The organism is Luteimonas sp. 22616 (assembly GCF_052044325.1).
Classification (GTDB): Bacteria; Pseudomonadota; Gammaproteobacteria; order Xanthomonadales; family Xanthomonadaceae; genus Luteimonas.
On sequence record NZ_JBQEMW010000001.1, the window covers coordinates 663807 to 774666 of the forward strand.

The 110860-nt window shown below is 67.7% G+C and carries 104 protein-coding genes (2 of these 104 only partly in view); 56 read left to right on the top strand and 48 right to left on the bottom strand.

Going from position 1 to position 110860, the window contains the following annotated elements; translation table 11 throughout:
• Positions 1-1574, bottom strand: partial view of a sensor domain-containing diguanylate cyclase gene (locus tag ACTJIL_RS03090; protein ID WP_440754129.1) — the 5' portion only. Its footprint begins 226 nt before the window's first position; only the first 1574 of its 1800 coding nucleotides appear in the window; its start codon is at positions 1572-1574; its stop codon lies beyond the left edge, outside the window.
• Positions 1575-1758: 184 nt separating this feature from the next.
• On the opposite strand from ACTJIL_RS03090, the gene ACTJIL_RS03095 reads away from it, so the two are divergent.
• The 3 genes from ACTJIL_RS03095 to ACTJIL_RS03105 are packed head-to-tail and all read left to right on the top strand — an operon-like array spanning position 1759 to position 4872.
• The gene (locus ACTJIL_RS03095; protein WP_440754130.1) at positions 1759-3345 is read left to right on the top strand and encodes a calcineurin-like phosphoesterase C-terminal domain-containing protein; all 1587 of its coding nucleotides are present in this window, start codon (positions 1759-1761) and stop codon (positions 3343-3345) included.
• Positions 3342-4298, top strand: a complete 957-nt coding sequence (locus ACTJIL_RS03100) for a TolB family protein (protein ID WP_440754131.1) — start codon at positions 3342-3344, stop codon at positions 4296-4298. Before ACTJIL_RS03095 ends, ACTJIL_RS03100 begins: the two co-directional genes overlap by 4 nt.
• Positions 4288-4872 (top strand): YdeI/OmpD-associated family protein, encoded by a 585-nt coding sequence (locus tag ACTJIL_RS03105; RefSeq protein WP_440754132.1) that lies wholly within the window; start codon positions 4288-4290, stop codon positions 4870-4872. The genes ACTJIL_RS03100 and ACTJIL_RS03105 overlap by 11 nt, the downstream gene beginning before the upstream one ends.
• A 115-nt stretch (positions 4873-4987) precedes the next feature.
• Here ACTJIL_RS03105 and ACTJIL_RS03110 read toward each other — a convergent pair whose 3' ends face one another.
• The 6 genes from ACTJIL_RS03110 to ACTJIL_RS03135 all read right to left on the bottom strand — a co-directional run bounded on the left by ACTJIL_RS03110 (position 4988) and on the right by ACTJIL_RS03135 (position 11132).
• Positions 4988-5926, bottom strand: a complete 939-nt coding sequence (locus tag ACTJIL_RS03110; protein ID WP_440754133.1) for a C13 family peptidase — start codon at positions 5924-5926, stop codon at positions 4988-4990.
• Positions 5923-6624, bottom strand: coding sequence for an acireductone synthase (mtnC, locus tag ACTJIL_RS03115; protein ID WP_440754134.1), 702 nt, complete (start codon positions 6622-6624; stop codon positions 5923-5925). The genes ACTJIL_RS03110 and mtnC overlap by 4 nt, the downstream gene beginning before the upstream one ends.
• A gap of 120 nt (positions 6625-6744) precedes the next feature.
• Complete coding sequence (locus ACTJIL_RS03120) at positions 6745-7290, bottom strand: 1,2-dihydroxy-3-keto-5-methylthiopentene dioxygenase (protein WP_440754135.1); 546 nt, start codon at positions 7288-7290, stop codon at positions 6745-6747.
• Between the two features lie 177 nt (positions 7291-7467).
• The gene (locus ACTJIL_RS03125; RefSeq protein ID WP_440754136.1) at positions 7468-8109 is read right to left on the bottom strand and encodes a methylthioribulose 1-phosphate dehydratase; all 642 of its coding nucleotides are present in this window, start codon (positions 8107-8109) and stop codon (positions 7468-7470) included.
• A gap of 46 nt (positions 8110-8155) precedes the next feature.
• A complete protein-coding gene (locus tag ACTJIL_RS03130; RefSeq protein WP_440754137.1) occupies positions 8156-9451 on the bottom strand; it encodes an amino acid permease in 1296 nt (431 codons plus the stop codon).
• A 115-nt stretch (positions 9452-9566) separates the two neighbouring features.
• The gene (locus ACTJIL_RS03135; protein ID WP_440754138.1) at positions 9567-11132 is read right to left on the bottom strand and encodes an amino acid permease; all 1566 of its coding nucleotides are present in this window, start codon (positions 11130-11132) and stop codon (positions 9567-9569) included.
• A gap of 137 nt (positions 11133-11269) precedes the next feature.
• On the opposite strand from ACTJIL_RS03135, the gene ACTJIL_RS03140 reads away from it, so the two are divergent.
• On the top strand, positions 11270-11887 hold the full coding sequence (locus ACTJIL_RS03140; RefSeq protein WP_440754139.1) for an NUDIX hydrolase: 618 nt from the start codon (positions 11270-11272) through the stop codon (positions 11885-11887).
• A gap of 144 nt (positions 11888-12031) precedes the next feature.
• Here the strand turns inward: ACTJIL_RS03140 and serA are convergent, their stop codons facing one another.
• Positions 12032-13267 carry a phosphoglycerate dehydrogenase gene (gene serA, locus ACTJIL_RS03145; RefSeq protein WP_440754140.1) on the bottom strand — a complete coding sequence of 412 codons (1236 nt, stop codon included), beginning with the start codon at positions 13265-13267 and terminating at the stop codon, positions 12032-12034.
• Positions 13268-13500: 233 nt separating this feature from the next.
• On the opposite strand from serA, the gene ACTJIL_RS03150 reads away from it, so the two are divergent.
• Complete coding sequence (locus ACTJIL_RS03150) at positions 13501-14889, top strand: FAD-binding oxidoreductase (RefSeq protein WP_440754141.1); 1389 nt, start codon at positions 13501-13503, stop codon at positions 14887-14889.
• A 219-nt stretch (positions 14890-15108) separates the two neighbouring features.
• Here the strand turns inward: ACTJIL_RS03150 and yeiP are convergent, their stop codons facing one another.
• The 8 genes from yeiP to ACTJIL_RS03190 form a co-directional block, all read right to left on the bottom strand.
• Positions 15109-15675 (bottom strand): elongation factor P-like protein YeiP, encoded by a 567-nt coding sequence (gene yeiP, locus ACTJIL_RS03155; protein WP_440754142.1) that lies wholly within the window; start codon positions 15673-15675, stop codon positions 15109-15111.
• Between the two features lie 102 nt (positions 15676-15777).
• Positions 15778-16548: an SDR family NAD(P)-dependent oxidoreductase gene (locus tag ACTJIL_RS03160; RefSeq protein WP_440754143.1), complete on the bottom strand. Its 771-nt coding sequence runs from the start codon at positions 16546-16548 to the stop codon at positions 15778-15780.
• Between the two features lie 152 nt (positions 16549-16700).
• Entirely contained in the window at positions 16701-17189 is a 489-nt protein-coding gene (locus tag ACTJIL_RS03165; protein WP_440754144.1) for a GNAT family N-acetyltransferase, read from the bottom strand.
• Positions 17182-19764, bottom strand: a complete 2583-nt coding sequence (locus tag ACTJIL_RS03170; protein ID WP_440754145.1) for a sensor domain-containing protein — start codon at positions 19762-19764, stop codon at positions 17182-17184. Before ACTJIL_RS03170 ends, ACTJIL_RS03165 begins: the two co-directional genes overlap by 8 nt.
• Positions 19761-20660 carry a hydroxymethylglutaryl-CoA lyase gene (locus tag ACTJIL_RS03175; protein WP_440754146.1) on the bottom strand — a complete coding sequence of 300 codons (900 nt, stop codon included), beginning with the start codon at positions 20658-20660 and terminating at the stop codon, positions 19761-19763. The genes ACTJIL_RS03170 and ACTJIL_RS03175 overlap by 4 nt, the downstream gene beginning before the upstream one ends.
• Before the next feature lie 2 nt (positions 20661-20662).
• Positions 20663-22672: an acetyl/propionyl/methylcrotonyl-CoA carboxylase subunit alpha gene (locus tag ACTJIL_RS03180; protein ID WP_440754147.1), complete on the bottom strand. Its 2010-nt coding sequence runs from the start codon at positions 22670-22672 to the stop codon at positions 20663-20665.
• A gap of 4 nt (positions 22673-22676) precedes the next feature.
• On the bottom strand, positions 22677-23078 hold the full coding sequence (locus tag ACTJIL_RS03185; protein ID WP_440754148.1) for an endonuclease domain-containing protein: 402 nt from the start codon (positions 23076-23078) through the stop codon (positions 22677-22679).
• A 95-nt stretch (positions 23079-23173) separates the two neighbouring features.
• Positions 23174-23962, bottom strand: coding sequence for an enoyl-CoA hydratase-related protein (locus ACTJIL_RS03190; protein WP_440754149.1), 789 nt, complete (start codon positions 23960-23962; stop codon positions 23174-23176).
• A 128-nt stretch (positions 23963-24090) separates the two neighbouring features.
• On the opposite strand from ACTJIL_RS03190, the gene ACTJIL_RS03195 reads away from it, so the two are divergent.
• Positions 24091-26022, top strand: a complete 1932-nt coding sequence (locus ACTJIL_RS03195; RefSeq protein WP_440754150.1) for an FTR1 family protein — start codon at positions 24091-24093, stop codon at positions 26020-26022.
• A gap of 144 nt (positions 26023-26166) precedes the next feature.
• Here ACTJIL_RS03195 and ACTJIL_RS03200 read toward each other — a convergent pair whose 3' ends face one another.
• From ACTJIL_RS03200 to ACTJIL_RS03240, 9 genes are all read right to left on the bottom strand, one after another.
• Entirely contained in the window at positions 26167-26538 is a 372-nt protein-coding gene (locus tag ACTJIL_RS03200; protein ID WP_440754151.1) for a hypothetical protein, read from the bottom strand.
• Positions 26535-27086, bottom strand: coding sequence for a bactofilin family protein (locus ACTJIL_RS03205; protein ID WP_440754152.1), 552 nt, complete (start codon positions 27084-27086; stop codon positions 26535-26537). Before ACTJIL_RS03205 ends, ACTJIL_RS03200 begins: the two co-directional genes overlap by 4 nt.
• Positions 27087-27258: 172 nt before the next feature.
• Positions 27259-28866 (bottom strand): carboxyl transferase domain-containing protein, encoded by a 1608-nt coding sequence (locus tag ACTJIL_RS03210; RefSeq protein ID WP_440754153.1) that lies wholly within the window; start codon positions 28864-28866, stop codon positions 27259-27261.
• Between the two features lie 123 nt (positions 28867-28989).
• The gene (locus ACTJIL_RS03215; protein ID WP_440754154.1) at positions 28990-29382 is read right to left on the bottom strand and encodes a hypothetical protein; all 393 of its coding nucleotides are present in this window, start codon (positions 29380-29382) and stop codon (positions 28990-28992) included.
• A 133-nt stretch (positions 29383-29515) separates the two neighbouring features.
• Positions 29516-29857, bottom strand: a complete 342-nt coding sequence (locus ACTJIL_RS03220) for a hypothetical protein (protein ID WP_440754155.1) — start codon at positions 29855-29857, stop codon at positions 29516-29518.
• A 126-nt stretch (positions 29858-29983) separates the two neighbouring features.
• Positions 29984-31159 (bottom strand): thiolase family protein, encoded by a 1176-nt coding sequence (locus tag ACTJIL_RS03225; RefSeq protein ID WP_440754156.1) that lies wholly within the window; start codon positions 31157-31159, stop codon positions 29984-29986.
• 289 nt (positions 31160-31448) lie between these two features.
• The gene (locus ACTJIL_RS03230) at positions 31449-32606 is read right to left on the bottom strand and encodes an isovaleryl-CoA dehydrogenase (RefSeq protein ID WP_440754157.1); all 1158 of its coding nucleotides are present in this window, start codon (positions 32604-32606) and stop codon (positions 31449-31451) included.
• Positions 32607-32698: 92 nt separating this feature from the next.
• Positions 32699-33802, bottom strand: a complete 1104-nt coding sequence (locus tag ACTJIL_RS03235; RefSeq protein ID WP_440754158.1) for a Glu/Leu/Phe/Val dehydrogenase dimerization domain-containing protein — start codon at positions 33800-33802, stop codon at positions 32699-32701.
• Positions 33803-34048: 246 nt separating this feature from the next.
• Positions 34049-35608 (bottom strand): phospholipase D family protein, encoded by a 1560-nt coding sequence (locus ACTJIL_RS03240; RefSeq protein ID WP_440754159.1) that lies wholly within the window; start codon positions 35606-35608, stop codon positions 34049-34051.
• 192 nt (positions 35609-35800) lie between these two features.
• Between ACTJIL_RS03240 and ACTJIL_RS03245 the strand changes: the two genes are divergently transcribed.
• The 8 genes from ACTJIL_RS03245 to ACTJIL_RS03280 all read left to right on the top strand — a co-directional run bounded on the left by ACTJIL_RS03245 (position 35801) and on the right by ACTJIL_RS03280 (position 46200).
• The gene (locus tag ACTJIL_RS03245; RefSeq protein ID WP_440754160.1) at positions 35801-37912 is read left to right on the top strand and encodes a C1 family peptidase; all 2112 of its coding nucleotides are present in this window, start codon (positions 35801-35803) and stop codon (positions 37910-37912) included.
• A 243-nt stretch (positions 37913-38155) separates the two neighbouring features.
• Complete coding sequence (locus tag ACTJIL_RS03250) at positions 38156-41926, top strand: methylmalonyl-CoA mutase family protein (protein ID WP_440754161.1); 3771 nt, start codon at positions 38156-38158, stop codon at positions 41924-41926.
• Between the two features lie 2 nt (positions 41927-41928).
• Positions 41929-42555, top strand: coding sequence for a 2'-5' RNA ligase family protein (locus ACTJIL_RS03255; protein WP_440754162.1), 627 nt, complete (start codon positions 41929-41931; stop codon positions 42553-42555).
• A 22-nt stretch (positions 42556-42577) separates the two neighbouring features.
• Positions 42578-42859: a type II toxin-antitoxin system RelE/ParE family toxin gene (locus ACTJIL_RS03260; protein WP_440754163.1), complete on the top strand. Its 282-nt coding sequence runs from the start codon at positions 42578-42580 to the stop codon at positions 42857-42859.
• A gap of 19 nt (positions 42860-42878) precedes the next feature.
• Complete coding sequence (locus tag ACTJIL_RS03265; RefSeq protein WP_440754164.1) at positions 42879-43169, top strand: HigA family addiction module antitoxin; 291 nt, start codon at positions 42879-42881, stop codon at positions 43167-43169.
• Positions 43170-43743: 574 nt separating this feature from the next.
• A complete protein-coding gene (locus tag ACTJIL_RS03270) occupies positions 43744-44337 on the top strand; it encodes a hypothetical protein (RefSeq protein WP_440754165.1) in 594 nt (197 codons plus the stop codon).
• Positions 44338-44521: 184 nt separating this feature from the next.
• Complete coding sequence (locus ACTJIL_RS03275) at positions 44522-45163, top strand: hypothetical protein (RefSeq protein WP_440754166.1); 642 nt, start codon at positions 44522-44524, stop codon at positions 45161-45163.
• A 314-nt stretch (positions 45164-45477) separates the two neighbouring features.
• Positions 45478-46200: a sensor histidine kinase gene (locus tag ACTJIL_RS03280; protein WP_440754167.1), complete on the top strand. Its 723-nt coding sequence runs from the start codon at positions 45478-45480 to the stop codon at positions 46198-46200.
• 488 nt (positions 46201-46688) lie between these two features.
• Here the strand turns inward: ACTJIL_RS03280 and ACTJIL_RS03285 are convergent, their stop codons facing one another.
• Positions 46689-47066 (bottom strand): transposase, encoded by a 378-nt coding sequence (locus ACTJIL_RS03285; RefSeq protein WP_440754168.1) that lies wholly within the window; start codon positions 47064-47066, stop codon positions 46689-46691.
• A 214-nt stretch (positions 47067-47280) separates the two neighbouring features.
• Here ACTJIL_RS03285 and ACTJIL_RS03290 point away from each other — a divergent pair, with 214 nt between their 5' ends.
• Together ACTJIL_RS03290 and ACTJIL_RS03295 are read left to right on the top strand one after the other, a co-directional pair.
• Entirely contained in the window at positions 47281-47550 is a 270-nt protein-coding gene (locus tag ACTJIL_RS03290; RefSeq protein ID WP_440754169.1) for a hypothetical protein, read from the top strand.
• A gap of 145 nt (positions 47551-47695) precedes the next feature.
• Positions 47696-48325 (top strand): hypothetical protein, encoded by a 630-nt coding sequence (locus tag ACTJIL_RS03295; RefSeq protein WP_440755826.1) that lies wholly within the window; start codon positions 47696-47698, stop codon positions 48323-48325.
• A gap of 387 nt (positions 48326-48712) precedes the next feature.
• On the opposite strand, the gene ACTJIL_RS03300 is transcribed toward ACTJIL_RS03295, so the two are convergent.
• A complete protein-coding gene (locus ACTJIL_RS03300) occupies positions 48713-49549 on the bottom strand; it encodes a restriction endonuclease (protein ID WP_440754170.1) in 837 nt (278 codons plus the stop codon).
• 169 nt (positions 49550-49718) lie between these two features.
• Between ACTJIL_RS03300 and ACTJIL_RS03305 the strand changes: the two genes are divergently transcribed.
• From ACTJIL_RS03305 to ACTJIL_RS03320, 4 genes are all read left to right on the top strand, one after another.
• Positions 49719-50201: a hypothetical protein gene (locus ACTJIL_RS03305; protein ID WP_440754171.1), complete on the top strand. Its 483-nt coding sequence runs from the start codon at positions 49719-49721 to the stop codon at positions 50199-50201.
• A gap of 505 nt (positions 50202-50706) precedes the next feature.
• The gene (locus ACTJIL_RS03310) at positions 50707-51117 is read left to right on the top strand and encodes a nuclear transport factor 2 family protein (protein WP_440754172.1); all 411 of its coding nucleotides are present in this window, start codon (positions 50707-50709) and stop codon (positions 51115-51117) included.
• A 98-nt stretch (positions 51118-51215) separates the two neighbouring features.
• The gene (locus ACTJIL_RS03315; RefSeq protein WP_440754173.1) at positions 51216-51434 is read left to right on the top strand and encodes a polyprenyl synthetase; all 219 of its coding nucleotides are present in this window, start codon (positions 51216-51218) and stop codon (positions 51432-51434) included.
• 361 nt (positions 51435-51795) lie between these two features.
• Entirely contained in the window at positions 51796-52281 is a 486-nt protein-coding gene (locus tag ACTJIL_RS03320; RefSeq protein WP_440754174.1) for an RcnB family protein, read from the top strand.
• Between the two features lie 137 nt (positions 52282-52418).
• Here the strand turns inward: ACTJIL_RS03320 and ACTJIL_RS03325 are convergent, their stop codons facing one another.
• Complete coding sequence (locus tag ACTJIL_RS03325) at positions 52419-53549, bottom strand: DSD1 family PLP-dependent enzyme (RefSeq protein WP_440754175.1); 1131 nt, start codon at positions 53547-53549, stop codon at positions 52419-52421.
• 27 nt (positions 53550-53576) lie between these two features.
• A complete protein-coding gene (locus tag ACTJIL_RS03330; protein ID WP_440754176.1) occupies positions 53577-54950 on the bottom strand; it encodes an MFS transporter in 1374 nt (457 codons plus the stop codon).
• Here ACTJIL_RS03330 and ACTJIL_RS03335 point away from each other — a divergent pair.
• From ACTJIL_RS03335 to ACTJIL_RS03345, 3 genes are all read left to right on the top strand, one after another.
• A complete protein-coding gene (locus ACTJIL_RS03335) occupies positions 54949-55326 on the top strand; it encodes a hypothetical protein (RefSeq protein ID WP_440754177.1) in 378 nt (125 codons plus the stop codon). The two genes, ACTJIL_RS03330 and ACTJIL_RS03335, sit on opposite strands and share 2 nt — an antisense overlap.
• A gap of 49 nt (positions 55327-55375) precedes the next feature.
• Positions 55376-56521: a threonine aldolase family protein gene (locus tag ACTJIL_RS03340; RefSeq protein ID WP_440754178.1), complete on the top strand. Its 1146-nt coding sequence runs from the start codon at positions 55376-55378 to the stop codon at positions 56519-56521.
• Positions 56522-56649: 128 nt separating this feature from the next.
• Positions 56650-57081 (top strand): YciI family protein, encoded by a 432-nt coding sequence (locus ACTJIL_RS03345; RefSeq protein ID WP_440754179.1) that lies wholly within the window; start codon positions 56650-56652, stop codon positions 57079-57081.
• Between the two features lie 191 nt (positions 57082-57272).
• Here ACTJIL_RS03345 and ACTJIL_RS03350 read toward each other — a convergent pair whose 3' ends face one another.
• Entirely contained in the window at positions 57273-57836 is a 564-nt protein-coding gene (locus ACTJIL_RS03350; protein WP_440754180.1) for a DUF6630 family protein, read from the bottom strand.
• Between the two features lie 334 nt (positions 57837-58170).
• On the opposite strand from ACTJIL_RS03350, the gene ACTJIL_RS03355 reads away from it, so the two are divergent.
• Positions 58171-59463 carry an MFS transporter gene (locus ACTJIL_RS03355; protein ID WP_440755827.1) on the top strand — a complete coding sequence of 431 codons (1293 nt, stop codon included), beginning with the start codon at positions 58171-58173 and terminating at the stop codon, positions 59461-59463.
• A gap of 42 nt (positions 59464-59505) precedes the next feature.
• Here the strand turns inward: ACTJIL_RS03355 and trmY are convergent, their stop codons facing one another.
• Positions 59506-60099 carry a tRNA (pseudouridine(54)-N(1))-methyltransferase TrmY gene (trmY, locus tag ACTJIL_RS03360; protein ID WP_440754181.1) on the bottom strand — a complete coding sequence of 198 codons (594 nt, stop codon included), beginning with the start codon at positions 60097-60099 and terminating at the stop codon, positions 59506-59508.
• 197 nt (positions 60100-60296) lie between these two features.
• Between trmY and ACTJIL_RS03365 the strand changes: the two genes are divergently transcribed.
• The gene (locus ACTJIL_RS03365; protein ID WP_440754182.1) at positions 60297-60782 is read left to right on the top strand and encodes a DUF1456 family protein; all 486 of its coding nucleotides are present in this window, start codon (positions 60297-60299) and stop codon (positions 60780-60782) included.
• A 174-nt stretch (positions 60783-60956) separates the two neighbouring features.
• Here ACTJIL_RS03365 and ACTJIL_RS03370 read toward each other — a convergent pair whose 3' ends face one another.
• A complete protein-coding gene (locus ACTJIL_RS03370) occupies positions 60957-61679 on the bottom strand; it encodes an rRNA pseudouridine synthase (RefSeq protein ID WP_440754183.1) in 723 nt (240 codons plus the stop codon).
• Positions 61680-62102: 423 nt separating this feature from the next.
• Here ACTJIL_RS03370 and ACTJIL_RS03375 point away from each other — a divergent pair, with 423 nt between their 5' ends.
• The 3 genes from ACTJIL_RS03375 (at position 62103) to ACTJIL_RS03385 (ending at position 65084) form a co-directional block, all read left to right on the top strand.
• Positions 62103-63728: a TIR domain-containing protein gene (locus tag ACTJIL_RS03375; protein ID WP_440754184.1), complete on the top strand. Its 1626-nt coding sequence runs from the start codon at positions 62103-62105 to the stop codon at positions 63726-63728.
• A 261-nt stretch (positions 63729-63989) separates the two neighbouring features.
• Complete coding sequence (locus tag ACTJIL_RS03380) at positions 63990-64265, top strand: hypothetical protein (RefSeq protein ID WP_440754185.1); 276 nt, start codon at positions 63990-63992, stop codon at positions 64263-64265.
• A 378-nt stretch (positions 64266-64643) separates the two neighbouring features.
• Positions 64644-65084 (top strand): VOC family protein, encoded by a 441-nt coding sequence (locus ACTJIL_RS03385; RefSeq protein ID WP_440755828.1) that lies wholly within the window; start codon positions 64644-64646, stop codon positions 65082-65084.
• Positions 65085-65241: 157 nt separating this feature from the next.
• Here the strand turns inward: ACTJIL_RS03385 and ACTJIL_RS03390 are convergent, their stop codons facing one another.
• Positions 65242-66249: a DUF4474 domain-containing protein gene (locus tag ACTJIL_RS03390; protein ID WP_440754186.1), complete on the bottom strand. Its 1008-nt coding sequence runs from the start codon at positions 66247-66249 to the stop codon at positions 65242-65244.
• Positions 66250-66521: 272 nt separating this feature from the next.
• Positions 66522-67901, bottom strand: a complete 1380-nt coding sequence (locus ACTJIL_RS03395; protein WP_440754187.1) for a M14 family zinc carboxypeptidase — start codon at positions 67899-67901, stop codon at positions 66522-66524.
• Between the two features lie 167 nt (positions 67902-68068).
• Between ACTJIL_RS03395 and ACTJIL_RS03400 the strand changes: the two genes are divergently transcribed.
• The 9 genes from ACTJIL_RS03400 (at position 68069) to ACTJIL_RS03440 (ending at position 77985) form a co-directional block, all read left to right on the top strand.
• Entirely contained in the window at positions 68069-69112 is a 1044-nt protein-coding gene (locus ACTJIL_RS03400; protein ID WP_440754188.1) for a S66 peptidase family protein, read from the top strand.
• 234 nt (positions 69113-69346) lie between these two features.
• A complete protein-coding gene (locus tag ACTJIL_RS03405) occupies positions 69347-70921 on the top strand; it encodes an N-acyl-D-amino-acid deacylase family protein (protein WP_440754189.1) in 1575 nt (524 codons plus the stop codon).
• A gap of 175 nt (positions 70922-71096) precedes the next feature.
• Positions 71097-71735, top strand: coding sequence for a glutathione S-transferase family protein (locus ACTJIL_RS03410; RefSeq protein ID WP_440754190.1), 639 nt, complete (start codon positions 71097-71099; stop codon positions 71733-71735).
• 300 nt (positions 71736-72035) lie between these two features.
• Entirely contained in the window at positions 72036-72254 is a 219-nt protein-coding gene (locus ACTJIL_RS03415) for a hypothetical protein (protein ID WP_440754191.1), read from the top strand.
• A gap of 30 nt (positions 72255-72284) precedes the next feature.
• Entirely contained in the window at positions 72285-74831 is a 2547-nt protein-coding gene (locus ACTJIL_RS03420; protein ID WP_440754192.1) for a diguanylate cyclase, read from the top strand.
• A 136-nt stretch (positions 74832-74967) separates the two neighbouring features.
• Positions 74968-75297 carry a biotin--protein ligase gene (locus ACTJIL_RS03425; protein ID WP_440754193.1) on the top strand — a complete coding sequence of 110 codons (330 nt, stop codon included), beginning with the start codon at positions 74968-74970 and terminating at the stop codon, positions 75295-75297.
• Positions 75294-76073: a lipoate--protein ligase family protein gene (locus tag ACTJIL_RS03430; protein ID WP_440754194.1), complete on the top strand. Its 780-nt coding sequence runs from the start codon at positions 75294-75296 to the stop codon at positions 76071-76073. The genes ACTJIL_RS03425 and ACTJIL_RS03430 overlap by 4 nt, the downstream gene beginning before the upstream one ends.
• Before the next feature lie 215 nt (positions 76074-76288).
• Positions 76289-76696 carry a DUF2231 domain-containing protein gene (locus ACTJIL_RS03435; RefSeq protein ID WP_440755829.1) on the top strand — a complete coding sequence of 136 codons (408 nt, stop codon included), beginning with the start codon at positions 76289-76291 and terminating at the stop codon, positions 76694-76696.
• The gene (locus ACTJIL_RS03440; RefSeq protein ID WP_440754195.1) at positions 76693-77985 is read left to right on the top strand and encodes a PQQ-dependent sugar dehydrogenase; all 1293 of its coding nucleotides are present in this window, start codon (positions 76693-76695) and stop codon (positions 77983-77985) included. Before ACTJIL_RS03435 ends, ACTJIL_RS03440 begins: the two co-directional genes overlap by 4 nt.
• Positions 77986-78041: 56 nt before the next feature.
• Here the strand turns inward: ACTJIL_RS03440 and ACTJIL_RS03445 are convergent, their stop codons facing one another.
• Positions 78042-79310, bottom strand: a complete 1269-nt coding sequence (locus tag ACTJIL_RS03445; protein ID WP_440754196.1) for a serine hydrolase domain-containing protein — start codon at positions 79308-79310, stop codon at positions 78042-78044.
• Between the two features lie 37 nt (positions 79311-79347).
• On the opposite strand from ACTJIL_RS03445, the gene ACTJIL_RS03450 reads away from it, so the two are divergent.
• The 5 genes from ACTJIL_RS03450 (at position 79348) to ACTJIL_RS03470 (ending at position 82272) form a co-directional block, all read left to right on the top strand.
• On the top strand, positions 79348-80205 hold the full coding sequence (locus tag ACTJIL_RS03450) for a PA4780 family RIO1-like protein kinase (RefSeq protein ID WP_440754197.1): 858 nt from the start codon (positions 79348-79350) through the stop codon (positions 80203-80205).
• Between the two features lie 9 nt (positions 80206-80214).
• On the top strand, positions 80215-80625 hold the full coding sequence (locus tag ACTJIL_RS03455) for a DUF1801 domain-containing protein (protein WP_440754198.1): 411 nt from the start codon (positions 80215-80217) through the stop codon (positions 80623-80625).
• Between the two features lie 77 nt (positions 80626-80702).
• Positions 80703-81107: a VOC family protein gene (locus ACTJIL_RS03460; protein WP_440754199.1), complete on the top strand. Its 405-nt coding sequence runs from the start codon at positions 80703-80705 to the stop codon at positions 81105-81107.
• Positions 81108-81152: 45 nt separating this feature from the next.
• Positions 81153-81734 carry a DUF4019 domain-containing protein gene (locus tag ACTJIL_RS03465; protein ID WP_440754200.1) on the top strand — a complete coding sequence of 194 codons (582 nt, stop codon included), beginning with the start codon at positions 81153-81155 and terminating at the stop codon, positions 81732-81734.
• A gap of 145 nt (positions 81735-81879) precedes the next feature.
• Positions 81880-82272 carry an MAPEG family protein gene (locus ACTJIL_RS03470; RefSeq protein WP_440754201.1) on the top strand — a complete coding sequence of 131 codons (393 nt, stop codon included), beginning with the start codon at positions 81880-81882 and terminating at the stop codon, positions 82270-82272.
• 73 nt (positions 82273-82345) lie between these two features.
• Here ACTJIL_RS03470 and ACTJIL_RS03475 read toward each other — a convergent pair whose 3' ends face one another.
• Positions 82346-82627 (bottom strand): DUF6522 family protein, encoded by a 282-nt coding sequence (locus ACTJIL_RS03475; protein WP_440754202.1) that lies wholly within the window; start codon positions 82625-82627, stop codon positions 82346-82348.
• Between the two features lie 22 nt (positions 82628-82649).
• On the bottom strand, positions 82650-83282 hold the full coding sequence (azu, locus tag ACTJIL_RS03480; RefSeq protein ID WP_440754203.1) for an azurin: 633 nt from the start codon (positions 83280-83282) through the stop codon (positions 82650-82652).
• On the opposite strand from azu, the gene ACTJIL_RS03485 reads away from it, so the two are divergent.
• A complete protein-coding gene (locus tag ACTJIL_RS03485) occupies positions 83281-83703 on the top strand; it encodes a hypothetical protein (RefSeq protein ID WP_440754204.1) in 423 nt (140 codons plus the stop codon). The genes azu and ACTJIL_RS03485 overlap by 2 nt on opposite strands.
• Positions 83704-83817: 114 nt before the next feature.
• On the opposite strand, the gene ACTJIL_RS03490 is transcribed toward ACTJIL_RS03485, so the two are convergent.
• From ACTJIL_RS03490 to ACTJIL_RS03500, 3 genes are all read right to left on the bottom strand, one after another.
• Positions 83818-85494 (bottom strand): EAL domain-containing protein, encoded by a 1677-nt coding sequence (locus tag ACTJIL_RS03490; protein WP_440754205.1) that lies wholly within the window; start codon positions 85492-85494, stop codon positions 83818-83820.
• A 382-nt stretch (positions 85495-85876) separates the two neighbouring features.
• A complete protein-coding gene (locus ACTJIL_RS03495) occupies positions 85877-87181 on the bottom strand; it encodes a vanadium-dependent haloperoxidase (RefSeq protein WP_440754206.1) in 1305 nt (434 codons plus the stop codon).
• A gap of 323 nt (positions 87182-87504) precedes the next feature.
• Positions 87505-88644, bottom strand: a complete 1140-nt coding sequence (locus ACTJIL_RS03500; RefSeq protein WP_440754207.1) for a DmpA family aminopeptidase — start codon at positions 88642-88644, stop codon at positions 87505-87507.
• A gap of 137 nt (positions 88645-88781) precedes the next feature.
• Between ACTJIL_RS03500 and ACTJIL_RS03505 the strand changes: the two genes are divergently transcribed.
• The 3 genes from ACTJIL_RS03505 to ACTJIL_RS03515 are packed head-to-tail and all read left to right on the top strand — an operon-like array spanning position 88782 to position 91631.
• A complete protein-coding gene (locus ACTJIL_RS03505; RefSeq protein WP_440754208.1) occupies positions 88782-89168 on the top strand; it encodes a GntR family transcriptional regulator in 387 nt (128 codons plus the stop codon).
• A gap of 13 nt (positions 89169-89181) precedes the next feature.
• Positions 89182-90126: an ABC transporter ATP-binding protein gene (locus ACTJIL_RS03510; protein ID WP_440754209.1), complete on the top strand. Its 945-nt coding sequence runs from the start codon at positions 89182-89184 to the stop codon at positions 90124-90126.
• Complete coding sequence (locus tag ACTJIL_RS03515; protein ID WP_440754210.1) at positions 90123-91631, top strand: hypothetical protein; 1509 nt, start codon at positions 90123-90125, stop codon at positions 91629-91631. The genes ACTJIL_RS03510 and ACTJIL_RS03515 overlap by 4 nt, the downstream gene beginning before the upstream one ends.
• A gap of 21 nt (positions 91632-91652) precedes the next feature.
• Here ACTJIL_RS03515 and ACTJIL_RS03520 read toward each other — a convergent pair whose 3' ends face one another.
• Positions 91653-93221, bottom strand: coding sequence for a M20/M25/M40 family metallo-hydrolase (locus ACTJIL_RS03520; RefSeq protein ID WP_440755830.1), 1569 nt, complete (start codon positions 93219-93221; stop codon positions 91653-91655).
• A 291-nt stretch (positions 93222-93512) separates the two neighbouring features.
• Here ACTJIL_RS03520 and ACTJIL_RS03525 point away from each other — a divergent pair, with 291 nt between their 5' ends.
• The 3 genes from ACTJIL_RS03525 (at position 93513) to ACTJIL_RS03535 (ending at position 96996) form a co-directional block, all read left to right on the top strand.
• Positions 93513-94826, top strand: coding sequence for an alpha/beta hydrolase family protein (locus tag ACTJIL_RS03525; protein WP_440754211.1), 1314 nt, complete (start codon positions 93513-93515; stop codon positions 94824-94826).
• A gap of 192 nt (positions 94827-95018) precedes the next feature.
• Complete coding sequence (locus ACTJIL_RS03530; protein ID WP_440754212.1) at positions 95019-95924, top strand: bifunctional helix-turn-helix transcriptional regulator/GNAT family N-acetyltransferase; 906 nt, start codon at positions 95019-95021, stop codon at positions 95922-95924.
• A 124-nt stretch (positions 95925-96048) separates the two neighbouring features.
• Positions 96049-96996, top strand: a complete 948-nt coding sequence (locus ACTJIL_RS03535; RefSeq protein ID WP_440754213.1) for a M14 family metallopeptidase — start codon at positions 96049-96051, stop codon at positions 96994-96996.
• Positions 96997-97220: 224 nt separating this feature from the next.
• Here ACTJIL_RS03535 and ACTJIL_RS03540 read toward each other — a convergent pair whose 3' ends face one another.
• The 4 genes from ACTJIL_RS03540 to ACTJIL_RS03555 form a co-directional block, all read right to left on the bottom strand.
• Positions 97221-97559: a hypothetical protein gene (locus tag ACTJIL_RS03540; RefSeq protein ID WP_440754214.1), complete on the bottom strand. Its 339-nt coding sequence runs from the start codon at positions 97557-97559 to the stop codon at positions 97221-97223.
• A 502-nt stretch (positions 97560-98061) separates the two neighbouring features.
• Positions 98062-98607 carry a peroxiredoxin gene (locus tag ACTJIL_RS03545; protein WP_440754215.1) on the bottom strand — a complete coding sequence of 182 codons (546 nt, stop codon included), beginning with the start codon at positions 98605-98607 and terminating at the stop codon, positions 98062-98064.
• 244 nt (positions 98608-98851) lie between these two features.
• The gene (locus ACTJIL_RS03550) at positions 98852-99004 is read right to left on the bottom strand and encodes a hypothetical protein (RefSeq protein ID WP_440754216.1); all 153 of its coding nucleotides are present in this window, start codon (positions 99002-99004) and stop codon (positions 98852-98854) included.
• 83 nt (positions 99005-99087) lie between these two features.
• Complete coding sequence (locus tag ACTJIL_RS03555) at positions 99088-99579, bottom strand: YaiI/YqxD family protein (RefSeq protein ID WP_440754217.1); 492 nt, start codon at positions 99577-99579, stop codon at positions 99088-99090.
• 157 nt (positions 99580-99736) lie between these two features.
• On the opposite strand from ACTJIL_RS03555, the gene ACTJIL_RS03560 reads away from it, so the two are divergent.
• From ACTJIL_RS03560 to ACTJIL_RS03580, 5 genes are all read left to right on the top strand, one after another.
• On the top strand, positions 99737-99859 hold the full coding sequence (locus tag ACTJIL_RS03560) for a hypothetical protein (RefSeq protein WP_440754218.1): 123 nt from the start codon (positions 99737-99739) through the stop codon (positions 99857-99859).
• The gene (locus ACTJIL_RS03565; protein ID WP_440754219.1) at positions 99856-101232 is read left to right on the top strand and encodes an FAD-containing oxidoreductase; all 1377 of its coding nucleotides are present in this window, start codon (positions 99856-99858) and stop codon (positions 101230-101232) included. Before ACTJIL_RS03560 ends, ACTJIL_RS03565 begins: the two co-directional genes overlap by 4 nt.
• 264 nt (positions 101233-101496) lie before the next feature.
• Positions 101497-102912, top strand: coding sequence for a glycosyltransferase family 2 protein (locus ACTJIL_RS03570; protein WP_440754220.1), 1416 nt, complete (start codon positions 101497-101499; stop codon positions 102910-102912).
• The gene (locus tag ACTJIL_RS03575) at positions 102909-103823 is read left to right on the top strand and encodes a hypothetical protein (protein WP_440754221.1); all 915 of its coding nucleotides are present in this window, start codon (positions 102909-102911) and stop codon (positions 103821-103823) included. Before ACTJIL_RS03570 ends, ACTJIL_RS03575 begins: the two co-directional genes overlap by 4 nt.
• A gap of 404 nt (positions 103824-104227) precedes the next feature.
• Positions 104228-106822, top strand: coding sequence for a hypothetical protein (locus ACTJIL_RS03580; RefSeq protein WP_440754222.1), 2595 nt, complete (start codon positions 104228-104230; stop codon positions 106820-106822).
• Between the two features lie 62 nt (positions 106823-106884).
• On the opposite strand, the gene ACTJIL_RS03585 is transcribed toward ACTJIL_RS03580, so the two are convergent.
• Positions 106885-107571, bottom strand: a complete 687-nt coding sequence (locus ACTJIL_RS03585) for a glutathione S-transferase family protein (RefSeq protein ID WP_440754223.1) — start codon at positions 107569-107571, stop codon at positions 106885-106887.
• Positions 107572-107800: 229 nt separating this feature from the next.
• Between ACTJIL_RS03585 and ACTJIL_RS03590 the strand changes: the two genes are divergently transcribed.
• Positions 107801-108523: a glutathione S-transferase gene (locus ACTJIL_RS03590; RefSeq protein ID WP_440754224.1), complete on the top strand. Its 723-nt coding sequence runs from the start codon at positions 107801-107803 to the stop codon at positions 108521-108523.
• 8 nt (positions 108524-108531) lie between these two features.
• Here ACTJIL_RS03590 and ACTJIL_RS03595 read toward each other — a convergent pair whose 3' ends face one another.
• Positions 108532-109611, bottom strand: coding sequence for a diguanylate cyclase (locus ACTJIL_RS03595; RefSeq protein WP_440754225.1), 1080 nt, complete (start codon positions 109609-109611; stop codon positions 108532-108534).
• Between the two features lie 340 nt (positions 109612-109951).
• On the opposite strand from ACTJIL_RS03595, the gene ACTJIL_RS03600 reads away from it, so the two are divergent.
• On the top strand, positions 109952-110191 hold the full coding sequence (locus ACTJIL_RS03600) for a hypothetical protein (protein WP_440754226.1): 240 nt from the start codon (positions 109952-109954) through the stop codon (positions 110189-110191).
• A 39-nt stretch (positions 110192-110230) separates the two neighbouring features.
• On the opposite strand, the gene ACTJIL_RS03605 is transcribed toward ACTJIL_RS03600, so the two are convergent.
• Positions 110231-110860, bottom strand: partial view of a DUF7844 domain-containing protein gene (locus ACTJIL_RS03605; protein ID WP_440754227.1) — the end only. Its footprint extends 1302 nt past the window's final position; 630 of the gene's 1932 nt are visible here — the last part of the coding sequence; its start codon lies off the right edge, out of view; its stop codon occupies positions 110231-110233.

The window sequence follows — 110860 nt, forward strand, 5'->3', positions numbered from 1 at the left end:
AGGTCGTGCCGGGGCAGCCCGACCACGAATTCCTCGCCGCCGAAGCGTGCCAGCAGCGCATCGTGCACGCGCAGTACCTTGCCGATTCGCTGTGCGGTGCAGCGCAGGCAATCGTCGCCGACCAGGTGCCCGTGGCGGTCGTTGATGGCCTTGAAATGGTCGAGGTCGATCATCAGCACCGACACCGCCTGGTGCGATTGCCGACCTTCGACCAGCATCTTCTCGAACGCTTCGTGGAAGTAGGTGCGGTTGTACAGACCGGTCAGGCCGTCGCGGCGGCTGGAGTCGCGCAGGCGGCCGTGCGCTTCCTCCAACTGCACCAGCGCGGAGCGGACCTCCTGCGTGCGCTGCGCCACCTTGCGCTCCAGCTTCTGGTTGGCGTCGCTGACGATGCGTTCGTTTTCCTTGCGCAGCGAGGCGTAGCGGTTGCCCAGCGCGATCGACAACAGCAGCATTTCCAGCGCCGAGCCGATCTGCACGCCGTATTCGGTGTAGAAGGTCTTGGGCAGGATGCCGAAGGCGATCAGGGTGAACATCGTGGTGCCGAGCAGGAACATCGACCACGCCAGCATGAACAGACGCGCGGGCATGTAGCCGCGTCGGACCACGACGATGCCGGCCACCGCGATCCACAGCACGCCCACCAGCACCGCGCGTGCCGCGATCGGTGTCGATACGCGGTAGGGAAGCCACAGCGACGCGATGCCCAGCAGCACGAAGAAGCCGATCAGCGCCAGGCTGACGACGTTGCCGCGCGGGAAGCGCTTCTTCAGCTCAAGGAAGGTGCGCGCGAACTGCTGCATGCCGATCAGCGCGAGGCAGATCGACAGCGGCACCGACTTGTCGGTCATCCACGCCGAGTTCGGCCACAGGTATTCGAAGCCCAGGCCGTTGAGCGTGAACAGCACCATGCCGAACGCGCTGAGATGGAACAGGTACCAGAAGTAGCTGGCGTCGCGCAGCGTCAGCCACAGCACGAAGTTGTAGAAAAACAGCGCCAGCAGGATCCCGTAATAGATGCCGATGGCGAACTGGGCATCGCGCGCGAGCGAGGCGAATGCGGTCGTGGTGAACAGCGCCAGCGGCACCTGCATCGAGCTTTCGCTTTGCACGCGCACCAGCAGCTCGACGTTCTCGCCAGGCGGCAGGTCGAACTGGAAGTTGGGGTGGCGGTCGTGGATGCTGCGGGAGTTGAACGGGCGGTGGTCGCCACTGGCCTGGTGGAAGACACGCCCGTCCGGGTAGCGCACATACAGGTCGACGTAGTCGCTCAGCGCGTACTGCTGCACCAGCACCCAGCGGGGTTCCTGCGGATTTTCGTTGCGCAGGTTGGCGTGGAACCAGTACGCCCCCGGCTGGAACCCGAACTCGGACTGCCCGTGGGGCAGCGGCGCGAACTCGCCCATCGCCGCGCGCCGGAAGGCGTCATCGGCCTCGTCGACGGCGCCGCTGTCGTGCCGATAGGTCAGGTAGGGCGAGAGTTGGATGTCGTCATGGCCGGGCGTGAGCTGGAGCGCCGGCGACGCGGCCTGCACGGCGCAGGGCAGCGCGACCGCGAGCATGAGCGCGGACAACCACGCGAGCATCCTTTCGATACGCTTTCCCATCCCCGGAGCGTCCCCATCCCGGCCAGCGGGCCTCGCCGCATTCTACGGCAGCGACGGATCCCATGTTTTCCGGTATTCCCCGGCGCGATCGGCGCGGCCAGCGATGGCCGGGGCGGCATAATGAGCGCGGTTCGAGCTCCCGGAGGACGCGATGCGCCGCGCAGCAGTTGCAATGCTCTGGCTCGTCTGCGGCGGCGCACTGGCGCAGGCGCAGAGCGGGGTGGTATTCGACGACGGCAACCGCAACGGCCTCCAGGATCCGCGTGAACCGGGAATCGCCGGGGTGGCGGTGTCCAACGGCCGCGACGTGGTCCGCACCGATGCCGGGGGCCGGTATGCCCTGCCAATGGCCGCCGGGCAGACGATCTTCGCGATCAAACCGGCGGGATACCGGGCGCCGGACGGTGCCGACGGGCTGCCGGCGTTCTGGCGGCAGCAGCCGCTGCAGCGTGCATCGGGGCTGCGCTACGGAGGCATCCCCAGCGGGGTGCTGCGATCGCACATCGACTTCCCGCTGCGGAAGACGGAAACGGTCGATGCCGATCTCGAGGTGCTGGTGTTCGCCGACCCGCAGCCGAAGTCGCGCACCGACATCGACTATTACCGCCGCGACATCGTCGAACCGCTGCGCGGAAAGACGCGCGCGACGCTGGGCCTGAGCCTGGGCGACATCGTCGACGACGACCTGTCGCTGTACCCGGAGATCGCCGCGGTGACCGCCTCGCTGCGGGTGCCCTGGCTGCACGTGGCCGGCAACCACGACATGGATATCGACGCGAAGGACGATGCCGATGCCCTGCAGACCTTCCGCCACCACTTCGGCCCGGACACCTTCGCCTGGGAGGAGACGCGCGCGACCTTCGTGCTGCTCGACGACGTGATCCACCAGCCCGGGGCGAAGCCGGCCTACGTCGGCGGTTTCCGCGACGACCAGTTCGCTTTCCTCGAGGCCTACCTGCCGACAGTGCCAAAGGATCGTCTGCTGGTGCTGGGCGTGCACGTCCCGCTGTTCGAGCCGGCCGGAAAGGACACGTTCCGCGATGCCGATCGCGAGCGGCTGTTCGCGCTGCTGCGCGACTTCCCGCACGTGCTGCTGTTCAGCGCGCACAACCACACCCAGCAGCACTGGTTCCACAATGCAGGCACTGGCTGGCACGGCGCGCAGCCGCTGCACGAGTACAACGTCGGCGCCAACTGCGGCGCGTTCTGGTCGGGGGTGCAGGACGCCGACGGCATTCCCGATTCGACCATGGCCGACGGCACGCCGAACGGCTACGCCACCTTGAAGGTCTCGCGCGATGGCCGATACGCGCTGGCCTGGCATCCGGCGCGGCTGCGCGACGACGATCCGGCATCCACGTCCGCCATGGCGCTGCACGCGCCGAAGGTGTTGCGCGAAGGCGCCTATCCGGCCTGGGGCGTCTACGCCAATGTGTTCATGGGCCGCGACGATACGCGCGTCGAGTACCGGGTGGATGGGGGCGACTGGAAGCCGATGGCGAAGGTGTCGCAGGCCGATCCGCGGCTGCTGCTGGAGAACGTCCGCGACGACGTCGCCGACGCGCTGCGCGGCTACAATCGTTCGCCGGAGGCCAAGCCATCGGCGCACCTGTGGCGCGGCGCCTTGCCCACCGACCTGGGCGCAGGCGAGCACCAGGTCGAGGTCCGTGCGCTGGACCCGTGGCAGGACCTGCAGCACGCAGGCACGCACTATCGACTGATGGAGGCGCAACCATGACGACGCACAGGATCATGGCCAGCAAGGCATCCCGGGTGGCGGCCGGCATCGCGCTGGCGCTGGCCGCGACACTCGCGGCCGCGGCCGTCGGGCAAAGTCCGGCCGGTGAGGAAGCATCGCGTGTGACGCCATGGAGCCCGGACGGCATTTCCAGCCCGATGTTCGAATCGCATCCGGCCTTCGATCCGCGCACGGGGGATCTGTATTTCGTCCGCAGCACGCCCGAGTTCCGCGGCTGGCGGATTTATTTCAGCCATTGCACCGGACACGGCTGGTCGACGCCGCAACCGCCACCGTTCGCCGGCGACGGGGTCGAAGCCGATCCCTGGTTCGATGCCAGCGGCCGTTCGCTCTACTTCATCAGCACCCGTTCGACCGACGGCATCGAGCGCGACGACCTCGACCTGTGGCGCGTCGATCGCGACGACGACGGCAAATGGGGTGAGCCGGTGCGGCTCCCGGCGCCGCTGAATTCCACCGGCAAGGAGTGGTTCCCGCGCCTGGCGGCGGATGGCTGGCTGTATTTCGGCTCCGACCGTGCCGGCGGTTTCGGCAAGACCGACATCTGGCGCGGCCGTCGCGCGCCGGACGGGAGCTGGCAGGTGGAGAACGCCGGTGCAGCGCTCAACAGCGCGGGCGACGAGTACGAGGCGCAGCCATCGCCGGACGGCGGCTTCCTGGTGCTGATGACCGGCGGCGGGCTGTATCGCAGCGACTTCGCGAATGGCGCATGGCAGCCACGGGTGCGGCTGCCCGACGCGATCAATGCCAACGGAAGCGAGGTCGGCGCGCTGCTGTCGCCGAGCGGGCACTCGATGCTGTTCGCGCGCGATGCCGGGAAGGACACATCCGGCGAACTGTTCCTGTGGCGCCTGCAGGGCACGGAGGATTGGCCGCCCAAATGCCCGCGCAGCGTGCGGGACGGCGACGGGAAGGCGCGCGATGGCCGCTGAGCTGCCGGACGACCTGCCGGTCAAGGCGTTTCGCACCGCGGCCGCGTGGGAAAAGTGGCTGGCCGCGCACCGCGATGACCGCGGGATATGGCTGAAGATCGCGAAGAAGGATGCCGGCATCGCCACGGTTACTTACGCGCAGGCGCTTGACGTCGCGCTGTGCCATGGCTGGATCGACGGCCAGAAGCGCGGTTGCGACGACGCGTTCTTCCTGCAGCGGTTTACGCCACGGCGGCCGAAGAGCCTGTGGTCGAAGATCAACATCGGCCACGTCGAGCGCCTGGCCGCGGCCGGGCGCATGCAGGCTGCCGGGTTGCGCGAGATCGAGGCGGCGAAAGCCGACGGGCGCTGGGAAGCCGCGTACGCGGGCGCTGCGGAGATGACGGTGCCGGAGGAGCTGGACGCGGCGCTGGCGAAGAATCGCAAGGCCCGTGCGTTCTTCGACAGGCTGGACAGGACCAACCGCTACGCCGTGTGCTGGCGCGTGCAGACCGCGAAGAAACCGGAAACGCGCGCGGCACGCGTCGAGAAGCTGGTGGCGATGCTGGCGAAGGGCGAGAAGATCCACACCTGATGCCCTTAGTCTTTGTAGGAGCGGCTTCAGCCGCGAGCTTTTGATCTCCAGGCTGATCAAAAAGCTCGCGGCTGAAGCCGCTCCTGCAAAAGCGCCATCGCTGTCGCGTTTACGCTCAGGGAGACGTTTCGCTGCGTACTACCGGCTCCTGCGGCCCCGCATCGACAACATCCTCCGCGTCGACATCGTACGGATAAGGCACGACTGGTCCGGGGGCGAGTTGCGACCGCCACAGCTGCAGCCGATGGGTGATGGCTTCGCCGGCGTCGAGCTGCGGCAGCGACGGCGTCTCGCCATCCTCATGTTCCCACTGCGAGATCTCGCTGGCGGCGATCCCGTAGGCATCGATGAAGCTGGTGCTGCGGTTGAGCCCGTCCACCAGCCATGCGCGGCCGAAATAGGTGGCGTCCGATTCGCTGCCGCAGCCGAATGAGGCGCGGTCGCCGCGCGCGGCGGTGACGACCAGCGCGTGCGGGTCGCGCAGCGCCGGAATGAAGCCGCCCGAGTAACAGGCCGAGATCGCCACCACCCGGTTGCGGATGCCGGCATCGTCGAGCGCCTTGCGCAGTTCGCGCGGCGTGATCCATTGCTCCAGCACCGGTGGCAGCTGCACGGCGAGCTCGTGCTCCTCGGTGCCATGCAGGGTCAGGTAGAGCAGCAGCACGTCCTCGTCGCGGTCCATCACCCGGCCCACGCCGGCCAGCGCGATGCGCAGGTTTTCCAGCGTCGCGAGCGGCCGCGGCGCGGTGGTCAGACTGTCGAGGTGGTTGACCAGGGTGACCACGCGGCCCTGTGAGTCGAAACGTTTCGACATCAGTGCGTCGAGGTAGGTGACCTCGTTGCGGAACACGTTCTCGGTGCTGTCGCCGGCGAAACCGACAACGTAGAGGTCCACTTGGTCGGGGCGCTGTGGCGCCAGCGCCGCGATGTCGTCGGCGAGCAGGCGGTGGTCGCGTGCGGTGATGCTTCCATCTTCGGCACACGCCGGCAGCAGCAACAGCGCGGCGACGCCGAACAGGGCGGCCGCGATGCCGGAACGGTGCCGTCGGGTCATGTCGTGGCGGGATCGATGTCGGTGAAGCGCTCCACCCGCGCGTGGCCGTTCGTCGCCTCGCCGGTGCGCGGTTGCGGGTAGTCTTCGCGGCGGTCGACCAGCACCGTGCGCATCCCGGCGTCGCGTGCGGCGTCGAGTTCCTCGACCACGTCGGACAGGAACAGCACGTCGGCCGGTTCGCGGCCGAGCGAACGGGCGATGCCGCGGTAGCTGTCGGCCTCGCGCTTGTGGCCGACGGCGGTGTCGAAGAACGCGTCGAACAGCGGCAGCAGGTCGCCGGCGTCGGAGTTGCCGAACAGCAGCCGCTGCGCCGGCACCGAGCCGGAGGAGTACACGGCAAGCGGGTAGCCGGCCTCGTCCCAGCGCCGCAATGCCGCGACGGCATCGGGATAGACCGGCGCGGTGAAGTCGCGGCTTCGGTAGCCGGCTTCCCAGACCATGCCCTGCAGCGCCTTGAGCGCGGTGTGCTTGCGGTCCTGGTCGATCCAGCCCTGCAGGGTCTCGACGATCATCGCGTCCTGGCACATGCCGCCGTTCTCCATCGCCACCTGGTCCAGCCAGTGGCGCACCTCCGGCTCGTTGCCGCGCGCGCGCACGAAGCCGGGCAGGGCCTGGCGGGCATAGGGGAACAGCACGTCCTTGACGAAGGAGATGCTGCTGGTGGTGCCTTCGATGTCGGTGAGGATGGTCGGTTTCATGCCTTGCCTTGTTGCTCTTGCAGGATTTTGCAGGAGCGGCTTCAGCCGCGAGCTGTTGTCGTTGGCGAAAGGATCAAAAGCTCGCGGCTGAAGCCGCTCCTACAAGTGCAGGGGTAGGGATCAGTTCTCGTAGCGCGGGAAGCGCCGAGCGATGTCGGTGCCGGTGAAATGCCCGACCCAGCCGTCCGGCTCGGTGAAGAAGCGGATCGCCACGAAGCTCGGCTCCGGGCCCATGTCGAACCAGTGGGTGGTGCCGTCGGGCACCGCGATCAGGTCGTCCTTCACGCATTCGATCTCGTAGACCCTGTCGCCCACGTGCAGGGTGAACAGGCCGGAGCCGGCGACGAAGAAACGCACCTCGTCTTCCTTGTGGAAGTGCTCGTCGAGGAACTTGGCGCGCATCTCCTCGCGCTTCGGGTTGTCCGGCGCGATGCTGACCACGTCGACGCTCTTGAAGCCGTGCTCGGCGACGAGGCGGTCGATGTCGGTGCGATAGGCGGCCATCACTTCCTCCGGGCTGGCGCCGGGCGCGATCGGCTGCGCGGCCTGCCAGCGTTCGAAGGTGACACCGATCTTCCGCAGTTCGCGGGCGATCGCATCGCCGTCGTGGCTGCTGAATTCTGGAGTGTCGGGGGCGTTGTCGGCGAAGATGCGAAGACGGCTCATGGCGGCGGCTCTGGTGGGGACATCAGCCTATCAAGCCTTGCTGGCGCCGGCACGGCCGCGACGGAAACGCTGTGGTCCGCAACGCACGGTAGGGCAGGGCTACGCCCACGACGTCCCGCGCGACCGATAAATGCGCGCCGCCACCGATCGTCGGGGGTGCAACTCCGACCTGCGCGCCTATGTGCAGCCGAGCTTGCGCAGCTCCAACTCGCAGCCGAGCAGGAATTCGAAGGCTTCCAGGTGGCGCCGCGCCTCGGCCATGTCGCGGCCCCAGGCGTACAGGCCGTGGCCGTCGATCAGATAGCCCCACATGCAGTCCTGGTCGAGCAACGCATCGACCTGCGCCGCCAGCGACGGCATGTCCTGGGTGTTCGGCAGCACCGGCAGGTCGAGTTCGGTCTCGTGGGTGGTGTTGCCGCTGAAGGCCTTGAGTAGTTCATAGCCTTCCAGGTGCACGTGGCCTGCGCCGGCGTACAGCCGCGATGCCACGGTCTGCACCTGCGAATGGGTGTGCAGCACGCAGCCGATTTCCGGGAAGCGGCTGTACAGCTGCGTGTGCAGCAGGGTCTCGGCGGATGGCCGGTGGTCGCTGCCGACGGCGCGGCCGTCGAAGTCGACGACCATGATGTCGGCCTCGCGCAGCCTGCCCTTGTCGCGGCCGGACACGGTGATCGCGGCATGGCGGTCGTCGAGCCGGTGCGAGAAGTTGCTGCTGGTCGCCGGGGTCCAGCCGAGCGCGGACAGCTCGCGGACGTTGACGATGATCTCGCCGGCGAGCTCGCACAGGCGGTGGGTATCGTAGGGCAGGGCGTCGGGCATGCCCACGAGTTTACCGCTGCGCCCCGGGCGTGGCGATGCGGGGCGATCAGGCCTGCTTCGCGCCCCGCCCGAACCCGCGCCACGCCGCCCACGCCAGCAGCGCGACGATCAGCGCGCCGACCAGCGTCTTCACCGGGCTGGAGTACACCAGCAGGCCACAGGCGGCCAGCGCGCCCATGCCGAGCAGGCGCTCGCGGGTGCCCGAGGGCATGCCAGGCGCGCCCAGCAGCAGGCTGAGGCCGGCGGCGATGTAGGCCATCACCACCAGCATCACCACCATGTCGATCAGGACCCGGAACTGGTCGCCGACCGTCGGCGCCGAGGTGATCACGACGATCGCCGACATCGCCGCGGCGACGATCAGCAACCCCCAGCCAGCCGAACCGTTCGCGCGCAGGCGGCCGAAGATCGACGGCAGCATCCCGCGCTGCGCGGCGCGGGCGCCGGATTCGCCGGTGACCAGCATCCAGCCGCCGAGTGTGCCGGTGGCCTTGAGCGCCGCCGCCGCCGCGATGACCGGGATCGCCCAGGCGCCGAACATCTTGCCGGCGACCAGCGCGAACGGCGCGCTCGACACCGCCATTTCCGACGCCGGCACGATGCCCATCATCAGCACCGACGACACCAGGTACACCACGCCGGCGATGAGGATGCCGCCGATGGTCGCGCGCGGGACGTTGCGGTCCGGGTCGTCGACCACGCCGGCGATCATCGCCCCGGTCTCCAGGCCGACGAAGGCCCAGAAGATCGGCGCCAGCGAACTGAACACCACCGTGGCATCGGATTGGTCGGTGACGTTCCAGGCGGCGCGGTAGATGTCGCCGTCGAAACTCGCCCATCCGGCGGTCAGTACCGCGATCACCGGGAGCAGGCCGAAAATCACGCACATCGACTGGAACCGCGCGATGCCGCGCGGCCCGAGCAGGTTGAGCGCGAACATCAGCCAGATCAGCATGATCTGGCCGACCAGTCGCACCGCCGGGCTGTCGTCGATCGGCAGCAGGATCACGAGATAGCCGAACGCCGCCACCGCGATCGCGTTGTTGCCGACCCACGACGAGATCCAGTACAGCGTGGTCGCGAGGAAGCCCATGTCGCGTCCCAGCGCCGGGCGCACGTAGTCGTCGGGCGACTGCATGTCCGGGTACTGCCGCGCCAGCCGCGCGAACGCGCCGCCCAGCACCACCGCCAGCACCGTGCCCAGCAGCCAGGCCAGCGCGGTGACGCCGCCCGACTGCGCCAACGTCGCCGGCAGCAGGAAGAAGCCCGACCCGATCATGTTGTTGGCGACCACGAAGGTCGCCAGCACCGGCCCGATCTTGCGTGTGGCTGAAGCGTTCATTGCCGATCCCCTCGTTGCCGGCGGCGCGTCGCGGGCTCGCCGGCTGGCAGACGGAAAAATGGCGCGGTCATCCGCGCCATTTTCCATGAAGCAAATGTTCCATCCAGGGCCTTGGTCAGGCCTGCGGACCCTCGTGGAACGGCGGCTCCGGCGGCGGCACTTCGCCGCCCTCGGCAGCGGTCAGGCCGCGGCCCAGGTCGCTGTGGCGATAGCCGTAGAAGCGGTAGACGACCAGGCCGATGATCGCCCAGCCGAAGAACAGGCTGATCGTGTACAGCGACAGGTTGAAGAACAGCAGCAGGCAGCCGGCGACCGCCAGCGGGCAGACCAGCCACACCAGCGGCGTGCGGAACGGGCGAAGGCGGCCGGGCTGCTGCTTGCGCAGGATCATCACCCCGATCGAGACCATGATGAAGGCGAACAGGGTGCCCGAGTTGGAGATGTCGGCGAGGATGCCGACCGGGAACATCGCCGCGAACGCCGCCACGAAGCCGCCGGTGATCATGGTGACCACGTGCGGGGTGTGGTACTTCGGATGCACCCGGGACAGGATCTCGGGCAGCAGGCCGTCGCGCGACATGGTGAAGAAGATGCGGGTCTGGCCGTAGATCATCATCAGCACCACCGACGGCAGTGCCAGTGCCGCGGCCAGGCCGATCAGGTTGCCGATGCCGCCGAAGCCGAGCATGCGCATGACGTGTGCCAGCGGCTCCTTGCTGCAGACCAGTGCTTCCGACCCCATGCAGGCGGCGGCCATTTCCGGGGTGCCGGGAGAGATCACCGCGCCGCCGGCGCCGATCATCGGCTGCGAGCCGACCGAACCGACCGCGCCATAGCTGACCAGCAGGTAGAAGATGGTGCAGATCAGCAGCGAGCCGATCAGGCCGATCGGGATGTTGCGGTTGGGGTTCTTGGTTTCCTCGGCGGCGGTGGAGACCGCATCGAAGCCGACGTAGGCGAAGAAGATCGAAGCGGCGGCGCCGAGCACGCCGATGCCACCCATCGGGCTGCCCCAGCCGGACGGCAGGAACGGTTCGAAGTTCTCGCTCTGCACGGCTGGCAGCGCGATCACGATGAAGCCGACCAGTGCCGCGACCTTGATCGAGACCAGCACCGCGTTGACCTTGGCCGACTTCGAGGTGCCGATCACCAGCAGCCAGGTGACGGCGAGCGCGATCAGGCAGGCGAGTACGTTGAAGGTGCCGCCGTCGTAGGGCCCGGTGCGCAGGGCCATTGGCAGCGACAGCGCGCCGGGTTCCACCAGGCCAAACAGGTTGGTGTGCATCAGCAGGCCATTCATGTAGCCCGACCAGCCCACCGACACCGCGCCGGCCGCCACCGCGTATTCCAGCACCAGGGCCCAGCCGACGATCCAGGCCAGGGCCTCGCCCAGCACGCCGTAAGTGTAGGTATAGGCCGAACCGGAGACCGGGATCATCGAGGCGAGTTCGGCGTATGCCAGCGCGGCCAGTGCGCAGACCACGGCGGCGATGACGAACGCGACCATCATGCCCGGGCCCGCCTTCTGGCCGGCCTCGGCAGTGAGTACGAAGATGCCGGTGCCGATCACCGCACCAACGCCGAGCATGGTCAGCTGGAACGCACCGAGTTGTCGGGTCAACGCCTTCTTGCCGGCGGTTTCCATGATCTTGTCGAGCGGCTTGACGCGCCAAAAAAGCATTGAGTGGCTCCCCGGATTTGATGCTGTTGGATGAATGGAACACCGGCCGCAGTGCGGCCGGGACCCGGCGACCATAACCGCCGCGGCACCGCGCGCACAAGCGCCATCGGGCACGGCCGCCTCGCTAGAATTGCCCGATGGATCGCGAGGACAGCATGCCGCACTGCAACATCGAGAGCCCCCCCGCGGCAGCCGACCGCGCACTGCAGGCGGCGCTGCGCGACTATGCCGGTCGCTGGCCCGCAGAGGCCGGATGCGTCGACGATTTCCTGGCCCTGCTGGCCGATCGCGAAGATCCATTCGTGCGCGAACGGCTCGCCGGACACTTCACCGCATCAGCCTGGCTGGTCGACCGCGGCGGCGCGCGCATCCTGCTGACCCACCATCGCAAGCTCGGCATGTGGCTGCAGTTGGGAGGGCATGCCGATGGCGACCGCGACCTGGCGCGCACGGCGCTGCGCGAGGCGGAAGAAGAGTCGGGCCTGGCGGGCCTGCAGGTGGTGCCGGGCGTCTTCGATCTCGACCGCCACCTGATTCCCGAACACAAGGGCGTCCCCGCGCACTGGCATTACGACGTGCGCTACATCGTGCGGGCCGGTGACGACGAGGAGTTCGTTGTCAGCGACGAATCGCATGCGCTGGCCTGGCGTGATATCGAAGCGCTGGCCGAGGACGAAGGCGCGGATGCGTCGCTGCGGCGCATGGCCCGCAAGTGGCTGGCGCGGCCCGCAAGCGCTGCGTCAACTGTCGTGTGATCTCTTGTAGGAGCGGCTTCAGCCGCGAGCTCTCCCGGCGCCACGCGGCAAGATCAAGAGCTCGCGGCTGAAGCCGCTCCTACAACAGATCAATCGCCACGGCAGGCCACGCGCGACCGGCTTGTCCTACAGGGCGCAGGGGCATCAATACAGCACCCGCGCGCGCAACGTGCCCGGGATCTCGGCCAGCGCCGCGCGCAGTTCGAATGCCTGGCGCTCGTCCGCATCCACGTCGATCACCACGTAACCCACCTTCGCATCGGTGCGCAGGTACTGGCCATCGATGTTGACGCCGTGGCTGCCGAAGACCTCGTTGACCTGCGACAGCACGCCCGGCACGTTGCGGTGGATGTGCAGCAGGCGACGGCTGCCGGCGTGGCCGGGCAGGGTGACCTCGGGGAAGTTCACCGCCGACAGCGTGCTGCCGTTGTCGCTGTAGCGCACCAGCTTGGCCGCGACCTCGATCCCGATGTTGTCCTGCGCCTCCAGCGTGCTGCCGCCGACGTGCGGGGTGAGGATGACGTTGTCCAGCCCGAGCAGCGGCGATTCGAACGGATCATCGTTGCCCTTGGGCTCGCTCGGGAACACGTCCACCGCCGCGCCCGCCAGGTGTTCCGAGCGCAGCGCGGCGGCCAGCGCGTCGATGTCGACCACGCTGCCGCGCGAGGCATTGATCAGGTGCGTGCCGGGCCGCATCCGCGCGATCTGCGCGGCGCCGAACATCATCTTCGTGGCCGGCGTTTCCGGCACGTGCAGGGTTACCACGTCGCTGCGCGCGAGCAGGTCGTCGAGGTCGATCGCCGGCCGCGCGTTGCCCAGCGAGAGCTTGGTCTCGATGTCGTGGAACAGCACCTGCATGCCCAGCGCCTCGGCCAGCACGCCGACCTGGGTGCCGATGTGGCCGTAGCCGACGATGCCGACGGTCTTGCCGCGCGCCTCGTGGCTGCCGGCGGCCGACTTCGACCAGCCACCACGGTGGCATTGCGCGTTCTTCTGCGGCACGCCGCGCAGCAGCATGATCGCCTGCGCGAGCACCAGTTCGGCGACGCTGCGGGTGTTGGAGTAGGGCGCGTTGAACACCGGGATGCCGGCCAGCTGCGCGGCCTCGGTGTCGACCTGGTTGGTGCCGATGCAGAAACACCCGATCGCCAGCAGGCGTCGCGCGTCGGCCAGCACCTCGGCGGTCAGCTGGGTGCGCGAGCGGATGCCGACGAAGTGCGCGTCGGCAATGCGCTGCCGCAATTCGTCCTCCGGCAACGACTTCGCATGCAGGTCGATGTTGGTGTAGCCGGCGGCGCGGAACGTGTCCACCGCGCTCTGGCTGACGCCTTCCAGCAGCAGCACGCGGATATCCTGCTTGGGGTACGAGGTCTTGGTCATCGTCGGCGGTAGGGGGAGGGCGAAATCAGTTTGCCAGCAACCGGGGGCTTTTGCTGCAGTGCCGCACTGGACGCCCGTGGCGCTGGCTGGCACGCTGCCGCAGGTCGGGGCTGCGTTCCGCGCGGCACAGGGTTCATGACATTCGTCGGCCGCGCAGGTCGGGGCCATGCCCCCGGGCGCATTGCCGGTCATCACACATCATGTCGGCCGCAGGGCCGACCTACGCGACCACCATGAACGATCCCCGCCTCGACGACCTGCGACAGAACGTCCCCCACCTTCGGCTGGAAACCGCCCCGGCCGAACTGGAGCACTACGGCCGCGACTGGACCCGGCGCTGGACGCCGGCGCCGCTCGCGATCGCGTTGCCGGCAGACGTGGCCGAAGTGCAGGCAGTGGTGCGCTGGGCCGGCGCGAACCGGGTCGCGATCGTGCCGTCGGGCGGGCGCACTGGGCTGTCGGGCGGTGCGGTGGCCGCCAACGGCGAGCTCGTGCTGAGCCTTTCGCGCATGAACCGGGTGCTCGGCTTTGACCCAATCGACCGCACCCTGACGGTGGAGGCGGGCATCACGCTGCAAGCGGTGCACGAGGAAGCGGCGGAACATGGGCTGGCCTATCCGGTCGACTTCGCCGCGCGCGGCTCCTGCAGCATCGGCGGCAACATCGCCACCAACGCCGGCGGCATCCGCGTGCTCCGCCACGGCAACACGCGCGAGTGGATCGCCGGACTGAAGCTGGTGACCGGCACCGGCGAACTGCTCGACCTCGGTCGCGGCCTGGTCAAGAATTCCAGCGGCTACGACCTGCGCCATCTGGCGATCGGTTCGGAGGGCACGCTGGGCATCGTCGTGGAAGCCGTGCTGAAGCTCGCCGACCCGCCGCCGCCGACCCAGGTGATGCTGCTGGCGCTGCCCTCGTTCGACGTGCTGATGGCGGTATTCGCGGAATTGCGCCAACGCTTGCGCCTCGAGGCCTTCGAATTCTTCACCGATCGCGCGCTGCACCACGTGCTGGCGCACGGCGGGCAGGCGCCATTCGCCGACGTGCACCCGTACTACGTGGTCGCCGAGTTCGCGATGCAGGGCGATGCAGACGAAGTGGCGATGCTGGCCGCGTTCGAGCATTGCACCGGGCAGGGCTGGGTCAGCGACGGCGTCATCGCCCAGGGCGAGGCCCAGGCCGCGCAGCTGTGGCGCCTGCGCGAAGGCATCACCGAGAGCCTGGCGCGGTACACGCCGTACAAGAACGACGTGTCGGTACGGGTTTCGGCGATGCCGGTATTCCTAGCCGAGGCGCAGGCGCTGCTTGCGCGCGGATACCCGCAGTTCGACGTGGTCTGGTTCGGCCACATCGGCGACGGCAACCTGCATATCAACGTGCTCAAGCCCGAAGGGATGGACGATGCGGAATTCGTCGCCCAATGCGAACAGGTCACCAAGGTGCTCGCGGAAACGCTGCACCGCCACGGCGGCAGTATCTCCGCCGAACACGGCATCGGACTGGTGAAGAAGCCCTACCTGTGGTCGACGCGCAGCGCGGCGGAGATCGAGGTGATGCGCGGGATCCGGCGGGTGCTGGACCCGCACGGGATCATGAATCCGGGAAAGCTGTTCGATCCCTGAAGACGCCTTGGCGGCACGGCCTTGGCTCTCGCTCTTGTAGGAGCGGCTTCAGCCGCGAGCTTTTGCACCGCGCTGTCGGATCGAGAACTCGCGGCTGAAGCCGCTCTCGCAAGAAGCGGCGTGAGGGATGGCCCAGCCGCTGGCTTGTTCTCCGCGGCATCTGGGGCGGAAAAGCTCGCGGCTGAAGCCGCTCCTACAGGGAGCAGGCGGCGGGAGACCTCAGTCCGCGCGGCCGCCGAATTCGCCCGTCGTGGTATTCACCCATACCCGCTCGCCGTTGCCGATGTACTCGGGCACCTGGATCTCGATCCCGGTGCTGAGCTTCGCCGGCTTCGGCCGCTTGGTTGCGGTGCCGCCCTTGAGCTCGGGCGGCGTCTCGACCACTTCGAGCACCACGCTCTGCGGCAGCTGCAGCGCCACCGGCTGCTCGTCGATGATCTGCACGTAGCACTCGGCCAGGCCGTCGCTGATGTAGCCCGCATCGTCGCCGATGACGTCGGAGTCGAGCGTGTACGGCGTGTAGTCCTCGTCGTCCATGAACACAAACGCGTCGCCGTCCTTGTACGAGAACGTCACCTGCCGTCGTGACAGCTCGACTTCCTTCAGCTCGTCGTCGCCGCCGAGGCTGAGGTCGAACTTGTTGCCGCCGGGCACCGAATACATGGTGAAGCGGAATTTGACGTTGCCGCCGCGGCCTTGCGGCGAGCTGCGCTCGATGTCGCGCACCTGGTACACGGTACCGTTGTGCTCGACCACGTTTCCTTTCTTGACGTCGTAGGCTTTCATTGGAAGAACCGGGAATGGGGAATAGGGAGTGGGGAATCGGAAAAGCGGAAATGGTTGGCGACTCGCTCTTGCGATTCCCGATTCTCCATTCCCGATTCCCGGCTACTTCGGTGCCAGCCGCACCGCGCCGTCGAGGCGGATGGTCTCGCCGTTGAGGTAGCGGTTGCCGAGGATGTAGGCGACGAGGTCGGCGAACTCCTCCGGCCGCCCGAGCCGCGACGGGAACGGGATCGAGGCCGACAGCGACTGCTGCACGTCGTCGGGCATGCCGTCGACCATCGGCGTCCAGAAAATGCCGGGGGCGATGGTGTTGACGCGGATGCCGAAGCGGGCCAGTTCGCGCGCCATCGGCAGGGTCATGCCGACCACGCCGCCCTTCGACGCCGAATACGCGGCCTGGCCGATCTGGCCTTCGTACGCGGCGACCGACGCGGTGTTGACGATCGCGCCGCGCTCGCCGTCTTCGCCGGCTTCGTTGTGCTGCATCTGCGCCGCCGCGGCCTTGGCGACGTTGAAGCTGCCGACCAGGTTGACCATCACCGTGGCCGAGAAATTCTTCAGCGGCATCGGCGCTTCGCGGCCAAGCACGCGGCCCGCGCCGAGGATGCCGGCGCAGTTGATCGTGGCGTTGAGGCCGCCGAGGAATTCCTTCGCCGCGGCGACATTGGCGACCACGCCGTCCTCGTCGGTGACGTCGGTGCGGAAGTAGCGCGCATTGGCGTCGCCCAGGGCCGCGACCGCGGCCGCGCCCTTGTCGTCGTTGACGTCGAACAGGGCGACCTTGCCGCCGTCGGCAACGATGCGCGTGGCCACGGCCAGGCCGAGGCCGGAAACGCCGCCGGTGACGATGGCGCGGATCGAATCGGGTTGCATGGGAAATCCCGGAAGGCGGAAACCGGAGATTTTAACCGTGATGGCCGCAGGCCGGGGCTAGGCCTCCGACGGCACGGCGCAACCGGGGACTCACCCGGAGAACGAAATCCCGTGGTCGGAAAGGCTTCACGGCTTCGGGGCGTAGCCCCGACCTACAGGCCGCGCAGGTAGAAGGTATTGCAGCCGCCGTGCCCGGTCGCGCCGAGCGGGCCGTCGATGCGGTGGAAGCCGCTGCGTTCGTAGAGCTTCATCGCCGCGTCCATGCCGCAAAGGGTCTCGAGGTAGCAGCGGCGGAAACCGAGACCGCGGGCGGCGTCCAGGCAGCGCGCCATCAGGGCCGCGCCGGCGCCGCGGCCGCGGAGTTCGGGCAGGAAGTACATCTTGCGCAGTTCGCAGGTGTCCGGGTCGCCGCCGAGCAGCGGCGCGATGCCGCCGCCGCCCATGACCTTGCCCGCGTCCTCGACGACGAAGTACGCCGCGCGGTCGATGGCGTAGGCGCGATGCATCCAGTCGACTTCGGGGTCGTTGATCGCGAAGCCGTCGCCGACCGCGCCGAACTCCGGCATCACCGCGCGGATGACCGCGGCCATCGCCGCGTCGTCGCCGGCCTCGATCGGGCGGATGCGTGGCGTCTCAGTCATCGGCATTCGCTACCTCGACGCCGAGGCGGTGCGCGAACTCGTCCGGTCGCAGGCCCGGCGCGAACAAGAAGCCCTGGCCGACCGGCACGCCGAGTTCGAGCAGGAAACGCCGCTGCTGCTCGGATTCGACGCCCTCCGCGACCAGCCCCAGCCCCAGGCTGCGGGCGATGCCGACGACCGCCTGGCAGACCGCGACGTCGGACTTGTTGCCGGGCACGCCTTCGACGAACAGCTGGCTCAGCTTCAGGCCGTGGATCGGCAGCCGCCGCAGGTAGTTGAGCGCGCTGTAACCCTCGCCGAAATCGTCGATGGTCAACACCACGCCCTGTTCGCGCAGGCGGGCGAAGGTGAGCAGCGTGTCCGGCGCGTCCTCGATCAGCACGCGCTCGGTGAACTCCAGTTCCAGCGCGGTGCCCGGCAGGTCGAACTCGGCCAGCACGCCGCGCACGTTGTCGGCCAGGTCGTCGCCGAGGAACTGGCGGTAGGACACGTTGACCGCGACGCGCACGATGCCCAGCCCCGCATCGCGCCACTGGGCGACCTGCCGGCAGGCCTCGCGCAGCACCCAGCTGCCGATGCGCACGATGTCGCCGGTGGTTTCGGCATGGCCGATGAAGTGGTCCGGGCGCATTTCGCCGAGCTGGTGGTTCTCCCAGCGGATCAGGGCCTCGGCGGCGACGATGCGGCCGCCGTCCAGGGCGACCTGGGGCTGGTAGACCAGGTGGAACTCGTTGTTGTCGGCGGCCCGGCGCAGGTGCGTTTCCACGCGCAGGCGGTCCTGCTGGGTCTGCGCCAGCGCCGGCGTGAACACCTGCCAGCCGTTGCGGATGCGGCGCTTGCTGTCGTACATCGCCGCGTCGGCGTTGTGGATCAGCGTCTGCGGCCGGTCGCCGTGCCCGGGTGCGCGCGCGATGCCGATGCTGGCGGTGATCGTGAATTCTTCTTTCTCGAAGCGGAAGCTGTCGCCGAAGGCATCGAGGATCGCGTCGGCGACGCGTTCGGGCCGGCCCGGATCGTCCTCGGTGCTGCACACGACCAGGAACTCGTCGCCGCCGAAGCGGGCGATCAAACCTTCGGTGCCCACCGCGCGCAGGATCCGGCGCGCGGCGTTCATCAGCAGCTCGTCGCCGGCGTTGTGGCCGAGCACGTCGTTGACCACCTTGAAGCGGTCCAGGTCGATGTAGAGCACCGCGACCGCGGATTGGGACGGGTCGGCGAGGCGCGCGCTGATCTCGCCGAGGATCGCGTCGCGGTTCATCAGCCCGGTGAGCGGGTCGCTGCGTGCCTGCACGCGCAGCGTTTCCTCGCCGTGCTTGAGCTCGGTGATGTCCTGCAGGGTGCCAGTCAGGTGCGAGGTGGCCGGGTCGCCCGGCACGCCGCCGCCGATCACGCGCACCCAGAACGCGTGGCCGTCGGCGCGCGCGCCCTGCAGTTCGAGGTCAAAGTCGCGTCCCTCGCGGATCGCCAGCTCCAGCGCCGCGTGCAGGCGCAGGCGGTCGCTGGCGGCGAGGCAGTCGATCATCCGCGGCATCGTCGCCGGCGGCGTGTCCTGGGCGAGGATGCGCACCGATTCGTCGGTGAGATAGAGCTGGTCGCTGGTGGCGTCCCATTCCCACCCGCCGATGTGCGCCAGCGCCTGCACGCGGTCGAACAGGGCGCTGTCGCGCTTGAGTTCGGTGACGTCGCTGAACATCGACAACACCTGGTGCGGCTTGTCGGCGTCGGCCGCGAACTGCGGCACCACCGTGACCGACAGCCAGCTCAGCTGGCGCCGCTGGCGATGGTAGAGGCCGACCAGGGTGCTCTCGATGATCCTGCCTTCGCGCAGCGCGCGGACCGCCGGGTATTCCGCTTCCGGCATCACCGTGCCGTCCTCGCGCACCAGCATCCAGTGCTCGAGCCGCATCGCGTCGTCGAGCGATGCGCTGCCGTCGATGCCCAGCAGGCGCAGCGCCGCGGAGTTGCCGTAGGTGAAATTGAGGAACTCGTCCTGGACCACGATGCCCTTGTCGATCACCTCCATCAGCTCGCGGTAGCGCAGCTCGGCCTCGTGGCGGCTGCTCAGGTCGCGCGCCACCGCCACCAGGCACTTGCGGCCGTCGTGCAGGAATCCGGCCGAATGCACCTCGACCGGGAACCGGGTGCCGTCGGCACGCATGTTGGTCACTTCGATGACGTAGGTGCGGCCGCGGTTGATGGTGTCCCAGACCGGGCCGAGGTGGCCCTTGGGCAGGTCCGGGTTCAGCACTTCGATCGGCTGGCCGATGATCTCCTCGCGCGGGCGCCGGTAGGCGGCCATGCCGGCCTTGTTGAGGTCGAGCACGATGCCGCGCTCGTCGAGGATGCTGACCGGGTCGGGCACGGCGTCGAACAGCGCGTGGTAGCGCAGGCGCGCGGTCTCGGCGTCGCTGCTGGCCGAACGCAGGGCATCGCGGGCCTCGGCCAGCAGCAGGCGGACGTCGGCGGGGATCGCCAGGTCGCGGCAGGCGGTGTCCAGCGCCGCCGCGATCTGCGCGGTGCCATCGTTGGCCGACAGCCTCGAAGTTTCCTCCGGCAGCTGGCGGCCCGTGCTCATGACGCCATTGCGGCCCGGGTGAACTTGCTGCCGGTGTCGCGGCCGAGCAGGGCCGCCAGCCAGCGACCGGTGTCGCTGAGCGCGGCGAGGTCGATGCCGGTCGCGATGCCCATGCCGTGCAGCATATACGCCACGTCCTCGCTGGCGACGTTGCCGGTCGCACCCTTGGCGTAGGGGCAGCCGCCGGTACCGGAGACGGCCGCATCGACCACCGCCACGCCTTCCTCCAGACAGGCCAGGATGTTGGCGAGCGCCTGGCCGTAGGTGTCGTGGAAATGCACCGCCAGCGCCGGCATCGGCACCGCTTCGGCCACGGCCAGCAGCATCGCGCGCGCCTTGCCGGGCGTGCCGACGCCGATGGTGTCGCCGAGCGAGATCTCGTAGCAGCCCATCGCATGCAATGCCGTGGCGACGCGCACCACGTCCGCGACCGGTACCTGCCCCTGGTACGGGCAGCCGAGCACGGTGGAGACGTAGCCGCGAACGGGAATGCCGTCAGCCTTCGCGCGCGCGAGGACGGGCGCGAAGCGGGCCAGTGATTCGTCGATCGTCGCGTTGATGTTGGCCTTGTTGAAGGCTTCCGACGCCGCGGTGAACACCGCGATCTCGTCGGCGCCGGCGGCGCGAGCGCGCTCGTAGCCCTGTTCGTTGGGCACCAGCACCGGGTAACGCACGCCCGGCCTGCGGTGGATGCCAGCATAGACCTCGGCGGCATCCGCCAGCTGCGGCACCCACTTCGGGCTGACGAAGCTGGTCGCCTCGATGGTCTGCAGGCCGGTGGCCGAGAGCCGGTCGACCAGTTCGATCTTGGCGGCGGTGGGGATGATCGTCTTTTCGTTCTGCAGCCCGTCGCGCGGGCCGACCTCGACGATGCGCACGGACGCGGGCAGGGCCATGCTCAGGTCTCCAGCACGACGAGGCTGGCATCGGCATCGACGAATTCGCCTTGCGTTGCCCGCACCTCGGCGACCACGCCATCGCGCGGTGCCTTCAGGGAAAGCTCCATCTTCATCGCTTCCATCACCAGCAGTTCCTGCCCCTGTTCCACATTGTCGCCACCGGCAACACGAACCAGCACGATGCGCCCGGGCATCGGCGCGACGACCTGGTCGCCGCTGCCGCCCGCACCGGTGTGCTCCGCCTGATAGGCCGGCACGCGCTCGTAGCGCCAACGCCGCTCCCCGTCATGCAGCAATATCCGGCGCGCATCGGCCTGGATGCGGTAACGCCGGCCCCGTCCATCGAAACGCGCGCTGAGGCCAGATTCGGCCAGGTGCGAACCAGCCAAACGCGCGCCTGTCACCTCGACGGTGGCGCCGTCGTGTTCGATGCGGTAATCGCCGTCGGCGCCGTGCGCGGTGATCTCATGCCGCACGTCGCCAAGGCGCAGCACCAGCCGGCGCTGGCCGGCATGGCCCAGGCGCCAGCCATCGGCGATGGCCCAGGGCGAGGAGGGATCGCCGCTGCGCGTCGCCGAAGCCCGCGTCGCGGCTTCGTCCTGCAGCAGCGCGGCGGTGGCCGCGGCAGCGACCGGGCCGGCATCGTCTTCGTCTCCACCGATGAAGTCGTCGAGGTGGCGGTCGAGGTAGCCGGTGTCGATGCTGGCATCGACGATGGCCGGATGCCGCACCAGTCGTTCGAGGAAGGCGATGTTGGACTTCGGGCCCTCGATCTCGCATTGCGCCAGCGCCTCGCGCAGGCAGGCGAGGGCGCGTGGCCGGTCTTCGCCGTGCACGACCAGCTTGGCGATCATTGGGTCGTAGAAGATCGTCACCGTGTCGCCTTCGACCACGCCCGAGTCGATGCGCACCTGCGGCGAGGGCGGGGGAAGGCGCAGGCGCTCGAGCCTGCCGGAACCGGGCAGGAAGCCGGCGTCGGGGTCCTCCGCGTACAGGCGCACCTCGATCGCATGGCCGCGCTGGACGATGTCGTCCTGCGCCAGCGGCAGCGGCTCGCCGCCTGCGATGCGCAGTTGCCATTCGACCAGGTCCAGGCCGGTCACCAGTTCGGTCACCGGGTGTTCGACCTGCAGCCGGGTGTTGATCTCCATGAAGAAGAACTCGCCCGACGGCGCGACGATGAATTCCACCGTGCCCGCGTTGGCGTAGTCGATCGCATGCGCGGCCTGCACCGCGGCCGCACCCATCGCCGCGCGCAGCTGCGGCGTGACGAACGGCGAGGGCGACTCCTCCAGCACCTTCTGGTAGCGGCGCTGCGCGGAGCATTCGCGTTCGCCCAGGTGGATGGCGTTGCCATCGGCGTCACCAAACACCTGGATCTCGATGTGGCGCGGGGATTCGATGTAGCGCTCGAGCAGCACGCGGTCGCGGCCGAACGCATTCTTCGCCTCGCGCTGGCAGCTCTCCAGGTTGGGCAGGAACTCGGAGGCCGAGCGCACGATGCGCATGCCCTTGCCGCCGCCACCGTGCGCGGCCTTGATCATCAGCGGGAAGCCGATGCGCGCGGCCTCGCGGGCGAGCAGGTCGGGCGACTGGTCCTCGCCGGTGTAGCCGGGCACCACCGGTACGCCGGCGGCGGCCATCAGGTCCTTGGCGCCGGCCTTGCTGCCCATCTTGCGCATCGAGTCGCCGGACGGGCCAATGAATGCCAGGCCGGCGGCCTTGACCGCGTCGGCGAAGTCCGCGTTCTCGCTGAGGAAACCGTAGCCGGGATGGATCGCCTGCGCACCCGACTGGCGCGCGACTTCCAGGATCGCATCGCCGCGCAGGTAGCTGTCCTGCGGCCGCGGCCCGCCGATCGGCCACGCTTCGTCGGCGAGGCGCACGTGCTGCGCATCGGCATCGGCTTCCGAATACACCGCCACGGTGGCGACGCCGAGCCGGCGCGCGGTCCGGATCACGCGGCAGGCGATTTCGCCGCGGTTGGCGATGAGGATCTTGTCGAACATGCGTTTAGCCCTCCCCTTCAAGGGGAGGGTTGGGTGGGGATGGTGTTGCGCGGTTCCGCAGCGTTCGCAATATCACCTCGAGCACTCCATCGGTGTTGTCGAAGACATCATTGTTCCAGAATCGCAGGGCGACGAATCCGGTGTTCTCCAGAAGCGTCGTTCGTCGCGCGTCGTACGCCGTCGAGCCCGCATGCTGGCCGCCGTCCAGTTCGACCACGATCTTTCGCTCCAGGCAGGCGAAATCAAGGATGAAGTCCAGGAACGGATGCTGTCGCCTGAACTTGCATCCCTCCAGTTGCCTACCGCGCAAGTGCCGCCAAAGCAGGTCTTCTGCATCGGTGGGTGCATTGCGGAGCTTGCGCTGGAGTTTTCCATGCAGGATCTTCCTGTTTGTCTGGCCTTGCATCGGACACTCCTTGTCCATTGTTTTCATGCTGCGGGGGCAGACCATCCCCACCCAACCCTCCCCTTGAAGGGAAGGGCTTTGGATCGGCTGCTGGCTTAGTCCTTCGCCGCCCACGCCGGCGCACGCTTGTCGAGGAACGCCGACAGACCTTCCTGCCCTTCGCCGGACACCCGCAATCGCGCGATCAGACCGGCATTGGCTGCGTCGATCGCGTCGCGGTCACGCGCCCATGCGACGTCGCGCACCAATGACTTCGCCTGCGCCGACGCCACCGGGCCGGCCTTGAGCAGCAGCGCGACCTGGCGGTCGACCGCGGCGTCGAGCGCATCGGCCGCCACGACCTCGTGCAGCAGGCCGATCCGCTGCGCCTGCATCGCATCGAATACTTCCGCGGTGGCGAAATAGCGCCGCGCGTGGCGCGCGCCGATCGCCGCGATCACGTAGGGCGAGATCACCGCTGGCAGCAGCCCCAGGCGGCTCTCGGTCAGGCCGAACTTCGCGCCTTCGGCGCCAATGGCAATGTCGCAGCAGGCCACAAGCCCGACGCCGCCGCCGAACGCCGCGCCGTGGACGCGGGCGACGGTGGGCTTGGGCAGCTCGTCCAGGACCCGCATCAGGCGGGCGAGGGCGAGGGCGTCGTCGCGGTTTTCGGTTTCGCCCGCGGCGGCCATGCCGCGCATCCAGTTGAGGTCGGCGCCGGCGGAGAACGAGGCGCCGCTGCCCTCCAGGACGACCACGCGCACGCTGGCGTCGCGTCCCAGCTGCTCCAGTGCATCGGTCAGGCCCGCGATCAGGGCGGCATCGAAAGCGTTGTGCAACTCGGGACGGTGCAGGCGAAGGCGGGCCACCGGGCCTTGGCGATGGGTCAGCAGGGCGTCGGTCACTCGCGCGCGCTCCAAGGATGGGATCGGACATCATAAGTGGCGCCGGGGCTTCGCATGGCGAGGCAGGTCTAAATGCGACTCGTTCTCGTTGTCTGTAGAATGCGCTGATTCCACCCCGGGTAACGCCCATGCGTGTGTTCCGCCTGTTCTCGCTGTTGATCCTGCTTGTCATGGCCGGCAGCGCCCTCGCCACCCCGCAGGTGCAGACCCTGTGGCGATTGCTGGATTACATCGCGGTGGACTATCCCGGCGCCGTCAGCGGCGGGGTGGTGATCAGCCAGGTCGAATACGACGAGATGACCGAATTCTCGGCGACCGTTCGCGAAGGGCTCGCGGGCTTGCCCGCGCATCCGTCCAGGCAGGCGCTCGAAGCACAGGCCGTCACCTTGCAGGATGCGATCGCGGACAAGGCGGCTCCGGCGGAAGTCGAGCTTCAGGCGCGGGCGCTGGCCGAGGCCTTGCTGAGTGCATATCCGGTGCCGCGCGCGCCCAATGGCGTGCCGGACCTGTCGGGCGCCGCGGCGCTGTACCAGCAGAACTGCGCGAGCTGCCACGGTGCGACCGGCGCCGGTGACGGCCCGGCCGGCGCGAGCCTGGACCCGCCGCCGATCGATTTCACCGACAAGGCGCGCGCGCGTCAGCGCAGTGTGTTCGCGCTGCAGCAGGTGATCGACCAGGGCCTCGAAGGCACTTCGATGGTCAGTTACGCGCACCTGCCGGAGGACCAGCGCTGGGCCCTGGCGTTCTATGTCGGCCAGCTCGCGTTCCCCGGCGATGCCGCCTCACGAGGCGAAGCGCTGTTGCGCGAACACCCCGAAGCGCAGGCGGCGGTGCCGGACCTGGCAGCGCTGGTGCATGCCTTGCCGGCTGGCCTGGCCGGGTTGCCGCAGGACGAGGCGGATGACATCACCGCGTACCTGCGTCGTGAGCCGCAGGCGGCCCTTGCCCTGGTCGAGGCGGGACAACAGGAAGGCGCGCTGGTGCTGGCGCGCACGCGCCTGAGGGAAGGCGTCGAAGCCTATGCGGCGGGCGATGCTGCCGTGGCGCGCGACAAGCTGCTGTCGGCCTATCTCGATGGCGTGGAACCCATCGAGCCGCTGCTGGGTACCCGCGACGCGGGGTTGCTGCGCGAACTGGAAACCGCGATGGCAAGCGTTCGCGGGAGCATCAGCCAGGGCGCCGGCGTGGCCGACGTCCGGGCAAGCGCGGCCGAGGCCGAGGCCCTGCTGAACCGTGCCGAAGCCACGCTGGACGACAACGACAGTGCGGGTGCCACCACGGCCTTCATTGGCGCCCTCACCATCCTGCTTCGCGAAGGACTCGAGGCCCTGCTGATCGTCATCGCGATGGTGGCGTTCCTGCGCAAGGCCGGGCGCGTGGAAGCCATGCCTTACGTGCACGGCGGATGGATCGGTGCGCTGGTCGCCGGCGGCGCCACCTGGCTGGCCGCCACCTACTTGGTGAACATCAGCGGCGCCAGTCGCGAGCTCACGGAGGGGTTTGCCGCGCTGTTCGCGGCGGTGGTGCTGGTCTCGATCGGGATCTGGATGCATGGCAAGAGCCATGCCGACGCATGGCAGCGCTACATCCGGGAAAAGCTGTCGCATGCGCTCTCGCGCGGTTCGGCCTGGTTCCTGTTCCTGCTGGCCTTCATCGTGGTGTATCGGGAAGCGTTCGAAACGGTGCTGTTCTATGCCGCGCTGTGGAGCCAGGGGCACCATGGCGCGATCATGGCCGGGGCGGCAACCGCCATGGTCGGTCTGGCGGTGGTGGCCTGGCTGATGCTGCGCTACAGCCGCAAGCTGCCGTTCGGGAAGTTCTTCGCGGCGAGCGCGGCACTGGTCGCGGTACTGGCGGTGGTGCTGGCGGGCAAGGGCGTCGCGGCCCTGCAGGAGGCCGGTTGGGTGTCGATGTCGTTGTTCGACGGACCGCGGATGGACCTGCTCGGCATCCACCCGACCATCCAGGGCGTCACTGCCCAACTCGTGGTGCTGGTGGCGTTGCTGCTCGGGTTCGCCTGGAACATCCGCAACGCGCGCGCGGCTGCCGCCGCGCGCTGACGGAGCCCTGCCTGGGCAATGGCGGGCGGCGTAGTGTTCGCGCGGCGCGCGGATTGGCCCGCGCAAATGCAGGAAGGCGCCCTCGGGCGCCTTCCTTTTATCCCTGGATCCGGCGGCTTGCTCCGGCGCGGGTCCGATCCTCGCTCAGTGCTTCATGCCGCGCTTGGCGGGGCGACGCATGTCGTTGGTCGGCATCACTTCCACCGCCAGGCTGAAGGTGCGTTCCTCGCCGGGATGCATCGCACCCACGCCGACCACCTGGTGGGCGATCTCGTTGCCTTCGTCATCGCGGATGGTCAGCACCACCGAGTACTCCCAGGCGCCGCCCTCGGACGGATGGCGGATCTTGCCTTCGACATTGAGCGGGGTGATGGTCGTCGAGGCCTGCGCGTTCGGGGAATCGAAGCGCAGGTAATGCCGGCAGGACGGACAGATGCTCGAGCTTTCGAGGATCGTCGTCTTGCAATGCGGGCAGGTGCGCGTGGCACCTGCCGTGCCCGGACGGGCGTTGCTCACGAAACGAGTTCGCGTTCCGGCTTGGTGTCGGCGGCCTTGCCATTCGACTTCGGTGCATCCTTGTCGCCCCAGCCGCATTCGACATGGCCGCGGATCCGCGAACCGGCCGCCACGGTGAGCGAGCCGGCCTTGATGTCGCCGGTCAGCGCGCCGGAGTCGAGCAATTCGACCCGCGAGGCCGATTCGATATTGCCTTCCAGTTCGCCGGCCACCATGACCTTCTTGGCGCTCACGCCACCGCTGAGCTTGGCGCCCTTTTCGATGGTCAGGTCGCCCTGCACGTTGACGTCGCCCTTGAACTTGCCGGCGATGCGGACGTGGCCGGCACCTTCGATCTTGCCTTCGATGGTCAGGTCGGCGGCGATCAGGGATTCCTTCGCCTCGGGCTGCGCGTTGGCGCGCGGCGGGGCGACCTGGCTGGGCGTGAAGTCGGCCACGGCTGGGGTATCACGGATCGGAGTCGGGGCCGCCTGCGGGTTGGGCGCGGGGTCGTTGGCGAACGACGGCACGTCTTTCTTGGCGGGGCTTTGCTGGTTGAAAATGGCCATGGAGCGACTTCCTCGGACGGGACTGGACGGCTGGGGGGAGCCGCCAGACTAGCATGCAGCCGCCTTCACATGGCTGTGACGCGGCTCACCAAATCCACCTTCCGACAAGGGGTTGCGAGGCCATTGGCAGGCCTTACACGAAGAAGATGACCGGTCGGTGTCGGCCGGCAGGCTACATCCGGAACACCCCGAACCGGGCCTGTTCGACCGGGGCATTGAGCGAGGCGGAGATCCCCAGGCCCAGCACGCGCCGGGTATCGGCCGGGTCGATGATGCCGTCGTCCCACAGCCGCGCGGTGGCGTACCAGGGGCTGCCCTGCGACTCGTACTGCTCGCGGATCGGCGCCTTGAAGGCGGCTTCGTCCTCAGCCGACCAGCTCCCGCCGCGCGCTTCGATGCCGTCGCGCCGGACCGTGGCCAGCACCCCGGCTGCCTGCTCGCCGCCCATCACGCTGATGCGCGCGTTGGGCCACATCCACAGGAAGCGCGCGCCATAGGCTCGGCCGCACATGGCGTAGTTGCCGGCGCCGAAGCTGCCGCCGATCACCACGGTGAACTTCGGCACGCTCGAACAGGCGACCGCGGTGACCATCTTGGCCCCGTCCTTGGCGATGCCGGCGTTCTCGTACTTCCTGCCGACCATGAAGCCGGTGATGTTCTGCAGGAACACCAGCGGGATGCCGCGCTGGTTGCACAGTTCGATGAAGTGCGCGCCCTTGAGCGCGCTTTCCGAGAACAGGATGCCGTTGTTAGCGACGATGCCGACCGGGTAGCCGTGCAGGTGGGCGAAGCCGGTGACCAGGGTCTTGCCGTAGCGCGCCTTGAACTCGTCGAACTCGCTGCCGTCGACGATGCGCGCGATCACCTCGCGGATGTCGAACGGACGGCGCGTGTCCTTCGGCACGATGCCGTACAGCTCGCGGGCCGAATACAGCGGCTCGCACGGCTCGCGCGTTGCCAGCTGCACCACCTTGCGGCGGTTGAGGTTGCCGACCAGGTTGCGTGCGATCTCCAGCGCGTGGCGATCGTCCTCGGCGAAGTGGTCGGCCACGCCGGACACCGACGTGTGCACGTCGGCACCGCCAAGCGCCTCGGCGTCCACGACCTCGCCGGTCGCCGCCTTCACCAGCGGCGGGCCGCCGAGGAAGATCGTGCCCTGTTCCTTGACGATGATGCTTTCGTCGCTCATCGCCGGCACGTAGGCGCCGCCGGCGGTGCAGCTGCCCATGACCACGGCCAGCTGGGGAATGTTCTGCGCGCTCATCCGCGCCTGGTTGTAGAAGATGCGGCCGAAGTGCTCCTTGTCCGGGAACACCTCGTCCTGCAGCGGCAGGAAGGCGCCGCCGGAGTCGACCAGGTACACGCAGGGCAGGTGGTTCTCGCGCGCGATCTCCTGTGCCCGCAGGTGCTTCTTCACCGTCATCGGGAAGTAGGTGCCGCCCTTGACCGTGGCGTCATTGGCGACCACCACGACTTCCTGGCCCATCACCCGGCCGATGCCGCAGACCATGCCGGCTGCGGGCGCGGCATCGTCGTACATCTCCTCGGCGGCGAGCGGCGCGATTTCCAGGAAGGGAGAGCCGGGGTCGAGCAGGGCGGTGATGCGATCGCGTACCGGCAACTTGCCGCGTGCGACGTGCTTCTCATGCGCCTTGGCGCCACCGCCCGCGGCCGCGCGCGCGAGGCGGCGGTCGAGTTCGCGCGACAGTTCGTCGTGGTAGGCGACGTTCTCGACGAACGACTGCGCGCGTGTATCCAGGGCGGAGCGGAGGACGGGCATGGCGGACCAGGTCAAGGCGGGGAAGGCAAAGGATAACCGCAGCCTCCACGCATCGCCGCCCGGAGCCCGGAAACACGAAGACCCGCCGAAGCGGGTCCCGTGCGAGCAGCAATGAAGCCTGGCTCAGTTCTTGGCTTCGTCGGCAGCGGCCTCGGCCTTGTCGGCGACATCCTGCGCGGCAGCCTGGGTGGCGTCGGCAGCGTCGGAGACGGCCTGGCTGGTGGCGTCGGCGGCGTCGGCGGCGGCAGCCTGGGTGGCATCGGCGGCATCGCTGGCAGCAGCCTGCGTTGCATCGGCGACTTCCGAAGCGGCCTCACCGGTGGCGGCGGCAGCGGCGTCGGCGCCTTCGGCAATCGCGTCACCGGCGTCGGATGCGGCAGCGGCGGCGGAATCGCCCGCCTGTTCCATCGCCGACTGTGCTTCGGCGGCCTGGTCCTGGGCGGTCGGGGTTTCGTTCTTGCATGCGGACAGTGCCAGCACGCTGGCAGCCAACAGGACGACAATACGGGTGTTCATGGGTGCGGGTACTCCTGAAGTGTCTGTTTCCAGTGATCGGAGCGCACGCAATTGCGATCACGCTCCCCCTGACGGAAAAAGTCGCTGGCGAACCAGCGACTTTTCCTTTATTGCAACGTCGTTTGGAAGCCGATTACTGCTGGGCTTCTTCCGCGGCGTCCTTGGACTGGTCGGCGGCGTCGGCGGCAGCGTCGGCGGCGTCGGCAGCAGCGTCGGCAGCTTCGCCGGTCGTTGCGGCAGCAGCGTCGGCAGCGGAATCGCTGGCAGCAGCGGCGGCGTCGGCGGCGGTGTCAGCGGCGTCCTGCGCAACGTCGGCGGTCGCGTCACCGGCAGCGGTGGCTTCGTCGGCGGCGGTCTGCGCAGCGGCAGCGGCGTCGGCTGCGTCGGCGGCCGAATCCTCGGCCTGCTTCTGGTTGCTGCAGGCGGCCAGGGCGAAACCCAGGGCCAGAGCGAGCAGCGCCTTGTTGATCGTCATGTCAATCTTCCTCGTCGTTTATATGAGTTGGCAACGCGCGGTAGCGCGCCCACGAACATGATGACAAGCCCGTTTCCACTGTCAAGCGTTTGAACGGTTTTTTTTGTAAATAACCCATTAAACCTTTCACGCCATCTCGACGGCGATTGCGGTTGCCTCGCCGCCCCCGATGCACAGGGAAGCGACGCCACGCTTGCCACCGCGGGCCTTGAGGGCGTTCAAGAGGGTGACCACCAGGCGTGCACCACTGGCGCCGATCGGGTGGCCCAGCGCGCACGCACCGCCATGGACATTCAGCTTGTCGTGGGGAATGCCAAGGTCCTTCATCGGTGCCATGGCGACGCAGGCGAAGGCTTCGTTGATCTCGAACAGGTCGACGTCGCCGACGTTCCAGCCCGCCTTCTCGAGCACGTTTGAAATCGCTTTCACCGGTGCGGTGGTGAACCATTCCGGCGCCTGCGAGTGGGTGGCATGGGCGACGATCCGCGCCAGCGGCTTGAGTCCGCGCCTAGCGGCTTCGTCGGCGGACATCAGCACGGTCGCGGCGGCGCCATCGGAGATCGACGACGACGACGCGGCGGTGAGCACGCCGTCCTTGCCGAATGACGGGCGCAGGGTCGGGATCTTGGCGGTGTCGATCCGGCCGGGCTGCTCGTCGGTGTCGACGACCACGTCGCCCTTGCGGGTCTTGACCGTCACCGGGACGATCTCGTCCTTGAAGCCGCCATCGGCGATGGCCTGCTTGGCGCGGTTGGCGCTTTCGGCCGAATAGGCGTCGACGTCCTCGCGGCTGAAGCCGTACTTGGCGCAGGCCGCATCGCCGAACACGCCCATCGCCTTGCCGTCGTAGGGATTGGTCAGGCCGTCCCACGCCATGTGGTCGAGCATCTCGGTGCTGCCGTACTTGATGCCGGTGCGCGAACCGTTGAGCAGGTGCGGCGCGTTGGTCATCGACTCCATGCCGCCGGCGACGACCACGCTGGCCGAGCCGGCCTTGATCAGGTCGTGGCCGAACATGATCGCCTTCATGCCCGAGCCGCAGACCTTGTTGATGGTGGTGCAACCGGCGCCGTCCGGAATGCCGGCGGCGCGGGAGGCCTGCCGCGCCGGCGCCTGGCCGAGGCCGGCGGGCAGCACGCAGCCCATGATCACCTCGTCGACCTGGTCGGCGGCGAGGGCGGCATGCGCGAGCGCGCCTTCGATGGCGACGGCGCCGAGGGTCGGGGTGGGCACGCCGGTGAACTGGCCGAGGAAGGAACCGATGGCGGTGCGCTTGGCACCGACGATGACGATGTCGGACATGGGAATCTCCGGAGGCAGGCCGGCGTGGGGGCCGGGGACCAGCCGATTATGCGACCGGATGCTGCAGTGCCGCAAACCGCGCAGGCCGGAGACCCGTGGAGCGGCTATCGCCACGATTGCTTCTGATTCTGGCGTTGCCCGTAGGAGCGGCGGAAGCCGCGAACTGTCGCAGCATCACGAAGACATCGCGGCTTCCGTCGATACTACAAGGGCAGAACAGCAGAACAGGGCATCGCGGCTATCGCCGTTCCGCAGCGGCCACTCCCACGGGGAATCGGAATCCGCTGCCTCAGCTGTTGCCTTCGAACAGTTCGCGCCCGATCAGCATGCGGCGGATTTCGTTGGTGCCGGCGCCGATGGCATAGAGCTTGGCGTCGCGCAGGATCCGGCCGGTGGGGTACTCATTGATATAGCCATTGCCGCCCAGAGCCTGGATGCCTTCCAGCGCGACCTGCACCGCCGCTTCCGAGGCGTGTAGCAGGCACGAGGCCGCGTCGATGCGCGACTTGTGCCCCGCGTCGTAATCCCGGGCGACCTGGTAGGCGAAGGCGCGCGACGACTGCAGCGCGGTATACATGTCGGCGATCTTGCCCTGCATCAGGCCGAACGTGCCGATCGCGGCGTCGAACTGCCGGCGCTCGCGCACGTAGGGCAGGGCGGCATCGAGCGCGGCCTGCATCAGCCCGAGCGGGCCGCCGGTCAGCACCAGGCGTTCGGTGTTGAGGCCCGACATCAGCACCCGGACGCCGTTGTTCACCTCGCCCAGCACGTTTGCCGCGGGAATCTCGCAATCCTCGAACACCAGTTCGCAGGTATTCGAGCCGCGCATGCCGAGCTTGTCGAGCTTCTGCGCGGTGGAAAACCCCTTCATGCCCTTCTCGACGATGAAGGCGGTCATGCACTTGCTGCCCGCGTCCTTGCCGGCGGTGCGCATGTAGACGATCAGCACGTCGGCCTCGGGGCCGTTGGTGATCCACATCTTGTTGCCGTTGGCGATCCACATGTCGCCGCGCAACTCCGCGCGGCATGACATCGAGCCGACCACGTCGGAGCCCGCGCCCGGCTCGCTCATCGCCAGCGCGCCCTTCCACTGCCCGCTGCACAGCTTCGGCAGGTACTTCTCGCGCTGCGCCGGGTTGCCATTGGCATACAGGTTGTTGACGCACAGGTTGGAATGCGCGCCGTAGCTCAGGCCCACCGAGCCCGAGGCCCGCGAGATTTCCTCCATCGCCACCAGGTGGGCGAGGTAACCCATCTCGCTGCCGCCGAACTCGCCGGGCACCGTCATCCCCAGCAGGCCCAGCTCGCCGAGCTTCGGCCACAGGTCCTGCGGGAAGGCGTTGTCGTGGTCGATGGCTTCGGCGCGCGGCGCGATCTCGGCGTCCGCGAAACGGCGGACGGCCTCGCGCAGTGCGTCGATGTCTTCACCCAACGGGAAAGGGCGCATGCAAGGCTCCTGTCTTGTTCCTGGTGTTGCAGTGCTGCAAAAGACAACGGGGCGCGCAGGCCCCGTCGTCCATCTTGCGTTCGAGGCGCAGTTTACGCGCCGCCGCGGATGCGGCCCTGGAAGCGCGGCGTGGTCCGGCCCAGTGGCAGCTTGAGCTTGCCCATCACCGAGATGCGTTCCTCGGCCATGCGGTCGGCGGCCTTGTAGGTCGGGATGCCGTCGCGCTCGGCGATCTCGTAGATGCGCGCGAGGTTGTGGTAGATCGTGCGCATCATGCGCATCGCGCGTTCGCGGTTGTAGCCGGTGATCTCCAGCGCCACGTTCATCACGCCGCCGGCGTTGACCGCGTAGTCGGGCGCGTAGAGGATGCCGCGCTTTTCCAGCTCGTCGCCGATCGCGTTGGTCGCCAGCTGGTTGTTGGCCGGGCCGCAGACGATCTTGAACTTGAAGCGCGGCAGGGTCTGTTCGTTGAGCGTGCCGCCCAGCGCGCACGGCGAATACACGTCGGCGTTGACGTCGTAGATCTCGTCCGCGCCCACGGCTTCGGCGCCGTACTCGCTGACGGCCTTGTCGACCAGGGTCTTGTTGATGTCGGTGACGAAGAGCTTGGCCCCGCGTTCCTTGAGCAGCTTCACGTACTCCATGCCGACGTGGCCCAGGCCCTGCACGGCGTAGCTGTACTTGCCGATTTCCTCGTCGCCGAACTTCTTGTTGATCGTGGCCATCAGGCCCTGCAGCGCACCGTAGGCGGTGAACGGCGAGGGGTCGCCCGAGCCGCCGTGCACTTGGTGCACGCCGGTGACGTATTCGGTTTCGCGGTAGACCAGTTCCATGTCGTTGACGTCGATGCCGACGTCCTCGGCGGTGATGTAGCGGCCGCCCAGCGACTGCACGAACTGGCCGAACGCGCGGAACAGCGCCTCGGACTTGTCGGTGGAGGGGTCGCCGATGATCACCGCCTTGCCGCCGCCGATGTCCAGGCCGGCCACCGCGTTCTTGTAGGTCATGCCGCGCGACAGGCGCAGCACGTCGTTGAGCGCTTCGGCCTCGGACTTGTACGGCCACATCCGCGTGCCGCCCAGCGCCGGGCCCAGCACGGTGTTGTGGATCGCGATGATGGCCTTCAGGCCCGCGTCCTTGTTGTGGCAGAAGACGACCTGTTCGTGGCCGAAGGTGTCCAGGTGTTCGAAGATCATCGGGAAAACTCCGTTGCATGGCGCCGATCCGCTTGCGCGGGACGCCGGCAATGTGTGGGTAAGTGGTCGGATCGCTGGCTGGCAGCGGCCAGACGGGCAATGGCCGTGCTGGTGGCGCGGCATTTTACGCAACCGGTCGCGGAAAAGCCCGTTCAACCCGGTACGGGCCGCGGAAACGGTTCCACGGCCGGCCAGCATGAATGGGGGATTGGGCCGCCGCGCCGGTTTCCGGGGCGGGCCGGCCGCCTACAGCTGCGATTCGATCGGCAGCCAGCCGATCATTCGCGCCGTCGCCCGTTGCCAGGCGGTGGTCTGCGGCTCCTTGTGCAGCACCAGGGGCGGGTCCTGGCTGCGGTCGCGCCAGCACAGGGCGCCGTCCTTGTCGCGGCAGACCTGGTAGCTCAGCGCCGGTCCCGCCAGGCGCTGGTACTCCTCGCGCACCGCCGCGGCGATGTCGCGGTCCTCGAACAGCACGCCCATCTCGGTGTTGAGGTAGGCCGAGCGCGGGTCGAGGTTGAACGAGCCGATGAAGCCGCGTTCGCCGTCGATCACGAAGGCCTTGGTGTGCAGGCTGGCGCCGCTGCTGCCGAACATGCCGTGGGTCTCGCCGGCGCCCTGCGCGCGCAGTTCGTACAGCGACACCCCGCCATCGAGCAGGCGCCCGCGGTAGGCCATGTAACCGGCATGCACCGCGGGCACGTCGTTGGCGGCCAGCGAGTTGGTGATGACACCCACGTCCACGTGCTTGCGCCGCACCAGGTCCACCAGGCGCCGGGTCAAGGTGTCGCCGGGGACGAAGTAGGGCGAAATCAGCAGCGCCTCATGCCGTGCGCCGAAGATCTGCTCGGCCAGCTTGTTGACCAGCCAGCCGCTGCGGTCGTCCTGTTTCCACTTCAGGGCCGGGTCCGAGGCCACCTCGATACGGTGGCTCCAGTGCGGCGCGAGCTTGCCGCGGAAGTAGCCGCGCACCGTCGATGAGGCGTCCATGCGCTGCAGGTAGCGCTTGGCGGAATCGCTTCGGGCCTCCGCCCGCACGCGCGCGCTGGCGGTGTCGAGCTGCCGGCGCGAACGCGAGCTCAGCGCCGAGATCGGCACCGCCGCCTCGCTGTTCCAGAACGCGTCGAAGATCGTGCTGGCCTGCGCAACCTTCGGCCCGAACAGCACCACGTCCAGGTCGCGGAAGTTGGTGCCGGCGGATGCGTCGAAGTATTCCTGGCCGATGTTGCGCCCACCCAGCACGGCCACCCGGCCATCGGCGATCCAGGCCTTGTTGTGCATCCGGTGGTTGACGCTGAAGAAGCGCTGCACCAGTTCCAGCACGCGCATCGCGCTGTTGCGGTTGCGGAACGGGTTGTAGACGCGGATCTCGATGTTGGGGTGGGCGTCGAACGCCAGCAGGTCGGTGTCCTCGTCCTTGGTGTTCATGTCGTCGAGCAACACGCGCACGCGCACGCCGCGCTCGGCCGCCTTCCAGGCTTCGTGCGCGAGCAGGCGGCCGGTGGGATCGTTGTGCCAGATGTAGTACTGCAGGTCGAGGCTGCGCCCGGCCTTGCGCGCCGACAGCGCACGCGAGGCGAACGCATCGAGTCCGTCGGGGACCAGGATGATCCCGGTCTTGCCGCCGTGTTTCGCCACCAGCGGCACGATCTCGCGATCGAGCTCGGTCTGCGCCGGCTGCAGTGGCAGCGCGTGGCTGGGCGCGCCGACCGCGCGCGGGGTCAGGAAGTCGGCCAGCAGCCAGCCACTGAGCAGCATCAGCACCAGCGCGAACAGGCCCCACGCGAAGATGCGCTTGATTCGTGACATCGAGCCGGACCCCTGTGTATTCCCGCTCCCGCGCGGTGTTGCTGGAGTATCCGGGCGCCATCGCCACCCGGCAAGCCGCTTTGCCGCGGCGGTCGCGGTTTTCGCGACCGCGGGCGGGCATGCTCGTGACATCGCGTCGCGCGCTGTCCTCGCCCGCGCGATGCCGCCGTTCCCCTTGTCGGAGGAAAGCAGATGGCCACGACCAACACCAAGCCGGCGCAACCCCGGATGCGAGCCGCGCAGCGCAGGCCGACGCAGAGCGCCCGCCTGCTCGACGCCCGCCCCGACACCGCCGACTTCCGCGACCGCATGTTCGAACCCACCCTGGTCGACGTACCCACCCACGTGCCGCTGTCGCGCTTCACCGCGCTCAAGGTGCCGGTGCTCGACCAGGGAGACGAAGGCGCCTGCACCGCGTTCGGCCTGGCCTCCGTCGCCCACACCCTGCTGCGCGCGCGCGGCTCCGGCGCCGACACCACCCGCGTCAGCACGCGCATGTTCTACGACATGGCGCGCCGCTACGACGAGTGGCGCGGCGAGAGCTATTCCGGCTCCAGCTGCCGCGGCGCGATGAAGGGCTGGCACAAGCACGGCGTGTGCTCGGAAGCCGCGTGGCCGTATGCCCCGGGCAACGCACTGGAACCCTATACCGACGAACGCGCGCGCGACGCCCTGCGCAACCCGCTCGGCGCCTACTTCCGCGTCAACCACAAGGATCTCGTCGCGATGCACGCAGCGTTCGCCGAGGTCGGCGTGCTGTACGCGTCGAGCGCGGTGCACGACGGCTGGATCGATCCGCCATCGAGCGGAAAGATCGCCTGGAACGAACAGCCGGTGATCGGCTACCACGCCTTCGCCATCGTCGCCTACGACGGCGAGGGATTCTGGTTCCAGAATTCCTGGGGCGCGAAGTGGGGCCATCGCGGCATCGGCTGGATCAGCTACGACGAATGGCTCGAACGCGGCACCGACGTCTGGGTCGCGCGGCTCGCGGTGCCGGTACACCTGCTGCGCGCGCAGTCCGCCGCGGTGAGCAACTCGTCGATCGGCCGGCAGTCGGTGGGCTATTCGCAGGCCGACCTGCGCCCGCACGTGATCAGCCTCGGCAACGACGGCCGCCTGCGCGACAGCGGCCGCTTCGGCAGCACGGTCGAAGACATCCGCAACATCGTCCGCAAGGACATGCGCGAGGCCACGAAAGGCTGGAAGAAGAAGCGCATCCTGCTCTACGCCCACGGCGGCCTGGTACCGGAGGACAGCGCGATCCAGCGCGTCGCCGACTACCGCGAAACCATGCTCGCGCAGGAGATCTACCCGCTGTGCTTCATCTGGAAGACCGACTTCTGGACCACGCTGGGCAACATCCTCAAGGACGCCGCGCGCCCGCGCAGCGAAGGCCTGATCGAGAAGGCCAAGGACCTGCTGCTCGACCGCCTCGACGACACCCTCGAGCCGCTGGCCCGCAACATCGGCGGCAAGGCGCTGTGGGACGAGATGAAGGAGAACGCGCTGCTCGCCACCACCGCGGTCGCGCGCGGCGCCAATGGCGGGCTGGTCGAAGCCGGCGGCGCGGCGCAGGTCGCGCGCCTGCTCAACGAGTGGGCGGGGCAGGACCCTTCGGTGGAACTGCACGTCGCCGGCCACAGCGCCGGCTCGATCCTGATGGCGCCGGTGGTGCAACTGCTCACGTCGCGCGGGCAGATCACCGGTGGCCCCGCGCGCGGCATGCTCGGCATGGACGCGACGCTGGCCAGCGTCAACCTGTGGGCGCCGGCGATCAGCATGGAGATGTTCCTGATGAGCTACGTGCCGGCGATCGAGGCCGGCAAGATCGACCGCAGCTGCCTGTTCACCCTCACCGACAAGGCCGAGCAGGACGACAGCTGCGCCGGCATCTACCACAAGTCGCTGCTGTACATGGTCGCGCACGCGTTCGAACAGCAGGCGCGCAGCTGGATCGACCGGCGCCTGTCCCAGGGCACCCCGATCGCCGGCATGGCGCGCTTCATCGCGGCGAAGACGGTGGCCGACCAGGCCTACGGTTTCGAGCGCGTGCACAAGCTGCTCAAGGCCGGGCGCCTGGACTGGGTGCAATCGCCCGTCGCCGGCGAACCGGCGGGCTCGCCCAATGGCGCCGACGCCACCACCCACGGCGGCTTCGACGACGACCGCGCCACCCTGGAAGCCACCGTTGCCCGCATCCTCGGCAAGCGCAGCAGCATCCCGGTGCACTTCGACATCCACCGCTCCGAAGCCGGCCTGCGCGACCGCCGCAACGCCCTGCGCCGCGCACTGGAAGCCTGAAGCCAGGGGCCTTTGTAGGAGCGGCTTCAGCCGCGAGCTTTGCCTTGCCCCTCCCCTGCGAAGGCAGGGGGAGGGGCCAGAGCCAACCGTAGGAGCGGCGGAAGCCGCAAAGCCTTCTCGATGTACCGGCAGCTCGCGGCTTCCGCCGCTCCTGCAAGGACGACGCACCGCCGGCCCCGCCAAGGAGGCGCCCCAGCCCCCACGGTACAATCGAGCCATCCGTTTACCTTGTTGGAGCGCGCCATGAGCACGCCAGCCGCCACCGCCCTCGAAGGCACCCATCCGTCCGCCGAGGCCAGCGCCACGCCGCTGCGCTTCGTCACCGCCGCCAGCCTGTTCGACGGCCACGACGCGGCCATCAACATCATGCGGCGCCTGATCCAGTCCCAGGGCGCGGAAGTGATTCACCTCGGGCACAACCGCTCGGTGGAGGACGTGGTCCGCGCCGCGCTGCAAGAAGACGCCGACGCCATCGCCCTGTCCAGCTACCAGGGCGGCCACGTCGAGTACATGAAATACATGGTCGACATGCTTCGCGAACACGGTGCCGACCACATCCGCGTGGTCGGTGGCGGCGGCGGCACCATCACCCCCGAGGAGATCCGCGAGCTCGAGGCCTACGGCGTCGAGCGCATCTATCACCCCAACGACGGCATGAAGCTGGGGCTGGTGGAAATGATCGAGGACGTCGTCAAGCGCGTCTCGCAGGCGCGGGATGCGAAGGCGCGCGACACCGGCACCGAAAGTCTCGCCGGCGCCGCAAGGCCCGCGCTGGAGGACGAGATCGGCATCGGCCGCGTCCTGTCCGCGATCGAGGATGGCCACTTCTCCGATTCCGAGCTGGCCATGCTCCGCAAGCAATGGCAGTCGCCCGGCACGCAGTCCCCGGTCGTCGGCATCACCGGCACCGGCGGCGCCGGCAAGTCCTCGGTCACCGACGAGCTGCTCAACCGCTTCCTCGCCAGCTTCCCGCAGATGCGCATCGCGGTGATCTCGGTCGACCCCACCCGCCGCCGCACCGGCGGCGCGTTGCTCGGCGACCGCATCCGCATGAACTCGCTGCGGTCCCACCGCGTCTACATGCGCTCGATGGCCACCCGCCGCCAGCACGCCGCCACCAACGTGGTGCTCAAGGACGGCATCGCCTTCCTCAAGAGCCTCGGCTACGACCTGGTGATCGTCGAGACCGCCGGCATCGGCCAGTCCGACTCGGAGATCGTCGACCTCGTCGACTTCCCGATGTACGTGATGACGTCCGACTACGGCGCCGCCAGCCAGCTCGAGAAGATCGACATGATCGACTTTGCCGAACTGATCGTGCTCAACAAATACGACAAGCGCGGCGCCGAAGACGCCCTGCGCGACATCCGCAAGCAGTGGAAGCGCAACCGCGTCGCGTTCCAGACCAAGGACGAGGACGTCCCGGTCTATCCGACGATCGCCAGCCAGTTCAACGACCCTGGCATCAGCTGGATGTTCGCCAACCTGTGCCGGTTGCTGCGCGAGAAGCTGCACCTGGGCGACAACCCATCCCCACCCAACCCTCCCCTTGAAGGGGAGGGCTTTAAAGCTTCCGAAACTTCCCCTTCAAGGGAAGGCAGCAACAAGGAACCCTCCCCTTCAAGGGGAGGGCAGGGTGGGGATGGGGTCCGCAGCAGCCGCTGCAACTTCACCCCCCGCATCGACACCACCCTCAAGGAACCCCGCGCCACCGTCCTCATCCCCGGCGCCCGCGTCCGCTACCTGGCCGAGATCGCCGAGCAGGGGCGCGCCATCAACGCCTCCATCGAAAAGCAGGCCGAAGCCGCCGACCGCGCCCAGGCCTGCTGGCAGGCCCTGCGGGAACTCGAAGACCCTAAGCTGCCGAGGCAGCTTGACCTCTACCACACCGACGACGTCGCCCCGCACCCTGTAGGAGCGGCGGAAGCCGCGACCGCTTCACCGATCAACGAAAAGCTCGCGGCTCCCGCCGCTCCTGCGAAAGCGCAAGCCCCCGACCGTTCGCTGCTGACCCTCCGCCAGCGCTACAACGACGCCCTCCAATCCCTCACCTCCGAGTCGCTCAAGCAACTCCGCGACTGGCCCGCCCGCCTCAAATCCATCACCGACGACACCACCGCCTACGAAGTCCGCGGCAAGCAGATCAAGGTCGACAACTACCGCGAATCGCTCAGCCACCAGAAGGTGCCGAAGATCGCCGCCCCCACCTACAAGTCCTGGGGCGAACTGCTCACCTTCCTCGGCAAGGAAAACCTCCCCGGCAGCTACCCCTACACCGGTGGCGTCTACCCCTACCGCCGCACCGGCGAAGACCCGATCCGCATGTTCGCCGGCGAAGGCACGCCCGAGCGCACCAACCGCCGCTTCCATTACCTGTCCGTCGGCCAGCCGGCCGCGCGCCTGTCCACCGCCTTCGACTCCGTCACCCTGTACGGCGAAGACCCCGCGCCGCGCCCGGACATCTACGGCAAGATCGGCAACTCCGGCGTCAACATCCCCACGCTCGACGACATGAAGAAGCTGTACTCCGGCTTCGACCTGTGCGCGCCCACCACCAGCGTGTCGATGACCATCAACGGCCCCGCGCCGATGATCCTGGCGATGTTCATGAACTGCGCCATCGACCAGCAGGTCGAGAAATACCTCAAGGCCGACGACGCCCGCTGGGCCGAAGCGCAGAAGACCCTCGCCAAACTCTTCGCAGGCCGCGAACAGCCGAAGTACGGCGGCGAACTCCCGCCCACCAACGACGGCCTCGGCCTCGGCCTGCTCGGCGTCTCCGGCGACCAGGTCGTCGACGCCGACACCTACGCCCGCATCAAGGCCGAAACCCTCAAGACCGTGCGCGGCACCGTGCAGGCCGACATCCTCAAGGAAGACCAGGCCCAGAACACCTGCATCTTCAGCACCGAGTTCGCGCTGCGGATGATGGGCGACATCCAGCAGTACTTCGTCGACAACGGCGTGCGCAACTTCTACTCGGTGTCGATCTCCGGCTACCACATCGCCGAGGCCGGGGCGAACCCGATCAGCCAGCTCGCCTTCACCCTCAGCAACGGCTTCACCATCGTCGAGTACTACCTCGCACGCGGGATGAAGATCGACGACTTCGCGCCCAACCTGTCGTTCTTCTTCTCCAACGGCATGGACCCGGAATACACCGCCATCGGCCGCGTCGCCCGCCGCATCTGGGCCCGCGCCATGCGCGAGCGCTACGGCGCCAACGAACGGTCCCAGATGATGAAGTACCACATCCAGACCAGCGGCCGCTCCCTGCACGCGCAGGAGATCCAGTTCAACGACATCCGCACCACGCTGCAGGCGCTGTACGCGCTGTTCGACAACTGCAACAGCCTGCACACCAACGCCTACGACGAGGCCATCACCACGCCGACCGAAGAAAGCGTGCGCCGCGCCGTCGCCATCCAGATGATCATCAACAAGGAACTCGGCCTCAACTTCAACGAGAACCCCTGGCAAGGCAGCTTCGCCGTCGAATACCTCACCGACATGGTCGAGGAAGCCGTCTACAAGGAGTTCGAAGCCATCAGCGAGCGCGGCGGCGTGCTCGGCGCCATGGACACCATGTACCAGCGCGGCAAGATCCAGGAAGAGTCGATGTACTACGAGCACAAGAAGCACGACGGCTCGCTGCCCCTGGTCGGCGTCAATACCTTCCTGCCGAAGGAGCATGCGGGCGAGATCGCCACCGAGATCGAGCTGATCCGGAGTACGGAAGGGGAGAAGGGGCAGCAGATCGAGAACGTCGCCCGCTGGCAGCAGTCACGCAATGCGCTGGCGCCGAAGGGCGAGACCTCGCACGGGCACCTCGCCGATGCCGACGAGGAAGCGCCGATGGTCCACGACGGGCATGGACTGGCGTACCTTCAGAACACGGCGCGGGAGCGGAAGAACGTGTTCGCGGCGCTGATGGAGGCGGTGAAGACGCATAGCCTGGGGCAGATCAGCCATGCGCTTTATGACGTGGGTGGGGAGTATCGACGGAATATGTAGCCGTGCAAACCGGCGACCTCTTTCGGAATTCGCTAGACCCCGAGGCGCTTGGGGCCGATCTCATCCCCTATCTTTGGCCCACCTTCTTTGCGATCTATCCGAACGACCGCGATCTGCCACGCATCGTGGATTGGCAACGACGTGTCTGTGCCGGGCGAACGCGCTGTTCATTCAGGCCAGCGAAGCTGCTGCACGTCAGCGTCGTCGAATGCGGAAAGCCAAAGCGCCGACTTCGCCCACTGTGTGAAGCACTGGAGGAAGCAGCTTCTCGCTTCTCGTTTCCTGCGTTCGAGATCACATTCGACACGACGGCGCGATTTGGAAAGGATGGGCGTGCCTGTGTCGCCCTAGCGGATACCCCGAGCCAGGAACGGTTCGATGCGTTGAGAATCGCGTTGGCGGATGCACTGCGTCACGTCGGTCTCTTCGTACATCGCAGCAGGCAAGCCGCACATCTCACGCTGGGCTATGTGGATTCGCTGCCCGACGAACGCATTCCCATCGAGCCATTCGGTTTCCGGGCGCCTGCGGTGGATCTCGTCGCCCGCCTCCGAAACAGGCCGATCGCACCACGCACATCTGGAGCGCTGGCCTCTCGATGGCGTTCTATGACGGGTTGCGTCATATAACGGATGGCGTTATAGTTAGCCCGTGATCAGGAACTTTTCAGGCAAGGAAGCCGAACGGATCTGGGCGGGCGCCTCCTCGCGCAGGTTGCCGTCCACGATCCAGCAGGTCGCCCGGCGCAAGTTGCGCATGCTCAATGCCGCGGCCACGCTCGACGATCTGCGTATTCCCCCTGCAAACCGGCTGGAGCCGCTCAAAGGCAAACGCAAAGGACAGCACAGCATTCGGATCAATGACCAATGGCGCATCTGCTTCCGCTGGAGTGATGGCGATGCGCACGACGTGGAAATCGTCGATTACCACTGAAATTAACAGGAGCCGTGCCATGACCGTCCTTCCCAATGTTCACCCCGGTGAAATCCTGCAGGAGGAGTTCCTCGGTCCGCTCGGCATCAGCCAGAACGCGCTGGCGCGCGCGATGGGCGTCGCGCCTCGCCGGATCAACGAAATCGTCCTCGGCAAGCGCGGCATCACGGCCGATTCCGCCGTTCGCATGGCAGCGGCGCTGGGCACCAGCGAGCGTTTCTGGCTGGGTCTGCAAGCCGACTACGATCTGGAAGAAGCGCACCGTGCGCTCGGAGATCTCTCTGGCAAGATCGAGCGGCTGGCAGCGTGATGATTGCGCCGCCCAGCGAGCGCGGCGGCGTGCTCGGCGCCATGGACACCATTTACCAGCGAGGCAAGCGGGCATCTGGCCGATGCCGACGAAGAGGCGCCGATGGTCCACAACGGGCATGGACTGGCGTACCTTCAGAACACAGCGCGGGAACGGAAGAATATGTTCGCGGCGCAGATGGAGGCGGTGAAGACGCATAGCCTGGGGCAGATCAGTCACGCCCTCTACGACGTCGGCGGCGAGTACCGCCGCAACATGTAACCAACCCCCATCTCCTAGGTGCTCTTAGCCCCTCTCCTGCAAAGCGGGAGAGGGGGTGGGGTGAGGGTCCCGCTTTCCGCGACGTGCGCCAACGTGCCTCCAGGAAAAGCCCGAACCACCGAGCCCCCTTGCTCGTCATTCCCGCGAAGGCGGGAATCCAGGACCTTGCTCCAATGAGTGACGTCCGTGAATTCCCGCATTCGCGGGGCAACCGGATCTATTCCAAGATCCCTAGGAATTTCTCTCCCTCCCTCAGCTTCCCTCCGCCAGCGGAGAGGGGTAGCCTCCCTCGCGGGGAATCAGGGGGCAGGGGATGGAAATCAGGCAGCAGAAGCACTCCAACAAGATCCGCTTCGCCTTCGGCGAGGACGCGTTGGACTACAGCCTCGAAGACAGTTCGGGCAGCCGCTCGTACTCGGTGCCATACACCGACATCAGTCGCGACCGCCAAACGCTGGTAGAGCGCAACCAATGGCTAGGCAATGTCGGCTTGCTCTGGCTGTTGCTGGGTGCCGGGCTGACCGCCTTCAGCTTCATGGGCGATGGAGGCCCCAAGGTCTCCGTCTGGCTTTGGGTGGGTGCTGCCTGCTACGCCGCGTACCGCTATCGCACCACGCGCTTCACCATCGTGCCGACCGACAAGGGCAACCTGTGCGTCATCGACGACGCCGACGGCCAGCGCATCCTCGCCGAAATTGAATCGCGCCGGGCGAAGCAGTTCCGCAGCGAGTACGACTTCATGCCGGAAGGCGACTCCCCGGAACAGCTCCGCGGTAGGTTCAAGTGGCTTCACAAGGAAGGGGCGTTGTCCGATGAAGAACTCAGGCAGCGAATGGTGACGGTGGATGCGTTGGATCCGGCCCGGGTGGAGCAGGGCGTGCTTGAGCCAGGGGCGCGGTTGAACTGAACATTGCAGTCGGTGGCTAAAGGGAAGGGTGATTGAGCAGTCGGGCTGCGCTCAATTGCCTCCCTCCCCTTTGATCGGAAGCGGTGAAGACGCATAGTACAGCGCAGATCAACCGTGCGTTGTTTGGCGTAGGCGGCGGCCTATCAGCGAAGTATATGGCCATAAAAATTAATAGGGGGGGAAGATGTTCGGTCTGTTTAGAAAGGCTCCTTCGCTTAGCACATACAACGCTGGTCTTTCGCGGGATGTGCTAATCCAGTCTGGTCGTCTCTTATTTGTAGATGATGAAGATGTGCCACTAATTGAGCAGCTGAAGCATGCAGGGTTGGCGGTCGATCATGATCGAAAGGGCAATGAGTTTGAAGTTCAAGTCATCAACCAGACCTACGACGTCGTAATACTCGATCACTCTGGCGTTGGGTCTACCTATGGTGTGGATCAAGGTCTCGATCTTTTGCGTTTTCTCAGGCGCGTCAGTCCTCGCTCACGAATAATTGCGTACACGTCTAAAGCTCTTAAGTCTGGCGAATCGGACTTCTTTCGACTGGCTGATGCCGTTCTCACGAAGGATGCAGGAATGAGGGAGTCTTTGGAGGTAGTGGAAGAGCAGCTCCTGAAGGCGTTTGAGAAGCAGCACCTGTTCGATGCGCTTATGGCAAAAGTATCAGTTACATCTTCAGGGGAACGTGCAAGATTGCAGAAAGTTTTGGAGAAAAGTCTTTATAAAAATGATCAAACAAAAATAAAAGATGCGCTCAAGAGAATTGCGGGCGCCGCAGCGGAGAAGGGCGTTGATGTTGTAATTAGCAGGCTTTTTATCTCGTGAAAGGCCCGCGGGGTGCGCTGCCTACATTTAACCCAAGTTCTATGAGCTTGAGAGATGGGGCGGCAATTCAGGCATGTCAGTTCTGCATCGATCGATTGAAGGATGGTGACAAGGGTTGCCAACAACATTATGAAATGATGTTGCGGTTACCTAGCATATTTAGGATGTGCCCATATGGGTTCACATCCTATCTGGTTGATGGGTTGCGTGAACGCACCATCATCACGGGGGTCGTGGCTCATCCGAGATTTGGTGACGGAAAAGAGTCGTCGCGAGCAAAACAGTTTCCTGGAATCCGAACGACACGATCGACGATGTTGGCGGACGCGGGCTTCTTCAAAGAAATTGTAGAAGAGCTGGATCGCCTTGAAAAAGAGGCCGGAGAGCGACTTCCGCAAGCGCTTCACGAGCTTCGTAAATTGAATGCATTAGTTAAGGCGAACGCCGAAAAACTTGGCGGAAATGATGCGTCAGTTCAAGAGGTGAGGGATATATCTGGCTCTGCTGAGTTGATGAGCAACATATTCGATGTTATCGAGGCCCTCGCTAACATCGATGGCCTTAAGTTGCTGAAGTTGGATGAATTCATAGCTGTATATGATTTGGCATTCAAAGCAAAAAAGATATTTCAAAGTAGAGCAAAGATAAAGCCAATACATATTCATCTTTCAGGCGATGATTCCGTTGGAGTTAGTGGGAGTAGAAAAACATTTCCGCTTGTGTTAACAATCCTTCTGGAAAATGCAATTAAGTACGGTAAGGTTGATTCCACCATCGATATTCGCGTGGATCAAGATGGTCCCTACTGCGTAGTCCAGGTTTCGAACAGAAGTGATTTCCCCATAGACAGTAGAACTTGCTTTGATCGCGGGGTCAGATTTGTTGGAGATACCCTAGACGGCGATGGCTTGGGTCTTTTCCTCGCGCGTGAAATAGTCCGATCACATAACGGCCAGATCAGTTGTGCCAAGATTGATGATGTGGTCACTATTCGTGTGAGCATTCCAGCTCACGCTCAGCGGAAGGGGCGCCGCTGATACGGCTAAAATGGAAGGCAAGCATCTAAAGAACGGGGCTAGGTGTACTTAATCTCTTGCCTCTTCCGGCCTGCGGAATGGGCGATGGGCAGGGCGGGCGGAAGTGAAGCGTCGGGTCTTCGCTTCGACCATGGCTTTGACGGCATCGCGCCCCAACGTTCGTTGCTGTTGCAGGTGTCAAGGGCACTGTCTGGTCGAGGATGCAAGAACGGGGCCAGGTGCACTTGATTTCTTGCTTCATCCGGCCTTTGGCATGGGCGATGGGCAGGCCGGGCAGAAGCGAAGCGTCGGGTCTTCGCTTCGACCATCGCCTTGAAAGCATCGCGACCCAGTGCCCGTTGCTGTTGCAGGTAGAGGGATTTCGGCGAGTTGTTCGGGTGGCACAGCCTCATCGAGGGTGCGGCGCCAGGCTTCCCGGCGTGCGGGTTGGCTGCCGGCGAGGCCTTGCCAGACCGGGTGTTCGCAAAGGTCGGAAGTCGGGCGCCGGCCTAGGTACGCCGGGACTGAGCTCGATGGCAGCGCAATACGTAATCTTCGCTGTCGACCAGGCACGACTTGTATCGCCCTTCCCACAGGGTCCCGGTCTGGGCGTGCCGGGCATTGAACAGGCCGACGTAGTTGGTGCCGAGTCGTTGCATCAAACGGCCAACGTCGCCGGCGTTCGGCGGGGTCGCGAGGAGGTGGATATGGTTGTCCATCAGGACATAGGCATGCAGACGGCAGTGCGTCGTCGCCGGCGACTCCCGCAGGAGCTGCAGGTAGCGCAATCGATCGCGATCATCCAGGAAGCAGGGCAGGCGGTTGTTGCCACGCTGCACCACGTGCTGGGGGATGCCGGGAAGGTCGAGGCGGGGGAGGCGGGCCATGTCTGGGAGCATGCCGGCGGCTGGCCGCAGTCCGTATAACCCCGCCCGGAGCCTCAGATATCGTCGTGAAGCGGTGTAGGGAAGCTCATCCGACCCCGTTAGCCATCCCACGGCTCACAAACCATCTACGTATTCCAACCTCAGCTGAACGCTGCCCGCGGCTTCGGCCAGAAGGCCGCTATATTTCCCACTCCCCCGACGAAGGAGAACTGGCATGTCCCTGACCAAACAACATGTGGCGATGGCACGAACACTCGGCGTGGCGATCGTCGTCACCCTGGGCCTTGGCGCCTGCGCCACCTACGATGACGATTTCGCGCGGGTCAACACGCGCCTCGACCAACTCGACACGCGGGTGCAGGGCGCGGCGCAGAGCGCGGAATCCGCCAATCAATCCGCGCAGCAGGCCAACCAACGGCTGGATCAACTGGAAGGCCGCGTCCAGCAGCTCGAAACGGCGCCGGGCCGTAAGCCGCGCGGCTAGTCGCTCTTCCACATCCGCGACGAACGGCCTGAACCGGGACCGGTGGCCCTTGCTGGCCACCGGTCTCCAATCTTCACCAGTCTTTACCGAGGAACCGTCCATCCGTACGTGCACACACCCTGTGATCCGGGCCGTTTCCGTTGCGCTGGCGATCACGTTCGCGAGCTTCGGCGTGGCCAGCGCGGAGGATGCCGCCGCGCCACCGGTCTCCGCCGTCGACCAGCTTCCGCCAGGCCAGGAGGTCTCCGGCACGGTGACCGATCTCGCGGGCTGGGTGGTCGCCGCCAAAGACAGCCAGGGCTATCCATTCGCGGTTATCGACAAGGCCGCCGCACAGATTCTGGTGTTCGGCGGCGACGGCCGGCTTCGCGGCGCGGCCCCTGGGCTGTTCGGCTCGGCGGTCGGCGATCATTCCGCGCCCGGCATCGCCGGGCTCGCGCTTCGCGAGATTCCGGGCCGGGATCGCACGACGCCGGCCGGTCGCTTCGTGGGTGGTTTCGGTCCGTCGATTGACGCCGGGCGCGTGCTGTGGGTGGACTACGATTCCGCGGTCTCCATCCACCCGACCGCGACCGGCGTCCCGGCCGAGCGGCGCGTCGAGCGCCTTGCATCGCCGTCGCCGGACGACAACCGCATCACCCACGGTTGCATCAACGTCTCGCCCGAGTTCTACGAGCAGATCGTCCGTCCGACGTTCGAGCGGGGCGGGGTGTTCTACATCCTGCCGGACGAGGCGCCGATGGCGGAGACGTTCCCGGAGTTTGCGCGAAAGTAGCGCGGCTGCGTGGCGCGACTATGGGGGAGGCATGCGGTCAGGAAGAACGGGGCCAGGTGTACTTGATCTCTGGCTTCTTCCGGCCTTCGGCATGGGCGATGGGCAGGCCGGGCAGAAGCGAAGCGTCGGCGGGTCTCCGCTTCGACCATTGCCTTGAAGGCATCGCGACCCAGAATTCGTAAGGCGGAACCCGCGAAGCGGATTCAGCCGAATGTCTGGTCGCTGCCGACATCGCTCGGTCATGCGCATGCGGCGGAAACGCCTTCGGCGGTTCCGCCCTACGCCTGCTCGCTCCTGATACAGCGCAACAGGGGGCAGGGTCGACTTTCCCGGTGGCCTGAGAGGAATGCTGTTCTAACCCTTGGTTCCCGGGGTCGGATGCCTTGCTCAGACCGCTTGCGTCGCCTTGCACCGTGGATACGAGCTGCATCCCCAGAACGCTTGTCCAATGCTTCGGTTCTTGCGCGCGACCATCGCCGCACCGCAGGCCGGGCAGGAACGGGGCGCGTCTGTGCGGCTGGCATCCAGTACCGGTTCGATGCGTTCCCTGGCGCGTGCCGTGGCGTGGCCCCGCTCATCCTGCGATTGCACATCGTGCACCAGCTCCAGCAGCTGCTCGCCGTTGATCAGCTCGATCTCCTTGCCTTCGGCGAACGCAGCCGCGTCGCTTGTGAAGTCGCCAACGCAGACGATGCTCACGCCGTCGGCGCGGTGGTGGTCGACGAGGCCCCACATTTCGCGGACGGTTGACGCCCGGACTTGTCGGTTCTTCCACTGCTTGCATTGGACCAGTTCGGTGCGACCGTTCTTGCGCACGATCAGGTCGATGCCGCCGTCCTTGCCGCCGCCGCCGGTTTCCTCGACGGCGTAACCGCGACGCCGGAAGGCTTCGCCTACCAGCATCTCGAACTCGCGCCACGTCATGGCGCGGAGGCTGTCGAGGCTCGTCTGCGTGTCCAACAGGCGTTTGCGCTGGCGCGAGTTGACGAACGACACCCCGGCGGCGATCCAGCACACGGCAAGCGCGAGCCAGGCCAGCGGCGCGAACATGCCGGCGGACGCCTGCTTGCCGAGACCCGCCAGAAAGGGGCCACCGGTCGACGAGAAATAGACGCCGATCCCGTAGCGGATGCCCCAGAACGCGAGCAGGCCAATGATGACGCCCGCTGGCCAGGGCAGGGACGCAATCAAGTCCAGCCCGCTTTCTTTCCGTTTCCTTGCCATGCCAATCCCCCCCTCCGGACAGAGGGTGCCCCATGTCGCTTCCCGGTGCCATTCGGAAAATTCCTACCCCACATCGCGCCATCGGCCGACTGACACGCCGCACCGGTTGCCCGCAAAGTTCGCCCGCCGCGGCAATCCCGTCGCGGCGACTACGCATAGGGAGTTGCATATGTCTCAGAACATGGTGTCGCTGGAAATCAGCGAGGAGCAGGCGAGTTCGGCCACGGCCGGGATCGTGCAGGTCGGGCAGGCGCTGCCGGGCCTGATGTCGCTCGAGCCCGACGACCGCAAGGGGCTGCTGTACATGGGGCCCAAGTCGGAGGTGTTCTGCCAGCAGGTGATCCGGATCCTGGGGCAGAACACGCAGATCGTCCCGCCGAGCATGGACCTGGCCGGGGCGCAGGCGGACCTGGCGGCGCTGGACCGGCTGCGGCCGATCCAGGACCAGCTGCGCCAGTTGCTGTCGCGCGTGGACGACACGGTCACCGCGCTGGGCAGCGACCTGATGGATTTCTCGCTGGAGGGCTACGGGCAGCTCAAGCTGTCCGGTGCGGCCCAGGGGCTGGAGGACCTGCGCCGCGAGGTCGGAGGCCGCTTCTCCCGCCGCCGCAACAAGGACGCCGCACCGCAGCCCGGTCCGGAGGCCGCATAGCCGGGCCGTTCCTTGTCGATGCGCCACGAAGCCGCCCGCAGGGGCGGCTTCTTTTTTGGTCGAGGCCGGCGAGGGCAGGGTAGAGATGGGGTCCGCGACCTCGTCGACGGGGTCGCGGAGGCCATCGATGGGGTTGCGAAGGCCGTCGATGCGGTTGTGAAGGCCATCGATGGGGTTCCAGGCCCCATCGGTGGGGTTCCGGAGGTCATCGATGGGCTTGCGAAGGCCATCGATGGGCTTCCAGACCCCAATGGCGGGGTTTCGGGCGCCATCGATGGGGTCGCGAAGGTCAACGATGGGGTCGCAGGGGCCATCGTTGAGGTTCCGGAGCCCATCGACGGGGACAAGAACGCAAGAACGGGGTCAGCTCAACCTGACCCCGTTCTTGGGCAACCCGTGGACGAACTTCACTCCGGTGTCGAATCCACCCACCGCCGTTCGTCGCAAGAGACGAATGCATGCAACAGACAGTTGGGTCGGACAAGTATCGAATCGAGGAGGTCTTGTGAAATATCCATCCCTGCCCCCGGACCAGATCGCCATATTGGGCTCCGAAGACGACACCGCAATCGCAACGAAAGAGGTCATCCGAAGGTTTCACGACGCGTTTGATCGGCATGACCCCGAAGCCATGGAAGACCTGGTTGCGGATGATTGCGTCATCGAGAACACCAACCCTGCTCCAGACGGAGCCCGTCTCGTCGGAAAGGCGGCGTGCCTGGCGAACTGGCAACGCCTGGCGGGTACCACCGAAACCGGTTTCGCGCGCGAGGAGGTATTCGTCGTCGGTGAACGCGTCGTCGTCCGATGGCGCTGTTACTGGGGCGAGGGCGAAAACGAATCCATCCGCGGCATCAACCTGATGCGTGTCCGTGGTGGACGGATTGTCGAAGCGATGGGTTACGTAAAAGGCTAGGTTGGACACGAACGGGGCCGGCCCGGAAGTCGAATTCCCATAGGCCACTCGCTCCCCGCGATGCACAATGCAAGGCCTTGAGACACCCCGGACGTGCCATGGATGCTGAAACACTCATCACCGCTGCCTTGCGCGAAGCGGGCTACGGGCCTGACGCGATAGGCTCGGCGATGCCCAGGATCATGCGCATCCTGGATTCGGAGGACGTTCGCATCGCCGTGGGCCGGACGCTGTCTCGCAAGGAACGCGAGTACGTGCGCGTGCAACTTGAAATCGGGCTCAGCGTGTCGGAGATCGTTGCCGGCTTGCAACGTTGAGATGAGAACTTGTAGGGCGGAACCCGCGAAACGGATTCCGCCGTATGCCAGGTCGTCGCCGACAGCGCTCGGTCTTGCACGTGCGGCGGAAACCCCTTCGGCGGTTCCGCCCTGCGATTGCTGGCCGTAGGAATTATTCCTAGGTCAAGCGCAGGTTTACTTGCATCTTCCTTCATCCGGCCTCTGCCGCGGGTGATGCACTGGGCGGATCGAGGTGAATCGGCGGGTTGCGCTTCGACCATGGCCTTGAACGCGTCGCGGCCCGCTGGGGACGAGTCGGTGGATATGTTGTTCCCTGCGGTGCTTCCGTGTTCAGGCGGCACCGCCTACGGTTTGGCTACCAACTTTCTGGGAGCAGGCCATGAAGAAGCTTCTGATTGCGAGTGCGCTGGCCGCCATCGCCTTCTCCGGCAGCGCTTTTGCCGACGACGACCGCGGCCGGGAGGCGCGCAAGGAGTACCAGGAGGCGCGGCACGAGGCCCTGAAGGACCGTCGCGAAGCCATCCGTGAGTACGAAAAGGACCGCCGCGAGTACGAGAAGGAGCGTCGCGAGGACATGCGGGAGGCCGCGAAGGATCGCCGCGAGGCCGAGCGCGAGTACTGGAAGGAGCGTCGCGAGGCCGAGCGCGAGTGGCGCAAGGATGCCCGCGAGTACCGCCACTGGGCGCGCGGCGAATACATCCCACGCCATTACCTGGCCGATCGCTATTACATGCAGGACTACCGTCGCCATGACCTGTCCATGCCGCCGGACGGGTATATGTGGGTGCGTCCGTACGAGGGCGATGACACGTACTACCTCGTGCAGATGGCCACGGGCCTGATATCGAGCATCCTGGGCAACTGACCAGGACAGAACGGGTGAACAGGGCGGGGCAGGTTCACCTGTCCCGGCTGTCTTCCGTAAATCGCTCCGCTCCCCGTTCCCGGTCCCTGCAGATCATGTCGCGCAGGCAGCGTCCGGAATGGGCTGCCGTACCGCCGTCACCAACCATAGAACCGGGGCCAGACCGCGACGCCTTCCGGAACGATCGCGTGGTAGGCAGGAAACTGCGCCGCCGTGGCGCAGGCATGGTTGGGCAGGATCCGCAGCCGCGTGCCGACCGGGAACCGTTCCGCGATCCGCGGGTCGATGCCGTCCGCGCGGCACACGATCCCGTGCTCCTGGTTCGCGCTCTCCACGATGTAGCCCGCGATGGGCGTCCCGTCCTCCGCGCACACCTGCCCGAGCCCGAAGTCGCGCTTCTGCTTCTGCGTGCCGCGGTCGCGGCTCATCGCCATCCATCCGGCGTCCACGATGGCCCAGCCCTTCTCCTGCTGGTGGCCGATGACGGTGGCCAGCACCGAGAGCGCGATCTCGTCCATCGTGCACACGCCGATGTTGTGCATGACCAGGTCGAAGAACACGTACACGCCCGCGCGCACTTCGGTCACGCCGCCCAGCGCCTGTGCCGACAGCGCGGTCGGCGTCGAGCCGACGCTGACCACGGGGCAGGGCAGGCCTGCCTGGCGCAGGCGTTCGGCGGCGCGGACGGTGCCGGCGCGCTCCTGTTCCGCGGCCGCCTGCAGCGCTTCGGGCGTGTCGTGGGCGTAGCTGCCGCCGGCATGCGCCATCACGCCGCCCAGGCGCGCGCCGCCTTCATGCAGGGCGCGCCCGACGTCGAGCAGCGCGTCGCCTTCGGGCGGGATGCCGGAGCGGTTGCCGTCGACGTCGATCTCGATCCAGACCTCGAAGGCTTCGCCATGCGCCTTGCCGAAGCGCGCGACCGCCTCGGCGCCGGCGACGTTGTCGGTGACCAGCTTCAGGTCGCAGCCCCTGCGCCGCAGGGCCAGCGCCCTGGGCAGCTTGCCCGGGGCGATGCCCACCGCGTAGAAGATGTCGTCGATGCCGGCGTCGAAGAACTCCTCGGCTTCCTTCAGCGTCGACACGGTGATGCCGCGCGCGCCTGCCTCGAGCTGCGCGCGGACAACGGGCAGGCTCTTGCTGGTCTTGACGTGCGGCCGCAGCTTCACGCCCAGCCCGTCCATGCGCGCCTGCATGCGGGCGATGTTGGCCTGCATCCGGCGGACGTCGATAAGGGCGGCGGGGGTGTCGATGTCTGCGAGGGTCGGCATGCGTGAGATCCGTTATTTTTTTGGAAGCTAAGGGGCTGGATTGCCCCTGTCCACTTTCGATCGCAGGCCCGCCTCGTCATCCAGCCAGTTCTCGCCCTTGTTGGTCAGGAAGAAGACGTAGACGAACAGGGACACAGCGATGACGGCAGTCACGTAGGCGGCGAATCCGGCGACGTGGCCGCTGCCGAGGCTGGCCTGGTAGAGCAGGGGCGCCGTGCCACCGAACAGCGAGTTCGCCAGCGCATAGCCCAGGCCGACGCCGAGCGCGCGGATGTGGGTGGGGAACAGTTCCGCCTTGACCACGGCGTTGATCGACGTGTAGCCGGTGAGGATGACGAAGCCCAGGGCGAGGATCGCGAATGCCGTCACCCAGTCCGTCTGTTGCGGCAGCCACAGGATGAGCGCCCAGGTGTAGAGCACGCCGCCGGTGCCGAAGAACACCAGCAGCGTCTTCCTGCCGATCCGGTCGGACAGCCAGCCGCCCAGCGGCTGCAGCAGCATCAGCAGGACCAGCGCGGCCAGGTTGATGCGGGTGCCGGTCATCGTGTCGCCGCCCGCGAACATGCCCTGGATGATCTTCGGGCCATTGATCGAATAGGTGTAGAACGCCACCGTGCCGCCGGCGGTGATGAGGAAGCACAGCAGCAGCGGCCGCCATTGATGCACGAACAGCTCGCGCAGCGAACCCGAGGCGCGTGCGCCGCCTTCGCGGGCGCGTTCGATGTCTTCGCTGGGGAGCGATTCGTCCATGGTTCGGCGCAGCCACCACACCACGATCGCAGCCAGGCCGCCGATGCCGAATCCGACGCGCCAGCCCCAGTCGGCGATCTGCTGCGTATCCAGCGTCTGCAGCATCAGCAACAGCAGCGCCTGGGCCAGCACGTGGCCGCCGATCAGGGTCACGTAGTGGAACGACGAGAGGAAGCCGCGGTGCCCGCGGATGGCGGCCTCGGACATGTAGGTGGCGCTGGTGCCGTATTCGCCGCCGGTGGCGAAGCCCTGCACCAGCCGGGCCAGCACCAGGATCGCCGGCGCCGCGGCGCCGATGGTGTCGACCGAGGGCGTGATCGCGATCGCGAACGAACACGCCGCCATCAGGGTGATCGAGACCGTCAGCGCCAGGCGCCGGCCGAAGCGGTCGGCGAAGCGGCCGAAGTACCAGGCGCCGATGGGGCGCATCAGGAAGGTCACCGCGAAGATCGCCCAGATGAACAGCGTGGCGTTCTTGTCCTCGGGGCGGAAGAACTTCGACTCGAAGTAGCTCGCGAACACCGAGTAGACGTAGACGTCGTACCACTCCACCAGGTTGCCGGCCGACCCCTTCAGCGTGTTCGAGACCGAGCGGGCGAGGCTGGCCGGCTGGCGGGCGTTGTCCGACGCGACCGGGGGAGATGAGTGCATGTGCCGTGCCCGCTGCAATGACTGGCCGCCAGTATGGCAAAAGGAGCGCTGCAAGCTCGTCGCTTGCGCCCGTTGCTTCCAGGTCGTGGTGGTCGAACGGCGTCGCGGTCTCGTCAAGCGCCACCAGCATCTTCTGGCAGTATTCGGGCGTATGCCAATAGCCGTCTGTGGTGACATGGAGCAGGACGATGAAACACTTCCCACTTTGCCTGGCCCTGGCATTCGTTTGTCTGCTGGCCAATGGCTGCGGCCGGGATCGCTCGAGCGCGCCGTGCATTCGGCGATGATGGCCAACGAGCTCCACGGCGGCCGAGGGGCCTGCCGCATCAGCAATGCAGGTACTTCCGCTTCGCTGGTTTTGATGCCTTCGACGTAACGGGATTGCTTTCGGGATAATCGACGCGCAACCGTCTCGGAGGATCGCCATGGATCGTCGCAACTTCCTGCAGGGCTCACTCGGCATTGCCGCCGCTTCCATCGCATCGCAAGGCCTCGCCCAGGCGCCACCCTTGCCATCGCCGCGGGAATCGCCCGCGAGCACTCGGGACGTCTGGTTCACTGGCGACACCGCGCCGGCCGACAGCGCGACAATGGCCGCGCGGCTGGCGGCGCTGGCACAGCGCGATGGCGGGGATGCCATCGACCGTTACCTCGCCGAAGGTGAAGTCGAGGCGCTGGAGCGTGCATTTGCCGAACTGCTGGGCAAGGAGGATTGCGCGTTCCTCGCCACCGGCACGTTGGCCAACAACATCGCGGTGCGCGTGTTGTGCGGCAAGCACCGGCGCGCGCTGGTACAGCGCGAGAGCCATCTGTATCGCGACGAGGTCGATGCGCCGCAGCGGCTGTCGGGCATCAACCTGCTGACAATGGCGCCCGACCGGGCGGTGCCGACGCTGGAGGAAGTACGGACCGCGATCGAGGATTCGGCCGGCGAACGATATCCGATGCCGATCGGTGCGATCTCGCTGGAATCGCCGGTGCGACGCGCCAATGGCGAGATGGTGCCGTTGGCCCGGGTGCGGGAGATCGCGGGCGTTGCGCGCGCCCACGGCGTGCGTCTGCATCTGGACGGCGCGCGGCTGCTGCTGGCGCCGCCGGGGTTCGACGTGGGTGCCTACGCGGCCGAATTCGATACCGTGTATGTCTCGCTCTACAAGTACCTGGGCGCCCCGTTCGGCGCGGTGCTGGCGGGTTCAAAGGCCGATATCACCGAGGTACGCGAGCTGCGGCGGTTGTACGGCGGCACGCTCTGGCAAGGCTGGATGCCGGCGATGCTGGCGCGCGACGCGCTGCCGGATTTCCGCGCGAGCATCGTGCAGGCGCACGAGCGCGCAGGGCAGCTGATCGCGGCCCTGGTCGCGAGCGGCAAGGTGATCGACCGCACGTCGCAGGACGCTTCCAACATCCACTTGCTGGAGATGCCCGAAGCGATGGCGCAGGCCGCTTTCGAGCGCGGCCGCCAGGCTGGCGTGCGCATCCGGCGCTGGGATCAGGGCGTGGTGGCGTTGTTCGTCAACACCACGATCCTGCGCCGACCGGTGGGCGAGTACGTTGAACTCTTCCTGGGTTGAGCTGCGATGAACGGGGCGGTCGCGCGGGCCGGCTGCGCAAAAACTCCGCGACCATGTCGATTTCGGGCACGTTGCTTCGTCGTCCATGCAGAAGGCCATGCCGGCCTCGATGAAGAAGGAGATGACCGATGCGTGTGATGGTATTCGTGAAGGCGACCGAGGACAGCGAGCGCGGCTTGCCGCCTTCCGCCGAGATGACCGAGATGTTCGAGGCGATGGGGAAGTTCAACGAGGAACTGGTGAAGGCCGGGGTGATGATCGACGGCGATGGGCTCAAGCCTTCGTCCGCAGGCAAGCGGATCGCCTTCGACGGCGCGAGCCGGACGGTGATCGATGGCCCCTTCGCCGAGGCGCGCGAGCTGGTCGCGGGTTACTGGGTCTGGGAGGTCAAGAACATGGACGAGGCCGTCGCCTGGGCGAAGCGCTGCCCCAACCCGATGCCAGGTCCGAGCGAACTCGAAATCCGCCCGTTCTATGAAATGGAGGATTTCGGCGACGCGGTGACTCCCGAGATCGCCGAGCGCGAGCAGAGGCTGCGCGACCAGCTCGGCGGCGGATGAAGCCAGGAAACGGGGCAGGTTCACCTGTCCCGTGGCTTCTCGCCTTCAACACCGGCGGTGGACGGGGTGGGCGGAGGCAAAACGCGGCGTTTCGCTTCAACCTGTGGCTTTGAAGGCGTCGCGACCGCCCGCCCCTGTTGCAGTGGGCGGGAGAGGTCGAACTTCGACGAAGAGCGTCTGCCGGAACAGGCCTAGCCCGCTCCCGTGCGCACTTCGATCCCCAGTGCCGGGGCGATCGCGCGCATGGCTTCGTCGTCGCGGCTCAGGGTGATCCAGCCGGCGGTGGTCTCGGTGCCGGTCTCCCACAGCCACAACGTGTAGCCGTGGGCGCGCAGTGCGTCGTACGCGGTGCGGATGAGCGCGGCGGTGTCGGCATTGGCCAGGAACTCGTCGTCGGTTGGATCCTCCACGCCCCAGTCGAGCTCCAGGTTCCAGCGCGAAACCAGTTCGGTGAGGCTCTCGACGAAGGCGACCGCGTCCTCGTCGTGCACCTGGAACCCCGACTTCCAGTCGATGATGTCCTTGAGCAGCCACGCCGGTTCGACCTCGTCCTCGCCGGCGTCCGCGGTCGCGTCCTGGTACTGGCCGAACTGCTGCAGCGCGGTTTCCTCGTCGCCCGGGTTCACCAGCAGCAACAGTTGCCACACCAACTGCTCGGTGCTGGCGTCCTCGTCGATCTCGTCTTCGGCGCCGAGGCCAGCGGCGAAGTTGGCGAAGTTGTCGTCGGCGTCGAATTCGGTGTCGGGTGCGTGCATGTGCGGGGCAGGGCAGGGGTGGACGCCAAGGATAGACCTGCATGGCGAGGCCATGGCGCGCGGCGTCGGCAGCGGGGGCCGTCGGTTCAGACGTGCAGGAGGGGTGCCAGGCCTGTTCGAGCGTATTGCGCGTCAATCGCAGCGGGGCGGGAACCGGCCTGGATGGCCGGCAGCGCGATCGTGCGCGAATGGGGAAGCCACGCAAGCAGGGATCGCAGCGGTCGTGCCGCAAGGCGGGAGGTGGCTTCCGCGGGCATCGCGCTAGCATTGGCGCTCCGGTCGCCTCGGCGGCAACACCCGACTCGCGACTGAGGCGCAGCACCCGTTGAGCAGCATGTTCCACTCGCTCAGGAGCTACAACTACCGGCTGTGGGCTGCGGGCGCGCTGGTGTCCAACGTGGGCACGTGGATGCAGCGCATCGGGCAGGACTGGCTGGTGCTGACCGTGCTCACCGATCACAGCGCCACCGCGGTGGGTACGGTGATGGCGCTGCAGTTCGGGCCGCCGCTGCTGCTGTTGCCGCTGACCGGCTTCGCGGCGGACCACATGGATCGTCGCAAGCTGCTGCTCTACAGCCAGGCCGCGGCCGGCCTGCTGGCGCTGGGCCTGGGGCTGTTGACGTTGTCCGGTGCGGTGCAGCTTTGGCACGTCTACGGGTTTGCCTTGTTGCTGGGCTGCGTCACCGCATTCGATGCGCCGCTCCGGCAGGCGTTCGTATCGGACCTGGTCAGCGACGCCGACCTGGCCAACGCGGTGGCGCTGAACTCCGCCTCGTTCAACGCCGCGCGGATGATTGGCCCGGCGGTGGCGGGCGTTTTGATTGCGGCGATCGGCGAGGGCTGGCTGTTCGTGGTCAACGCCGGTTCGTATGCGGCGGTGCTGGGGTCGCTGTGGTTCCTGCGCGTGCATGACCTGCATACCGAAGCCTTGCCGGAACGCACGCGGGGCAGCCTGCTGGCCGGGTTCCGCTACGTGTGGCAGCGGCCGGACCTGATCGCCGTGCTGGTGATGCTGTTCCTGCTGGGGACGTTCGGCTTCAACTTCGCCATCTTCATCTCGACGATGTCGGTGACGGTGTTCCATGGCGACGCCAGCCAGTACGGCCTGCTGACCTCGGCGATGGCAGGCGGCACCATGTGCGGTGCGCTGCTTTCGGCCCGCCGCCCGGTGCCCGGGATGGTGCTGATGGCGGTCTCGGCGGCGGCTTTCGGCATCACCCTGGCCTTGGCGGCGGTGATGCCCGGCCCGCTCCTGTTCGCGGCCACGCTGTTCTTCGTCGGCCTTGCGGCGCTGACCTTCATGACCGCCAGCAATTCGATGATGCAGCTCACCACCGAACGCGCGATGCGCGGCCGGGTGCTGGCGTTGCGCATCGCCGTGGTCATGGGCGGCACACCGCTCGGTGCGCCGCTGGTGGGCTGGGTGGTCGACCGTTTCGGTGCGCGCTGGGCGCTGGGCATCGGCGCGCTGTCGGGCATTGCGGCCGCCGCGGTGGCGGCCGGCTATCTGGTCAGGCACCGCGGGCTGCGGCTGTCGCTGGATGCCGGGCGGCTACGCCTGGTCATCGGGGCCGCGGTGGCCGACAAGACACCCGTTCGCGTGGCGGCGGGGGAGCGCGTGACGTAGGAAGAGAGGTGCCGCGCCCCCCGGTCCCGGTTTGCAGCGGCGTCATCGCTGGTCGAGCGCGTGGTGGATCAATACCACGCATTGCGATGCGAACAGCATCTTCGATCCCAGCGTGATCTTCTTCGCGCCCAGGCGTTCGAGGCTGTGGAAGGTCTTTTTCGGCATCGGGATATGGTCGGTGAGCAGGAAGCACGGATTGTCATCGAACGCCTGCTCGCGCATCGATGTGCCTTTCCGGTCCATCACGAACAGCTGGTGGTCGTCGGCCAGTTCCTTCACCAGCCGCTCGAAGCTCACCGTGCGCACCGTGACGCCTGATTCCACCGGCCGCGTTTCGTCCTTGCCCATGCCCCTGGACGCGTCCAGCGCCTTCGCGATCTTGCTTAGCAATGCGCGTTCGTCGAAGCCGCCAATGTCATGCATGGCGTTGGCGTCGAAGCGGATCGTGCGGGAGAAATCCTGCGTGCTTTCCAGCACCAGGTAGACGATGACATCCGCGCGATGCGACTGGGCCACGAACACCGCGTTCATCAGCGTATGGGCCAGGATTTCGGTGTGGGCCTCCTTGCCGACCGACGCCAGCAACGCCTGGCTGTCCGTGGGGGCCGCCCGTGCTCTCAGTACGAAGGTTCGCATGTGTGTCTGACCGATTCGTGATCGCGCGCGGTATGCGGCGTGCCGCCCGTCGATTGTCCACGAATCGCACGCCATGAAGGAAGCAACGCAGGGTGGGGCCGCCGAAGGCGATTCCGTCCTGCGAGGGGGGCGTGGGCCGGAGGCTGCCGCCCGGCCACCGGTAGACTGGGTGCTTCCCCTGACCGCGTGTCGAATCGATGATCAACAACGACGTCCTGCGCAGCATCCGCTACATGCTTGATCTCGGCGACCACAAGGTAGTCGAGATCGCCCGCCTGGCCGATCCGGCCTTCGCGGTCGAAAAAGACGATGTGCGCGCCTTCCTGCTGAAAGAGGACGAGCCGGGATATCTCGCCTGCAGCGACGGCGTGCTGGCGCACTTCCTCGACGGGTTGATCGTCCACCGGCGCGGCAGGGACGAGCGCCTGCCGTCGCGGCCGGTGGAGAAGCGCATCAGCAACAACGTGGTGCTGAAGAAGCTGCGGGTGGCGTTCGAACTCAAGGACGTGGACATGCACCAGGTCTTCGCCGATGCGGGATTCCCCGTGTCAAAGCCGGAGCTGTCGGCGTTGTTCCGCCAGCCGGGACACAAGAACTTCCGCCCGTGCGGCGACCAGCTGCTGCGCAATTTCCTCAAGGGGCTGACGCTGCGCGTGCGCGGCGCATCAGGAAGCGCTGAATGATGCCGTCGTCCCGCGGCTTTCGACGGACGCATGTCCGGTCGAGCGTGGAGCCGGCGCCTTCGAGCGGTTGACGCCCAGGTCACTGGATGACCGGGCATGCGTCTGTCGAAGGCCCGCCTTCGCGGGAATGACGGGCAAAGCGCAGCTGTTCGGAATCCGTTTGGTCGCGTGCGCTCAGAAGCGCTCGCCGACCGGCAGGTAGCGCCACATCCCGACAGGCATCTTGGCCAGCGGCACCTTGCCGATGCGGATGCGCCGGATCGCCACCACGTCCAGGCCGACTTGCGCGCACATGTCGCGCAGTTGCCCGCCTTGCACGCCCTTGATCGCGAAGCGCAGGCGGATCTCGTTCTGCCAGCTGACCTTGCATGGCGGCAGCGCACGGCCGCCGTAATGCAGGCCGTGGTTGAGCTTGCGCAGGCCATAGGGCGCGATCTCGCCGCTGACCTCGACCACGAATTCCTGTTCGATCTCGTCGCGGTCTTCGGTCAGCCGGCGCCACACGCGGCCGTCCTGGGTCAGCACCATCAGGCCGCTGGCCTCGGCGTCGAGCGGCACCAGCGGCGTCAGCCGGTGGAAGTGGCGCTCGAGCAAGCGCACGCCCGAAGGATCGTCCGGCCAGCGCGTCCCGGGCTGCACCAGACCCGCCGCGGCCTTGCGGCCGCTGATCGCATCGAAGCCGACGGGCTTGTGCAGCAGCACCGTGGCCGGTTCGATCGCTTCCAGCTGTGCGGCGGGGTCGAGCGCGATGACTTCGTCCGACACCGGATGCGCCGGATCCTCGACCACGCGCCCGTTGACCGAGACCCAGCCGCCCTTGATGTATTGCTCGGCCTCGATGCGTGAGCACCGGGCCAGGTCGGCCACGCGTTTGGCCAGTCGAACCGGATCGGACATGAATCAGCGCCGGGGAATCAGGTCGCGCAGTGTACCGGGCGAGCACTCCGGCGCTTTGAAGGAAAGGGAGAAGAGGGCAGGTCGCTTCGGGATGGGGTTCGATGCCGCCTCCCGCGGCGACGCCCGCAAACCCATACGAGGCGGGCCTGGGCGCGCCGACGGATGGCCGGCGCTGGCCGTTGCATCGGGGCTTTTGCGTGAGCAGGGAAAGGGGCCGGCATCGCCATCGATACGGGCGATGGCCGGCGTCTGGCTGGCGTGGCGACCGGCGGGCTCGGCGATCACGCGGCGGCGCCGGGCGACGGCTCCGAACCTGCGACGCCGTGCCGCCGGAGAAGCGGAAGGGCCCGGGTGTCGGGGACCAACGAGCAAGGTGGGTTTGGGCCCGCCCCGCGGTCCGGAACGATCGAAGGTGGCACGGGCATGGCCGATGTCTTCGTTTCCTACTCCCGCCGCGACAAGGCGCGCGTCGCACCGCTTGTGTCCGCGATCGCGGCGCGCGGCTGGTCGGTGTGGTGGGACCCGGAGATCATTCCCGGCCAGGAGTTCGATCGCCAGATCGACGCCGAACTGAAGATCGCGGCCGCCGTGCTGGTGGTCTGGACCCCGCATTCGGTGGATTCGCGCTGGGTGCGCGGCGAGGCGCGCGATGCCGCCGATCGCGGCATCCTGGTTCCCGTGCGATTCGAGAGCGTGCCCCTGCCGATCGACGTCCGCGCAATCCACACCATCGAACTCGACGATGCGGCGGTGGCCGCCGGCGGTCCGCAACTCGATGAAATGCTGCGCGCGCTCGACGGCCGGATCTCCCGGCAACAAGGGCGCCAGCCGGAACCGGCGAAGTCCGTTCCGCTCCCTGGTGCGCCCGGCGTTGCGTCCACGCGCGTCGCCATCTGCGTGCTGCCGTTCACCGGCATGGACGGCGAGCCCGGGCAGCAGTCCCTGGGCGACGGCATCACCGAGGACATCATCACCGAGTTGTCGCGCTGGCGCTTCCTTGCGGTGCGTTCGCGCTCGGCGTCGTTCCGCCATCGGGGCGACGCCGTCGACGTGAAGGCCGTGGCCCGGGACTTGAACGTGCGCTTCATCGTGGAAGGCAGCGTCCGCCGCATGGGCGAACGCATCCGCATCACCGCGCAGCTGATCGACGCCGAAACCGGCGACCATGTCTGGGCCGAGAAGTTCGATCGCGAGTCGGCCGACATCTCTTCCATGCAGGACCAGGTCGTGCGGACGATCGTCAGCACCCTGGTCGGCCGCGTGCAGGTGTCGCATGCCGAGCGCGCGCGCAGGAACCCGGCGAACCTCGCCGCCTACGAATACGTGCTCAAGGGCAATGCATTGCGATGGGACGATCCGGGCGGCGCGGAGGAAGCGAAGCGGTTGTTCGAGAAAGCCATCGAGATCGATCCCGGCTACGGCATACCCCATGCCTTGCTGGCCGCCATCCGCTACGGGCAGTGGCGCGACGATCCCGGCGACTCGGACGCCCTGCTGGTGGAGGCGCATGCGCTGGCACGGCGGGCGGTCGAACTGGACGAGAACGACAGCACCTGTTTTTCCATGCTGGCGCAGGTCTGCCTGCTGCGGCGCTCGTTCGACATGGCGCTACAACACATGCGCCGGGCGATCGAGATCAATCCGAACAATCAATGGAACACCGCCGACATGGGCGTCGTCCTGGTCTACCTCGGCCAGCCCGAGGAGGCGTTGGTGTGGTTCAGGCGGGCCAAGGAGATCGACCCGTACTTCGACCAGCCGTGGTACTGGCGCTCGATCGGCCAGGCCCTCATGGGCCTGCATCGCGACGAGGAGGCCCTGGCGATGTTCGAGCATCTGTCCGCCAGCCACTACCGGGTTGCCGCCCTCGTCGCCTGTTGCCATGCGCGACTCGGGAACCTGGGCCGGGCCCGCGCCAGCGCATCGGCCTGCGTTGCGATGAAGCCCGATTTCTCCACGCGCCATTTCATGGCGAAAGAGCCGTTCAAGAATCCGGCCGATGCCGCGCACCTGGCCGAAAGCCTGCTGCTGGCCGGCCTGCCGGTCTGATTGCGGCGCGTTCCGATCCGCACGGCCGGGCTCGCGCCCGGTCTTCTGCCTGCACATTCCGATTCCGCTGCTTCGTGCAACAACACGCTTGCCGAATCGCGCGCTTCCACCATTGGTGTCGAGCTTCATCGTCCCGGTGCGAAGCGCGTCGCGGAAACGGGAAGCCGACCCGGGTTGTCATCCGCGTTTGATCCACTTTTAACACCGCTTTCATGCAAGGCTGGCACGGTGCAGATCCAACCCGAAGCAATGGAGTGTGCGATGAACAAGTGGTCCCTTTCTGCCTCTGCATTCCTGGTCACGGTCGCCTGCAGTACTGCCGCGCTGGCTGCCGTGCATCATTTCGACGTCATCGGAGAGTCCTACGGGCACACCAGCGAAGAGGCGATCGACAACGCATTGCGCGTGGCGGACGAGAAGTGCTACCTGAGCTGGGGACGTTCCGACCAGGACTACACGGTGCTGGCCCAGTGGGTCGATCAGGCCACGGGCTACCCGGCCGCCAGGGTGTCCCTGGGGTGCTCGGTCGAGGACTGAGCTGGAACTGCAACAACAGCAAAAACGGGGCAGGGTCGACTTTCCGGGGTGGTGAAAGCGGAAAGTCCACTCTGTCCCGTGTTTAGCCGGTTTCATGTTCCCGCCCGCCGGAAGCCGCGGGCGAGGTGTTCGAAGTCGTATCCGGTCCCGGGATAATCCTCATCGTCGATCGGACTTTGCCGTTGGTGCCAGCCTCGCCGGGGGAAGTGGAACGCATCTCATGAACACGTGCGCCAGAACGTGCGCTGGGCCGCGTCGCCGTCATGCGATTTTTAGCAACGATATGGCAGCCTGTGACGCCGGCAAGGCCGCGGACGCCCATCTCCCAGCCGCTGGCCGAGCCGCCCGCAATCTGGAGGAGGAATCGTCTTGAAGATCGTGACCAGTCTCAGCTTCCGCGGCCAGTGTCGCGAGGCGTTCGAGTTCTACGCGAAAGTACTTGGCGGCAAGATCACCGCCGCCCATCCCTACAGCGAGGCGCCGCCGGACATGCCGGTGACCGATGCGAAGTACAAGGACTGGCTGATGCATTGCTGGCTCGAGGTCGGCGACCAGGCGCTGATGGGCGCGGACATGGACGAGCAATGGGCGCCCAACATCGGCAAGCCCAAGAACGGCTTCGACGTGACCCTGCATACCGAAGATGCCGCCGAGGCGCGCCGCTGGTTCGATGCGCTGAAGGAGGGCGGCAAGGTGGTGATGGATTTCGCCGAAACGTTCTGGTCACCGGGCTACGGCAGCCTCGTCGACCGGTTCGGCGTGCCGTGGATGGTGAACACCATTCCTGCCGCGGGGTCGAAGCCGGCAAGCGCTGGCTGAAAAGCGAGCCGGGCTTCCGGCTTTCCCCGCGTTTGCGGCTGGAACAACCCGGCCGGATGCGTGCATGGTGTCAGGCGTGAGGCCAGCCCAACTGGCCCATGCGCGCGCCGGGATCACGCTTGCCGGCATCCCGTGTTCGATACGCCTGCTTGCCCGATCAGGCCCAGTCGTAGGTGATCGTCACGCCATCGTCGCCGAGCTGCGCCGGGACGCCCTGGCGATTCATCTCCGCGCACAGGGCCTCGGCGACCTCGGGATCGTTCATCACCAGGGTGCCGCGCTGGCCGAGGTCTTCGTGGTTGACGCCTGGGTCGGTGCGGATCGCGAGGTTCCAGAAGTGCCTGCCGTCGGTGCCGTCGGCGCCCCTGCCGTCATTGGTGAAGTACACCTCGCCGGTGCGCGTGTCGTAGATCTCCTGGGTCATCTGGATCTGGCTTTCGCCGGCGGCCGAGGAGTAGTAGCCGGGGATGCGTTCGAGCAGGTCCCCCAGCGCGCCGCGCTCGCCGGTCCCGTTGGTGTAGAAGCCGATCTCACCGCCGAACGCGCCGCCGTTGCCGTAGCTGCCGCGCCACAGTTCGAGCCTGTATTCGACGCCGTTGGCTTCGAACTCGATGACCTCGTCGTCGAGGTCCATGCCGAGCAGCTTGCCGACCTTGTCGTAGGCGTCGTGGAACCCGAAGTAGCTCTGCATCGAGCTCTCGTTGGTGGTGTAGAAGTCCCCGTCCGGGACGTACTCGAAGCCGAATGCCTGGCCGATCGCGCCCGCGACCATGGGGTTGCCCATGGCGACATCGATGACATCGCCGATGCCTTCCTGCAGGCCGGGGATGAGCGCGGTTTGGTCCGCGAAACTGGGCCCGTCCGGGCCCGCGAGCCAGTCGAGGAAATCCGCCCCGGTCGGTTGTTGGTGCAACTGCGTCAGGATCTCCTGCCCCAGCGCGACGTTGTGCCCGACGATGTCCGCGGCCACGTTGACGACGCCTTCCTCGAGGACGGCATCGACCACGTCGTTCGTCGCATCGAGCGCGGCGCCGCCCACCTCGCCGGCGGCTTCGGCCACGTCCTTGGCGACGCCGGCCACGTTGTTCGCGGTGTTGACCACGTCGTCCTGGATCGGGCGGACGTTGTGGTCATAGAACTGGCGGATGGAGTCGAGCAGACCCATGGCGGAGACCTCGATGACGCTGGATGCGGGACTTCAGGACTCCAGTGTTGTGGCTGGCCCATCGCGGCAAAAGCTGGGGGAAACCCTTGAATTCGCTGTGGAAGCGGAGCGGCGAGGTGATCTCGACGCTGTAGCCGGTGTTGTGATCGAGGCGGATGGAGCGAGGGAGCATCGCGCACCTTTCGCATCGGCCGGTTCCACCGGGCCGCGTATCGGGGCAGATGCGCAATGGCCACGGTTTCGGCCCGGGGCCACCGATGGTCCTGCGTTTTTCAGCGTTCTTCCGGGGCCGGCTTTGCGGGATCTACGTCGCCGGCCAGCGTCCAGACGATGTCGCGGCCCTGCGGGTCGCGGCTGAGGTGGAAGTACGCGGGCGCGTCGGGTGCGAATGTCCCGTGCGCTTGCGGTGCGCGGGCGTTCGCGCCGCCAGGCGGCACGGGATCGAACGGCACGATGTACAGGCCGGAGGCGTCGATGTTGCGGCGTGCGGGCCTGTCGCCCAGGTCGCCGATCTCGGTGATGGTGCCGCCGCGTTCGAGCAGCGGACGTTCGAAATCGACCAGCAGGTCCAACTTGGCAGGCGGCTGCCCGGGCAATGCCAGCGTGCCGCCGGTGATCCGCAGGTCGGGCCAGGCCTTGCCGTTCTCGGGCAGCTCCTCGTAGCGCGCGCGCGGCAGGCCGGCGTGCGCGCCGGTGGCGATGGCGTCGAGTGCGCCGACCAGGGCGAGGAAGTTCAGCTTGCGCAGGCGCTGCTTCTGCAGGTCGCCCTCGATGCCGCCCGATTCGATCAGCACCGTCGACACGCCGGCTTTCGCAGTGAGGTCCCCGAATGCGCGCGGGTTGAAGGTGTCGTCCCATTTGGCGATGTAGCCGCTGATGTAGGGCTCGAGCACGGCGCGGATCGCCACCGCTACTTCGATGGCGCGCGCGCGGCTCGCATTCACTTCGCGGGCTTCGTTGTAGGCCGGGGCGAGCAGGGCGATGGCGGTGCCGCGGTCGGAGTCGCCGGCGCGGGTGCCCACGTTCTGGTCGTGGAGATTGAAGCCGAACGCGGGCTTCACGCGCTCGCGCAGGTCGTGCAGCGCGCGCGCTTCCGGGGAGGCCAATGCGCGGGCATCGCGGTTGATGTCGATGCCCTGCGCGTTGCGGCGCTGGAAGCGCGCCGCGCCGTCGGGGTTCATGACCGGCAGGAAATGCAGGGTGGTGGCTTCGCGCAGGCGCTGCACGATCGGGTTGTCGGCGTGCTCGCCGAGGAAGCGGAACAGGTCGGCGATTGCCATCGATGCGGTGCTCTCGTCGCCGTGCATCTGCGACCACAGCAGCACGCGGGTGTCGCCTTCGCCCCACGACACATGGCGCAGCGGGCGGCCTTCCGCGCTGCGGCCGACTTCCTCGCTCTGGAAGCCACGCGCTTGCGTCGCCAGCGGCCCCGCGACGTCCCACCAGTGCTCCGGCGAAAACGCCCGGTCTTCCAGGCCCACGACCCGGACGCGCGTGTCGTACAGCGCATCGAGTTCATGGAGCCATGCGGGCGGTGGCGGCATCGCGCCGGCAGTGGCGGACTTCGAAGCGGCTTCGGCTTCGCGGGCGCCGGACACGTTCGGCAACAGCAGGGGCAACAACAGCAGGGACAGCGTGAGGACGCGAGGCATGGCGGTGATGCTCCATAACGGGCACGTCGCATGCTCAGAGGCGCTGCGCGCATTGTCAAACGACATCATCAGGAAAGTCATTTCTCCCTTTGCTCCGGGAGTGCGGCACGTTTTCCCGGAACCCCATTGCGCTAATCTGGCCAGCATCCCGACCGGCAGGCCATGCAATGGACAGACGAAATTTCATCGGAAGCGCTGCGCTCGCGGCGCTGTTGCCGTTCGTGGGCAGCGGCAGTGCGAATGCGGCCGCCCCGCGCCGGCGATTGCTGCCGGCGGCGCTGAACCCGGGCGACACGGTCGCGCTGGTCAGTCCGTCCTCGGCCACGGATGCGCGGCTCAGCCTGCAGCTCGCCCGTGAAGCGATGCAGGCGCTGGGCTTCAAGGTGAAGACCGGCGAGCATTACGCATCGCGATACGGCCACCTGGCGGGCACCGACGCCGGGCGCGCCGGCGACCTCAATGCGATGTTCGCCGACGACGAGGTCAAGGCCATCATCTGCGTCCGCGGCGGCTCCGGCGCCGCGCGGCTGCTGCCGCTGCTCGACTATGACGCCATCCGCGCCCATCCCAAGGTGCTGCTCGGCTACTCCGACATCACCGCGCTGCACAACGCGATCCTCGCGCAGGCCGGGCTGGTCACCTTCCATGGCCCCATCGGCGCCGGCAGCTGGAACCGTTTCAACGTCGACCAGTTCCGGCGCGTGTTCTTCGACCGCGAACTGATGCAGTACCGCAACGTGGTCGAAGCCGGCGACGAGCTGGTGCCGCGCAAGCACCGCACGCTCACCATCACCGGCGGCAAGGCGCGGGGCGAGCTGGTCGGCGGCAACCTGTCGGTACTGGTGGCCTTGGCCGGGTCGCCGTACCTGCCCGATTTCACCGGCAAGATCCTGTTCCTGGAAGACGTGTCCGAAGCGCCGTACCGCATCGACCGCATGCTCACTACGCTGAAGCTGATGGGCGCGCTGGACGCGATCGCCGGCTTCGTGTTCGGCGAATGCACCGATTGCGGTCCCGGCGAAGGCTATGGCTCGCTGACCCTGGACCAGATCTTCGACGACCACATCAAGCCGCTGGGCATCCCCGCCTACCGTGGCGCGATGATCGGCCACATCCGCGAGCAGTTCATCGTGCCCGTCGGCGGCAAGGTGGAACTGGATGCCGATGCCGGGACTTTCCGCATGCTGGAGCCGGTGTTTCCACAGGCATAGGTCCGTCCCTGATGGCGGACCTGTTCGCCCTGGCGTTTAGTTTCCAGCAGCCCGCACACACGAAGCTGATCGGCAGCGCGTTCCGCCGTCTCGGACGATTGCGTTGACGTCGATCGCGAAGCGGTTGCAGTCCGGACTGCAGGATTGCAGCAGCCCCCATTTGTCGTCGCGATGTGACCCGGCGAACCGCGTCCGCTAAGGTGGCCGGCACTCATGGCAGCGGAGTGCACGGCGATGCGGCAGCCGATCTGGTCCAGGCGCAAGGTGTTGGGCGCGATGGTGGCAGGCGGCGCCTGCGCGCTGGCGCCACCGGTGCTGGGCGGGCCGCCCGGTGCGGGATCGCCGGTGCGCGGATGGCTGTTGCGCGACGTGCTGCTGGTCGACGGCACCGGCAAGCCGGGCCGGCGTACCGACGTGCTGGTGCGCGGCGACCGCATCGAGCGGATCGGCGCGCTGTCCGGCCGCGATGCGCGCGGGCTGCGCGTGGTCGAAGGCGGCGGTCGCGTGCTGGCGCCGGGATTCATCGACCTGCACACGCATGGCGATCCGCTCGAAGACGCATTCACGCCATACCTCGCGATGGGCGTGACCACGGTGGTGCTGGGGCAGGACGGCGGCAGCCCGGCGCTGGCGGACACGCGCAACGCCGCGGACAGCCTGCCCGCGTGGATCGCCGCGGTCGATCGCGCCACGCCCGACATCAACATTGCCACCTTGTCCGGCCACGGCACGCTGCGCCGCCGCGCCGGCATCGACGACGGTACGCGCCGGCCTTCGGACGCGCAGTTGGCGCGGATGCAGGCGATCCTCGAACACGACCTGCGCGCCGGTGCGTACGGCATGTCCAGCGGGCTGGAGTACGTGCCCGGCCGTTACGCGGAAATGCGCGAACTCGCCAGCCTGGGCCCGGTGATCGCCCGCTTCAACGGCGTGGCGATGAGCCACATGCGCTCGGAGGACGCGGACGACGTGCGTGATTCCATCCGCGAACTGGTCGTCGCCAGCGGCCCGGCGCGCGCGCACGTGTCGCACCTGAAGATGGTGTACGGCAAGGGCGAGGCCGCGGCCGGGGAGCTGCTCGCCTTCCTCGACACGCTGCGCGGGCCGCGACAGCCGCTGACCGCCGACGCCTATCCATACGAGGCCAGCTATACCGGGGTCGCGATCCTGTTCCCCGAATGGGCCTTGCCGCCGACCGATTACGCCGGCGTGCTGCAATCGCGCCGCGACGAGCTTCGCGCGTACCTGCAACAACGCATGGAGAAACGTGGGGGGCCGGGCGCGCTGCTGTTCGGCACCGGGCCGCACGCCGGCAAGACGTTGGAGCAGGTCGCGGCGGCGCAGGACAAGCCGTTCGCCGATGCGTTGCTCGAGATCGGCCCCGGTGGCGGCCAGGCCGCGCACTTCGTGATGGACCGGGCGCTGCAGGACCGGTTGCTGCTGGATCCGCGGGTGACGGTCGCGTCCGATGGTTCGCCCGGCGGCAGCCATCCGCGGGGTGCCGGCACGTTCGCAAAGTGGATCGAGGAATTCGTGGTCCGCACGCCGCGGGTGCCGCTGGAGGAAGCCGTGCGCAAGGCGACGGCGCTGCCGGCCTCGATCCTCGGCCTGTCCGATCGCGGCATCCTTCGCACAGGGGCCAGGGCCGACCTGGTGCTGTTCGACCCGGCCAGGGTGCGGGCGCACGCGGACTACGTGCACCCGACGCGCATGGCAGAGGGTTTCGACCTGGTGGTGGTGAACGGCCAGCCCGCCTTCGAAGCCGGCGAGCCCGTGGCGCGCGCCGGGCGGATGCTGCGCCGCGCGTGATCGCACGGATGGGGGGCTGGCGGAAGCCGGTCTGCCCCCGGGGCGCAGCGTCAGCACGCAAGCTTTGGCTCACGCAAGCCTTGGCTGAAGACGGACAGCCTGGTTCGTACTGTCGATTTCGCGGCGTCCGGTTCGTCGATCTGGAGAACCATGCCCGCAATCGAAGGAGTCCGACATGATCAAGCTCTACGGAGCACCCCCGACCCGCGCCCTGCGCGTCATCTGGTTGCTCAACGAACTGGGCCTGGAATACGAGATGTTGCCGGTGGACATCATGCAAGGCGAGAACAGGCAACCGGGCCTGCTTGCCCTCAACCCCGCCGCCAAGGTCCCGGTGCTGGTCGACGGTGACGTCGTGCTGACGGAGTCCGCCGCGATCCAGCTCTACCTGGCCGACAAGCACCGCGAGGCGGGCTTCATTCCCGACACCGTGGAGGACAGGGCCCGGATGTATCGCTGGCTCTTCTTCCTGGTTACCGAGATCGAGCAGCCGCTGTGGCGCATCGCGCGGCACGGTTTCATCTACCCGGAAGAGAAGCGCTTGCCCCGGGACGCCGACCTGGCCAGGCAGGAGTGCATGGAGATGGTGGCCGTGCTCGAGCGACACATGGTCGGGCGCGAGTTCATGGTGGGCGACCGGGTCAGCGTGGCCGACTTCAACGCCGCGCACACGCTCGACTGGGCGAACGGAGCAGGGATGCTCGGCGACGCGCCGAGGTTGCGGGCGTACCTCGAGGCCATGTACGCCCGCCCCGCGGCTCCGCCCACCATTGCCGAAGTGCTTGCGCGGGAAAGTCAGCCCATCGCTCGGTAGCCCGACAGGGAGTTGCTTCGTCCCGATGGCCTCCATCCTGCTCGCCCGGGGCGCGTGGGCTGGAGGCTACGACGCCGGCGCGCGCGTCCACGGACGCCGGGTCGGGCTCGTCGCTGCAAGGCCGTGCGGACGCACGCCGGACGCGAAGCTGCGGTTTCGCTATGTTAATGTCCGGCTGCTCCGAAGGTCGGTGGAGGACTTGCCCACCCGCCGGGGCGATTGCCGTTGTGAACACAGTGCCGCCGCCGGATGTCGCGGGCGCGCGGTGACCGATGCCGGGTTTTTTTCAGGGGGAATGACATGTCGAAACTGCTTGATCTGATGAGGAAGCTCGGCAGCGATGCCGCGCTGGCGGCGGAGTACGGGGAGGACCCGGAGGCGGTGTTGCGTCGCGCCGGGGTGTCCGACGAGGAGCGCAGGGCGATGCTGGAGAGTGATTACGCGGCAGTGGGGAAGCTCACTGGGCTGGCGGAGGGACAGTACGCCACCAATCACACCATCAAGGCCTACGACAAGTAGCTGTCGGTCTCCATCGCAAGACGCCTGCTCATGTTCCGGCCGTTCGTGATCGCATTGCTGTGGCTGGCGTTCGCCTGCGCGCCGGCTGCCGTCGCGCAGGCGCCAGTCGTGGCGCAGTCGCCAGCCACTGAGGCATCGCCTGCGGACGCGGCGGCACTGGAGGCGAAGGTCCAGGAGATCGAGCAGCTCGCGGTCACCGCGCACTGGAGCAAATCGGACGCGAAGATCGCGGCCCTGGCGCCGCAGCGCAGTGCGCTCACGCCGCTGCAGCGGCATCGCATCGATTTCGTCCGCCTGCGCAACCGCGCTCTGGCCGGTGACCAGCCCGCGGCGCTGAAGGGCCTGGCCGAGTTGTTGAAGCAGGACCTGCCGGTGCCGCTGCGCGTGCGCGTCTACACCACGGCCACGGGGGTCGCCGCCAACCTCGAAGACTGGCCGCTGGCGTTCGCCTGGCTCAACGATGGCCTGAAGTACCTGCACGAAAGCCCCGTGGAATCGGCCCGGTTGCTCGGTGCCGCCAGCTACCTGCATACGCTGGTCGGCGAGACCGGGCGGGCGCGGGAGCTGGCGCTGCAGGCCCTGCACATCGTCGAAAAGGGGGACGATCCGCGCGCGCTGTGCCTGGCCCTGAGCGACGTGGCGCTGGCCGAAGACCATGCGGGCCATTTCAGCGAGGCGGAGAAATGGCGCCATCGCCAGATCGATGCCTGCGTCCGTGCCGGCGATCCGGTCTTCGCCGCCAACGGCAAGTACGGCGTGGGCAAGATGGTCGCCGCCCAAGGGCGACACACGGAGGCATTGAAGTGGGGGCGCGAGGCGCTCTCGGAGTTCGAGGCCGTGGGTTACGCGGCAGGGGCGTACAGCGCCAGGCTCGTCATTGCCGAAAGCCTGATCGCTTCGAATCGACAACTCGACCAGGCCCAGGCAATGCTGGTCGACACCCTTCGCTACTACCGGGGACAGAAATCCGACCTGGCCATTGCAGAGACCGAACGGTTGCTTGCCAAGCTGGCCGAAAAGCGCGGCGACACCGCCGCGGCGCTGGCCCACACCAAACAGGCCATGGCGGTGTCGGAAGCGGTCGAGGTCGTGTCCCGCGAACGCCGGCTGGCCTACCTGCAGGTGCAGTTCGACACCAGGCTGAAGGAACAGCAGATCGCGCTGCTCGAAGCCGAGAAGCAGGTCGCCGCCCTGCAGGTCACCGCGACCAAGCGCTGGCAATGGCTGCTGGGCCTGGGCGTGGCCGGGCTGCTGGTCACCGCGATCCTGCTGTCGGTGCTGCTGCGCCGGTCGTTCCGCCAGCGCCGTCGTTACCGCTGGCTGTCCGAGCACGACAGCCTGACCCGGCTGCTCAACTACCAGCAGGTGCGCAAGCTCGGCGAGGAAGCCTTCGCGCGTGCCCGCGATACCGGGCGGCCGTTCACCGCGATCGTGGCCGACATCGACCTGTTCAAGCAGGTCAACGACCGCCATGGCCATGCCGCCGGCGACGAGGCGCTGCGTTCGCTGGGCGCATGGATCGGTGAAACCGTCGGCGGCAATGCCATTGCCGGGCGCAGCGGCGGCGACGAATTCACCATCCTGCTCGAGGCCGACGCGGCTGAAGCCGAGGCGATGATGCAACGCCTGCGCGACCGGATCGAACCGGTCACCGTGTTCGGGCAGACGTTCCGCATCAACATCAGCTCCGGGGTCTGCCAGGCCGACGGGAATGCCGCCACGCTGGAGCAGTTGATCCACGAGGCGGACCAGGCCCTGTACCGGGCCAAGGACGAAGGCCGCGACCGGGTGGTCCGCGTGGGTGATGTCGCCGTTGCGCCGACGGCGGGCCTGGTGGTGGTGGGCAGCGGCATCCAGTTCGGCCGCCACGCCAGCGAGCGCTGCCTGTCGGAAATCCGCGAGGCCCAGGTGGTGTTCTGCCTGGCCGACCCGTTCGCGCTGGCGATGATCCACGGCTTCCGCCCGGACGTGATCAACCTGGGCACCCATTACGCCCCCGGCAAGGACCGGCGCCAGACCTACCGCGAGATCGACGCGGCGATCATGGCCGAGGTCCGCGCCGGCAAGCAGGTGTGCGCGGTGTTCTACGGCCATCCGGGCGTGTTCGCCGACGTGCCGCACGAGGTGATTCGCAAGGCCCGCGCCGAAGGCATCCCGGCGCGCATGGAGCCGGGGATTTCCGCCGAGGCCTGCCTGTACGCCGACCTCGGCATCGACCCGGGCCATCGCGGCGTGCAATCGATGGAGGCGACCCATTTCCTCGTATACGACCGCCAGCCCGACACCGCCGGCCTGGTGCTGCTGTGGCAGGTGGCGCTGTCCGGAGACCTGTCCTGCAGCCGCCTGCACGCCGAGCGCGATGGCGTGCAGGCGCTGGTCGACAAGCTGCTGCGCTGGTACCCGCCCGACCACGAGGTGATCCTCTACGAAGCCGCGCGGCTGCCGATCGAAACCCCGCGCGCCGATCGCCTTGCGCTGCGCGACCTGCCCACGGCGCATTACGAGGAGTACACCACGCTCGTGATCCCGCCGCTGGACGAGCTGCGGGACGACCCGGAACGGCCGGCCGGCGCCTGAGTCGGAACGTGCACGGCGGCCGGGTGTGCGGCTGCGGTGCAGTGGGCTCCAGCGATCGCCTGCGTGCATCGCGAACAGACCGCTTCGTTCCATGGTGTTTCGGCCGTGGATCATCCGCAGCGTCTAGACTGCGCGAATGGACACCGTGAACACCGCGCATGGCGAATACAAGGTCCCGGGCGGCAAGCTGGTGGTGGTGGATCTGGCCATCGTCGATGGCCGGATGGCGGGCGTGCAGGTCAGCGGGGATTTTTTCCTGGAGCCGGCCAGCGCCCTGGACACCATCGATGCCGCGCTCGAAGGCCTGCCCATCGAGGCAGGCGTATCCGCGCTCGCCGCTGCGGTGGAAGCCGCGTTGGGGCCGGCGCCGCAGCTGTTCGGCATCACGCCCGAGGGCGTTGCGATCGCGGTGCGCCGCGCACTGGATGCTGTCAGCCCGGGCCACGACGCAGGAGACGTGACTTGAGCCGCAGCGCCTGGCACGACCACGCCTGGCACCTGGTCCATGCCGAACCGCAGGCGCCCGCGCTGCACATGGCGCTGGACGACGTGATGCTCGACGACGTGTCCGCGGGACGGCGGCCGCCGACGCTGCGGATCTGGGAGTGGGCCGGGCCCGCAGTGGTGATGGGACGCTTCCAGTCCCTGCGCAACGAGGTCGATGCGCTCGCCGCGCACCGCCTTGGCATCGAGGTGGTGCGCCGGATCAGCGGCGGCGGCGCGATGTTCATCGAGCCGGGCAACACCATCACGTATTCGATCATCGCGCCGATGACGCTGGTGGACGGCATGACGTTCGAGCAGGCGTATGCGTTCATGGACCAATGGGTGATCGAGGCGCTGGACACGCTGGGGATCAAGGCCTGGTACCAGCCGTTGAACGACATCACCTCCAGCGCCGGCAAGATCGCAGGTGCCGCGCAGGCCAGGCGCGGCGGGGCGGTGCTGCATCACGTCACCATGGCGTACGACATCGACGCGGTGCGGATGCTCGAGGTGCTGCGCGTGGGCCGCGAGAAGCTGTCAGACAAGGGCACGACCAGCGCGCAGAAACGCGTCGACCCCCTGCGTCGCCAGACCGGACTGCCGCGCGATGCGGTGATCGAACGCATGATCGAAACCTTCCGCAATCGCCATGGCGGGCTGGTCCCCGACGACCTGCGCGCGGACGAACTGGCACGCGCGCAGGCGCTGGCGCGCGACAAGTTCGCCACACCCGAATGGACCGCATTGCTGCCGTGATCCCACCGGTGAATCGATCCATGCGGCCGCAGGGTGCAGTCGTGGCATCCGCTGCAGCCAAGCGCGAGCGGCCGCCGGTGCCCACACCGGATTAACAAGACCGGGACAACGATCCGGGTAGCTTGTCCATGCAAAGCCCCGCGCCGGCGTTCGCCCGGTCGCGGTGTCTCTTCAACCATCAGGGAGCAACCGCCGTGGCTGTCACTGCCGATCGCATGCCTCAAAGGGCGATTCATCCATTTCACGCATTCCTGCTGGCCGGCGCGGTTCCGCTGTTCATCGGCGCCATGCTCAGCGACATCACGTATGCCCGCAGTTATCAGATCCAGTGGGGCAACTTCGCGTCCTGGCTGATCGCCGGCGCGCTCGTCTTCGCTGGTTTTGCGCTGTTGTGGGCCGTCATCGACCTGTTCCGGGGCGAGCGTCGCGGCGGGCGTCCGCTCGTGTACGTCCTGCTCCTGCTGGCGACCTGGGTGCTGGGTTTCATCAACGCCCTGGTCCATGCCAGGGATGCATGGGGAATCATGCCCACGGCCGTGGTGTTGTCGGTGATCGTCACGCTGCTCGCCTGCGCGGCGACATGGATCGGTTTTTCCAGGCTTCGCACGGGAGGTGCGGCATGAAGCGCTCGAACCTGTGGATGGCCGTCGCGCTGTCGACGTTGCTGGGCGCCTGTGGCGGCAGCGATCCGGATCCGGCGCAATACGGCGCTGATCCGACGCTTCCGGACCAGGAGCGCGGGCTGCTGCCCGACATGACCATTGCCAGGCCGGCGCAGTGGGGCGACCGGCTGCCGACGGTGCCGCAGGGCTACACGATTGCGCCCATCGCCACCGACCTCGCGATCCCGCGCCAGACCCTGGTGCTGCCCAACGGCGACATCCTGGTGGCGGAAGGCCGGGGCGGCAGCGCGGCGAAGCTGAAGCCGAAGGACGTGATCGCCGGTCGCATCAAGGCCAAGGGCAACACCACGGTCAAGGGCGGCAACCGCCTGACGCTGCTGCGCGACGGCAATGGCGACGGCACCTATGAGCTGCGGACTGTCTTCGCCGAAGGCCTCAACGCACCTTACGGGCTCGCGCTGGTCGACGGCAGCCTGTACGTCGCCAACCAGGATGCGCTGGTGCGATTCGATTACCGCGAGGGCCAGACCCGGGCCGGCGGGCCGCCGGTCACGGTCACCGAGCTGCCATCCGCGATCAACCATCACTGGACCAAGGCGCTGGCCGCCAGCCCGGATGGGCGGTTTCTTTACGTGGGCATCGGCTCCAACAGCAACATCACCGAGCGCGGCATGGTGGCCGAGGTCGATCGCGCGCGGGTATGGCAGATCGATGCCGCGAGCGGCGCGCACAAGACCTATGCCACCGGCCTGCGCAATCCCACCGCGCTGGCGATCCAGCCGGGCACGGACGTCCTGTGGGCGGTGGTGAACGAGCGCGACGAGCTCGGCCCGAACCTCGTCCCGGACTACCTCACCTCGGTGCGCGAAGGCGGCTTCTATGGCTGGCCGTACAGCTATTGGGGACAGAACGTCGACCCGCGCGTGATGCCGCAGGATCCGAAGAAGGTGGCCGCCGCCATCGCCCCGGACTACAGCCTGGGATCGCACGTGGCCGCGCTCGGCCTGGATTTCTCGACGCCGGCGATGGGTGCCCGGTTCGCGGAAGGCGCGTTCGTCGGCGAGCACGGCAGCTGGAACCGCAAGGAGCCGGTCGGCTACAAGGTGGTCTTCGTGCCGTTCCGCAACGGTCGTCCGGCCGGCCCGCCGGTGGACTTCGTGTCCGGCTTCCGCGGCGAGGACGGCAAGACCCGCGGTCGCCCGGTCGGCGTGACCGTGGATCCGCGCGGCGCCCTCATCGTCGCCGACGACCTGGCCAACACCATCTGGCGGGTGACGCCGGCGCGGTGATCATCGCCATCGCCGCCACGCAATTGCGTGGGGGAGGCATCCGCGTAGCGAAGCGCTCAGCCGGCCGGCAGGGCTTCCTCGGCGCGGCGTTGTGGGCGCGCGGCACAGGTTGCGGCAGCCGTCGCCTCGTCGCCATGCGCGAGCGCTTCCTCCACCGCGCTGAACGCCGAGCACCCGCCCAGACGTTCGCCCGGCATGCCGGTGGCGAACCACACCACGCCGGTGCCGGCGGCGCGATCGAGCCACAGCCCGGACTGCAACCCGTAGGCCGACCCCGAATGGCCCACGCGCGCCACGCCGTCGCCGAACGGGTCGTCGTGGCAGCCCTCGACCGGCGTCGCCAGCGTCTGCATCGTCATGCCGTAGCGGCAGAAGAAACCGTCGCCGAGGTCGCTCGTGTCTTCCTCGAAGGTCAGGCCTTGCCCCGGCGCGTACTGCCACAGCGGCGTGGCCAGGGCGTGCACCGATGCCGGCGTGAGCAGGCGTACGCCGTCGAGTTCGCCTTCGCCCAGCAGCATCCGTCCGATCCGCGCCAGACCGTTGGCCGAGATCCGCAATCCGCCCTGCGGCGAGAACAGCGCGCCGTTGTCGCCCGCGCGCCACCGTGCGAGATCGCAACTGCCGTCCGCGGCCGGCACCACCGGGCAATCGGGCCTGGCGCCGTGGAGGTCGTCCTTTGCCGGCGCGCCGTCGCCGTCGTAGATCACCACTGCGCGCGCAACGGTGGCGTCGCTGCAGGTGTCCCAGTTGAAACAGGCCTCGACGCCGAGCGGCCGCAGCACCAGCCGGTCCATCAGCCTGTCGAAGCGCTCGCCGGTGGCGCGTTCCATCACCTGCGCCACCAGCGGGAAGTTGAGGTTGGCGTAGCGGAAGTAGGTGCCGGGCGCATGCGCCGCGTCCCACGCGCGCGGATCGTCGAGGATCCCGCGTACTTCTCCGCCCAGCGGCGTCTGCCAGTAGCCGGCCGCGTCGGTAACGCTGGAGCGGTGCGAGAGCAGCAGGCGCAGGGTGACCGGTGTATCCGGGAACGCGGGGTTGCGCAGCGGAAACCCGAGCAGCTCGCCGACGTCCGCGTCCAGGTCGAGCTTGCCGGCCTCGACCAGCCGCATCACGCCGATCGCGGTCACCAGCTTGGAGATCGAGGCGATCCGCACCGGATCGCCGGCGGTGACGCGGCGCCCCGTCGCCTTGTCGGCAAGGCCGTGGACCTGGGTGGAGGTGACGCCGTCGCGGTCGAAGCCGACGCGCACGGTGGCGACCGGCTCCGCAGCCTGTGCGAAGGGGAGGGCGAGCAGCAACGAGGCGAGGAGGATGGACCTGGTCATGCTCCGCATCGTAAAGCAGCGCATGCCAGAATGGCGCATGAAAATCCCCCATTCGCTGCAGCCGCTGATCGACGACGGCGTCATCGACGAGGTCGTGCGCCCGCTCAAGAGCGGCAAGGAAGCGGCCGTGTACGTGGTGCGTGGCGGCGGCGAAGTGCTTTGCGCAAAGGTCTACAAGGACATGGCGCAGCGCAGCTTCCAGCAGCGCGTGCAGTACCAGGAAGGGCGCAAGGTGCGCGGCAGCCGCGAGGCCCGCGCGATCGGCAAGGCCACCCGCTACGGCCGCAAGCAACAGGAAGAGGCCTGGAAGAACACCGAGGTCGAGGCGCTGTACCAGCTGCGCGACGCCGGCGTGCGCGTGCCCGAGCCGCACGGCTTCCACCACGGCGTGCTGGTGATGGAGATGGTGACCGACGCCGACGGTTTCGCCGCACCGCGCCTGGGCGAGTACGCGCCAACGCCGGAGCAGGCGCGCAGCTTCCACGCGGAACTGGTGCGGCAGGTGGTGCGGATGCTGTGCAGCGGGCTGATCCACGGCGACCTGTCGCCGTACAACGTGCTGGTGGACGCCGACGGCCCGGTGCTGATCGACTTCCCGCAGGTGGTCAGTGCAGGCGGCAACAATGCCGCGCGGCAGATGCTGCTGCGCGACGTCAACAACCTCACCGCCTATCTCGGCCGCTGGGCGCCGGAATTGCTGGATACCTGGTACGGCGAGGAAATGTGGGCGATGTTCGAAGCCGGTGCGCTGCAGCCCGACACGGTGCTCACCGGTGTCTTCGAACACGACGAGCACCTGGCCGATGTCGGCGGCGTGCGCGAAGCGATCGAGGAGGCGCGGCAGGAGGCGCTGATCCGCCAGCAGGGGCGCGAGGCGGCGGCGGAAGAACACTGAGGAGAAATCATGGGCAGCCGCAGGACCAGATCAGCACCCTCGGTCGACCAGTTCCTTGCCGAACTGGACCATCCACTCAAGTCCGATATCGAAACCCTCCGGCAAATCATCCTGTCGACTGCGGAGGGAGTTGGCGAAGAGGTGAAGTGGAATGCGCCGAGTTTCCATACCGGCGAGCACTTCGCCACCATGCGTCTCAATGGCAAGGAGCCGTTGCAGCTCATTCTTCACCTGGGTGCCAGGAAGAGCCAGCTTCCGCCCGGCGCAATCCAGGATCCGGCTGGCATGCTCACCTGGCTCGGTCCGGACAGGGCATGCATCAACTTTTCCGGCCCCGGCGTCGTTAGCAACAGGGCTGGCGCGCTTGCGGAAATCCTGTGCCAGTGGGTGCAGCATGTCCCGAAACGGCCCGCAGGCTGACAGTTCATCCAGACCGGATCCGCTTCACGGGCCGGCTTGACCCAGGCATTGGGCGGCTCAACGAACAGGACACCATGATGGCAAGGATCACCGGAATCGGCGGCGTTTTCCTGAAGTGCAAGGGTGATAGCGCCGCACTGGCGGCGTGGTACCAGAAGCACCTGGGCATGCAGCTGGAAGCGTTTGGCGGCGCGATACTCAGGTGGCCGGACGACAAGGCGGACGACCTGGGCCTCACCGTCTGGCATCTCGCGGACAAGGACAGCCAATGGTTCAGTCCAAGCGACTCGTCCTTCATGATCAACTACCGGGTCGACGACCTCGACGAGATGCTTGCGCAACTTCAGGCGGCCGGCGTGCCGGCCATTGGCGGCCCGGAGTCGCACGAGAACGGCAAGTTCGCATGGATCATGGATCCGGATGGGAACAAGGTCGAGCTCTGGGAGCCGATGGCCTGGGACGACAGGAACAAGGACGCCTGAAGTCCCTTGCCAACGCAGTCTGGAAGTTCATTCCGAATCGAAGGAGTGCTGCGAATCAAGGGGGAGGCATTCAATCCGGCGACTGGCCGAATTGAATGGATGCCTGCTTCGCGGCGCGGCCTGGTTCTGGCAGCAGGGGGTGGTATGAAGAATCTTGCAGTTGGCTTGCTTTGCATGCTGTTGCTCACCGCATGCAACGTATCGTTCTCGACGGGCGGGACGAGCGCGCTGCCGGAACCCACGGCGGGGACAGCGGAGCAGCGGCTGGAGGCGGAGGCGGCGGCGCGGAGTTACCTCGGGATGATTGATCGCGAGGAGTTCCAGCGCACCTGGGATCAGTCGGGTCCGGCGCTTCGTGCGCAATCCAGTGAGTTTGCCTGGAAGAACATGCTCAAGCTCGCGGTGAAGACCCTGGGCAGCTCGCGGCAAAGAGATCTGGATGGGTGCGGTTTCTCGACCAGGATCGACGCCAGTGTTCCGGAAGGGGAGTACGTCCTCGTGCAGTTCAAGAGCACTACCGGAAGCACGACCACCACGGAGAAAGTGGTGATGCAGAAGGATCAATCGCAATGGAAGATCATCGGGTACTTCGTGACAAAGCATGCGGAGTATCGGCCAGGCACCTGACCATGGATTCAAGCCGGCACCGTTTTGTCACGCGCCCCGCATGGCTGATGAGGCTTGCCATGCGGTTCGCACTGCTACGCGCCGCGGCCCGACCCGGCCCGGGCGCCAGGCCGCTGGAAGCAATCCGTTGGAGTCCGGAATTCCCATGCCGCATCCGCTGATCGTCCCCATGGCCGCGCACGTTGCGCTGGCCGCTTTCCTTTACGTGATGCTCACGGTCGTCCGTGCGCCGGCGATCTGGGGCATTGGTCGCCGGCCGGACGGCAGCAACCCCTGGGCGACGATCGAGCCGCGCATCAGCGCCAACCTCTCGAACCAGTTCGAATGGCCGCTGTTCTTCCATGCCGCCTGCCTGGTATTGATCGGGTCGGATGTGGGCCCGTTGTCGATCGTCCTGGCATGGACGTTCGTGGCGGGCCGGGTCCTGCACAGCCTTGTCCAGGTACTGACCGGCAACATCCGGCTCAGGGGTGCGGTGTTCACCATCAATTTCGTTGCCGTGCTGGGTCTTTGGGCAGTGGTTGTTTCAAGTCCATGAAGCATGCGCGGGCGCGATTGGGGACAGCCCGCGACTGAAACCGCGCCTACGGGAATCCCCGCCCGCGTCGTCATCAAGGCGCGAGGCGAACAGCACGCGGCTGCGGGTTCTTTTCACGGACCGGATTTCCCTCGCCATCCACCACCAGCCGTACCCGCTTGCCTTCGTGATAGAAGCTCGCGCGATACAGGCCAGCGTCTTCGCCGGTGCCAAGCTCGCACAGCACCGTGATCTTGCCGTGCGCCATCAGCTGCCTGAAATCGGCAAGCGCCAGGCCGAGGCCGGGTGCGACGAGCGCGCCGTCGATCTCGACGGCGCGCGATGGATTGAGGTCGATGGGGATGGGTTTGCCCATGTCGGGCGGCCGCGGTGCCGGCTTACTCGACGGCAATCGTGCCCTTCATGAGGGCGGAGTGGCCCGGGAAGCTGCAGAAGAATTCGTACGGGCCGCCGTCCTTGATCTTGCTGACCGGGAAGCTGACCGAGGTGGTTTCGCCGCCGCCGATCAGGCTGCTATGGGCGATGACGCGCGCGTCGCCCGCCTTGACGTAGGCGGCCGCCGCGCCGGCACCCATGCCTTCAGCCGCGACCGCCTGCATGTCGGCTGCCTTGGTGATCACGACGTTGTGGCCCATTGCCGCCACCGGCATCGTCCCGGTGTGCTTCAGGGTGATCTTGAACTCGGTGCACGAGGCGGGAACGACAATGGACCCGACGTTGTACTGCATCGCATCGGTGCCTTCGATCTCGGTGGCGCAGTCGGCGACGACGGCAGCGGGCTTGTCGCTGCCCGGCGTGGTCGCAGCCGACGCGGCGGTGGTGGTGTCGGCGGGCGTCGGGGTGATAGCGGGTGCGGGTTCGGTGGTGGCGTCCGGGGCGGTGGCGTCCGGTGCGGGTTCGCTGGCGGTGGGCGCGGCAGCGGTGTCGGCCGACGTGTCCGGCGACTTGTCGCCGCAGGCCACCAGCGCGAGCGCGCAGGCAGCGGTGAGCAGGGTGATCCGGGTGTTCATGGTGGAGTTCCTGGTGAGAGTTCGCCGCGCATTATTCGACATCGACGCGTGCATCGCCGTGAAATCCGCGTTCCGCGAGCGTGAGAATCGCGATCGCTTGACTGGGGTCAAGCGAGCCGCGGAAAGCGCCTTGCATCATGGCCCGGCCGGTGCACGCCGGCGCCTTCCGGAGGAACCCGAAATGCAGTTCGAATTGTCCACCTGCCATCTCGATGCAACACAGCTTTCAGCCGCGCTGCGCCCGCTCGATCCGGACGCACGCATCGCGCTCGATGCGGTGCACGGGCGCCTGGAGGTGATTTCCACCGCCACCGCGCTGCAGGTGCAGGACGTGTTGCGGGAAATGGGTTGCACGGCTCGGCCGCTGGAGCAGGACGTCCACGTCAGTGGCGGGAGTACGTGTTGCGGGCAGTGTTCCTGACGTTTTCAGTTGTGTTTGCGCTGTTCCGCCGTTGTAGGAGCGGCTTCAGCCGCGAGCTTCTAGCCCGCGTGATGCCAATCAGAAAAGCTCGCGGCTGAAGCCGCTCCTACAAGATCAAAAGCGTGCTGTAGGCGCCGATCGCAGCAGCGCGGCGAATTCGTCGGCCGTCATCGGCCGGGCGATGCCGAAGCCCTGGCCGGCGTCGCAGCCGGCCTCGGCCAGCCAGCGCTGGGTGGCTGCATCCTCGATGCCTTCGGCGGCGACGGTGGCGCCCAGTTCGTGGGCCAGGCCGATGGTCGCGGTGACGATGGCCTGGTCAGAGCGCGAGGTGAGCAGCGCGGCCACGAACGAGCGGTCGATCTTCAACTCGTCGGGGGCGAGGCGGCGCAGGTTGACCAGCGACGAGTGCCCGGCGCCGAAGTCGTCCACGGAGATCCGGATGCCATGCGCGCGCAGGCGGGGCAGGGCCTCGGCGACGCGATCGGGTTCGCGCATCACGTCGGTCTCGGTGATTTCCAGCATCAGCGCGGCGCCGTCCTGCCCGACTGCATCGATGATGGCGTCGACCAGCTGCGGGTCGGCCAGGTCGTTGGCGGAGACGTTGACCGACAGGTGCAGCGGCGGCTCGGCCTGCGGCCAGTGCCGGCGCTGGGCCAGGCCGCAGCGCAGCAGGTACAGGTTCATCGCGCCGATGACGTGCGCCTGTTCGGCCATCGGCACGAACGCTTCCGGCGCGAGCGCACCGCGCCTCGGGTGGTTCCAGCGCACCAGCAGTTCGGCGCCCAGCCAGCGGCCGGTGCGCAGGTCGATCTGGGGCTGGAGCATGAAGCCGAGGCGATCGGATGCGATGGCGTCCTGCAGGTCGGCCATCAGCGCGGGATCGCCGGCAGCGGTGCCGGATGTGGCCTGGGCGGGCCGGGTCTTCCGCCGCCACGCGTAACCGCCGAGGCCGAGCGCAACCAGCGCCGCCAGCCCGGCGGAGAGCAGTGTCCACGGCTGCTGCTGGCGCGGATTGAGGTTGCCGAGCCATTCGACGTACAGGTCGTTCTGCACGCCCGCGGTGCGCAGGCGTTCGAGCGAAGCGTCGATCCGCTGCACCAGGTCGGGCCGCCCGCGCGGCACCGCGAACACGTACTTGCGCTCCAGCAGCGGTGGGCTCAGCGCGATCATGTTGCCGAGGTTGAACTGGTGGATTGCGTAGTAGCCGATGCCGATGGGGGCGAGGGCATAGTCGGCCTCGCCGCGGGCCACGGCGACGAGGGAGCCGGACTCGGTGTCCAGTTCCAGCAGCGTCACGCCGCGGCCGGCCAACGCGTGCATGGCTTCCGCGGCCAGGCCGGCGCGCTGCACGGCCACGCGCACGTTGGCCAGCGCGTCGAGCGATTCCAGCTCCGGCTGTCCGCGCTGCCCGAACAGCGCGTGGTGGCGGATCAGGATCGGCTGGGTGAACAGATAGCGTTGCTCGCGTTCGGCCGACCAGAACATCGGCACGACGTCGAGTTCGCCGCGCGACAGGCGGTCGAGCGCGGTGTCCCATTCGCCGAGTTCGAAACGCGGTTCGAGGCCGAGGTCGCCGGCCACCTCGCGCGCCAGCGCGACGTCGAAGCCGTCGGCGTGGCCGTCCTCGTCCAGGAACTGATAGGGCGGATAGTTCGCATCGCCGCCGATCCGCAACGTGCCCGGTACGCCGTCGTCCGCGATGGCGGGCATCGCAACCGCGAGCAGCGTCGCCACCAGCACCGTGAGCAACCATGGCAGGCGACGCGGATGCGCGTCGCGGCGATGGTCCAACACCCTCCCCAAGGGCTTCATGGCCTGCGATCCGGTTGGATGAATGCGACATCTTTAGCATGCCGCCGGCGTGGATGCTTCACCTGGTGTGAGGCGGAGGTTTCGCCCTGCGTGTTCCTGCTTTCGCAGGAGGGTTTCAGCGCGAGCTTTTCGTCGATACGGCGCGAAGCGCAAACGCTCGCGGCTGAAGCCGCTCGCGTAGGGGGATCGCGAGGTCGTGCGGTACTTCGGCGATTTTTGATGCGTAACTGTGACCAGACTGCGCTTGTCGGGTGCAAGCGCGGTGCGTCGTGCGCCATGCGATGGATGCGCCGCCCGAGGTGCCCGCCGGCATCCGTGGCCGGCGGGTGGTTGATTCGCGAGGGGCACGCCGTTCCTTCGGCTACCAGTGCGGCTGCGGTCGCAGTTGGGTCAGGTATACCCACTTTCCCACCTTGCGGCTCTGCACGACGCCGGCTTCGCAGCCGAAGCGGAAGTGGATGCCGCCATAGACGCGAGCGTCGACCGAGTCTGATTCGGCATCGGACAGTTGCGTGTAGCTGCGGGTGATGCCGCCGGCCGTCAGCGTGTACGGCAAGTGGTTGGTGCCAAAGTACGACCGCATCACCTGCGCGCCGGCGCCCATCGTCGTGGGCAGGCCGCAGGGATAGTCCGGGTACGGCGGCGTGGTGATGTAGCTGGTCCAGGTGGGGTCGGGCTGGGTCCGCGGATTGCCGTCGTTGGTCCAGTGGATCGCGGTGTACGGGCGCCAGAAGGTGTAGTGGTACTTGGCGTAGAAGGTGGTGATCAACGCGTCGTTGACTGCCATGTTGACCAGCGCGAACAGGCGTGCGTGCTGCCAGCGATCGAGCGACTTGCCGGAGACGACCGCGCGTGCAATCGCGTTGAGGTTGGCGCCACCGGCGGGGAAGTAGCGGGCCACCTGGCTTTCCTCGGAGTCGGGCGCGGCGTTGCGCACGGCGAACGATCCGACCGTCTTCACCTCGTTGTATTCGTCGGCGTACGCGCGGCTCCTGAGCCTGAGTTCCGGCGCGGGCGGAGCGACGAACTGGCGCCGGTTGACGATCGCGAACGGCATGAGGTTGGCCCAGCCGGCGAACTGCGGGTACGGCGCCGGCGGCGGCGGTGTCGGCGGCGTGGGCTGGTAGATGCCGGGTCCGGGCGCGAGGGTGTACGGCAGGTGCGGGGTTGCCGAGCCATCGCCCTGGCGCTGCTGCAGGATGGCCGCGGCCGACGCCGCGCCGGCCGCGATGCCCTGGTCGATGCAGCCCGGAGCGGCGACCGGGCATCCTGGCAAGGCGGCGATGGCGGCGGCGTAGTGGGCGTCGATCGCGGCAGCCTGGCCGGGCATCGTGGTGCGCAGCACGTCGGCCGCTGCGCGCGCGACTGCGGCGTCCGGCGAGGCATTCGGGTTCACCGCGCCGACGACGCTGTAGGTGCGGTAGCGCCGGTCGATGCTGTTCAGCGCGTCGTGCACGGCGATCTGGGTCATGGCCAGTACGCGGAACTGCTGCGGGGGCGCGCCGGCGCCGCCGATCACCTGGTCGGCAAAGGCACTCCAATCGGTGACCGAGTCGGCGAAGGCTGGTGCGGGCAGCGACAGCAGCAGGGCGCAGGCCAGTGGCCAGCGGCGGGGAAGATCGTGGAGGACAGGGTGGCGACCCATCGCTTGCGGGGATGCGTTCATGGGAATGTCCAGGGAGCAGGGGGATGCACGAGCGGGGGCTCGCGGCCTTGTCAGGCGTTGATCCAACGCTCTGTTGCGGACCGGCCGGACAGGTGCCGGGCGCAGCAATCGGGTTTGCCGACGGGCGGTCGGTCGCTCGGGGACCGGCTGGACGGGAGTGGCGACCGTTGCAGTGCCCGGCGCTCGGCGCTCGGCTCTTGGCTCTTGGCTCTTGTAGGAGCGGCTTCAGTCGCGAGCTTCCGGGTTTCGCGTCGCATCGACGAAAAGCCCGTGACTGAAGCCGCTCCTGCAGGGAAGCGAGCGGTCGTTGTGTGCCGCGGCAGCTAGCGCGACACCCGGTAGCCGTGCTGCTCCATGATCCCGAGCACTTCGTCGAGCGGGAGCGCGGCGGCTTCGTGGCCGTCGCGGCCGGTCATGGTGCTGGCCTGGAACAGCGAATTGAGGATGGCTTCTTCGGTCGCTTCGATGGCGGCCATGAACAGTGGCGACATCGCGTCGTTGCGCAGGACGGTGGACTGGCGCAGGGGGCTGTCCGATTCGTACGGGATGCGCACCGACTGGTTGGCGGAGAAGGCGATCACGTAATCGCCGCTGCCGTTGGACGCGATGCCGCCGGTGCGCGCCAGTCCCAGCATGGCGCGCTTCGCCAGGCGCTTGAGGTTGCGCGCGTCCAGCGGCGCGTCGGTGGCGACCACGATCATGCAGGAGCCATCGGGCGAATCGTTGAGTTCGTCGCTCAGGTAATGCTTGTGCAACGCCTTGCCGATCGGCACGCCGTCCACGCTCAGCACGCCGCCGAAGTTGGTCTGGGCCAGCACCCCCACGGTATGGCCGCCGAGCGTGCCGGGCAGCTTCCGCGACGCGGTGCCGATGCCACCCTTGAAGCCGAACGCCATGGTGCCGGTGCCGGCGCCGACGTTGCCCTGTTCGACCCTGCCGCCGGTGGCCGACCTGATCGCATCCAATACGTCGGGCCTGGTGACATGGCGGCCGCGGATGTCGTTGAGGTAACCGTCGTTGGTCTCCCCGACCACCGGGTTGACCGAACGCACTTCGTCGTTTTCGGGGAACGAGAAGGTGTAGTCGATCAGCGCGTCGGCCGCGACCGGGACGCCGAGGGTGTTGGTCAGGACGATCGGGGTTTCGATGTTGCCCAGTTCTTCGACCTGGGTCGTCCCGATCAGCTTGCCGAACCCGTTGCCCACGTAGACCGCGGCCGGGACCTTGTCCTGGAACAGGTTCCCGGCGTGCGGCAGGACGACGGTGACGCCGGTGCGGACGCTGTCGCCGCTGATGAGCGTCTTCTGGCCCACCTTGACGCCCGGCACGTCGGTGATCGCATTCCACTGGCCGGGCTGCAGCACGCCGATGGAAATCCCGTGGTCCCGCAGGTTCTTCTGCTGGGCGAGGGCGGGAGCGCAGCAGGACAAGAGGAAGGCGATGACGAGCAGGCGGATGGACATGCTGGGGATCCATGAGGCGGCGGGCATCAGCCCACGATAGCGGACAGGACACACCTCGGGCATGCGAGCAGTCCCGGTTCCCGCTCCGTTTCGGACGGCACTTGACAGGCGTCAACTGTATTGTTGTAGTAATACACATGGACGCAACCCTGCTGCATATCCAGCCCGCGGCGCCGCAGCCGATCTACCGGCAGATCGCCGAACAGATCCGCCGCCTGGTCGCCGGTGGGCAACTCGCGGTCGGCGACACCTTGCCGTCGGTGCGCGAGGTGGCGGCCGCCCATGCGATCAATCCCATGACCGTTTCCAAGGCCTACAGCCAGCTGGAGGCCGAGGGCGTGCTGCAGCGGCAACGCGGCAAGGGCATGGCGGTGGCCACGCAGGCGGCGGGCAGCGATACCCCGGCCCAGCGCTGGACCCTGATTGAACCGAGCCTGGACGCGGTGGCGCGGCAGGCGCGCGAACTTGAACTCTCGCCGGACGAGGTCATCGCCCGGCTCAGCCAACGCATGCGGCAGCAATGAACCGGAGGACGCGATGAACGCACTGATCGAACGGATGGCGACGCAGCAGATGACGATGGACCAGGCTCGCCCGCACACGGGCATCGACACCCTGCCGCTGGCGGCCAGCCGGCTGGAATTGCGCTACGAGGGCCGCGCTGCACTGGACCGCGTCTCGCTGCAGCTCGAGCCCGGCACCGTGCTCGGCCTGATCGGCCGCAACGGCGCCGGCAAGACCAGCCTGATCCGCGCATTGCTGGGCCTGGTCGAGCCCGACGGCGGCAGTGCCACCGTCTGGGGGCGGGCGGCGCTGCAGATGGGCGATGCGGCCAAGGCGCGGCTGGCCTACGTGCCGCAGCAGCCCGAAGCCCTGGCCTGGCTCAAGGTCGGCGACATGCTCGACTTCGTCGGCCGCTTTTACCCGAACTGGGATGCCTCGTTCGTCGACGACACGCTGGACCGCTGGCAGCTGCCGCGCGACCGGATGCTGGCCAGGCTGTCGCCGGGCGAGCGCCAGCGGGTCGCGATCATCCGCGCGCTGGCACCGCGGCCGGAGCTGCTGGTGCTGGACGAACCGGCCGCCTCGCTCGACCCGGTTGCCCGTCGCGAACTGCTGCGCGAAATTGCACTGCGCGCCGGCGAGTCCGGCACCACGGTGCTGTTCTCCACCCACATCGTGTCCGACCTGGAGCGGGTCGCTTCGCACGTGGCCTTCATGCATGAAGGCCGGCTGCTGCTGCACAGCGAACTCGACAGCCTGAAGGAGCGCCACCTGCGTCTGCACGTGCCGGCTTCCGCCGCCGACCAGCTGGTTGGCCCGGTGCCGGGCGAGGTCGCGCGCCGGCCGCATCTTTACGGTGGCCACAGCATCGTGATCGTGCGCGAAGAGGGCGCGGCCTGGCCGACGCTGGCGAACGCGCCGGGCGTGCAACGCGAGGTGTTGTCGCTGGAAGACCTGTTCGTGGAGGTGGCCGGATGAACACCGTGATGCCGGAACTGGCGCCAGCCGCCATTGCGCGAGAGACCTCCCTGCAGCGCGCATGGGCGCTGCTGCTGGCCAGTGCGCCGCGGATGACGCGCGGCCTGTGCGGCGCGGCCGTCGTGCTGCTGCTGGCCGTTGCGATCCTGCTGGCAACGCTGGCACCACGGCCGGAACGCGGCGTGATCGCGGCCGTGGTGTCCACGGCCCTCGCGGTCGCCGTGCCGTGGGGCTTCTGGTTCCCGCGGTTGTTGTTGATGCAGGTCGAAGCGCGTGCGTCGTGCCTGCCCGGGGTGGCGGCGACGATCCCGACGGCGCTGGCCTTGCTGCTGTTCGCAACCGTGGCCGTGCCCGCCGCATTGCTGGTGTTGCTGGCCGGCGCCGGGCCGTCGCTTGCGCTGTCCGCGCTGATGCTTGCCGCCATGGCCGGCTTGGTGCTGGCGATGTTGCCGAGCTGGTGCTACCTGGCGCTGTGCTTCGCGCCGCTGGTCTGCGCCGCGCTGTTGCTGATCGGGCAGCGGCTGCTGGGGCCGGACGCCCTGCAACTGGATCTCGCCGCCGCATTCGATCCACGGCAGTTGCCCTGGCTCGCTGTGGTGCTTGCATTGCTGGCAGCATGGCGCTGGCGCGCGATCGCACGTACGGCCGAGGCTTCGCCGGGTTCGTCATGGCGCCAGCCCATCGTCCTGAGGACGCATGGCGCGCAGCTCTGGGGCGGAATGGGCCTGATGGATGCCAACCAGTGGCAGGCGGCCATGCCGGACTGGCTGTGGCCGGCCGGCCAGACCGGCCGTGCCGGACGCGCGCGGCCGGTGGAAGCGATGCGGGTGGTGCTCGGCACGCCGTTCGCGCCGCTCAGCCGCAACCAGATCCTGCTCCAGCTCGGTTTCGCCGCCATCGCCGTGTTGATGTTCGTGGCCGCGTTCACCGGTGATCCGGACAGCAAGCAGATGCGCAGCCTGGTCAACGGCGGCATGAGCGGTGGCCTGGCCGGCGGCGGGATGGTGCTGGTCGGCATGTATGGCTGGCGCCTCGACGTGCTGCGCCGGCGCGTGGCCGGCGAGATGGTCGAACTCGCGCTGTTGCCGGGCTGGGGCGATGCCGCGCAGGCACGGCGCTCGTTGCTGATGGCAGTGGCCAGGCCGCTGCTCCAGGCCGGCGGATCCGCGACGGTGGTGTTGATGGCCCTGGCCTCGGTTGCCGGCGTCGATGCCGCCGGCCTGGCCTGGCTGCTGGTTGCGATCATCGGGCTTGGCCTGCTGGCCGCGTTCACCTCTCTGCGTCCGTTGGCCGGGCAGGCCATGCTGCCGCTATGGATGTTCGGGCTGATCCTCGCCACGCTGGTGATGCTGATGTCCACCACCGCGGTGGCGACGCGACCGGACTGGAGCGGCACCGGCGTGTGGCTGGTCAGCGGATGGTCGCTGGTCTACGCCGCCTGCGGCATCGGCCTGGCGCTGTCGTGGCGACGCTTTCGTGCGCGGCCGCATCCGTTCCTGCAGTGAGGATCGCGGCCGCGCCGGGTGTCAGTTCTCCAGCAGCGGCTTGCGCGGCAGCCGTTCCTCGCGCATGGCCGCGTGGTAGACGAACGACGCGACGATGGCCGCCGCCTGCTTCAGGTCTTCGGGCTCGACGTGGTCCCAGGTGTCCAGGTCGCTGTGGTGGACGTTGCTGAAATAGTCCAGCCGGTCCTGGATGAACTGGAAGCCGGGCAGGCCGACGCGGTCGAACGAGACGTGGTCGGTGCTGCCGGTGTTGCGGGTGGCCACGGTGGTGGCGCCAACATCGTGGAACGGTTCCAGCCAGGCCTTGAAGATCGGCATCACCGCCAGGTTTTCCTGGGCATAGATGCCGCGGAAACGGCCCGAGCCATTGTCCATGTTGAAGTAGGCCGAGAAGCGGTCGTAGTCGCGCTTTTTCTGCAGCGCGCCGGTCGATTCGCGCAGCGATGCAGGCAGTGCCTTCTGGGCGGGATCGGTGGGTTCGGGGTAGGCGGCGAAGTGCTGCGCCACATAGGCCTGTGATCCGATCAGGCCCTGTTCCTCGCCGCTCCACAGCGCCACGCGGATCGTGCGATTGGGCCTGGCGCCCACCGCCTTGAGGATGCGCATGGCTTCCATCATCACCGCCACGCCCGCGGCGTTGTCGGCGGCGCCCGTGCCGGTGTGCCAGGAATCCATGTGCGCGCCCAGCATCACGATCTCGCCGGCCTTGCCGCCACGGCCCGGGATCTCGGCCAGGGTGTTGTGGCCGGGCTGGTTGGTTTCGTCGGTGAAGCGCGCCTGCACGTTCACCCGCAGTTTCACCGGCTGCGTGCGCTCTAGCGCGCGCACCAGCGGGTTGTAGTGCTCGGCGGCCATCGCCAGCTCCGGCACGCCGACCGACTCGCCGGCCTTGCGCGAACCGCCGCCGCCGACGCGGATGATGCCGTTGTCCCAGCCGCTGATGCTGAGGGCGGCCAACACGCCTTCGGCGACGAAGAATTCATTGGTGGCCTTGGCCAGCGCCTGGCGTTCGCTGAACTCCTTGATCCGCTTGGCGCGTTCCTTCGTCTTGTCCTTGGGCACGGCGAACGCCTGCAGCTCGGCCAGGCCTGCATCGTCGTGGCGGTTCGAGTCGGGTTCGGCACCGCGCTTGTACTCGCGCGCCTCGTTCAACAGCACGATCTTGCCCGCCAGCTTGCCCTTGTACTTGTCGAGGTCGGCCAGGGTCTTGATGGTGACCAGCATCGCCTCGCCCTCGACCGGGCCGTTGGTGCCGGGCGTCCACGCCTTGGGCAGCGCGTGCAGCGGCAGCGTGCGCGGGCTGAGCATCTCCACGCTGGCGTTGCTGAACTCCCAGCCGCGGCCGAAGTCGTCGAAGGCTTCGTCATGGACGTTGGCCAGGCCCCATTCGCTGAACTTGTCGCGGGTCCACGCATTGGCCCGGGCCATCTGCGGAGAGTTGGTCAGGCGCGGGCCGATGGTCTCGGTCAGGTGGCTGAAAGTCTCCAAGACCTGCGAGCGATGGAATGCCTCCTGGCGGATGCGATTGACCATGTCCAGGTCCACCGGTTCCTGGGCCGCGGCCACGCCGCTGATCCCCATGCACACCATCAACAGGCAGCGCTTGATCACCTTGTTCCCCTTGGGCAGTCGTTCGATGCGAAACGGCCGAGTGTAACGGGCCGTGCCGTGGTGCCCACTGGACTTTGGTCATGCCATGGGGCGTTCCCGTCTGCCTGTTCGTGCGCCGCTGCGGGATGCGGTCGCCATTGCCGGTCACCACGGTCACCACGACTTGTGGCAATTGCGGGCTGTGCACAGTGGCCTGAGTATCGACGCGACTCCCAGTGGCAGGCCATCGAACCCATGAATCGTCGACACGTTTGCGGGCGCATGCGCGCGATGTTGCTATTGATCGCCGCCCTGGTGCCGCTCTGCGCGTCCGGGCAGGGCAATGCGCCCGGCAGCGACGCCGCCGCGGACTGCCATGTCGGCAGCTATCGCCTCGACGACGGCAGCGATGTCGATATCGGAAACGCCGACGACGGCAAGCTGCGCTGGCGGCGAAAGGACGGCACCACCGGCGCGCTCACGCGTTCGCAGGACGGGCGCTGGCACGGCACGCTGGGATGGACCGATCGCGCGGATGGCGTCGAAGTGTCTTTCGCCGACTGCGCCGAGGGCACCCTCGCGTTCGCCGGCGTTGCCGGCAGGAAGATCGGGTTCGATGTCACCGACACCCGTTTCGAAGGCGCGGGCGTCACCCTCGCCGGGCGCCTGACACTGCCGCCGGGCAACGGACGCGTGCCGGTTGTGGTGCTGGTCCACGGTGCCGAACATTCTTCGGCGCTGGACACCTACACCCTGCAGCGGCAGTTCGCGAGCGAGGGGATCGGCGTGTTCGCCTACGACAAGCGCGGTACCGGCAAGTCGGAAGGGCGCTACTCGCAGGATTACCTGGTGCTGGCCACGGACGTGATCGCCGCGATGCGGGAAGCGAAGCGGCTCGCCGGGCCACGCGCCGGCCGCATCGGCTACCAGGGCGGCAGCCAGGGCGGATGGGTCGCACCGCTGGCCGCGCGGATCGAACTGGTGGACTTTGTGATCGTCGGTTTCGGGCTGGCGGTGTCGCCGCTGGAGGAAGACCGCGAAGCGATCGCGTTCGACATGCAGCGACAGGGATACGGCGATGCGGAGATGGCGAAGGCGATGGAGATCGCCGATGCCACGGCCGCGATCGTGCTCAGCGGTTTCCGCGAGGGCTACGGGCAACTCGAAGCGCTGAAGAAGAAGTATTCCGGCGAACCATGGTTCAAGCATGTCCACGGCAACATCACGTTCTACCTGCTGGAAAACCCCGAGGACGTGGTACGCGAGCAGGGCCCTGTGCTGCTGGCCGGCGTGCCCGCGCAGTACGACCCGATGCCGGTGCTGCGCAACCTCGACATTCCCCAGCTGTGGATCCTCGGCGGGCAGGACACCGACGCGCCGTCCGCGGAAACCGTGCGCCGCCTGTCGCGCCTGAAGGCGGACGGTCGCCCGATCACGGCCGCCGTGTATCCCGATGCGGACCACGGCATCTACGAGTTCGAGACCGGCAAGGACGGCAAGCGGGTGTCCACGCGCAACCCGGACGGATATTTCCGGATGATGCGCGACTTCATCCTCGACGGCCGCCTGAAGCCGAAGTACGGCACGGCGCAGTTCGTGGAGTAGGGCGTGTCCAGGAAGGCCCGGACAATCCTGGCTCTCTGATCATCGTCCCCGCGCAGGCGGGGATCCAGTGGCCTGGGGCGGTTCCGGCGCACGGCTCCTGTTGGCGTCGAACATGCGGCGCTGCGGTCGCCGGATCTGGCGTGCGAGTCGGTTCCGCTTGCGATCGGAAAAATGTCTGATTAAAGTCAGGTAATGGATCCAGAGCAGATCGAACACGTCCGCCGCTTCAACCGTGCCGTGACCGGGCGGCTGGGGGTGCTGGGCGACGATTACCTCGGACGAGGCCGGCCCTGGGGCGAGTCGCGGTTGCTGTTCGAGATTGGCGTTGGCGGCGCCGAGGTGCGTGCGTTGCGCGCGCGGCTCGGCCTGGACTCGGGCTACCTGAGCCGGCTGCTGCGATCGCTGGAAGCCAAGGGGCTGGTCATGTGCAAGCCGTCGCCGGACGACGCCCGCGTGCGTCGGGCCACGCTTACGCGCAAGGGCCTGCGTGAATGGCAGGCGCTCGACGAGCAATCGCAGGATGCGGCCTCCAGGCTGATTGCGCCGCTGGGCGCAGCGCAACGCGAACGGCTGCTTGCCGCCATGGGCGAAGTCGAGCGGTTGCTGCGCGCAGGCGCGGTGGAGATCGCGCCGGCCGATCCCGCGGGCCGCGATGCGCGCGCGTGCATCGATGCCTACCTGGACGAGCTGCGACACCGTTTCGACGACGGCTTCGATCCGTCGCGCAGTCCGTCGGCCGAGCCGGCGGAACTGGTGCCGCCGGCCGGATTGTTCCTGCTCGCGCAACTGGACGGCGAGCCGGTGGGCTGCGGCGCGCTGAAGGCCGGTGGCGATGGCATCGGCGAGATCAAGCGGATGTGGGTGGCGTCGTCCGTGCGTGGCCTGGGCGTGGCCCAGCGCCTGCTCGATGCGCTCGAGGCCCACGCCGCCGCATGGGGCCTGCAGGCGTTGCGGCTTGATACCAACCGCACGCTCGTCGAGGCGCGCGCGCTGTACCTGCGCAACGGCTACCGCGAGATCGCGGCGTACAACGACAATCCCTATGCCGACCACTGGTTCGAGAAGCGACTCGGGGAAGGGGTAATCCGTAATGGATAGCACGGCGGCCGGTGCTCGATGCGCGGCTGCCGAAGGCATCCGGCGCGATGTGTCCGCGCGACGCGGTGCGGCCGTGAAGCGATAATGCGCTTTCCTGCCCTGCGCAACCGCGGAGAACGAAGCGATGACCACACCCGTCCACGAAGCGATCGGCACGCCGGGCCAGCCCTGGGGCGATGCGGAAAAGGCGCAATGGCGTTCGCGCCAGGCCCGCAGGCGCAGCTATGCGGAGGACGTGGTCGGCACCATCGAAGGACTGCGTGGGCGCTTTGACGTGGAGCAATACGGCGAGCTCGACTACGCGCCCGATGGCCGCTATCCGCTGTTCGCGATCCGCAGCCGCGACTGGAACGATGCGCTGCCCTGCATGCTGGTGACCGGCGGCGTGCATGGCTACGAAACCAGCGGCGTGCGCGGCGCGTTGCAGTTCGTCGATATGCATGCGGCGGGCTACGCGGGCCGCGCCAACCTGCTGGTCGCGCCCTGCGTGAGCCCGTGGGCGTACGAACGCATCCAGCGCTGGAATCCCGACGCGCTCGATCCGAACCGGTCGTTCCACGACGGCAGCCGCGCGGGCGAGTCAGCGACCCTGATGCGCCTGGTCGCGCCGCTGCAGGGTCGTTTCCTGATGCACATCGACCTGCACGAGACCACCGACAGCGACGAGTCGGAGTTCCGCCCGGCGCTGGCTGCGCGCGACGGCAAGGCGTTCGAGCCGGGGGAAATCCCGGACGGGTTCTATCTGGTCGACGACAGCGACAACCCGCAGCCCGCCTTCCAGCGGGCGATCATCGATGCGGTGGCGAAGGTGACGCACATCGCCCCGGCCGACGCCGGCGGCGAGATCATCGGTTCGCCGGTGGTGGCGCCCGGCGTGATCGAATACGCGCTCGCGCCACTCGGGCTGTGCGCCGGCATCACCGGGGCTCGTTATACGACGACCACCGAGGTCTATCCCGACAGTCCCCGCGCAACGCCCGAACAGTGCAACGCCGCGCAGGTGGCGGCCGTCTGCGCGGCGATCGATTTCGCATTGGCGCACCCGGCGGATGCGTCGGGTGAGCGGGGTTGAGCGGAGAGCGGGAATGAGCGCCCCCGTCGCGCGGGGTGTGGCCCTGGGGACGGCCCGAAGGCGCGAGGCGTGGATTTTGCGCACGCCGCACTGACGGTTTCTGTCGGGCTTTGAGCCGCGCCCGGCAGCCGCCCCGTTCCACATCGTGGGGGAGGCGGTGACCCGTCACGCAGGTCCTGCGCGGGCCGGGTCAGCCAGCCATCCCGGCAAATCCGCCTGCGCGATCAGCGCGCCGCGGCTACCTTGGCGTTCGTTGTTGCGGCAGCTCCGGCCTTGCGCTGGGAGCTGGTCTTGGAAGCGGCGGCCTTCGCAGGCGTGGTCTTGGACGTGCTGGTCTTGGACGCGCTGGTCTTGGAGCGGGACGTGCTGACGTTCACGTGCAGGCGCAGCGGCGTGATTCCCAGGACCTCGACACGCCCGCCCTGCTTGCGGAAAGCCAGCAGGTCGTCGGCGATGGTCTCGCTGGTCATGCTGCGGCTTTGATCCTTCGCCTTGCTCTGGCGGGCGAACAGGTGCGAGGTGCTGTTTGGCGTGCTTGCAGCCTTGGCGGGCTTGCTGGGCATGTTGTCTCCTTTGTGGTGGTTCGCCATGGCGAGCGCGTGCGCTTGCGGGCGGTGTGCGACAACGGCCCGGTCGGGCAGGTTGTCGCGGCCATGGCTCCTTGTCGGTTTGCGCGGGACGCGCGCGATGACGCCCTGCGCTGGGGCAGAGGCGTGCGGGTGGACGAGGAGTGCGCGTATCGTACGCAAACACCAATGAACAGGATGTTATTTACGCCGAACAACGGCGAACGTGCGGGAATTTCGGCGTCGATGGAGCGGATTTGAGGTCAGGCCTGCGGCCTAGGGCCCGGTCAGCGAGGCATCGACGCTCCGTCGAGGCACATGAATTGGCCATGGATGGCCGATGGCGGCCACTGGCACGGGCTGCGCGGATGGCGCCGCCAATGACGCGCGTATTTCGATCAAGCCGGTCGGCGGCATCCGGGCCCGGCGAGGGATGGGCCCGCATGGGTGCCCGGTCCGCGCGGGTGGGCGATCGCGCCTGGGCCGAGTCCCGGCCGCGCTACTTTTCGAGTGCGTCCAGGGCCTGGAGCGACTCGGCGACGTGCCGGTTGGGGTTGAGCTCTGAGTAGGCGTGCACGACCTTGCCGGAGGGCGCGATCACGTACGAAGTGCGGTTCGACCAGCCCGGCTTCTGTTCCAGCACCGCGTCGTACTGCGCGGCGATTTTTGCGCCCGGGTCGGCGGCGACGGGGAACTTGCCGCCACAGTGCTCGGTTTCCTTCGAGAAGTCGGCCAACTGGTCGACGTTGCCGGCGGTCACCCCGATCACGGTGGCGTGGTGGGCCTTGAACTTGTCGATCGCCTGCGAGAACAGCGCCGCCTCGAGGTTGCAGCCGGGGGTGTGGGCGGCGGGGAAGAAATAGACCACCACCGGGCCCTTCGCCAGCGCGTCGGCGAGCTTGAACGTGAACGGTTCGCCGGCGAGATAGGCCGGCGCGGAGAAGTCGGGGGCCTGCGTGCCGGGCTTGAGCGCGGCGAACGAGGGCGAGGCCAGCGCGACGGTGCCGACGATGGCGGCGACCGCGAGTTTCAGCAGGTGTTTCATGGCAGCAGCTCCTGGGGCATCGCGGATTTATACACCCGCCGTCGTTACGCGGTGATCGCAAGGGTTTGCAAAGCCTGCGGGCCGCGCTGCGCCGGCTTGCCGTGGCTGGCGACGAGGGCAGGACGCACGGAACCCGGGTTCGCCAGCGCCAACGCGATCGGCTCGCGCGGGGTGCCGTGGATGCGCGGTGCGGGGCTGCATCGGAGGGGAGCTTGAAGGAGGCGCGCGGAATTGGCGCCGGCACTCACTCCGACGCGGGGCGCTCGGGTGTTTCGCCGGATTTCGCGGCCTGGGCGGCTTCGCGCGCTTCGCGCTTGCGCGCGTCCTTCTCGTCCTGCTTCTTCTTCTTGGCGATTTCGCGCTGTCGCTTCTCGAACGAATAGTTGGGCTTGGCCAATGGATTGCCTCGTTGCGGGGTGGCCCATTGTACGGGTAGCCGGGAAATCGCTCCGGAGCGCCCGTGGCTGGCCCCGGTGCCCGTCAGCCGCGCGCCGCCAGCCAGCGGTCGAGCTGGTTGGCGAAGGCCTGCCGGTCGCGCGCATGCAGCGCGGCGGGGCCGCCGGTCTGGATGCCGGCGCCGCGCAGTTCCTCCATGAAATTGCGCATCGACAGGCGCTCGGCCATGTTGTCGGCGGTATAGCGCTCGCCGCGGGGGTTGAGCGCCACTGCGCCGCGTTCGAGCACGCGTGCGGCGAGCGGGATGTCCTGGGTGACGACCAGGTCGCCGGCCCTGACGTGTTCGACGATGGCGCTGTCGGCCACGTCGAAGCCGCCGGGTACCTGGATCGCCGAGACGAAGCGCGACGGCGGCGTGCGCAGCCACTGGTTGGCGACTAGGGTCACATGCACCTGCGCGCGCTCGGCGGCGCGGAACAGGATCTCCTTGATGACCGCGGGGCAGGCATCGGCATCGACCCAGATCCGGGAGGCGTCTTCGGTCACGTGTTCTCGGGCTGCGGAAAAGACGGCCATTGTGGCTGGATCGCCCGCATGCGACGACCGCGTTCCTTGCCGCTGCGGGGAAAGGCTTACAGTTGGGTGTCGTCCGGGCGGACGTGTCGGCTGCGGTGAGGGGGCTTGGCGACGCCACGGAGATCGCGCGGCGCATCCTTGCAGGGAGAATCTCGGCATGGTCATTTGCCTGTTTGCGTTGTGGACCGAGGTCATCGCCGGGCGCGCTCGCCCCGCAGCCCTGGCCGGGGACGGCGTGGCGATTGGCCGACAATCGCCGGTCGCGATGGTGGCGACATGAGTGGCGGCCGCCGTTTCGACGCGATCATCGTCGGCGCCGGGCAGGCCGGCCCGCCGCTGGCCGGGCGGCTGACGCAGGCTGGCCAGTCTGTCGCGCTGGTCGAGCGCAAGCTGTTCGGCGGCACCTGCGTCAACACCGGCTGCATGCCGACCAAGACCCTGGTGGCCAGCGCCCGCGCCGCGCATGTCGCGCGTCGCGCCGCCGACTTCGGGGTGTTGCTCGAAGGCGAAGTCCGCATCGACATGGCGAAGGTGAAATCGCGCGCCGACACCGTCATCGCCAACGCGCGCCGGGGCGTGCGCGAATGGCTGGACGGCATGGACGGCTGCACGGTGATCGAGGGCCACGCCCGGTTCGAGGACGGCAACACGCTGCGCGTCGGCGACGAGCTGCTGTCCGCGCCGCAGGTCTTCCTCAACGTCGGCGGTCGCGCGATGGTGCCGGACATGCCCGGCCTGCATGACATTCCCTGGCTCACCAACACGTCGATCCTCGGGCTGGACCAGGTGCCGGCGCACCTGCTGATCATCGGCGGCAGCTATATCGGCCTGGAGTACGCGCAGATGCATCGCCGCTTCGGCGCGGCCGTGACCGTGGTGGAGAAAGGCCCGCGCCTGATCGGCCGCGAGGACGAGGACGTATCCGCCGCGGTGCGCGAGATCCTGGAAGGCGAGGGCATCGACATCCGCACCGGCGTCGACGACATCGCGTTCGCGCGCGACGGCGATGGGATCGCGGTGACGCTCGACGGTGACACGGTTGCCTGCAGCCACGTGCTGCTGGCAGTGGGGCGCGTGCCCAACACCGGCGACCTCGGGCTCGACAAGGCCGGCGTGGAAGTCGACGCGCGCGGCTACATCACCGTCGACGACGAATTGCGCACCAGCGTGCCGGGCATCTGGGCGCTGGGCGACTGCAACGGCCGCGGCGCATTCACCCACACGGCGTACAACGATTTCGAGATCGTCGCCGCCAACCTGCTCGACGGCGAGCATCGCAAGCTCAGCGAACGCGTCAGCGGCTACGCGCTCTACATCGACCCGCCGCTGGGGCGCGTGGGGATGAGCGAGGCCGAGGCGCGCAAGCGCGGGCGCCCGTACCTGGTGGGCAAGCGGCCAATGACGCGAGTCGGGCGCGCGGTCGAGAAGGACGAGACCCGGGGCTTCATGAAGGTCGTCATCGATGCCGGCTCAAAGGAGATCCTTGGCGCGGCCATCCTCGGCACCGACGGCGACGAAGCCATCCACGGCATCATCGACATGATGAGCGTCGGCGCCACGGCCACGCAGCTGCGGCGCACGGTTCCGGTCCATCCGACGGTGTCGGAGCTCATTCCCACGCTGATCTCGGAAGCGCGGCCGCCGGGCGACTGAGATGCCCCGTCGCGGATTCTCCGAAGGCGGCGGCCTTCGGTCGCCGGGCGCTGTTCGGGCGGCTGAGCGCGCCATGGAATCGATGCCACCGGCCAGCTACGGACAAAAAGTGACGCTATACGTCATTTAGCGTGATAGGCGTCACAAATTTATACGTATAGCCGGGAAGGCTGCGGCCAGGACGCCAATGCGTCCGGTGACCGCTGATTGGCATGTTACTTGCTCATTGGCAGGCACATACCGTTGCCTGGATGCCCACCTGCCATGTACGAAACTTCTGCCCCGTCGCCTCCCGTGCCTGCGGAGCCGTCCGATTCGGGCACGGAGTCCGGACTGGCTGTCGTCGCCGCGCCGCCGCTGCGGCGCTTCTATGTCCCGGTGCGGATCAAGTACCTGCTGGTGCTGGCCGTAGCCGTGGCCTGGACCGCGCTGAGCGTGATGCTGTCGGCGCCGTGGCTGCATGAGCTGTCGAAGCCGCTGGGCTTCGCGCTGGCGCTGTTCGTGATCGCCTTCATCGCCTATGTGCCGGGCTTCATGAATGCCTTCCTGATCGGTTCGATCGTCGCCGATCGCCGCCCGCGGTGGCGCGAGGTGGCGCAGCTGCCGGACGTATGCGTGCTGGTGGCCTGCTACAACGAGGCCGACAACATCGCCGACACGCTGGAGAGCCTGGCGCGGCAGGACTATGCCGGCCGGGTCGAGGTGGTGGTGGTCGACGACGGCTCCACCGATGACACCCTGGCCATCGCCCGCACGCTGGCCGAGCGGCATGCGCGCCCGGACCTGCGGATCCGGGTGCTGGCCCAGCCGCTGAACGGCGGCAAGTCGAAAGCGCTCAACCGCGGGCTGGCCGAGACCGACCAGCCGCTGGTGATCACCGTCGATGGCGATTCGTACCTGCGCCAGGACGCGCTGCGCAAGCTGGTCCTGCGCTTCCTGTCCGACCCGGCCGGGACGGTCGCCGTCGCAGGCGCGGTGCTGGTGCGCAACTCGCGCGACAACTGGCTGACCCGTGCCCAGGAGTGGGACTACTTCCACGGCATCGCCGCGGTCAAGCGCATGCAAAGCATGTATCACGGCACGCTGGTGGCGCAGGGCGCGTTCTCGCTCTACACCCGCCAAGCGCTGGAGCAGGTGGGCGGCTGGCCCGAATGCGTGGGCGAGGACATCGTGGTGTCGTGGGCGCTGCTCAAGAGCGGCGCGCGCATCGGCTACTGCGAGGACGCCTGCCTGTTCACCAAGGTGCCGTCCAGCCTCGGCCAGTTCGCGCGCCAGCGCCAGCGCTGGTCGCGCGGGCTGATGGAAGCCTTCGCACGCCATGGCAGCCTGCTGGCCAAGCCACGCATGACCACGCTGTTCATCTGGTGGAACCTGCTGTTCCTGCCGTTGGACCTGGTCTACACGCTGGCGTTCATCCCGGGCCTGGTGCTGGCGCTGTTCGGCTACTACTGGATTGCCGGCGTGATGACATTGCTGGTGCTGCCGCTGGCGGCGATATGGAACCTGATGATCTTCCGGGTCCAGCGCCACATGTTCAAAAGCCAGCAATTGCAGGTGCGGCGCAACGTGGCCGGATTCCTGTTCTACACGCTCGGCTACACCATGATCCTGCAGCCGGTGTGCGTGATGGGCTACGCCGCCGAACTGCTGCGCATGCGCAAGACCTGGGGGACGAAATGATCCGCACCGGTATCGCAATGGCGCTGTTGCTGGCTTGCGCCGGCGTCGCCCGGGCCGATGACGGCGCGGCGCGCCAGGCGCTGCGCGCGGACGCCTGGGCCAGTTCGGACGCGGACGGCAACGAAACGCAGAAGCTGGCGCTGGGCTGGGACGTCAGCCACCGCGACCTCGAGCACTGGTGGGGCGCGAAGGTCGAGCACGCGCGCTTCTCGGGCGACGGCTGGTCCGAGCGCGAACAGCGCATCTATCTCGCCGGCGCCGGCGATCTCGGGGAGTGGCTCTGGGAAGGCAAGGCTGGCAGCAATGGCGACGACCTGCTGGGCAGTTTTTCCGTGCACAGCCAGGATCCATGGCGCAAGGAATTCTTCGTGGAGCGCGACACGCTGGAGACGCGCCGCGGCGCGCAGCGCGGGCTTGTGCAGACCTTCGCCGGTGCGTCGATCGACATGCCGCTGTCGCAGCGCTGGTCGGCGACGGCGCTGGCCGGCGCGCAGGACTTCGGCGACGGCGACAACCTGCGCACCCACCTGCGCGGCAATCTGGTGTTCGCGCTGGCACCGGAGCAGGGCCTCAGCCTGCAGTTGCGGACGCGCTATTACCGCAACAGCGAGGCTTTCGAGGGCGATTACTACTCGCCGCCGTGGTACGGCGAGGCGCTGGGCGTGCTGGCTTGGCGTCGCCACATCGGCGGCTACCAGTGGTCGGCGCGTGCCGGCTGGGGTCGCCAGCGCAGTGCGGGAGACGAATCGAAGCGCGCACGCATGCTCGGCGTCGGCCTGGAGACCCCGCGCTGGAAGGACGCCTGGCTGCGCGTGGATGCCGGCTACACCGATACGCCGGTGCTGGCCGACACCGGGGCGGGCCGCTATGCCTATCGCTACGTGCAGGTGCAGGCGGTGATGGCGTTCTGACGCGCCGGACTCGCAGGCTCGCTGGATCGAGGGTGGTGTGTTGCCTGGAAGCGTTTCGCCCGCTGCGCGGGCGAGTTCGTTTCTTTGATTAAGCGTCAAAGAAACGAACCAGAGAAAACGCGTTCCCCTTACAGGACTCATCAGGCCAGTCGTTGATGCCGGGGCTTTTCCAAGGGGCATCCTGCCCCGTAGAAAAACGGCGCACGTCCTGTGCGCCGCCCTCTAGGTCTGCAGATATCAACGTTGCAGGAGGATTCTCAGGAGCCGAGGCAAGGCCAAAGCCAAAGCCAATGGCAGGGTTTGGCCTAGGGCAGGCCCCAATTGCGGGCGGGAGGTCGTCGCGGCAGTGTTCGTGGAGTCTGAATCCACGTTCGGCCGCGCGGCGGTCGTCAAGCATTGAGGAAATGAAGATGGTCGTGATGATGCGTGATGGCGGTGGTTCCGTACCGCAGCAGCCGCCAGCTCCGCCGCCGCCCCCGCCAACGCCGGACAACCTGGCCCGGGCCGATGCGCAGGCCGCCAATGCTTCGGTCGCGGCGATGACGCCGCAGCAGCAGGCGCAGCTGACCAGCGACGTCCAGGCCATGCCGGTGGCCGAACGCAACGAACTGATCAACCAGCTGGCGACGGTGCTGGAGCCGGCGCAGTTGCAGCAGCTCGAACCCGTGTTCGGCAGCGAAGTGGTGCGCGAGGCCGTGGAGACGCGCGCGGGCGTGGTGGTGCGCGAGGAATACGCTGCGCTGTCCGGTTCCGGTTCGCAGCCGTCCACGCCGGCACAGCCATCCAGCCTGGGCGAGAGCGAGCAGGTCTCGCTTGCGCAGGGCGACTATGAAGACAACGTCGCCAGCTCCGGCATCCTCGCGACGCTGCAGCTGACCGACCTGATGCTCGAACACGCCGGTGACCCCGCCTACCTGGCCGAACTGGTCCGATTGGCGGAGGAAGACGGCACGCTGGGCGCGGTGGTCGACGCGCCGTACGGCGGGCTCTACGAGAAGGAAGGCGGCGGCTACACCTGGGAAACGCCGGACAATGATGGCAACGCGCGGCGCGAAGTCTTCGCCACCGCCATCGCCACAGCCATCGATCGCGGCGTGATCAGCGAAACCGACCTGCGCGGCCTGGCCGTGGACAGCGGCGGCTGGCAGGACGTCGCCGGGCGCATCGATGTGGCGCAGGTGGGCGCGACGAGCGAAACGCAGGCCACTGCGACCGCGCTCGACGACCTGCTTGGGGCGCAGGAGGACGCGCAGGAGGATGCCGACCGCCTCGACGAAGATCTGGGTGGTCTGCTTGCGCAGGCCGGGCCGATGACGCCGGAGCAGCAGGCGGCCTTCATCGAGGCGTTCCGCAACGATCCCGAGCACAAGCCGACCTACGACACGCTGATCGAGAGCAGCCAGGCGCTGTCGGATTACATGTCGACGCACCGCAACGAGGTGCTCGATGCGGCGGTCCGCGATCCGGCGGTCGCAAGCCAGGTCAATGACGCCATCAACACCCTGGCCCGCAACGGCCACGGCGTGGAGGCGATGACGCTGCTGGCGCAGATCCAGCGGGTGCCGGACTCGGCGCTGGCTGGCGCGTTCGCGGGCTTCGACCTGTCCGGTGAGGTCCTGACCGACGCCGCATCCTCGGCGATGTCCGAGCTGCTGGCCGCCAACGACGGCAGCGTGAGCCAGGCGCAGGCGCAGTTCACCACCCTGATGTCGGCATTTGGCCAAGGCGTGCCGGCGTGGGGCGGATACAAGGATTTCAGCGACGGGCAGGCGCTGCTCAACGACCTTGCCGGTGGCAACTACAGCGCGCTGGACCGCTACAAGCTGCAGTGGGACAGCTCGAGCCCGCTGTTCCGGGCCTTCGCCGCGGCCGGCGTGGTTGCCGGCGCGGTGTCCGCGGCCAATGCCGGCAACAGCGAGGAATACCTGCTCGCCATCGGCGGGCTGGCGCAGTCGGGCGAGAACGGCGCGCGGCTGCTGGCCGGCGCGATGGACGCGCTTGCCGACAGCGGCCGCCTGGCGCAGTACTCGGGCACGTTCGCCGGCGCCGCGGGCTTCGCCGCGCGGCTGGCACCGGCGCTGGGCCTGATCGCCAGCAGCGCGTCGCTGGTCAACAGCATCCAGGAAGCGTCCGACGGCAACGTCGGCTACGCCATCGCCGCGTTCGGCGACGTGCTCGGCGTACTGGGCAGCGCGCTCGAGTTCACGCCGGTGGCGCCGGCCGGATTCATCGTCTCGGGCATCGGGGCGATCATTTCCGGTGTTGGTTCGTTCGTCGGCGAACTCATCAACGGGCATGAGCGCCGCGAGCAGATCGAGGGTTACCTGGTCGAGGCCGGGGTGGATCCACAGATCGCCGACGAGATGGCCAGCCGCGGCTCGGATCTGTTCGACATGGCTGAAACGCTGGACATGTCGCCTGAAGACATCCAGACGTTGTTGACCGAACACCCGGAGGTCGCGCTGTCGGCGGGGCATGTCGGCATCATCACCCGCGCCGCCGAGGCCTGCGGGCTGCAGGGCAGCGAGGTGGTGGAATTCGTCGACAAGCTGGCCGGGGACAACGCGGATTTCGCGTGGGACCTGTTTGGCATCGTGTCTGCCCTGCCCACGTCCGACACGCAGGTGCAGGCGTTCCTGCGCAGCTACATCGAGAACAACTACGACTCCGCCATCGAGTATGCGCAGGCGCAATCGCCGGAGCTGTTCGGCGCGGCCGCGGAGGAGCGCGAGGCCGCAGTGCGCGACTACGAGAGCGACGGCTTCATTCCGAGCTACGCGCTCACGCTGGGCAATCGCCTGATCGACAATACCGATCCGGCGTATCGCGCCGAGATGATCGGGCAACTGGCCGCGGACGGCCGGCTGGAGATGTTCGCGCAGGAGCTCGGGCCGTATGGCGGCGACTGGGCGGACGCGTCGCGCGCGGCGATTTCCGATGCGGTCGCGGCCGGCACGATCACCCAGGAGCAGGCGGACGCGGCACTCGCGCATTTCTGAGCGCGGTGCCGGTGATGTGCCGGGCGGCATCCGGTCGCGGGGCAGCCGCGCAGCTCGCAGCGTCAGTCGCGATCCGGCGCGCCGAGCGGGAAGAAGCTGCGATAGGGGCGCGCTTCGTCGACCGCGCGGGCGAACGACGGGCGTGCCAGCAGCCGCTTGCGGTAAGCGATCACGTTGCCGAACGCAGGGTCGATGCGGTGGGTCCAGTCGGCATAGAACAGGAAAGGCGCGGCGCCGCAGTCGGCGAGGCTGAAGGCGTTGCCCGCCGCCCACTCGCGGTCCGCCATCACGCCGTCGAGCCAGCGATAGGCGGTGTCGAGCATCGCGCGCGCATCGGCCACGCCGCGGGCGTCGCGTTCGGCTTCCGGCCGCAGGCTGTCGAACACGATCTTCTGCTGTGGCGTTGAAATGTAGTTGTCGAAGAAGCGGTCCATGCCGCGCACTTCGAGCGCGGCGCGGGGGTCGGCGGGCAGCAGCGGCACCGGCCCGGGATGGCGCAGGCCGAGGTGCTCGATGATGATGCTGGCCTCGGGAATGGCGTGGCCGGCGTCGACCAGCACCGGAAAGCGTTTCAGCGGCCACAGTGCCGCGAATTCGGCCAGTACCTGCGGGTGTTCCTCCGACAGCAGGCGCCACTCGAATGGCGTGCCGTTCTCGTAGAGCGCCACCAGCACCTTCTGGCAATAGGAGGAGAAGGGATGGGCGTAGAGGCGCAGGGCGCGGGAGGCCGCGGCGGTGTCCTGGGGCATGGAGTTCTCCGGTTCCGGGGCGCCGGGGCAGCGCCGGCATTTCAATTCACGACGAACGGGCAGTGCGGAAATCGACAGCAGCATGGAAGTGTGGGCGCGCGATGCAGCGGCGTCCACGCACCGCGCGCGCGGGGCACCGGCGCTGGCGCCGATCACGTTGTCGGCCGTCGTTTTAACCGTCACGCAACGCTGCTCCGTGCAGCATCGCGTACCACCAAGGAGGCGCAAGATGGCCTATCGGCTCTACTACTGGCCCGGGATCCAGGGGCGCGGCGAGTTCGTCCGCCTGCTGCTGGAGGAGGCCGGCGCGGCGTATGTCGACGTCGGCAACGACGAGGCGGCGGGCGGACTGGAAGCCGTGCAGGCACTGCTGGATGCGCCGGATGCGGTGCATCCGCCGTTCGCGCCGCCTGTGCTGGTCAATGGCAAGGTCGTGGTCGCGCAGGTGGCGGCGATCCTGCAATACCTCGGCCCGCGGCTCGGGCTGGTCGCCTGCGACACCAACGCCGCCCTGTGGACGCACCAGCTGCAGCTGACCATCGCCGACATCGTCGCCGAGGCGCATGACACGCATCATCCGCTCGATGCCGGCGACTGGTACCGCAACCAGAAGCCCGAAGCATTGCGGCGCGCACGCGCGTTCCGCGAAACGCGGATGCCGAAGTTCCTCGGCTGGTTCGAGCAGGTGCTGGCGTGCAATCCGAAAGGCCCGGAGCACCTCGTCGGCGCGCGCCTGTCGTACGCGGACCTGTCGTTGTTCCAGCTGGTGGAAGGATTGCGCTACGCCTTTCCGAAGGCGATGGATGCGCTCGAACGCGACATTCCCCACGTCCTTGCGCTGACGCGGCGCGTCGGCGCGCGGCCCAACGTGTCCGCGTACCTCGCCTCGCCGCGCCGGTTGCCGTTCAACGAGGACGGCATTTTCCGCCATTACCCGGAGCTGGATGGCTGAGCGCGGCGTCAGTGTGCCGCTTCGCGCACGTCGCCGATGGTGGCAGCAGCCGGGTCGTCACGATGGCGGGTTGGGGTGGCGACGCAGTTCCGGCCCTGGTCCTTGGCGTTGTACAGCGCGGTATCGGCGGCGACCATCCAGCGGCGCAGCGACATGCCCGGGCTGGCGGCGGCAACGCCCAGGCTCACCGTGCAGTGCAGGCCGGGCGCGGCGACGAACGATAGTTCACCGACCTGGCGGCGGATCGATTCGGCGATCGCCAGCGCCCGCGGCTCGTCGACTTCCAGCGCCAGCGCGAACTCGTCGCCGCCGTAGCGCACGGCGTGCCCGTGGCCGCCGATGCACTCGCGCAGCACCGCGGCGACACCGCGCAGGACGTCGTCGCCGACCGCATGCCCGCGCGCATCGTTGGTGGTCTTGAAGTTGTCGATGTCGACCATGACCAGGGTGGCCGGGCCGAGTCCCGTGTGCCGTCGCGCCAGCACCTGCTGCGCGTGTTCTTCCCACTGGCGACGGTTGTCGAGGCCGGTCAGCGGGTCGGTGCGGCTGAGTTCGTCCAGGCGCTGGTTCTGGTAATGCACCCGGCGCACCAGGCGATAGCCGTTGAGGCTGACGGCGACCGTGTGGATCAGCAGGATCGGCATGCAGGCAATGATCACCGGCATGCTGGTTTCCGGCGCGAATGCGAAACCGGTGAACAGGCCGCCGAGCACGATCGCGCCCAGCATCCCCGGCAGCGAGCGCAGCCACAGGCCGCGGATGCCGGTATTGATCTTGTCGACCACCGCCAGGGTGGCGATCAGCGCGCTGGGCAGCAGGTTGAAGTGCATCAGCGGCACCCACAGCCCGGCGATGGCGGAATCGACCAGCAGGTTCTGGCGTTCCGTGCGCGCCGGATCGCGACTGCGCCGGGAGCGCCACAGTGCCAGGTGCGGCCACAGCAAGCCGGTGAACAGCAGCAGCGCCCACCAGGCGGCATTGGCCTGCTGCTGCGCGAGCACGGCACCGACCGGCAGCGACGACAGCGCCATGCCGAGGATGCGGAAGGGGTACACCGTCCGGTGCAGCGGCTGGCGGGGCCGGCGCATGCTGCGAGGTGCACCGCTGTCGTCTTGTGGATTCCCGTTGGCCCGCGTCATGCAGGTCACGCCCCCTGTTGCAACCAGGCCATCATAGCCATGCCCGGACCCCGCTGCCGCGCGCCCGACCGGGAATTGTTCCCGGCCCGCGGTCGCGTGGACCGGAGCCGCACCGGGGCGTCGATGGCCGCGGCTTCGGCTGCGGGAGGAACCCGCTTGCGGAAGGCGCACGGAAGCCCCGCGTCCGGCGTAGGGCGCGGGGCGCCGCGCATCGGTTGAAGGCTTGACCGGGATCAGGGCCGGCACGGTGCACGCAGGACACCATGGGCCATGCCCTGGGAGGTCTTTCGTGGAATTCCATGTCCAGCTCAATGGTTTTCGGCCTGATCTCGACGTCATCGGCGACGTGATCCGCGGCGTGGACGCGGCCGCGCTGCTCGATATCGATCCACGCGGCACCGTGCTGCGGGTCGCCGCTGCAGTGGAAGCACAGGAGCTGATCGCGCTGCTGGGCCAGGCCGGGCATCCGGTCACCCGCGCGCAGGTCAGGCAGCTGCCCTCGATCTGCTGCGGTGGTTGCAGCGGCTGAAGGCAGCAACGGCGCCCGGTTTCCGGCTTTCGCCGTGGGTCATTGCGCGGGCGACTTCGGCGGTTCCTGGGGAGCGGGCACTGCCGGGATGCGGCCGAGATCGAGGCCGCCGCTGTCGTGGTGCAGCTGTCGCAGCCGCCGGCCGAGCAGGGCGATGTTCCCTTCGATGGCAGCCAGTTCGGCCTGCTGCCGTGGCGGCAGGAGCGCGCGTGCATCGCTGTGCAGGCGCTGGCTTTCTTCGCGCAGGCGCGCGGTCTGTCGCGTGGCTTCCGCCGCCAGCGCTTCGCGCTCGGCGCGTTGTGGCAGCCCGTAACCCGCCGGCAACAGTTGCGCCGGGTGGCTGAACACACCTTCCAGCGCCAGCATGGCCTGCAGGCGCGCGCGTGCGTCGGCGCCATCGCGGTCGCCCGTCGCGTGGCGTCCCGACAGGAGCCGCTTGAGCGCGTCGCGCGCACGCACTTCCTCGCGGCGCTGCGCGGCCTGTTCCAGCAGCAGCAGCGCAGCGCTCGCGCGCAGGTCGCCGCGTTCGAGCCACGGTGCGCGGCCATCGGGCGGGAGGTCGAGCCAGTCCTCGACGCTGGACTGCGGCAGCCGCAATGCGCTGCGGGCCACGTCGAACATCGCCTGGTAGTGCGCATTCGCCGGCGCGAAACGGTAGCCCAGGCGCAG

What these genes read in the sequence shown, in the direction of transcription:
- ACTJIL_RS03095 (WP_440754130.1), top strand. Translation starts at nt 1,759, where the DNA reads ATGCGCCGCGCAGCAGTTGCAATGCTCTGGCTCGTCTGCGGCGGCGCA.
- ACTJIL_RS03100 (WP_440754131.1), top strand. Translation starts at nt 3,342, where the DNA reads ATGACGACGCACAGGATCATGGCCAGCAAGGCATCCCGGGTGGCGGCC.
- ACTJIL_RS03105 (WP_440754132.1), top strand. Translation starts at nt 4,288, where the DNA reads ATGGCCGCTGAGCTGCCGGACGACCTGCCGGTCAAGGCGTTTCGCACC.
- ACTJIL_RS03110 (WP_440754133.1), bottom strand. Translation starts at nt 5,926, where the DNA reads ATGACCCGACGGCACCGTTCCGGCATCGCGGCCGCCCTGTTCGGCGTC.
- mtnC (WP_440754134.1), bottom strand. Translation starts at nt 6,624, where the DNA reads ATGAAACCGACCATCCTCACCGACATCGAAGGCACCACCAGCAGCATC.
- ACTJIL_RS03120 (WP_440754135.1), bottom strand. Translation starts at nt 7,290, where the DNA reads ATGAGCCGTCTTCGCATCTTCGCCGACAACGCCCCCGACACTCCAGAA.
- ACTJIL_RS03125 (WP_440754136.1), bottom strand. Translation starts at nt 8,109, where the DNA reads ATGCCCGACGCCCTGCCCTACGATACCCACCGCCTGTGCGAGCTCGCC.
- ACTJIL_RS03130 (WP_440754137.1), bottom strand. Translation starts at nt 9,451, where the DNA reads ATGAACGCTTCAGCCACACGCAAGATCGGGCCGGTGCTGGCGACCTTC.
- ACTJIL_RS03135 (WP_440754138.1), bottom strand. Translation starts at nt 11,132, where the DNA reads ATGCTTTTTTGGCGCGTCAAGCCGCTCGACAAGATCATGGAAACCGCC.
- ACTJIL_RS03140 (WP_440754139.1), top strand. Translation starts at nt 11,270, where the DNA reads ATGGATCGCGAGGACAGCATGCCGCACTGCAACATCGAGAGCCCCCCC.
- serA (WP_440754140.1), bottom strand. Translation starts at nt 13,267, where the DNA reads ATGACCAAGACCTCGTACCCCAAGCAGGATATCCGCGTGCTGCTGCTG.
- ACTJIL_RS03150 (WP_440754141.1), top strand. Translation starts at nt 13,501, where the DNA reads ATGAACGATCCCCGCCTCGACGACCTGCGACAGAACGTCCCCCACCTT.
- yeiP (WP_440754142.1), bottom strand. Translation starts at nt 15,675, where the DNA reads ATGAAAGCCTACGACGTCAAGAAAGGAAACGTGGTCGAGCACAACGGT.
- ACTJIL_RS03160 (WP_440754143.1), bottom strand. Translation starts at nt 16,548, where the DNA reads ATGCAACCCGATTCGATCCGCGCCATCGTCACCGGCGGCGTTTCCGGC.
- ACTJIL_RS03165 (WP_440754144.1), bottom strand. Translation starts at nt 17,189, where the DNA reads ATGACTGAGACGCCACGCATCCGCCCGATCGAGGCCGGCGACGACGCG.
- ACTJIL_RS03170 (WP_440754145.1), bottom strand. Translation starts at nt 19,764, where the DNA reads ATGAGCACGGGCCGCCAGCTGCCGGAGGAAACTTCGAGGCTGTCGGCC.
- ACTJIL_RS03175 (WP_440754146.1), bottom strand. Translation starts at nt 20,660, where the DNA reads ATGGCCCTGCCCGCGTCCGTGCGCATCGTCGAGGTCGGCCCGCGCGAC.
- ACTJIL_RS03180 (WP_440754147.1), bottom strand. Translation starts at nt 22,672, where the DNA reads ATGTTCGACAAGATCCTCATCGCCAACCGCGGCGAAATCGCCTGCCGC.
- ACTJIL_RS03185 (WP_440754148.1), bottom strand. Translation starts at nt 23,078, where the DNA reads ATGCAAGGCCAGACAAACAGGAAGATCCTGCATGGAAAACTCCAGCGC.
- ACTJIL_RS03195 (WP_440754150.1), top strand. Translation starts at nt 24,091, where the DNA reads ATGCGTGTGTTCCGCCTGTTCTCGCTGTTGATCCTGCTTGTCATGGCC.
- ACTJIL_RS03205 (WP_440754152.1), bottom strand. Translation starts at nt 27,086, where the DNA reads ATGGCCATTTTCAACCAGCAAAGCCCCGCCAAGAAAGACGTGCCGTCG.
- ACTJIL_RS03210 (WP_440754153.1), bottom strand. Translation starts at nt 28,866, where the DNA reads ATGCCCGTCCTCCGCTCCGCCCTGGATACACGCGCGCAGTCGTTCGTC.
- ACTJIL_RS03215 (WP_440754154.1), bottom strand. Translation starts at nt 29,382, where the DNA reads ATGAACACCCGTATTGTCGTCCTGTTGGCTGCCAGCGTGCTGGCACTG.
- ACTJIL_RS03220 (WP_440754155.1), bottom strand. Translation starts at nt 29,857, where the DNA reads ATGACGATCAACAAGGCGCTGCTCGCTCTGGCCCTGGGTTTCGCCCTG.
- ACTJIL_RS03225 (WP_440754156.1), bottom strand. Translation starts at nt 31,159, where the DNA reads ATGTCCGACATCGTCATCGTCGGTGCCAAGCGCACCGCCATCGGTTCC.
- ACTJIL_RS03230 (WP_440754157.1), bottom strand. Translation starts at nt 32,606, where the DNA reads ATGCGCCCTTTCCCGTTGGGTGAAGACATCGACGCACTGCGCGAGGCC.
- ACTJIL_RS03235 (WP_440754158.1), bottom strand. Translation starts at nt 33,802, where the DNA reads ATGATCTTCGAACACCTGGACACCTTCGGCCACGAACAGGTCGTCTTC.
- ACTJIL_RS03240 (WP_440754159.1), bottom strand. Translation starts at nt 35,608, where the DNA reads ATGTCACGAATCAAGCGCATCTTCGCGTGGGGCCTGTTCGCGCTGGTG.
- ACTJIL_RS03245 (WP_440754160.1), top strand. Translation starts at nt 35,801, where the DNA reads ATGGCCACGACCAACACCAAGCCGGCGCAACCCCGGATGCGAGCCGCG.
- ACTJIL_RS03250 (WP_440754161.1), top strand. Translation starts at nt 38,156, where the DNA reads ATGAGCACGCCAGCCGCCACCGCCCTCGAAGGCACCCATCCGTCCGCC.
- ACTJIL_RS03265 (WP_440754164.1), top strand. Translation starts at nt 42,879, where the DNA reads ATGACCGTCCTTCCCAATGTTCACCCCGGTGAAATCCTGCAGGAGGAG.
- ACTJIL_RS03270 (WP_440754165.1), top strand. Translation starts at nt 43,744, where the DNA reads ATGGAAATCAGGCAGCAGAAGCACTCCAACAAGATCCGCTTCGCCTTC.
- ACTJIL_RS03275 (WP_440754166.1), top strand. Translation starts at nt 44,522, where the DNA reads ATGTTCGGTCTGTTTAGAAAGGCTCCTTCGCTTAGCACATACAACGCT.
- ACTJIL_RS03280 (WP_440754167.1), top strand. Translation starts at nt 45,478, where the DNA reads ATGTTGGCGGACGCGGGCTTCTTCAAAGAAATTGTAGAAGAGCTGGAT.
- ACTJIL_RS03285 (WP_440754168.1), bottom strand. Translation starts at nt 47,066, where the DNA reads ATGGCCCGCCTCCCCCGCCTCGACCTTCCCGGCATCCCCCAGCACGTG.
- ACTJIL_RS03290 (WP_440754169.1), top strand. Translation starts at nt 47,281, where the DNA reads ATGTCCCTGACCAAACAACATGTGGCGATGGCACGAACACTCGGCGTG.
- ACTJIL_RS03300 (WP_440754170.1), bottom strand. Translation starts at nt 49,549, where the DNA reads ATGGCAAGGAAACGGAAAGAAAGCGGGCTGGACTTGATTGCGTCCCTG.
- ACTJIL_RS03305 (WP_440754171.1), top strand. Translation starts at nt 49,719, where the DNA reads ATGTCTCAGAACATGGTGTCGCTGGAAATCAGCGAGGAGCAGGCGAGT.
- ACTJIL_RS03315 (WP_440754173.1), top strand. Translation starts at nt 51,216, where the DNA reads ATGGATGCTGAAACACTCATCACCGCTGCCTTGCGCGAAGCGGGCTAC.
- ACTJIL_RS03320 (WP_440754174.1), top strand. Translation starts at nt 51,796, where the DNA reads ATGAAGAAGCTTCTGATTGCGAGTGCGCTGGCCGCCATCGCCTTCTCC.
- ACTJIL_RS03325 (WP_440754175.1), bottom strand. Translation starts at nt 53,549, where the DNA reads ATGCCGACCCTCGCAGACATCGACACCCCCGCCGCCCTTATCGACGTC.
- ACTJIL_RS03335 (WP_440754177.1), top strand. Translation starts at nt 54,949, where the DNA reads ATGTGCCGTGCCCGCTGCAATGACTGGCCGCCAGTATGGCAAAAGGAG.
- ACTJIL_RS03330 (WP_440754176.1), bottom strand. Translation starts at nt 54,950, where the DNA reads ATGCACTCATCTCCCCCGGTCGCGTCGGACAACGCCCGCCAGCCGGCC.
- ACTJIL_RS03340 (WP_440754178.1), top strand. Translation starts at nt 55,376, where the DNA reads ATGGATCGTCGCAACTTCCTGCAGGGCTCACTCGGCATTGCCGCCGCT.
- ACTJIL_RS03345 (WP_440754179.1), top strand. Translation starts at nt 56,650, where the DNA reads ATGCGTGTGATGGTATTCGTGAAGGCGACCGAGGACAGCGAGCGCGGC.
- ACTJIL_RS03350 (WP_440754180.1), bottom strand. Translation starts at nt 57,836, where the DNA reads ATGCACGCACCCGACACCGAATTCGACGCCGACGACAACTTCGCCAAC.
- ACTJIL_RS03355 (WP_440755827.1), top strand. Translation starts at nt 58,171, where the DNA reads ATGTTCCACTCGCTCAGGAGCTACAACTACCGGCTGTGGGCTGCGGGC.
- trmY (WP_440754181.1), bottom strand. Translation starts at nt 60,099, where the DNA reads ATGCGAACCTTCGTACTGAGAGCACGGGCGGCCCCCACGGACAGCCAG.
- ACTJIL_RS03365 (WP_440754182.1), top strand. Translation starts at nt 60,297, where the DNA reads ATGATCAACAACGACGTCCTGCGCAGCATCCGCTACATGCTTGATCTC.
- ACTJIL_RS03370 (WP_440754183.1), bottom strand. Translation starts at nt 61,679, where the DNA reads ATGTCCGATCCGGTTCGACTGGCCAAACGCGTGGCCGACCTGGCCCGG.
- ACTJIL_RS03375 (WP_440754184.1), top strand. Translation starts at nt 62,103, where the DNA reads ATGGCCGATGTCTTCGTTTCCTACTCCCGCCGCGACAAGGCGCGCGTC.
- ACTJIL_RS03380 (WP_440754185.1), top strand. Translation starts at nt 63,990, where the DNA reads ATGAACAAGTGGTCCCTTTCTGCCTCTGCATTCCTGGTCACGGTCGCC.
- ACTJIL_RS03390 (WP_440754186.1), bottom strand. Translation starts at nt 66,249, where the DNA reads ATGGGTCTGCTCGACTCCATCCGCCAGTTCTATGACCACAACGTCCGC.
- ACTJIL_RS03395 (WP_440754187.1), bottom strand. Translation starts at nt 67,901, where the DNA reads ATGCCTCGCGTCCTCACGCTGTCCCTGCTGTTGTTGCCCCTGCTGTTG.
- ACTJIL_RS03400 (WP_440754188.1), top strand. Translation starts at nt 68,069, where the DNA reads ATGGACAGACGAAATTTCATCGGAAGCGCTGCGCTCGCGGCGCTGTTG.
- ACTJIL_RS03405 (WP_440754189.1), top strand. Translation starts at nt 69,347, where the DNA reads ATGCGGCAGCCGATCTGGTCCAGGCGCAAGGTGTTGGGCGCGATGGTG.
- ACTJIL_RS03410 (WP_440754190.1), top strand. Translation starts at nt 71,097, where the DNA reads ATGATCAAGCTCTACGGAGCACCCCCGACCCGCGCCCTGCGCGTCATC.
- ACTJIL_RS03415 (WP_440754191.1), top strand. Translation starts at nt 72,036, where the DNA reads ATGTCGAAACTGCTTGATCTGATGAGGAAGCTCGGCAGCGATGCCGCG.
- ACTJIL_RS03420 (WP_440754192.1), top strand. Translation starts at nt 72,285, where the DNA reads ATGTTCCGGCCGTTCGTGATCGCATTGCTGTGGCTGGCGTTCGCCTGC.
- ACTJIL_RS03425 (WP_440754193.1), top strand. Translation starts at nt 74,968, where the DNA reads ATGGACACCGTGAACACCGCGCATGGCGAATACAAGGTCCCGGGCGGC.
- ACTJIL_RS03435 (WP_440755829.1), top strand. Translation starts at nt 76,289, where the DNA reads ATGCCTCAAAGGGCGATTCATCCATTTCACGCATTCCTGCTGGCCGGC.
- ACTJIL_RS03440 (WP_440754195.1), top strand. Translation starts at nt 76,693, where the DNA reads ATGAAGCGCTCGAACCTGTGGATGGCCGTCGCGCTGTCGACGTTGCTG.
- ACTJIL_RS03445 (WP_440754196.1), bottom strand. Translation starts at nt 79,310, where the DNA reads ATGACCAGGTCCATCCTCCTCGCCTCGTTGCTGCTCGCCCTCCCCTTC.
- ACTJIL_RS03450 (WP_440754197.1), top strand. Translation starts at nt 79,348, where the DNA reads ATGAAAATCCCCCATTCGCTGCAGCCGCTGATCGACGACGGCGTCATC.
- ACTJIL_RS03455 (WP_440754198.1), top strand. Translation starts at nt 80,215, where the DNA reads ATGGGCAGCCGCAGGACCAGATCAGCACCCTCGGTCGACCAGTTCCTT.
- ACTJIL_RS03460 (WP_440754199.1), top strand. Translation starts at nt 80,703, where the DNA reads ATGGCAAGGATCACCGGAATCGGCGGCGTTTTCCTGAAGTGCAAGGGT.
- ACTJIL_RS03470 (WP_440754201.1), top strand. Translation starts at nt 81,880, where the DNA reads ATGCCGCATCCGCTGATCGTCCCCATGGCCGCGCACGTTGCGCTGGCC.
- ACTJIL_RS03475 (WP_440754202.1), bottom strand. Translation starts at nt 82,627, where the DNA reads ATGGGCAAACCCATCCCCATCGACCTCAATCCATCGCGCGCCGTCGAG.
- ACTJIL_RS03485 (WP_440754204.1), top strand. Translation starts at nt 83,281, where the DNA reads ATGGTGGAGTTCCTGGTGAGAGTTCGCCGCGCATTATTCGACATCGAC.
- azu (WP_440754203.1), bottom strand. Translation starts at nt 83,282, where the DNA reads ATGAACACCCGGATCACCCTGCTCACCGCTGCCTGCGCGCTCGCGCTG.
- ACTJIL_RS03495 (WP_440754206.1), bottom strand. Translation starts at nt 87,181, where the DNA reads ATGAACGCATCCCCGCAAGCGATGGGTCGCCACCCTGTCCTCCACGAT.
- ACTJIL_RS03500 (WP_440754207.1), bottom strand. Translation starts at nt 88,644, where the DNA reads ATGTCCATCCGCCTGCTCGTCATCGCCTTCCTCTTGTCCTGCTGCGCT.
- ACTJIL_RS03505 (WP_440754208.1), top strand. Translation starts at nt 88,782, where the DNA reads ATGGACGCAACCCTGCTGCATATCCAGCCCGCGGCGCCGCAGCCGATC.
- ACTJIL_RS03510 (WP_440754209.1), top strand. Translation starts at nt 89,182, where the DNA reads ATGAACGCACTGATCGAACGGATGGCGACGCAGCAGATGACGATGGAC.
- ACTJIL_RS03515 (WP_440754210.1), top strand. Translation starts at nt 90,123, where the DNA reads ATGAACACCGTGATGCCGGAACTGGCGCCAGCCGCCATTGCGCGAGAG.
- ACTJIL_RS03520 (WP_440755830.1), bottom strand. Translation starts at nt 93,221, where the DNA reads ATGGTGTGCATGGGGATCAGCGGCGTGGCCGCGGCCCAGGAACCGGTG.
- ACTJIL_RS03525 (WP_440754211.1), top strand. Translation starts at nt 93,513, where the DNA reads ATGTTGCTATTGATCGCCGCCCTGGTGCCGCTCTGCGCGTCCGGGCAG.
- ACTJIL_RS03530 (WP_440754212.1), top strand. Translation starts at nt 95,019, where the DNA reads ATGGATCCAGAGCAGATCGAACACGTCCGCCGCTTCAACCGTGCCGTG.
- ACTJIL_RS03535 (WP_440754213.1), top strand. Translation starts at nt 96,049, where the DNA reads ATGACCACACCCGTCCACGAAGCGATCGGCACGCCGGGCCAGCCCTGG.
- ACTJIL_RS03540 (WP_440754214.1), bottom strand. Translation starts at nt 97,559, where the DNA reads ATGCCCAGCAAGCCCGCCAAGGCTGCAAGCACGCCAAACAGCACCTCG.
- ACTJIL_RS03545 (WP_440754215.1), bottom strand. Translation starts at nt 98,607, where the DNA reads ATGAAACACCTGCTGAAACTCGCGGTCGCCGCCATCGTCGGCACCGTC.
- ACTJIL_RS03555 (WP_440754217.1), bottom strand. Translation starts at nt 99,579, where the DNA reads ATGGCCGTCTTTTCCGCAGCCCGAGAACACGTGACCGAAGACGCCTCC.
- ACTJIL_RS03560 (WP_440754218.1), top strand. Translation starts at nt 99,737, where the DNA reads ATGGTCATTTGCCTGTTTGCGTTGTGGACCGAGGTCATCGCCGGGCGC.
- ACTJIL_RS03565 (WP_440754219.1), top strand. Translation starts at nt 99,856, where the DNA reads ATGAGTGGCGGCCGCCGTTTCGACGCGATCATCGTCGGCGCCGGGCAG.
- ACTJIL_RS03570 (WP_440754220.1), top strand. Translation starts at nt 101,497, where the DNA reads ATGTACGAAACTTCTGCCCCGTCGCCTCCCGTGCCTGCGGAGCCGTCC.
- ACTJIL_RS03575 (WP_440754221.1), top strand. Translation starts at nt 102,909, where the DNA reads ATGATCCGCACCGGTATCGCAATGGCGCTGTTGCTGGCTTGCGCCGGC.
- ACTJIL_RS03580 (WP_440754222.1), top strand. Translation starts at nt 104,228, where the DNA reads ATGAAGATGGTCGTGATGATGCGTGATGGCGGTGGTTCCGTACCGCAG.
- ACTJIL_RS03585 (WP_440754223.1), bottom strand. Translation starts at nt 107,571, where the DNA reads ATGCCCCAGGACACCGCCGCGGCCTCCCGCGCCCTGCGCCTCTACGCC.
- ACTJIL_RS03590 (WP_440754224.1), top strand. Translation starts at nt 107,801, where the DNA reads ATGGCCTATCGGCTCTACTACTGGCCCGGGATCCAGGGGCGCGGCGAG.
- ACTJIL_RS03595 (WP_440754225.1), bottom strand. Translation starts at nt 109,611, where the DNA reads ATGCGCCGGCCCCGCCAGCCGCTGCACCGGACGGTGTACCCCTTCCGC.